This window comes from Streptomyces sp. 2323.1 (assembly GCF_900221035.1).
Lineage (GTDB): Bacteria > Actinomycetota > Actinomycetes > Streptomycetales > Streptomycetaceae > Streptomyces > Streptomyces sioyaensis.
This window is the reverse complement of sequence record NZ_LT907981.1, coordinates 4,402,514-4,513,725: the sequence shown is the minus strand read 5'-3', so window position 1 is coordinate 4,513,725 and position 111,212 is coordinate 4,402,514. Positions and strand designations below refer to the sequence as shown.

Genomic DNA, 111,212 nt, shown 5'->3' with positions numbered 1-111,212 from the left:
CGGATCGCGGTCTCACGGCCGGAGCCGGGACCCTTGACGAAGACGTCGACCTTGCGCATGCCGTGCTCCTGCGCGCGGCGGGCGGCCGACTCGGCGGCCATCTGCGCGGCGAAGGGGGTGGACTTGCGCGAGCCCTTGAAGCCGACGTGGCCGGCAGAGGCCCAAGAGATCACGTTGCCCGTGGGGTCCGTGATCGAAACGATCGTGTTGTTGAACGTGCTCTTGATGTGAGCGTGCCCGTGGGCGACGTTCTTCTTCTCCTTGCGGCGCACCTTCTTGGCGCCGGCCGTACGGCCCTTCGGAGGCATTCATTACTCCCGTGGAGGTGGTCGGTCCTACAGCGAAGACCGCTGGTGAGCGTCCTGCTGAGGACTACTTCTTGCCCGGCTTCTTCTTGCCGGCGATCGCGCGACGCGGACCCTTGCGGGTACGGGCGTTCGTGCTGGTGCGCTGACCGTGCACCGGCAGACCGCGGCGGTGACGCAGACCCTGGTAGCAGCCGATCTCGACCTTGCGGCGGATGTCGGCCTGGATCTCGCGACGGAGGTCACCCTCGGTCTTGAGGTTGTTGTCCACGTACTCGCGGATCTTGACGAGGTCTTCCTCGGCCAGGTCGCGAACACGGGTGTCCGGGTTCACGCCGGTGGCGGCGAGAGTCTGCTGCGACAGCGTCCGCCCGATACCGAAGACGTAGGTGAGGGCGACCTCCACGCGCTTTTCGCGCGGGAGATCAACGCCTGCGAGGCGTGCCATTGATGTGGCTCCTGATGGCTATTCGGAGGTCTTCCGCAGCACCGTTCCCGTAAGACTCTTCAGAATTACGAGCCGGGTCCCCGGCCTCCGAGCCGGGGGTGTCGTCCCCACGCGAATGATGCGGGGGTCGGGTGACTGCGTATGTACGTATGTGTTGCGTCGCGCGAAAACTGCGAAATGCAGGTGGTCGGCGTGCGTCAGCCCTGGCGCTGCTTGTGGCGCAGGTTGTCGCAGATGACCATGACCCGGCCGTGGCGGCGGATCACCTTGCACTTGTCGCAGATCTTCTTGACGCTCGGCTTGACCTTCATGGGATGTGAGGTTCTCCGGGTCAGTGCCGTCACCCCACGGGAGCGGGGCGCCGACAAGATCTACTTGTAGCGGTAGACGATCCGGCCACGCGTCAGGTCGTAGGGAGAGAGCTCCACGACGACCCGGTCATCCGGGAGGATACGGATGTAGTGCATCCGCATCTTGCCACTGATGTGCGCGAGGACCTTGTGACCGTTCTGGAGCTCCACCTTGAACATGGCGTTCGGGAGGGACTCGATCACGGTGCCCTCGATCTCGATGGCACCTTGCTTCTTGGCCACGCTTCGCCCTTCGAATCGGCTACCTTGATCGACACCCCCGCACCACGCCCTCGACCAAGAGGGCATACGGATGCACGAGAGTCGACGCGTCAGTCTACGTCAGCGCCTAGGAAAAGACGAATCCTGGATTATTGCCCACCCGGCGTGATCCTTACGCCACAAGGGCAGCCGACGCCGCAGAACCCGGCTCACGCCAGGGGGTCGGGCGCCGCCGTGATCCCCAGCTCGGCCAGCTTGGCCTTGCCGCCGTCCGGCGCGGTGAGCACCAGCGGGCCGTCCTCGGTCAGCGCGACCGAGTGCTCCCAGTGCGAGGACCAGCTGCCGTCGTTCGACTTGACCGTCCAGTCGTCGTCGAGGACGTGGGTCTTGGCCGTGCCGAGATTGACCATCGGCTCGATGGCGATGCAGAAGCCGGGCACCAGCTTGGGGCCGCGGCCGCGCTTGCGGTCGACGTAGTTCAGCAGATGCGGGTCCATGTGCATCTGCGAGCCGATGCCGTGGCCGCCGTAGTCCTCGACGATGCCGTACTTGCCGCTGGCGGGACGGGGCTGGCGGCGGATGTAGCCCTCGATCGCCTTGGAGATGTCGACCAGCCGGTTACCCTTCGCGACCGCGGCGATACCGGCCCACATGGACTCCTCGGTGACGCGGCTCAGCTCGACCAGCTCCGCCGAGTGACCGGAGCCGACGAAGGCGGTGTACGCAGCGTCGCCGTGCCAGCCGTCGATGATCGCGCCGCAGTCGATGGAGATGATGTCGCCGTCCTGCAGCACCGTCTCGGCGTCGGGGATTCCGTGGACCACGACGTCGTTCACCGAGGTGCAGATCGTCGCGGGGAAGCCGCCGTAACCGAGGAAGTTCGACTTCGCTCCGTGCTCGGCGAGCACCTTGCGGGCCGCGTCGTCCAGGTCCTTGGTCGTGGCGCCCGGCACCGCGACCTCCCGGGTCGCCGCGTGGATGGCGGCGACCACCAGCCCCGCCTCGCGCATCTTCGCGATCTGCTCGGGGGTCTTGATCTCCACCATTACGGCCTTCCTTTGCGGCTGGGCCGCCGCCGCTCCCACGGAGGTGGCCGACCGCCGCTGTGTCTCACTCGATGGTCGCTGCCTACGGTAACCGGTCCGGAGCCGGGCGGCCCGCCCCCGGATACACCGCGGCCGCGGTACCCCGTAAGGGCACCGCGGCCGTGCGGCCTGCTGCTTATGCGCCGCGCTGGAGGGCGTCCATCGCGCGCTTGGTGACCTCTTCGACCTTGCCGAGGGCCGGGATCGTGACGACCAGATCCTGGTCCTTGTAGTAGTCGATGATCGGCTCGGTCTCCGTGTGGTAGACCTCCAGCCGCTTGCGGACGGTCTCCTCACGGTCGTCGTCCCGCTGGTACAGCTCGCCGCCGCAGACGTCACAGACGCCCTCGGCCTTGGGCTTGTTGTACTCGGCGTGGAAGACGTGGCTGGAGTCGTTGCGGCAGATGCGCCGGCCGGCGATCCGCTTGACGACCTCCTCCTCGGGGACCTCCAGGTCCAAAACGGCGTCCAGCGTAAGGCCGTTGTTCTTGAGGTACTCGTCCAGCGCCTCGGCCTGGCCGAGGTTGCGCGGGAAGCCGTCGAGGAGGAAACCCTCGGCGGCGTCGGACTGTTCCATACGGTCCTCGGCCATCCCGATGGTCACCGAGTCGGGGACCAGATTGCCGGCGTCCATGTACGACTTCGCCTCGACACCCAGGGGCGTGCCCTGACTGATGTTGGCGCGGAACAGGTCCCCCGTGGAGATGTGCGGGATCGCGAGGTTCTTGGCAAGGTACGCAGCCTGCGTACCCTTGCCGGCCCCCGGGGGTCCGACGAGGACGATTCGCATCAGCGGAGGAACCCTTCGTAGTTGCGCTGCTGAAGCTGGCTCTCGATCTGCTTCACGGTCTCCAGGCCCACACCCACGATGATGAGGATGCTCGTCCCGCCGAACGGGAAGTTCTGGTTCGCGTTGAAAAGCACCAACGCCACTGTTGGTACGAGCGCGATCAGCCCCAGGTACAGCGAGCCCGGCCACGTGATCCGGTTGAGCACGTAGCTGAGGTACTCGGCCGTCGGGCGACCAGCCCGGATACCCGGGATGAAGCCACCATACTTCTTCATGTTGTCGGCAACTTCTTCGGGGTTGAAGCTGATCGCCACGTAGAAGAAGGCGAAGAACACGATCAGCAGGAAGTACGTAACGATGTAAACGGGGTGATTTCCCTTGGTGAAGTTGGTGGCGATCCAGGTCGCCCATGCCGCCTTCGACCCGCTGAACTGTGCAACGAGGGCTGGAATGTAGAGCAGCGATGACGCGAAGATGACGGGAATCACACCCGCCTGATTCACCTTGAGCGGGATGTACGTGGACGTACCGCCATAGGACCGGCGGCCGATCATCCGCTTCGCGTACTGCACCGGAATGCGCCGCTGGGCCTGCTCGACGAAGACCACCAGGGCGACCATGGCCAGACCGACCGCGATCACCGCGAAGAACTCGATCCAGCCGTCGGCCAGCTTGCCGGTGAGCTTGATCTGCCACAGGGCGCCCGGGAAGCCGGCGGCGATCGAGATGAACATCAGGATCGACATGCCGTTGCCGATACCGCGGTCGGTGACGAGCTCACCGAGCCACATGATCAGGCCGGTGCCGGCGGTCATCGTGATGACCATGGTGATGGTGGTGAAGATCGAGTCGCTGGGCACGATCTCACTGGCGACCGGGCAGCTCTGGAACAGCGCACCGCTGCGGGCGGTGGCCACCAGGCCGGTGCCCTGCAGGATGGCGAGCGCCACGGTCAGATAGCGGGTGTACTGGGTGATCTTCGCCTGGCCGGACTGCCCCTCTTTCTTGAGGGCTTCCAGCCGCGGGATCACCACGGTCAGCAGCTGGAGAATGATGCTCGCCGTGATGTACGGCATGATCCCCAGCGCGAAGATCGTGATCTGCAGCAGCGCACCACCGCTGAACATGTTCACCAGGGCGAACAACCCGCTGTTGCCGCCGGCCTGCTTCATGCAGGTCTCGACGTTCGCGTAGTTCACCCCGGGGACCGGGACATGGGCGCCGATCCGGTAGAGCACGATGATGCCCAACGTGAACAGCAGCTTCTTGCGCAGGTCGGGCGTCTTGAACGCTCGGGCGAACGCGGTGAGCACGGTGCCTCCTGCGCCTCCCGCCTTGAATGCGAGAGGTGACGGTCTTGAGGATCGACGAATAGTGAGCGGCCAAACCACGCGGACACGGCCCACGCGGCGGGGACCGGGGCCCGGGGCCTCGGAAAAAACGGTCCATGCCACCTTACCGGCGACACAACCCCCGTGGAACGACCAACCGGGGATGCCCCATTCGCTGGGCATCCCCGGTCAGTTGAAGCAACGAACTCAGATGAGCTCGGTGACGGTGCCGCCGGCAGCGGCGATCTTCTCCTTGGCGGAGCCGGAAACGGCGTCAACCGAAACCTGCAGCGCCACGGAGACCTCGCCCTGGCCCAGGACCTTGACGAGCTCGTTCTTGCGCACCGCGCCCTTGGCGACCAGATCGGCCACCGTGACCTCGCCACCCTGCGGGTAGAGCTCGGCCAGCTTGGCCAGGTTCACGACCTGGAACTGCTTGTGAGCGGGGTTCTTGAAGCCCTTCAGCTTCGGGAGGCGCATGTGGAGGGGCATCTGCCCACCCTCGAAGCGCTCCGGAACCTGGTAACGGGCCTTCGTGCCCTTGGTACCACGACCAGCGGTCTTACCCTTGGACGCCTCACCACGACCGACACGGGTCTTGGCGGTCTTGGCGCCCGGGGCGGGCCGGAGGTTGTGGACCTTCAGCGGGTTGTTCTCCGCCATGTCAGTCGACCTCCTCAACCGTCACGAGGTGGCGGACGGTGTGCACCATGCCGCGGAACTCGGGACGGTCCTCCTTGACAACCACGTCGTTGAGCCGCTTGAGGCCCAGCGAACGGAGGGTGTCGCGGTGGTTCTGCTTGCTACCGATGTAGGACTTCGTCTGCGTGATCTTGAGGTGCGCCATTACGCGGTCACCCCAGCACGCGCCCGCAGCAGAGCGGCGGGAGCAACGTCCTCCAGCGGCAGGCCACGACGGGCCGCGATCTCCTCGGGGCGCTGCAGGCCCTGAAGCGCGGTCACCGTGGCGTGCACGATGTTGATCGGGTTGGACGAGCCGAGCGACTTGCTCAGCACGTCGTGGATGCCCGCGCACTCCAGAACGGCACGCACGGGGCCACCGGCGATCACACCGGTACCGGGGGAAGCCGGCTTGAGCAGGACGACGCCCGCAGCCTTCTCGCCCTGGATGGGGTGCGGGATGGTGCCCTGGATACGGGGGACCTTGAAGAAGTTCTTCTTGGCCTCTTCCACGCCCTTGGCGATGGCAGCCGGAACTTCCTTGGCCTTGCCGTAACCGACACCTACGGTGCCGTCACCGTCGCCCACCACGACCAGCGCGGTGAAGCTGAAGCGACGACCACCCTTGACAACCTTGGCGACGCGGTTGATCGCGACAACGCGCTCAACGTACGCGGTCTTCTCGGCGGCAGCGCCACCGTCGCGACCCTTCCGGTCCCGCCGCTCGCCGCCACCGGCACCGCTCCCGCGGCGCTGGGGTCCAGCCATTGGATTTACCTCTCTCTGTTACGTCCGCTAGCTCCGGAACCGGGGCTTAGAACTTCAGCCCGGCTTCGCGGGCGGCGTCGGCCAGAGCGGCAATCCGCCCGGCGTACTGCTTGCCACCACGGTCGAACACGACGGCCTCGACACCGGCGGCCTTGGCACGCTCAGCGACCAGGGAGCCGACCTTCTGGGCCTGGGCGCTCTTGTCGCCCTCGCCACCACGGATCGACGCGTCCAGGCTCGACGCCGAGGCCAGCGTGTGGCCCTGGATGTCGTCGATGACCTGCGCGGTGATGCCACGGTTGGTCCGCGTCACCACCAGACGCGGACGCTCCGGGGTACCCGAAATCCGCTTACGGATGCGGATGTGGCGACGCTTGGCGGCGGCGCGCTTGTAGGCGTCACCCTTCGCGATCTTCACACCGTATGCCATGGCTTACTTACCAGCCTTTCCGACCTTGCGGCGGATGACCTCGCCGGCGTACTTGACGCCCTTGGCCTTGTACGGGTCAGGCTTGCGCAGCTTGCGGATGTTCGCCGCCACCTCGCCGACCTTCTGCTTGTCGATCCCCTCGACACTGAGCTTGGTCGGGGACTCGACCTTGAAGGAGATGCCCTCGGGCGCCTCGACGACGATGGGGTGGCTGTAGCCCAGCGCGAACTCCAGGTTGGAGCCCTTCGCCTGAACGCGGTAGCCGACACCGCTGATCTCGAGCGCCTTAGTGTGCCCCTGGGTCACGCCGGTGATCATGTTCGCCACCAGCGTGCGGGACAGGCCGTGCAGGGCCTTGTTCTGACGCTCGTCGTTCGGGCGGGAGACGTTGATCACGCCTTCGCCCTTGGCGACCTCGATGGGCGCCGAGACGGTGAGCGAGAGGGAACCCTTGGGGCCCTTCACCGCGACCGTGCGGCCCTCGATGGTGACGTCCACACCAGCGGGAACCTGGATGGGCAGCTTGCCAATGCGCGACATTAGCTATTCCTCCGTTCCCTGGTTACCAGACGTAGGCGAGGACTTCCCCACCCACGCCCTTCTTGCTGGCCTGCTGACCGGTCAGGAGACCGTGGGACGTGGAGATGATCGCCACGCCCAGGCCGCCGAGGACCTTCGGCAGGTTGGTGGACTTTGCGTAGACCCGGAGGCCCGGCTTCGAGATCCGCTTGATGCCGGCGATCGAGCGCTCGCGGTTCGGGCCGAACTTCAGCTCGAGGACGAGGTTCTTGCCAACCTCTGCGTCCTCGACACGCCAGCCGGTGATGTAACCCTCCTGCTGGAGGATCTCCGCGATGTGCGACTTGATCTTGCTGTGCGGCATCACGACGGTGTCGTGGTACGCCGAGTTCGCGTTCCGCAGACGGGTCAGCATGTCTGCGATGGGATCAGTCATGGTCATGAATTGGCCTTCGGCCTCTCTCGCCGGGGTTTCCTATGTGCGCCATCCCTCTCCCCGATCAGAGTCGGGACGGGTGCGGCGCGGGGACCTACGGCGTAGTAAGCGACGTTATGCGGGCTCGGCCCGCGGTCGGTCTCGGGCGGCGGGGCGCCCAAACCCTTCTAGCCTACGGGACAGAAGGGGCGGGGCGCCCGCCGACCGAATGCTTACCGAGAGCTTCTGGTCATCCCAACTAAGGGATTACCAGGAGCTCTTGGTCACGCCCGGCAGCTCGCCACGGTGAGCCATCTCACGAAGGCACACGCGGCACAGGCCGAACTTGCGGTAGACGGAGTGCGGACGGCCGCAGCGCTGGCAGCGCGTGTACGCACGCACACCGAACTTCGGCTTGCGAGCAGCCTTGGCAATCAGAGCCTTCTTCGCCATCTCGCTCACGCCTCCTTGAACGGGAAGCCGAGGTGACGAAGGAGGGCGCGGCCCTCGTCGTCGTTGGTCGCCGTGGTGACCACGGTGATGTCCATACCCCGGGTGCGGTCGATCTTGTCCTGGTCGATCTCGTGGAACATGACCTGCTCCGTGAGACCGAAGGTGTAGTTGCCCCGGCCGTCGAACTGCTTCGGGGACAGACCACGGAAGTCGCGGATGCGCGGCAGCGCGAGCGACAGCAGACGGTCCAGGAACTCCCACATGCGGTCACCGCGGAGGGTGACGTGGGCACCGATCGGCTGGCCCTCACGCAGCTTGAACTGCGCGATGGACTTACGGGCCTTGGTGACGGCCGGCTTCTGGCCGGTGATCGTGGTGAGGTCGCGGATGGCGCCCTCGATCAGCTTGGAGTCGCGGGCGGCGTCGCCCACACCCATGTTGACCACGATCTTGGTCAGACCGGGGATCTGCATGACGTTCTCGAGCGAGAACTCGTCCTTCAGCTTCCCGGCGATCTCTTCGCGGTAGCGCGTCTTGAGACGCGGCGCGTTGGTGGTGGCAGTCATCAGATGTCCTCACCGGTCCGCTTGGCAACGCGGATCTTGTTGCCCTCGTCGTCGAAGCGGTATCCGACGCGGGTGACGACCTTGTTCCCGTCCTTCTCCACGACCAGCTGAACGTTGCTGACGTGGACAGGGGCCTCGGTCGTCACGATGCCGCCGGTCTTCGACCCACGAGCGGTCTGTCCGGCCTTGGTGTGCTTCTTGACCCGGTTGACACCCTCGACCAGGACGCGGTCCTCGCGGGGGAAGGCCTGGATGACCTTGCCCTGCTTGCCCTTGTCCTTACCGGTGATGACCTGGACCAGGTCGCCCTTCTTGATCTTCATCGGTTACAGCACCTCCGGCGCGAGCGAGATGATCTTCATGAACTTCTTCTCGCGCAGCTCCCGGCCCACGGGGCCGAAGATGCGGGTGCCGCGGGGGTCGCCATCGTTCTTGAGGATGACGGCCGCGTTCTCGTCGAAGCGGATGTACGAGCCGTCCGGACGGCGGCGCTCCTTGACGGTGCGAACGATGACCGCCTTGACGACGTCACCCTTCTTCACGTTGCCACCGGGGATCGCATCCTTGACGGTGGCGACGATGACGTCACCGATGCCCGCGTAGCGGCGACCGGAACCACCGAGAACACGGATGCAAAGGATCTCCTTCGCACCAGTGTTGTCGGCGACACGCAGTCGCGACTCCTGCTGGATCACGTCTATCTCCTGAATGTCTGCCGGTTCCCGGCGAGAAGCGCGAGTGCTTCGCGCTTCTCGCCGAGCCTGGCGGAACTGTTCCTAGGGGGTCCCCCTAGGAGGGATTACTTGGCCTTCTCGAGGATCTCGACGATGCGCCAGCGCTTGGTGGCGGACAGCGGCCGGGTCTCCATCAGGAGGACGCGGTCGCCGACGCCGGCAGCGTTCTGCTCGTCGTGCGCCTTGAGCTTGTTCGTACGGCGGATGACCTTGCCGTACAGCGCGTGCTTGACGCGGTCCTCGACAGCGACGACGACGGTCTTGTCCATCTTGTCGCTGACGACGAGACCCTCACGGGTCTTGCGGAAACCGCGCTCGTTCGTCTCAGTCACATTCTTCTCGCTCATCAGGCGCTCTCCACCGTCTCGATGCCCAGCTCGCGCTCACGCATCAGGGTGTAGATCCGGGCGATGTCCTTGCGGACGGCCTTCAGCCGGCCGTGGTTCTCGAGCTGTCCGGTCGCCGCCTGGAAGCGGAGGTTGAACAGCTCCTCCTTGGCCTCACGAAGCTTGCCGACGAGGTCCTCGTCATTCAGCTCGCGCAGCTCGGTCGCCTTGGTACCGGCCGCCATCACGACTCACCTGCCTCGCGCCGCACGATGCGGCACTTCATCGGAAGCTTGTGGGCGGCGCGGGTCAGCGCCTCCTTGGCAACCTTTTCGTTCGGGAAGGACAGCTCGAACATCACCCGACCGGGCTTGACGTTCGCGACCCACCACTCCGGAGAACCCTTACCGGAACCCATGCGGGTTTCGGCCGGCTTCTTCGTGAGCGGGCGGTCCGGGTAAATGTTGATCCAGACCTTGCCGCCACGCTTGATGTGACGGGTCATGGCGATACGAGCGGACTCGATCTGCCGGTTCGTCACGTAGGCCGGCGTCACAGCCTGGATGCCGTACTCACCGAAGGCCAGCTCGGTGCCACCCTTGGCCATACCACTGCGCTTCGGGTGGTGCTGCTTGCGGTGCTTGACCCTGCGAGGGATCAGCATGTCGGTCAGGCCTCCGTTCCGGGGGTCTCCGCCGGAGCAGCGGCTGCAGCCTCGGCCTTGGGGGCCTCGGCAGCGGCGCTCTGCTGCTGCGGCTTGCGGCCGCCGCGGCCACCGCGCTCGCCGCCACCGCGACGCGGGCGGTCGTTGCCGCCACCGCGGGCCGGGCGGTTACCCGCACGGGCGGCAGCGTTCTCGGCGCGAACCTCGGCGATGTTCTTGACGTCGCCCTTGTAGATCCAGACCTTCACACCGATGCGGCCGAAGGTGGTCTTGGCCTCGAAGAAGCCGTAGTCGACGTTCGCGCGGAGGGTGTGCAGGGGCACACGGCCCTCGCGGTAGAACTCCGAGCGGGACATCTCGGCGCCGCCGAGACGGCCACCGCACTGGATCTTGATGCCCTTGGCGCCGGCCTTCATCGTCGACTGCATGCTCTTACGCATGGCGCGACGGAAGGAGACGCGGGAGGACAGCTGCTCGGCGACGGCCTGGGCCACCAGCTGAGCGTCGGTCTCGGGGTTCTTGACCTCGAGGATGTTCAGCTGAACCTGCTTGCCGGTCAGCTTCTCCAGCTCGCCGCGGATGCGGTCCGCCTCGGCGCCGCGGCGGCCGATGACGATGCCCGGACGAGCGGTGTGGATGTCAACGCGGACGCGCTCACGGGTGCGCTCGATCTCCACCTTGGAGATACCGGCGCGCTCCATGCCCTTCGTCATCATGCGACGAATGGCGACGTCTTCCTTGACGTAGTCCTTGTACAGCTTGTCGGCGTACCAGCGGGACTTGAAGTCCGTGGTCACACCGAGGCGGAACCCGTGCGGGTTTACCTTCTGGCCCATTACCGGGTTCCTTCCTTGCTGCTGACGACCACGGTGATGTGGCTGGTCCGCTTGCGGATCCGGTAGGCACGGCCCTGGGCACGCGGACGGAACCGCTTCAGGGTCGGGCCCTCGTCGACGTACGCCTCGGAAATAACGAGGCTGCCGGCGTCGGTGTGGTCGTAGTTGTGTGCAGCGTTGGCAATGGCGCTGTCCAGCACCTTGCCAACCGGCACGCTCGCGGCCTGCGGGGCGAAACGCAGGACCGCCTGAGCCTCCGTGGCATCCATGCCACGGATAAGGTCCACCACGCGGCGGGCCTTCATGGGCGTGACGCGGATGTACCGCGCCTGGGCCCTGGCTTCCATGGTTGTCCCTTCGGTGTCAGTCATAGTCTTCGCACTCCGGTCGATCAGCGACGACGCGACTTGCGGTCGTCCTTCTCGTGGCCGCGGAAGGTGCGGGTCGGCGCAAACTCGCCGAGCTTGTGGCCGACCATCGACTCGGTGACGAACACCGGGACGTGCTTGCGGCCGTCGTGCACCGCGATCGTGTGGCCGAGCATGGCCGGGACGATCATGGAGCGGCGGGACCAGGTCTTGATGACGTTCTTGGTGCCAGCATCGTTCTGACCATCCACCTTCTTGGAAAGGTGGTCGTCGACGAAGGGCCCCTTCTTGAGACTGCGCGGCATCTAAACCCGCTCCTAGCGCTTCTTGTTCGTCTTGCGGCGGCGGACGATGTACTTGTTGCTGGCCTTCTTCGGCGAGCGAGTACGACCCTCCTTCTGGCCCCAGGGCGAGACCGGGTGGCGACCACCGGAAGTCTTGCCCTCACCACCACCGTGCGGGTGGTCAACCGGGTTCATCACGACACCACGCACGGTCGGGCGGACGCCCTTCCAGCGCATACGGCCGGCCTTACCCCAGTTGATGTTCGACTGCTCGGCGTTGCCGACCTCGCCGACGGTGGCGCGGCAGCGCACGTCGACCAGGCGGATCTCACCGGACGGCATACGAAGGTGGGCCATTGCGCCCTCCTTCGCCAGCAGCTGCACGGAGGCGCCGGCCGAGCGGGCGAACTTCGCACCGCCGCCCGGACGCAGCTCGATCGCGTGGATCGTCGTACCCACGGGGATGTGACGCAGCGGCAGGTTGTTGCCCGGCTTGATGTCGGCGCCAGGGCCGTTCTCAATCCGAGCACCCTGGGCCAGGCCACGGGGCGCGATGATGTAGCGCTTCTCGCCGTCTGCGTAGTGCAGGAGCGCGATGCGCGCGGTGCGGTTCGGGTCGTACTCGATGTGCGCGACCTTGGCCGGCACGCCGTCCTTGTCGTGACGACGGAAGTCGATCACTCGGTAGGCGCGCTTGTGGCCACCGCCCTGGTGGCGAACGGTCACACGACCGGCGTTGTTACGGCCGCCCTTGCTGTGCAGCGGGCGGACCAGCGACTTCTCCGGCGTGGACCGCGTGATCTCGACAAAGTCGGCGACGCTGGAGCCACGACGGCCCGGGGTCGTCGGCTTGTACTTGCGGATACCCATTTCTCAGTCCTCGTCCGATTCCGGACGACTCGGACTCCGTTAGGAGACCGGGCCGCCGAAGATGTCGATACGGTCGCCCTCGGCGAGGGTCACGATGGCGCGCTTGGTGTTCGCACGCTTGCCGTAACCGGTGCGGGTGCGCTTGCGCTTGCCCTGCCGGTTGATCGTGTTGACCCCGGTGACCTTGACCGAGAAGACCGCCTCGACGGCCTGCTTGATCTGGGTCTTGTTGCTGCCGGGCGCGACGATGAACGTGTACTTGTTCTCGTCCAGCAGCGCGTAGCTCTTCTCCGAGACAACCGGCTTGACGAGCACGTCACGCGGGTCCGAGAAGGTCTTGCTGGTGACGACGGCCTCAGTCATCAGGCGTCGCTCCCTTCGGTCTCAGCGGCCTTGGGGCCAGACACGAAGGACTCGAAGGCGGCCTTGGTGAAGACCACGTCGTCGGAGACGAGCACGTCGTACGTGTTCAGCTGGCCCGGCTCCAGGATGTGAACCTGGGGCAGGTTGCGGGCGGACAGCCACGCGGCCTCGTCGCTGCGCTCGACGACCAGGAGCACGTTCTTGCGCTCGCTGACCTTGCCGAGGAGAGTCTTGGCGGCCTTCGTGGAGATGTCGCCCTCGACCACGCCGGAAACGACGTGGATGCGGCTGTTGCGGGCCCGGTCGGTGAGGGCACCGCGCAGGGCGGCGGCCTTCATCTTCTTCGGGGTCCGCTGGCTGTAGTCACGCGGCACGGGGCCGTGGACGATGCCACCGCCGGCGAACTGCGGCGCACGGGTAGAACCCTGACGCGCCCGGCCGGTGCCCTTCTGGCGGTACGGCTTCTTGCCACCGCCGCGGACCTCGCCGCGAGTCTTGGTCTTGTGCGTGCCCTGACGGGCCGCGGCCAGCTGTGCGACAACGACCTGGTGGATCAGCGGAATGCTGACCTTCGCGTCGAAGATCTCCGTGGGGAGCTCGACGGTACCGGCCTTGTCGCCTGCCGGCGAAAGGATGTCAATGGTGCTCATCGGTTACCTCAGGCCCCCTTGGCCGCGGTACGGACCAGGACGAGGCCGCCGTTCGGACCAGGAACTGCGCCCTTGATGAGCAGCAGACCCTTCTCCGCGTCAACGGCGTGGACGGTCAGGTTCTGGGTGGTGACCCGCTCATTGCCCATACGGCCGGCCATCCGCATGCCCTTGAACACGCGGCCCGGGGTGGCGCAGCCACCGATGGAGCCCGGCTTACGGTGCACACGGTGGGCACCGTGGGACGCCTTGCCGCCATGGAAGCCGTGACGCTTCATGACACCGGCGAAGCCCTTGCCCTTGCTCTTGCCGGTCACGTCCACCTTGACGCCGGACTCGAAGGTCTCAGCGGTCAGCTCCTGGCCGAGGGTGTACTCGCCGGCATCGGGAGTACGGACCTCGACGAGGTGACGACGGGGGGTGACGTCGGCCTTCGCGAAGTGGCCCTTGAGGGGCTTGTTCACCTTGCGCGGGTCGATCTCGCCGAAGGCGATCTGGACGGAGTCGTAACCGTCCTGGTCATTGGTGCGCACCTGGGTAACGACACAGGGGCCGGCCTTGACCACAGTGACCGGGACGACACGGTTGTTCTCGTCCCAGACCTGGGTCATGCCGAGCTTCTCGCCCAGGATGCCCTTGATCTGCTTAGCCATCTCTTCCGCGCCTCTCAGAGCTTGATCTCGATGTCAACGCCGGCCGGAAGGTCCAGGCGCATCAGCGAGTCAACGGTCTTGGGCGTCGGGTCGAGGATGTCGATCAGGCGCTTGTGCGTGCGCATCTCGAAGTGCTCGCGCGAGTCCTTGTACTTGTGCGGCGACTTGATGACGCAGTACACGTTCTTTTCAGTGGGCAGCGGCACCGGGCCCGCGACCGACGCACCAGTGCGGGTCACCGTCTCGACGATCTTCTTCGCCGAGGAGTCGATGACCTCGTGGTCGTAGGCCTTGAGCCGGATGCGGATCTTCTGTCCCGCCATGGCTACTTCGTAGTCCTGTCTCTCGTAACGCTCTGGGACCCGGTGCGCTGCGCTCCATCCGAAGCGCCGTTCTTCTCCGACCCACGCGGTCGGGCGTGTCGCACCCCTTCTCGTAAATCCCCACAAGAGGGATCCTTCAAGAAGGAGAAGGCAGGGGAAGAACACCCACCGGGCGCCTGGCCGAGGCACCCCGCTGACGCTTCCCGGAAGATTCCCGTATTTCCGGCCCTGAGAAGGGACGACGAATACCTGGGACTCGCTTCCAGTCCTCCCGGCGGGAGGCGCGCAGCATCGGCACTCAACCGAGCAACCTGGACAGTGTGCCATACCCGGCACGCCCAAGGCCAATCGGGGCCCAACTGTCAAGGAGCCCCGCCCACCTGATGGCGGACGGGGCTCCTTGTGAGCTCCGGGGAGCTACGACCGGATCAACCGGATCAGCGAAATTACTTCGTGATCTTGGTGACCTGGCCGGCGCCGACGGTCCGGCCACCCTCACGGATGGCGAACTTCAGGCCCTCTTCCATCGCGACGGGCTGGATGAGCTCAACGGTCATCTCAGTGTTGTCGCCCGGCATGACCATCTCGGTGCCCTCGGGGAGGGTCACGACGCCGGTCACGTCCGTGGTACGGAAGTAGAACTGCGGGCGGTAGTTGTTGAAGAACGGGGTGTGACGGCCACCCTCGTCCTTCGACAGGATGTACGCCTGGGCCTCGAAGGAGGTGTGCGGCGTGACCGAACCCGGCTTGATGATGACCTGGCCGCGCTCGACGTCCTCGCGCTTGATGCCGCGGAGGAGCAGACCGACGTTCTCACCGGCCTGGCCCTCGTCGAGGAGCTTCCGGAACATCTCGATACCGGTGACCGTGGTGGTGGTCTTCTCGGTCTTGATGCCGATGATGTCGACGGTCTCGTTGACCTTGAGGACACCACGCTCGATACGACCGGTGACAACGGTGCCACGGCCGGTGATCGTGAAGACGTCCTCGATCGGCATCAGGAACGGCTTGTCGACGTCGCGCTCGGGCTGCGGGATCGACTCGTCGACGGCGGCCATGAGCTTGAGGACGGAGTCGCCCCACTCCTTGTCGCCCTCGAGCGCCTTGAGCGCCGAGACCTTGACGACCGGAACGTCGTCGCCGGGGAACTCGTACTCGGAGAGGAGCTCACGGACCTCGAGCTCGACAAGCTCCAGGATCTCCTCGTCGTCCACCATGTCGGCCTTGTTCAGGGCGACAACGATGTACGGAACGCCGACCTGGCGGGCCAGGAGCACGTGCTCCTTGGTCTGCGGCATCGGGCCGTCGGTCGCGGCGACCACGAGGATGGCGCCGTCCATCTGCGCCGCACCCGTGATCATGTTCTTGATGTAGTCCGCGTGACCGGGGCAGTCGACGTGGGCGTAGTGACGGTTCTCCGTCTGGTACTCGACGTGCGCGATGGAGATGGTGATACCGCGCTGGCGCTCCTCAGGAGCCTTGTCGATCTGGTCGAAGGCCGAGGCCTCGTTCAGGTCCGGGTACGCGTCATGCAGCACCTTGGTAATGGCGGCCGTAAGGGTCGTCTTACCGTGGTCAATGTGACCGATGGTGCCGATGTTGACGTGCGGCTTAGTCCGCTCGAACTTCGCCTTCGCCACTGGGGTCCTCCTGTGGAGTGGTTCTGTACGCCTTACTCATCGGCGCCAGGTGATCTTTGCTGGGGTGCCGGCTGACGGGGCAATCCTCACGGATGCGGGGATTGCCCCGTCAGACGGTGTCAAGCCTAAAGCGTGTTCCGACTCTCGGGAGACGGGACTTACTCGCCCTTGGCCTTCGCGATGATCTCCTCGGCGACGTTCCGGGGAACCTCGGCGTAGGAGTCGAACTGCATCGAGTAGCTTGCGCGACCCGACGTCTTGCTGCGGAGGTCTCCGACGTAGCCGAACATCTCCGAGAGCGGAACCAGGCCCACGACGAGCTTGGCGCCACTGCGCTCCTCCATGGACTGGATCAGACCACGGCGGGAGTTGATGTCGCCGATCACGTCGCCCATGTAGTCCTCGGGCGTGGTGACCTCGACCTTCATCATCGGCTCGAGCAGGGCCGGGGAGGCCTTGCGGGCGGCCTCCTTGAAGGCCATCGAACCGGCGATCTTGAACGCCATCTCGGACGAGTCGACCTCGTGGAAGGCACCGTCGAGGAGCGTGACCTTGACACCGGTCAGCGGGTAGCCGGCGAGAACACCGAACTCCATGGCCTCCTGGCAGCCCGCGTCCACGGACGGGATGTACTCCCGCGGGATACGGCCACCGGTGACCTTGTTCTCGAACTCGTACCCGTCGCCCTCGAGCGGCGCGATCGCGATCTGCACCTTCGCGAACTGGCCGGAACCACCAGTCTGCTTCTTGTGCGTGTAGTCGAGACGCTCGACCGGCTTGCGCAGGGTCTCGCGGTAGGCGACCTGCGGCTTGCCGACGTTGGCCTCGACCCGGAACTCGCGCTTCATACGGTCGACCAGCACGTCGAGGTGCAGCTCGCCCATACCCGCGATGATGGTCTGGCCGGTCTCCTCGTCGGTGTGCACCTGGAACGAGGGGTCCTCTTCGGCGAGACGCTGGATGGCGACACCCAGCTTCTCCTGGTCGCCCTTGGACTTGGGCTCAATGGCGACCTGGATGACCGGGGCCGGGAACTCCATCGACTCCAGGATGACCTGGTTGGCGGAGTCACAGAGGGTCTCACCGGTGGTGGTCTGCTTCAGACCCATGACGGCGACGATGTCACCGGCACCCACCGACTCGATCTCCTCACGCTTGTTCGCGTGCATCCGGTAGATCTTGCCGATGCGCTCCTTCTTGCCCTTCACCGAGTTCTGCACCTGCGAGCCGGCCTCAAGGCGGCCCGAGTACACCCGGATGAAGGTGAGCTTGCCCAGGTGGGGGTCGCTCGCAATCTTGAACGCCAGGGCGGAAAGCGGCTCGTCCTCGGACGGCTTGCGCTTGATGACCTCTTCCGGGTCGTTGACCGCGTGGCCCTCAATGGCCTCGACGTCCAACGGGGAGGGGAGGTAGCGCACGACCGCGTCGAGCAGCGGCTGCACACCCTTGTTCTTGAACGCGGTACCGCAGAACACCGGGGTGACGGTGGTGTTCTCGGCCTTGCCCGAAGCGATGGTGATCCGGCGGATCGCCGCGTAGAGCTGCTCCTCGGTGGGCTCCTGGCCCTCGAGGTACAGCTCCATGACCTCTTCATCGTTCTCGGCAACGGCCTCGAGCAGCTTGCCGCGCCACTCGTCGGCCGCCTCGATGTGGGTGTCCGGGATGTCGACGGTGTCGTACATCTCGCCCTTGGCAGCCTCGGCCGACCAGACCAGGGCCTTCATCGTGACGAGGTCGACGACACCCTTGAAGTCCATCTCGGTGCCGATCGGCAGCTGCATGACGATCGGGGTCGCGCCAAGGCGATCCGTGATCATGTCGACGCAGCGGTGGAACTCGGCACCCGTACGGTCGAGCTTGTTGACGAAGCAGATACGCGGCACGCCGTAGCGGTCCGCCTGACGCCACACGGTCTCGGACTGGGGCTCGACACCGGCAACGCCGTCGAACACCGTCACCGCACCGTCGAGCACGCGCAGCGAGCGCTCCACCTCGACCGTGAAGTCGACGTGGCCCGGGGTGTCGATGATGTTGATGGTGTTGTCGACGTCTTCCAGCGGCCAGTGGCAGGTCGTCGCGGCAGACGTGATGGTGATGCCGCGCTCCTGCTCCTGCTCCATCCAGTCCATCGTGGCAGCGCCGTCGTGGACCTCACCGATCTTGTACGAAACACCGGTGTAGAACAGGATCCGCTCGGTGGTGGTCGTCTTGCCCGCGTCGATGTGGGCCATGATCCCAATATTGCGGACCTTGGCCAGGTCAAGCGAAGTGGTGGCCATAGTGGCTCAATCTTCTCTCGGTCTCGATGTGGGTTGCGACTACCAGCGGTAGTGCGCGAAGGCCTTGTTGGACTCGGCCATCTTGTGCGTGTCCTCACGCTTCTTGACCGAAGCGCCGAGGCCGTTGGAGGCGTCGAGCAGTTCGTTCATGAGGCGCTCGGTCATGGTCTTCTCGCGGCGGGCGCGGGAGTAGCCCACGAGCCAGCGGAGCGAGAGCGTGGCGGCGCGGCCGGGCTTGACCTCGACCGGGACCTGGTAGGTCGCGCCACCGACACGGCGGGACTTGACCTCAAGGGTCGGCTTGATGTTCTCGAGCGCGCGCTTGAGCGTGATGACCGGGTCGTTACCGGTCTTCTCGCGCAGACCCTCCATGGCGCCGTAAACGATGCGCTCGGCGGTGGAGCGCTTTCCGTTCAGCAGCACCTTGTTGATGAGGGAGGTCACCAGAGGAGAACCGTAGACCGGGTCGATGATGACCGGGCGCTTCGGGGCGGGGCCCTTACGAGGCATTCTTACTTCTCCTTCTTGGCGCCGTAGCGGCTGCGAGCCTGCTTGCGGTTCTTGACGCCCTGCGTGTCGAGGGAGCCGCGGATGATCTTGTACCGAACACCCGGCAGGTCCTTCACACGACCACCACGCACGAGCACGATCGAGTGCTCCTGCAGGTTGTGGCCCTCACCCGGAATGTAAGCGGTGACCTCGATCCCGCTGGTCAGACGCACACGCGCGACCTTACGCAGGGCCGAGTTCGGCTTCTTCGGGGTGGTCGTGAAAACACGCGTGCAGACGCCACGGCGCTGGGGGGAACCCTCGAGCGCGGGCGTCTTGTTCTTCTCGACCTTGTCCTGCCGGCCCTTGCGGACCAGCTGCTGGATCGTAGGCACCGTTTCTCCGGTTTCTGTGTGCCAGTCTCGGTAAAGCTAACCTGGAACTTCCCCGACCCACGCGGTCGGGTGTGTCGAATACTGCAGTCCGATCCCTCGCTGGAACGAGCGTGGCGGCAGATTGCGGTGTCAAAACCTGGCTTCCGTACTGAGGGCACTCCCGGCCGAAAGCTCGGGAGATTGCGCGCACGGCAGCCCAGGGACACCCCAGGCACAAGGTCAGAGCGTACCTACCGCATTGGCTGCGGTCAAAACAAATGCACACGCGAAGGACACGCCGGACTCCACACGGCGTTGCGGCCACCGTAGTGCGATCTACGGCCGTACGGAAGAAGGCACCGCGTGCCCGCTGCTGCCCCCGCACGGCCCACCCGAGGCGCCGGGCAGGCCCTAGAGACGGGCCACGGCCAGGAGGACCGACAGCAGGAAGAACAGCGACCAGCCGCCGATGCCCAGCCAGCCGAGCACCAGCCCCGCGAGGGCCTGTCCGTCTCCGCGCTCGCCGGTACGGCGGATCTCGGCGCGCGCCTTGTGTCCCAGGATCACGGCCGGGATCGCCGTCAGCCCCCACGTCACCGGCGTCATGATCCCGCAGACCAGCGCGCCGGTCGCCGAGCCGTTCGTCGATACCGGAGGCGGCATCTGCATCGGCATGAACGTCGCCGGCACCGGTCGCTGCGGCAGGAACTGCGCCTGCGGCACCGGTCCCTGCGGCAGGTCCGCGACCAGCATCTGGAGTTCGGCATGGGTCTGTGCGTGGTAGGCCCGCGTGATCCGCTGCTCGTACTCCGACTGTTGCAGCCGCCCCTCGGCGAATCCCGCCTTGAGCACATCGACCGCACGCTCACGATCGGCGTGCGAGGCACGCATGACAGGCACCTGATTCGACGGCTGAGCAGGCTGCCCACCCTGCCACGGCTGGAATGCCACTTCGCGAACCTCCCCCCGCTCGACAGTTCTCCCCATCTTCTCATCACAGACGCAGAGATGGGCGGACGAGTTCCCTCGCGCGGCCCAAGACCGCGGGGACACCGCACGATGCCGGCCCCACACGCCGCAGGGCGGCCACCCCGTAAGGGATGGCCGCCCTGTCGTTGTCGTACGGACCAGGCTTACTGGTTGTACGGACCGTAGTCGTAGTCCTCCAGCGGGACCGCCTGGCCGGAGCCGGTGCCGAAGGGCGAGTAGTCGATGTCGTCGTAACCGACGGCCGAGTACATCGCGGCCTTGGCCTCCTCGGTGGGCTCGACCCGGATGTTGCGGTAGCGGGACAGGCCCGTACCGGCCGGGATGAGCTTACCGATGATGACGTTCTCCTTGAGGCCGATGAGCGAGTCGGACTTGGCGTTGATCGCCGCGTCCGTCAGCACTCGGGTCGTCTCCTGGAAGGAGGCGGCCGACAGCCAGGATTCCGTCGCCAGCGAAGCCTTGGTGATACCCATCAGCTGCGGACGGCCGGAGGCCGGGTGGCCACCCTCCGCCACGACCCGACGGTTCTCACCCTCGAACTTCGTGCGCTCCACCAGCTCACCCGGCAGCAGCTCCGCGTCGCCGGACTCGATGATCGTCACACGGCGCAGCATCTGCCGGATGATGATCTCGATGTGCTTGTCGTGGATCGCCACGCCCTGGCTGTTGTAGACCTTCTGGACCTCGCCGACCAGGTGGACCTGGACGGCACGCTGGCCGAGGATCCGCAGCACGTCGTGCGGGTTGACGGCACCCACGGTCATCGGCTGGCCGACCGTGACGTGGTCGCCCTCGCCGACCAGGAGACGGGCACGCTTGGAGACGCCGTACGCCATCTCGTCGCTGCCGTCGTCCGGGGTGACGACGACCTTCTTGGTCTTCTCGGTCTCCTCGATCCGGACGCGGCCGGCCGCCTCCGAGATCGGGGCGACACCCTTGGGCGTACGGGCCTCGAAGAGCTCGACGACACGCGGCAGACCCAGGGTGATGTCGTCACCGGCCACACCACCGGTGTGGAAGGTACGCATCGTCAGCTGGGTGCCGGGCTCACCGATGGACTGGGCGGCGATGATGCCGACCGCCTCACCGATGTCGACCAGCTTGCCGGTGGCCAGCGAACGGCCGTAGCAGAAGGCACAGGTGCCGACCGCGGACTCACAGGTCAGGACCGAACGGGTCTTGACCTCCTCGACGCCCGCGTTGACCAGCGCGTCGATGAGCACGTCACCGAGGTCCACGTTGGCCGGCGCGACGACCTTGCCGTCGACGACGACGTCCTCGGCCAGCATCCGTGCGTAGACGCTGGACTCGACGTCGTCCGCCTTGCGCAGGACGCCGTCCGCACCCTTCGAGGCGATCCGCAGCTTGAGACCACGCTCGGTGCCGCAGTCCTCCTCGCGAATGATGACGTCCTGGGAGACGTCGACCAGACGACGGGTGAGGTAACCGGAGTCGGCGGTACGAAGGGCGGTGTCCGCCAGACCCTTACGGGCACCGTGGGTGGAGATGAAGTACTCCAGCACGGACAGACCCTCGCGGAACGACGCCTTGATCGGACGCGGGATGGTCTCGTTCTTGGCGTTCGACACCAGACCACGCATACCGGCGATCTGCCGCATCTGCATCATGTTTCCTCGGGCACCCGAGTCAACCATCATGAAGATGGGGTTCGTCTTGGGGAAGTTCTCATTCATCGCCTCGGAGACCTCATTGGTCGCCTTGGTCCAGATGTTGATGAGCTCCTGCGTGCGCTCGTCCTTGGTGATCAGACCGCGCTCGTACTGCTTCTGGACCTTCTCGTCCTGGGCCTCGTAGCCCGCGACGATGGCCTTCTTGGCCTCCGGGACGACGATGTCCGAGACGGCGACGGTGACGCCGGAACGGGTCGCCCAGTGGAAGCCGGCCGCCTTCAGGTTGTCGAGCGTCGCCGCCACGATGACCTTCGGGTAGCGCTCTGCCAGGTCGTTGACGATCGCGGAGAGCTGCTTCTTGCCCACCGAGTAGTCGACGAACGGGTAGTCCTCGGGCAGCAGCTCGTTGAAGAGCGCACGGCCCAGGGTCGTCCGCAGCCGGAAGCTGTCACCGGGCTGCCACTCGGGCTCGCCCTCCTCCGGAAGCGGCGGGGTCCAGCCACGCGGCGGGACGGTGCCGATCGGGAAGCGGATGTCGACCTTCGCCTGGAGCGAGAGCTCCTTGGCGTCGAACGCCATGATCGCCTCGGCGGTCGAGCCGAACGCCCGGCCCTCACCGATGACCTTGCGCTCCTCTTCATCCGTGGTGAGGAAGAAGAGGCCGAGCACCATGTCCTGGGTCGGCATGGTGACCGGACGGCCGTCGGCCGGCTTGAGGATGTTGTTCGAGGACAGCATCAGGATGCGGGCCTCGGCCTGGGCCTCCGCGGACAGCGGGAGGTGGACGGCCATCTGGTCACCGTCGAAGTCCGCGTTGAACGCGGTGCAGACGAGCGGGTGAATCTGAATGGCCTTGCCCTCGACCAGCTGCGGCTCGAAGGCCTGGATGCCCAGACGGTGCAGGGTGGGTGCACGGTTCAGCAGCACCGGGTGCTCGGCGATGACCTCTTCGAGCACGTCGTAGACGACCGTGCGGCCGCGCTCGACCATGCGCTTCGCGCTCTTGATGTTCTGCGCGTGGTTGAGGTCCACCAGGCGCTTCATCACGAACGGCTTGAAGAGCTCCAGCGCCATGGCCTTGGGCAGACCGCACTGGTGCAGCTTGAGCTGCGGGCCGACGACGATGACGGAACGTGCCGAGTAGTCGACTCGCTTACCGAGCAGGTTCTGACGGAAGCGGCCCTGCTTACCCTTCAGCATGTCGCTGAGGGACTTCAGCGGGCGGTTACCGGGACCGGTGACCGGGCGACCGCGGCGGCCGTTGTCGAACAGCGCGTCGACGGCCTCCTGCAGCATCCGCTTCTCGTTGTTCACGATGATCTCGGGCGCGCCGAGGTCGAGAAGCCGCTTGAGGCGGTTGTTGCGGTTGATCACACGGCGGTACAGGTCGTTCAGGTCGGAGGTCGCGAAGCGGCCACCGTCCAGCTGCACCATCGGACGCAGGTCCGGCGGGATCACCGGGATGCAGTCCAGCACCATGCCCTTGGGGCTGTTGCGGGTCTGCAGGAAGGCGGAGACGACCTTGAGGCGCTTGAGCGCACGGGTCTTCTTCTGGCCCTTGCCGGTACGGATGATCTCGCGGAGGCGCTCGGCCTCCTCGTCGAGGTCGAAGGTCTCCAGGCGCTTCTGCAGGGCAGCGGCACCCATGGAGCCGTCGAAGTACGTGCCGAAGCGGTCCCGCAGCTCGCGGTAGAGCAGCTCGTCGCCCTCGAGGTCCTGGACCTTGAGGTTCTTGAAGCGGTTCCAGACCTCGTCGAGACGGTCGATCTCGCGCTGCGCACGGTCACGCAGCTGCTTCATCTCACGCTCGGCACCCTCGCGCACCTTGCGGCGGACGTCCGCCTTGGCGCCCTCGGCCTCCAGCTCGGCCAGGTCGGTCTCGAGCTTCTTGGCGCGGGCCTCCAGGTCGGAGTCGCGGCGCTGCTCGATCTGCTGACGCTCGACGGAGACGTGCGCCTCCAGCGAGGGCAGGTCGCGCGTACGGCGCTCCTCGTCCACCCACGTGATCATGTAGGCGGCGAAGTAGATGACCTTCTCGAGGTCCTTGGGCGCGAGGTCCAGCAGGTAGCCCAGCCGGCTCGGCACGCCCTTGAAGTACCAGATGTGGGTGACGGGAGCGGCCAGCTCGATGTGGCCCATCCGCTCACGCCGCACCTTGGCGCGAGTGACCTCGACGCCGCAGCGCTCGCAGATGATGCCCTTGAAGCGGACGCGCTTGTACTTACCGCAGTAGCACTCCCAGTCCCGGGTCGGACCGAAGATCTTCTCGCAGAAGAGTCCGTCCTTTTCGGGCTTGAGCGTGCGGTAGTTGATGGTCTCGGGCTTCTTGACCTCGCCGTGGCTCCACTGACGGATGTCGTCAGCGGTAGCCAGACCGATCCGGAGCTCATCGAAGAAGTTGACGTCGAGCACTATGCGTCAATCCCTCTCAGGGTTGTAAGTCTTGGGGTCTGAAACGGGGGTCCTGGGGCCGGCCGGGGGAGCCATCACTGGCTCCCCGGCCGAACTCCCGTCAGACCTCTTCGACGCTGCTCGGCTCGCGCCGGGACAGGTCGATGCCGAGCTCCTCCGCAGCGCGGAAGACGTCCTCGTCGGTGTCGCGCATCTCGATGGACATGCCGTCCGAGGACAGCACCTCCACGTTGAGGCACAGGGACTGCATTTCCTTGATGAGCACCTTGAAGGACTCGGGAATGCCGGGCTCGGGGATGTTCTCGCCCTTGACGATGGCCTCGTAGACCTTCACGCGGCCGGTCACGTCGTCGGACTTGATCGTCAGCAGCTCCTGGAGGGCGTATGCGGCGCCGTATGCCTCCAGCGCCCACACCTCCATCTCACCGAACCGCTGGCCACCGAACTGAGCCTTACCACCCAGCGGCTGCTGGGTGATCATCGAGTACGGACCGGTCGAACGCGCGTGGAGCTTGTCGTCGACCAGGTGGTGCAGCTTGAGGATGTACATGTACCCGATCGAGATCGGGTCCGGGAACGGCTCACCGGAGCGGCCGTCGAACAGCCGCGCCTTGCCGGAGCCCTTGACCATCCGCTCACCGTCACGGTTGGGGATCGTCGACTCGAAGAGACCGGAGATCTCGTCCTCGCGCGCACCGTCGAACACCGGGGTGGCGACGTTGGAGCCGGGGGCGACCTCGTCGGCGGAGATCGAGTGGAGACGCTTCTTCCACTCCTCCTCGACACCCTCGACCTTCCAGCCCTGGCTGGCGAGCCAGCCGAGGTGGATCTCCAGGACCTGACCCGGGTTCATTCGGGACGGGACACCCAGCGGGTTGAGGATGATGTCGACCGGGGTGCCGTCCTCCAGGAACGGCATGTCCTCGACCGGCAGGATCTTCGAGATGACGCCCTTGTTGCCGTGCCGGCCGGCGAGCTTGTCACCGTCGGTGATCTTGCGCTTCTGGGCGACGTAGACGCGGACCAGCTGGTTCACGCCCGGGGGCAGCTCGTCGCCCTCTTCGCGGTCGAAGACGCGGACACCGATGACCTTGCCGATCTCACCGTGCGGCACCTTCAGCGAGGTGTCGCGCACCTCGCGCGCCTTCTCACCGAAGATCGCGCGGAGCAGGCGCTCCTCGGGGGTCAGCTCGGTCTCACCCTTGGGCGTGACCTTGCCGACGAGGATGTCGCCGGCGACGACCTCGGCACCGATCCGGATGATGCCGCGCTCGTCGAGGTCGGAGAGGACCTCCTCGGAGACGTTCGGGATGTCCCGGGTGATCTCCTCGGGGCCCAGCTTGGTGTCACGGGCGTCGACCTCGTGCTCCTCGATGTGGATCGAGGAGAGGACGTCGTCCTGCACGAGGCGCTGCGACAGGATGATCGCGTCCTCGTAGTTGTGGCCCTCCCACGGCATGAACGCGACGAGCAGGTTCTTGCCGAGCGCCATCTCGCCTTCGTCCGTGGACGGACCGTCGGCGAGGACCTGGCCCTCGATGACCCGCGCGCCCTCGTCCACGACGACCTTCTGGTTGAAGGAGGTGCCCTGGTTGGAGCGGGTGAACTTGGCGACGCGGTACGTGGTGTACGTGCCGTCGTCGTTGGCGACGGTGATGTAGTCCGCGGAGACCTCCTGGACCACACCGTCCTTCTCCGCCTTGATGACGTCACCGGCGTCGACCGCACAGCGGTACTCCATGCCGGTGCCGACCAGCGGCGACTCCGCCTTGATCAGCGGAACGGCCTGGCGCATCATGTTCGATCCCATGAGCGCGCGGTTGGCGTCGTCGTGCTCGAGGAACGGGATCATGGCGGTCGCGGCCGACACCATCTGGCGCGGCGAGACGTCCATGAAGTCGACCTCGTCGGCGGGGACCAGGTCGACCTCGCCGCCACGACGGCGGACCAGGACACGCTGCTCGGAGAACCGCATGTCCTCGGAGAGCTTCGCGTTGGCCTGGGCGATCAGGAAGCGGTCCTCCTCGTCAGCGGTGAGGTAGTCCACCTCCTCCGTGACCTGGCCGTCGACGACCTTGCGGTACGGCGTCTCGATGAAGCCGAAGACGTTGACCCGGCCGTAGGAGGCCAGCGAGCCGATGAGACCAATGTTGGGACCTTCAGGGGTCTCAATCGGGCACATGCGGCCGTAGTGCGAGGGGTGCACGTCACGGACGTCCAGACCGGCCCGCTCACGGGAGAGACCACCCGGGCCCAGCGCCGAGAGACGACGCTTGTGGGTCAGACCCGACAGCGGGTTGGTCTGGTCCATGAACTGCGACAGCTGGCTGGTGCCGAAGAACTCCTTGATGGAGGCGACGACCGGCCGGATGTTGATCAGGGTCTGCGGCGTGATCGCCTCGACGTCCTGGGTCGTCATGCGCTCCCGCACGACGCGCTCCATACGCGCCAGACCCGTACGGACCTGGTTCTGGATGAGCTCGCCGACGTTGCGCAGACGACGGTTGCCGAAGTGGTCGATGTCGTCGGTCTCGACAACGATGGAGTTGCCGTTCTCGCCGATCGTCTCGGTCTCGCCGGCGTGCAGCTTGACCAGGTACTTGATCGTGGCGATGACGTCATCGGTGGTCAGCACACCGGCGTCGAGCGGCTCGTCGCCGCCGAGCTTCTTGTTCACCTTGTAGCGGCCGACCTTCGCGAGGTCGTAGCGCTTGGGGTTGAAGTAGAGGTTCTCGAGCAGCGTCTGCGCGGCCTCACGGGTCGGCGGCTCGCCCGGGCGCAGCTTGCGGTAGATGTCGAGCAGCGCGTCGTCCTGACCCTGGGTGTGGTCCTTCTCCAGGGTGGCGCGCATCGACTCGTACTCGCCGAACTCCTCAAGGATCTGCTCGGTGGTCCACCCGAGCGCCTTGAGCAGGACGGTCACGGACTGCTTACGCTTACGGTCGATGCGCACACCGACCATGTCGCGCTTGTCGATCTCCATCTCCAGCCAGGCACCCCGGGACGGGATGATCTTGGCGGAGAAGATGTCCTTGTCGGACGTCTTGTCGATGGAGCTGTCGAAGTACACGCCCGGCGAGCGGACCAGCTGCGAGACGACGACACGCTCGGTGCCGTTGATGCAGAAGGTTCCCTTGTTGGTCATGAGCGGGAAGTCGCCCATGAAGACCGTCTGGGACTTGATCTCGCCGGTCTCGTTGTTCGTGAACTCAGCGGTGACGAAGAGCGGAGCGGCGTACGTGAAGTCGCGCTCCTTGCACTCGTCGATGGAGTTCTTCGGGGGCTCGAAGCGGTGGTCGCGGAACGTCAGCGACATCGACCCGGAGAAGTCCTCGATCGGGGAGATCTCTTCGAAGATCTCTTCCAGACCGGACTTGGTGGGGACTTCCTGCCCACTCTCCAGCGCAGCCTCGACGCGACCCTTCCATGCGGCATTGCCGAGCAGCCAGTCGAAGCTTTCGGTCTGCAGCGCAAGGAGGTTCGGAACCCCGAGGGGCTCCTTGATCTTCGCAAAAGAGATGCGCAGCGGGGCGGTGCTGTCGCCGTTGTTCGTATTGGCAGTCGAGGCGTTGCGCGAGGCGGCCAAGAGGGGGTCCTTCCGAGGGCTCGGACTCACTACGCGCGTACCGGTCCCGAACCGAACAGACTGAGGGAGAGCCCAGGTCAGGGCGGTTCTTCAGCTTTGCTCGGGCTCGGGTATGCCCCTGGTGACGGGCAGGGAGCAGCTAACAGGCAGCGCAAAGGGTCAGTGTAGCCACTCGGCCCACTGATGTCCAGAGCGAGTTTCCGGAGACCGGTTCAGCACCGTGATACCGATCTTCTCCCTCCGGGAGGTCATGTCCTCCGCACCGGAGGAAGCCCTCGTTTGTTCTTCTCAATGCCCTGCGCCTGCCGAAAGCCCTGCGCCAGTGGCGCACACCGATGCTTCCCTCTTCGTCGGCGATCCATGCCTCGAACCCTGGATCGCTTCTGCGTCGCGTCCCGAGAATTGCGCGCCGCGTCCGGTTCGTCAAGGCCCCCCACCTCTGGGAGATCGTCACATGGGGGCAGGTCCGGGCAACGAAGATCACCATACTCGCACGCAGGCGCGAGGCAATGCAGCTGTGACGAGCACGCCGAAGGGCGACCACCCGCATGGGTGATCGCCCTTGGCTGGTGTCCCTGACGCCTCAGGCGCTCAGGACGTGAGTCGGAGACTCAGTGAAGTCACTTGACCTCGACGGAGGCGCCGGCGGCCTTGAGGGACTCGGCAGCCTTGTCGGCGGCCTCCTTGGCGACCTTCTCGAGGACCGGCTTCGGGGTGCCGTCGACGAGGTCCTTGGCCTCCTTCAGGCCCAGGGAGGTCAGCTCACGCACGACCTTGATGACCTGGATCTTCTTGTCGCCCGCACCGGTGAGGATGACGTCGAACTCGTCCTGCTCCTCGACGGCCTCGGCGGCCGGGGCGCCCGGGGCACCGGCGGCGGCAACGGCGACCGGGGCGGCGGCCTCGACGTCGAACTTGTCCTCGAACGCCTTCACGAACTCGGAGAGCTCGATGAGGGTCATCTCCTCGAACTGCGCGAGCAGGTCTTCCTGGCTGAGCTTCGCCATGGTGGCGGTCCTTCCACTAATTCGGCTGGTGCCGGATGTACATGTCTGGCGGGCGTACTTCGGGCCCGCTGGGCGTCCGAGTGATTACTCGGCAGCCTCGGCGGGAGCCGGCGTACCGGCACCGCCCTGCTCGACCTTGCTGCGAAGCGCGTCCGCGGTGCGGGCGAACTTCGTGAGCGGGGCCTGGAGGGTCGCCGCGGCCTTGGCCGTGGACGCCTTCATCGCTCCCGCCAGCTTGGCGAGCAGAACCTCACGGGACTCAAGGTCCGCAAGCTTCTTGATCTCGTCGGCAGACAGTGCCTTGCCGTCAAGGACACCGCCCTTGATGACGAGAGAGGGGTTCTCCTTGGCGAAGTCACGAAGACCCTTCGCCGCCGTGACCGGGTCACCGGTCACGAAGGCAACAGCGGTCGAGCCCTTGAGGTGCTCGTCCAGCTGAATCCCGGCCTCCTTGGCCGCGATCTTGGTCAGCGTGTTCTTCACCACACGGTACTGAGCGTTCTCGCCGAGAGAACGACGCAGCTCCTTGAGCTGCGCCACAGTCAGTCCGGTGTAAGAAGTCACAACAGCTGCGTGGGAGTCGCGGAGCTTCTCCGTGATCTCCGCAACGGCTGCGTTCTTGTCAGACGTCGCCATGAGCCTCGGCCTCCTTCCGGGTGATGAGGACCGCGCAGAAGGGGCTGGGCAAAACAAACGCCCCGGCGCAGGCGCACGGGGCGTACTCAACCGGAACGAAAATTCCGTCCGGGAGTTCATCCATACACGCCTGCGCAGGCCGTCCGCAGCTAGCGGATCCTTCGGCCACCACACGCCCGGAGTTCGGACGCGCAGAGACAACCAGCGGTCTTTGGCTTCCGGGAAAAGATACGGGAGCGGACGGCGGTCAGGCAAATCGGCCTGAGCAGGGGCATCCGTGAGCCCCCGCCCAGGCCGTCACACGTGCTGCGGTGCCGGTCAGGCGCCGGGCGCGGTCGTCGTCTGGCTCGCCGGCGGCGGGGCCACGTCGACCTTGGTGCCGTAGTCCGAGAAGAGCGCCGTGGAGCTGCTCGGCTGCTTGCCGCCGAGCTTCTCCTCCTTCTTGACCAGCAGGTTGTCGGCGTCGATCCAGACGTCGAGCTGCTCGCTCTTCGCGCCGCCCTTTTCGAGCTGCTTCTGGACCAGGTCACGGACCGACTTGCTGACCTTGCCGCTCAGCTGGGCCATCGTGACGGTGCCGGTGTAGTGCGTCGCCTGGACGCCGTTCACGGCCTCCTTGCCGACCGCCTTGGCCGTGCCGGAGGCGATCAGCAGCTCGATCGGCTGGCTCGGGTTCGCGTTCTGCAGGACGTCCTGGAAGAGCGTGCCGGAGCCGCCCAGCTGCTTCGACAGCGCCGCGTACGAGTACTTCATCCAGGGCTTGCTGCTCGCACCCGGCATGGCCGCGCCCATGTTCATGTACACGGCGTCCTTGGTGTAGATCGCCTTGATCGGCTTACCGGGGCTCCCCCCGCCGGTCATGGTGTTCTCCACGTTCATCTGCATGCCCTGCGTCCAGTCCAGCCCGCCCTTGGTGGACTGCTTCACCTGGCCGTTGGTGGTGGTCGTGGTCGTCGAGCCGTCGATCTTCGCGGTCTTCTTGCCCGCGGTCGCCTCCTGGGCGGCCTTCAGCGCGTCCACCGGGTCCTGCTTGCCGCCCGCTGTGTCGCTGCTCCCGCCGCTGCTGCTGCCGCCGCCAGAGGCCTTGCCGCCGTCGTCGTTACAGGCGCTCAGGCTGCCGACCAACATCACTGCACCCGCCACGGCGGCGGCTATACGCGTGCTACGCACGTGAGGCTCCCCCTTAGATCATCTTTATGGACCTCGGGGCGACTGTAATGCAGGGCACCGACAGCACATGCGTCAGGCCCCGCCCCTCCCGGAGGAGAGACGGGGCCTGACGCGATGCAGACGCGCTACGAGGCGCTGATCAAGGAGATCAGACGGCCTCGTCCTCGACGAGGAGGTTGCGGGTGCGGTTGGCGTCCAGCGGGATGCCGGGGCCCATCGTGGTGGTGATGGTGGCCTTCTTGATGTAGCGGCCCTTGGCGGCGGACGGCTTGAGGCGGGTGATCTCCTCGAGCGCCGCGGCGTAGTTCTCCACCAGCTTGGTCTCGTCGAAGGAGACCTTGCCGATGATGAAGTGGAGGTTCGCGTGCTTGTCCACGCGGAACTCGATCTTGCCGCCCTTGATGTCGGTGACAGCCTTGGCGACATCCGGGGTGACGGTGCCGGTCTTCGGGTTCGGCATCAGACCACGGGGACCGAGCACGCGGCCGAGGCGGCCGACCTTGCCCATGAGGTCCGGGGTGGCGACGACGGCGTCGAAGTCCAGACGGCCCTTGGAGACCTCGTCGATCAGTTCGTCCGAGCCGACGATGTCGGCGCCGGCGGCTTCCGCGGCCGCAGCACGGTCACCGGTCGCGAAGACCAGGACCCGGGCGGTCTTACCGGTGCCGTGCGGGAGGTTCACGGTGCCACGGACCATCTGGTCGGCCTTGCGCGGGTCGACGCCCAGACGCATGGCGACCTCGACGGTCGCGTCGAACTTGACGGAGGCGGTGTCCTTGGCGAGACGGACGGCCTCGAGGGGGGCGTACAGACGCTCCCGGTCGATCTTCGCGTCCGCATTGCGAAGAGTCTTGCTGCGCTTCACTTCTGCTCCTGGTGCAGTGGGGTGGAGTCGTGGTGCGGACCAGCGCCTGGTCCTGCCACGGGGTGCCGAAAGAGGCTGAGGATCAGCCCTCGATCGTGATGCCCATGGAACGGGCGGTGCCAGCGATGATCTTCTCGGCGGAGTCGAGGTCGTTGGCGCTCAGGTCGGGCATCTTGGTGGTGGCGATGTCGCGGACCTGGTCGCGGGTGATCTTGGCGACCTTGGTCTTGTGCGGCTCGCCGGAGCCCTTCTCCACGCCCGCGGCCTTCAGGATGAGCTTCGCGGCCGGCGGGGTCTTGGTGATGAAGGTGAAGGAACGGTCTTCGTAGACCGTGATCTCCACCGGCACGACCATGCCACGCTGCGACTCGGTCGCGGCGTTGTAGGCCTTGCAGAACTCCATGATGTTGACGCCGTGCTGGCCCAGCGCGGGGCCGACCGGCGGGGCCGGGTTTGCGGCGCCGGCGCTGATCTGGAGCTTGATAAGCCCCGTGACCTTCTTCTTCTTGGGAGGCATGCTCTCTCCGGGTCCTAGTGAGAGGTGTTTCGCCGATCCATCCGGTCATCCGGATGGAGGCATACCGCACAACGATAACGGGTATGGTCGTGCGGCCAAAAACCGAGCAGGTCAGACCGGCTGTGAGCCCGTCTGACCTGGTCGATTTGGCTGGTGTTCCGGAAGAACCTAGTTCTTCTGGATCTGGTCGAAGCTCAGCTCGACCGGGGTCTCGCGGCCGAAGATCTCCACGAGGCCCTTGACCTTCTTCGAGTCGGCGTTGATCTCGTTGATCGTCGCCTGGAGCGTCGCGAACGGGCCGTCGGTGACGGTGACGGAGTCGCCCACCTCGAAGTCCAGCACCTGGACCTCGACCTTGCGGGACGGCGCCGGCTTGCCCTCGGCCGCGGCGGCCTCCTTGGCGGCCTTCTCCTCGGCCTCCGGGGCGAGCATCTTGACGATCTCGTCCAGCGTCAGCGGGTAGGGGTCGTAGGCGTTGCCGACGAAGCCGGTGACACCCGGGGTGTTGCGGACGACGCCCCAGGACTCGTTCGTCAGGTCCATCCGCACCAGCACATAGCCCGGGAGCTTGTTCTGGCGGATGGTCTTGCGCTCGCCGTTCTTGATCTGGGCGACCTCTTCCTGCGGCACCTCGGCCTGGAAGATGAAGTCCTCGACGTTCAGCGAGACGGCACGCTGCTCAAGGTTGGTCTTCACGCGGTTCTCGTACCCCGCGTAGGTGTGGATGACGTACCACTCACCGGGCAGGCCACGGAGCTCGTCGCGGAGGGCGGCGACGGGGTCGACCGGCTCCTCCTCGTCCTCGGGGACCTCGGCGGCGGCCTCGGCGTCCTCGTCGACGTGCACCGCGGCCTCTTCGGCGGGCTCACCGGCGGCGGCGTCCTCGGCGTCGAGCTCGTCGACCGCGTCGGCGTTCTCGACGATGTCACGCGCGGTGTCGTCGCCCTCGACCTCGGCCGAGGCGGCCGCGTCCACGTCGGCCGCTGCCGTTTCGGCGGAGTCGGCGGCGTCGTTCAGGTTCGGGTCAGACACGGTGGCTGCTTCTTCCTGGCTTCAAGGGGTTGAACATGCGAAATGGGCGCCCGCTGAGGCGCCCTCCGCGGGATCAGCCGAAGACGTACCCGACGACTCGGTTGATTCCCAAGTCAATCACGGTTACGAGACCGATGATGATGACAACGAAGACGATCACCACACTGGTGTACGTCGACAACTGGTTGCGCGTGGGCCAGACGACCTTGCGGAGCTCCGCCACGATCTGGCGGTAGAAAAGCGCGAGCCGCGCGAACGGGCCCTTCTTGCCGCGCTTGCCGCCGCGACGGGGCTTCTTCTGGGACTCCGCGGTCTCATCCTCGGAGCGACCGCGCTCAGGCATGTCGATGGAGCCCAGGGCGTCCGTCACTCGTCCTCACCTGAATCCGGGTCGTGGCCGTGCCGCGCCCTGCTCCTGCCGCACGGCGGTGCATGTCATACGTACGCGTGCACGCACTGCGGTGGAGAGTGCGTGTAGCAGGGCCGGAGGGACTTGAACCCCCAACCGCTGGTTTTGGAGACCAGTGCTCTACCAATTGAGCTACGACCCTTTGTGGTTCCCCCAACCTACCGCATGCGGGCGACTGCACTTGGTGCATGTGCCGCGGCGACCTGTTGGGAGCCAACGGTCAGCGAGTGTACGTGGTTCGGGGCCGGTCGTCGAACACGATCCTCGCGGGTGGTGCCCGCAAACCCGTGTTCCGGGCTCGTCGGAGGTCTGCAACGATGCATGTATGAGCGCTGCAACCCCTTCCGCATCGTCCGCCACCGAACGCCGGGTCTCGGCCCGCGTCGGTTCGATCTCCGAGTCCGCGACCCTCGCCGTAGACGCCAAGGCGAAGGCCCTCAAGGCCGCCGGACGCCCGGTGATCGGCTTCGGCGCCGGTGAGCCCGACTTCCCCACGCCCGGCTACATCGTCGAGGCCGCCGTCGAGGCCTGCCGCAACCCGAAGTACCACCGCTACACCCCGGCCGGCGGCCTCCCCGAGCTGAAGACCGCGATCGCCGCGAAGACGCTGCGCGACTCCGGCTACGAGATCGAGGCCGCGAACGTCCTGGTGACGAACGGTGGCAAGCAGGCGATCTACGAGGCGTTCGCAGCGATCCTCGACCCGGGTGACGAGGTCATCGTCCCGGCGCCGTACTGGACCACCTACCCCGAGTCGATCCGTCTCGCCGGCGGTGTGCCGGTCGACGTGGTCGCCGACGAGACCACCGGCTACCGCGTGACCGTGGAGCAGCTGGAGGCGGCCCGTACGGACCGCACCAAGGTGCTGCTGTTCGTCTCGCCGTCGAACCCGACCGGCGCGGTCTACACCCGCGAGCAGGTCGAGGCGGTCGGCCGCTGGGCCGCCGAGCACGGCCTGTGGGTGCTGACCGACGAGATCTACGAGCACCTGGTCTACGGCGACGCGGAGTTCTCGTCGCTGCCGGTGGTCGTCCCGGAGCTGCGCGACAAGTGCATCATCGTCAACGGCGTGGCGAAGACGTACGCGATGACCGGCTGGCGGGTGGGCTGGGCGATCGGCCCCAAGGACGTCATCAAGGCCGCCGCGAACCTCCAGTCGCACGCCACGTCCAACGTCTCGAACGTGGCGCAGGCCGCGGCCATCGCGGCGGTCTCCGGCGATCTGACGGCCGTCGAGGAGATGAAGGTCGCCTTCGACCGCCGCCGCCGCAAGATCGTGGAGATGCTCAACGAGATCAACGGCGTGCTGTGCCCCGAGCCGGAGGGCGCGTTCTACGCGTACCCGTCGGTGAAGGAGCTCCTGGGCAAGGAGATCCGCGGCAAGCGCCCGCAGACCAGCGTGGAGCTGGCCGAGCTGATCCTGGAGGAGGCGGAGGTCGCCGTCGTCCCGGGTGAGGCCTTCGGCACCCCCGGCTACCTGCGGCTTTCGTACGCGCTGGGCGACGAGGACCTGGTCGAGGGCGTGTCCCGCCTCCAGAAGCTGCTGGCGGAGGCCAAGTAGCTCACCAGAACGGCCCTACCTGCGGATATCCGGAGGTGACACGAGCGGGCGCCGGGATCCCTTCCCGGCGCCCGCTCGTCCGTTCTCCCGGACACCCCTTCGGGAAAGGCCCTACCGGCGTACCGGTCTCATACGGCAAGATCCTGGGATGGAGAGCGTTTGTGCCCGCGGCGGAGCCGCCATTCGAGACCTGCGCCGATTGCCGAAGGCCCATCTGCACCTGCACTTCACCGGTTCGATGCGGTCCACGACCCTGCTGGAGCTCGCCGACAAATACGGCGTCCATCTGCCGGAGGCGCTGCGGGGCGGTGAGCCGCCCAGGCTGAGGGCCACGGACGAGCGCGGCTGGTTCCGCTTCCAGCGGCTGTACGACATCGCGCGGTCCTGTCTGCGGGCGCCCGAGGACATCCAGCGGCTGGTGCGCGAGGCCGCCGAGGAGGACGTCCGCGACGGGTCGCGCTGGCTGGAGATCCAGGTCGACCCGACCTCGTACGCGCCACGGCTGGGCGGGCTGATCCCGGCCCTGGAGGTCATTCTGGACGCGGTGCACAGCGCGTCCCGTGACACCGGGCTCGGCATCCGCGTCCTGGTCGCCGCGAACCGTATGAAGCACCCGCTGGACGCCCGTACGCTGGCGCGGCTCGCGGTGCGCTACGCCGACCACGGAGTGATCGGTTTCGGGCTGTCCAACGACGAACGCCGGGGTTTCGCCCGGGACTTCGACCGCGCCTTCGCCATCGCGCGCGAGGGCGGGCTGCTGGCGGCACCGCACGGCGGGGAGCTGTCGGGGCCGGCCAGCGTCCGGGACTGCCTGGACGATCTGCACGCCGGCCGGGTGGGGCACGGCGTCCGGGCCGCGGAGGACCCCGCGCTGCTGCGCCGGCTGGCCGCGCGCGGGGTGACCTGCGAGGTGTGCCCGTCGTCGAACGTGGCACTGGGGGTCTACGAGAAGCCGGAGGACGTGCCGCTGCGGACGCTGTTCGACGCGGGCGTGCCGATGGCGCTGGGCGCGGACGACCCCCTGCTGTTCGGCGCGCGGCTGGCCGCGCAGTACGAGATCGCCCGCACCGCGCACGACTTCACCGATGCCGAACTGGCCGAGCTGGCCCGGCAGTCGGTCCGCGGCTCGTGCGCCCCGCAGGACGAGCAGCAGCGGCTGCTGGCGGGGATCGACGCCTGGCTGGCGGATGAGGACCGGGGCCTCTGCTAGAGGCTGACGCCGACCGTGACCGGTTCGTTGACGAGCGTGACGCCGAAGGCCGCGTGCACGCCGTCGCGGACCTCGCGGGCCAGGGCGAGCAGGTCCTCGGTGGTGGCCTTGCCGCGGTTGGTGAGCGCGAGGGTGTGCTTGGTGGAGATGCGGGCCGGGCCGCTGCCGTAGCCCTTGGTGAAGCCGGCCCGGTCGATGAGCCAGGCGGCGGAGGTCTTGACCAGGCCGTCGCCGGCCGGGAACGCGGGCGGGGCGACATCGGGGCCGAGGCGGTCCTGGACCCGCTGGAGGAAGGCGGCGTGCTCGGCCTCGCTGAGGATCGGGTTGGTGAAGAAGGAGCCGGCCGACCAGGTGTCGTGGTCCTCGGGGTCCAGCACCATGCCCTTGCCCGCGCGCAGGGCCAGGACGGTCTGTCGGGCGACGGCGGCCGGGACCCGGTCACCGGCCTCGACGCCGAGGGCGCGGGCGGTCTCGGGGTACTTCAGGGGCGCGGAGAGGCCCCCGGCGTCCTCCAGGGCGAAGCGCACCCGCAGCACCACGAACCGCTCGGGGTGCTCCTTGAAGCGGCTGTGGCGATAGGAGAAGCCGCACTCCGCGCCCGGGATCGTGACGGTCTCGCCGGCCCGGCGGTCGTAGGCGACGACCTCGGTGATCGTGGTGGAGACCTCCTGGCCGTACGCGCCCACGTTCTGGATCGGGGTGGCGCCCGCCGAGCCGGGGATGCCGGCCAGGCACTCCACGCCGGCCAGTCCGGCCTCGACCGTACGGGCGACCGCATCGGACCAGTTCTCACCGGCGGCGAGCGTGAGGGCCGTGCCGTCGAGCTCGAAGCCACGGGTGGCGATGCGCAGGGCCGTGCCGTCGAAGCCCTTGTCACCGATGACGAGGTTGCTGCCGCCGCCGATGATCAGCAGCGGGTCCCCGGCGTCGTCGGCCGCGCGGACGGCCGCGATCACCTCGTCGTCGGTGGTGGCCGTGACGAGGCGGGTGGCCGGGCCGCCGAGGCGGAAGGTGGTCAGCGGGGCGAGGGGCGCGTCATGGAGTTCCTGCACGCGCCCAAGGGTACGGGGGCGGTCCGACATCCTCGGCCGGCCGCCCCCGGCGGCAGCAGTCAGGCGAGGCGGACCACGGCGCGGGACATGCCCAGCACCTTCTGGCCCGCGCTCATCGCGGTGAGATCGACCCGGACCGTACGGTCGTCGTCGTCCAGCTTGGCCGCGATCTTGGCGCTGACCTCGATCAGCGCACCGGTCTCGTCGTTGGGGACGATGACGGGCTTGGTGAAGCGCACGCCGTACTCGGCGACCGCGCCCGGGTCGCCGGCCCAGTCGGTGACCACGCGGATCGCCTCGGCCATGGTGAACATGCCATGGGCGATGACGTCCGGCAGCCCGACCTCCTTGGCGAACTTCTCGTTCCAGTGGATCGGGTTGAAGTCGCCGGAGGCACCCGCGTACCGGACGAGCGTGGCGCGGCTCACCGGGAAGGTCTGCGCCGGGAGTTCGGTGCCGACCTCGACCTCGTCGTAAGAAATCTTGGCGGTCATCTCAGGCCTCCCGGTCGGCGCGGGCCACCAGCTTGGTGAACGCGGTCACGACGTGTTCGCCGGCCTCGTCGTGCACCTCACCGCGGATGTCGATGATGTCGTTGCCCGCCATGCTCTTGATGGCCTCGATGGTGGAGGTGACGCTCAGCCGGTCCCCGCTGCGCACCGGCCGGGTGTAGGCGAACTTCTGGTCGCCGTGCACCACCCGGCTGTAGTCCAGGCCCAGTTGCGGGTCCTCGATGACCTGTCCCGCGGCCTTGAACGTGATCGCAAAGACGAACGTCGGCGGCGCGATCACATCGGAGTACCCGAGCGCCTTGGCTGCTTCGGCGTCGGTGTAGGCGGGGTTGGTGTCACCGATGGACTCGGCGAATTCCCGGATCTTTTCCCGGCCGACCTCGTAGGGGTCGGTGGGCGGGTACGTGCGCCCCACAAATGACTGGTCGAGCGCCATGGGCTCGCAACCTCCCTGTACTGATGGTGATAACGCCGTGAGGCCGCCCCCACGAATGGGGACGGCCTCACGGACGAGCCTGTGTTATCGCGTCTCGCGGTGCGCAGTGTGCGAGTTGCAACGGGGGCAGTGCTTCTTCATCTCAAGACGGTCCGGGTCGTTGCGCCGGTTCTTCTTGGTGATGTAGTTCCGCTCCTTGCACTCCACGCAGGCCAGCGTGATCTTCGGGCGGACGTCGGTGGCAGCCACGTGAGTGCTCCTTGACGGACGGATGGTCGGGTTAACGCATAGAAGAGTAGCCGATCGGAGGACCGACCCCACAATCGGCTACTGTCAGTAGCGGTGACCGGACTTGAACCGGTGACACAGCGATTATGAGCCGCTTGCTCTACCGACTGAGCTACACCGCTGTGATGCGAGGGGACCCCGCCCGAGGGCGGGAACCTCACACATCAGAGCCCCAATACGGAATCGAACCGTAGACCTTCTCCTTACCATGGAGACGCTCTGCCGACTGAGCTATTGGGGCGAGCGATGAAGACATTACACGGCCCGCCGCCAAACGTGAAATCCGTATCGGGCCGCGCCCCAACGGCCCCGGGCACCACACCGGTACGACTATTTCGCGCCTGCGCAACGCTCTCCGGGCAGCGTCCTAGGCTCGGAAGAACGCTGCGTGATCTTGCACGCCGGTGCTTTCGAGGAGCGCGATGTCCGACAGCAGTTCGCCGCAGCCCCAGCCCGGAAAGCCCGGCGGCGCCGGCCAATACGCCAGGCCGGAAAGCGGTGCGCTGGTGCTGTGCGGGGCCCGGCTGGCCGACGGCCGGACGGTGGACGTACGGCTCGGCGGCGGGCGCATCGAGGCCGTCGGGACGGCGGGCAGCCTCGCCCCGCAGGGCGCCCGGGTCGACCTCGCCGGCTACCTCCTGCTCCCCGCCCCCGCCGAGCCGCATGCGCACTGCGACACCGCCCTGACCGCGGACTCCGACGGCCCCGCCTCCGGCTCCCCCGAGGACGTCCAGCGGCGGACGACCGAGGCCGCGTTGCTGCAACTGGGGCACGGCGCCACCGCCTCGCGCAGCCACGTCAGGATCGGCGACGTCCAGGGCCTGCGCTCGCTGGAGGCGGTGTTGCAGGCCCGCAGGTCGCTGCGCGGGCTGGCCGATCTGGCGGCGGTGGCGGTGCCGCGGGTGCTGACCGGGGTGGCCGGTGCGGACGGGCTGGCGATGCTGCGGGACGCGGTGAAGATGGGCGCCTCGGTCATCGGCGGCTGCCCGGACCTCGACCCCGACCCCGCCGGGTACGTCGAGACGGTGCTGGAGCTGGCCGGCGAGCACGGCTGCCCGGTGGATCTGCACACCGACGGTGACGATCCGGCGCGGCTGGCGCGGTTCGCGGCGATGGCGGGCGGGCTGCGGCCGGGGGTCGCGCTCGGGCCGTGTGCGGGGATGGCGCGGATGCCGCGGAGCGTGGCCGCGCGGGTGGCCGAGCAGTTGGCCGCCGCCGGGGTCGCCGTCGTCTGTCTGCCGCAGGGCGACTGTACGGGCCTGGAGCGCTACGGCTCGCGGGTGTCGCGGCCGGCGCCGGTACGGCTGCTGCGGGCGGCCGGGGTGCGGGTGGCGGCGGGCAGCGGGGCGCTGCGGGACGTGGCGAACCCGGTGGGGCGCGGCGACCCGTTGGAGGCCGCGTACCTCCTGGCGTCCCTGGGCGAGGCCACGCCGGAGGCGGCGTACGAGACCGTGAGTTCGGCGGCGCGGGCCACGTTGAGCCTGCCGGAGGTGCGCGTCGAGGCGGGCTTCCCCGCGGAGCTGCTGGCGGTGCGCGGGGAGCGGATCGCCGGGGTGCTCTCGCTCGCCTACAGCCGGATCGTGATCCACCGGGGGCGGGTCGTCGCCCGGACCAGCGCGGTACGGGAGTACTGCGACTCGGCGGCGGAGGTGGCGCTGGAGCTGCCGCGGCAGTCGCAGCGCTGAGCCGCGGCGGCGAGAAGGCGGCGGCACCCGGCCGGTCCCGCACCGCGCGGCGGCCCATCGGCGTACGGTCGGGATCATGCGCATTGTCATCGCAGGTGGACATGGTCAGATCGCGCTGCGGCTGGAGCGGTTGCTCGCCGAGCGCGGGGACGAGGTCGCGGGCATCCTCCGCCGGCCGGAACAGGCCGGCGACGTGCTGGCCGCGGGTGCCGAGCCGGTGGTCTGCGACCTGGAGTCGGCGTCGGTGGAGGATGTCGCCCGGCACATGGAGGGGGCGGACGCGGCCGTCTTCGCGGCGGGCGCGGGCCCGGGCAGCGATGTCGGACGCAAGGACACGGTGGACCGGGGCGCGGCGGCCCTCTTCGCGGACGCGGCCGAGGCCGCGGGCGTCCGGCGCTTCCTCGTCGTCTCCTCCATGGGCGCGGACCGTGAGCCACCGGAGGGCACCGATCCGGTCTTCGCGGCGTATCTGCGGGCGAAGGGTGCCGCGGACGCGGACGTACGGGCCCGCGCCGGGCTGGACTGGACGATCCTGCGGCCCGGCCGGCTGACGAACGACCCCGGAACGGGCCTGGTGACGCTGGCCGAGTCGACCGGCCGCGACGAGGTGACCCGGGATGACGTGGCAGCCGTCCTGGCGGCGCTGCTCGACGAGCCGGGCACCATCGGCCGGACGCTGGAGCTGATCGGCGGGGAGGCGCCGGTGGCGGAAGCGGTGCGGGCGGTGGCAGGACGCTGAGGAGCGGCGTCCGCAGGGGGCAGCGAGGGCCGGCCCGGCACGGCGTGTGGAGATCTGACGGACCACGACGGCCCCCCGCTTCCGCTGCGCGGAGAGCCGTGCGGGCACTTTAGGGGCCGCCCCGCGGCCGCCCACGCACTCCCGGGATTCAGCGTCCGGGATCGAGAAGGCAGGAGACCGCACGAGGGACGCGAGAGCGCATCACAAAGGGCCCCTGGCTTGCGCATTCGCAAGCCAGGGGCCCTTTGCATTCCCTGTGGCGGCGCCAGGATTCGAACCTGGGAAGGCTGAGCCGGCAGATTTACAGTCTGCTCCCTTTGGCCGCTCGGGCACACCGCCTGGGTTTGCTGCCGGGAGACCCGCTGTGGGCGGTGCTCCGTGGCAACGACGTAAACCATACCCGATGACCGGGGGTGGTCTGCCACTCGATTCGGAAGCGCTGGATCTTGGTCGGGTGGCTAGGCTTGGCAGGCGGTCCGGGACGGGCCGTACCCCTGACGGATCTACGTACGAGGAGCCAACTCAACATGGCCGACTCCAGTTTCGACATCGTCTCGAAGGTAGAGCGGCAGGAGGTCGACAACGCCCTCAACCAGGCCGCCAAGGAGATCTCGCAGCGCTACGACTTCAAGGGCGTGGGCGCGTCGATCGAGTGGTCGGGCGAGAAGATCGAGATGCGGGCCAACGCCGAGGAGCGGGTGAAGGCCGTACTCGACATCTTCCAGTCCAAGCTGGTCAAGCGCGGGATCTCGCTGAAGGCGCTGGACGCCGGCGAGCCGCAGGCCTCGGGCAAGGAGTACAAGATCTTCGCCTCGATGGAGGAGGGGATCTCGCAGGACAACGCGAAGAAGGTCGCCAAGATCATCCGCGATGAGGGCCCGAAGGGCGTCAAGGCGCAGGTGCAGGGCGACGAGCTGCGGGTCAGCTCGAAGAGCCGGGACGACCTGCAGGCGGTGCAGCAGCTGCTGAAGGGCAAGGACCTGGACTTCGCGCTGCAGTTCGTGAACTACCGGTAGGAGCCCGGTTTTCGGGTGACACAAGGATGGGGCGGCGCGCTGTGGCGTGCCGCCCCACCTGTGTATGGGCGGGGCCCCACAGAGGCTCGTACGCGTTTGGGCGGCGGGGGTGCCGGCTGGGGCCCGGGTCAGCGCACCGCGAAGGGCTCGTCGGTCGGGACGATGTCGCGGCCGAGGGGCACGAGGGAGATCGGGATCATCTTGAAGTTGGCGATGCCGAACGGGATGCCGATGATCGTCACGCACAGGGCGAGGCCGGTGACGATGTGCCCGAGGGCCAGCCACCAGCCCGCGAAGATGATCCAGATGACGTTGCCGATCGCCGAGCCGACACCGGCGTCATGTCGCTGGACGGTCGTCCGGCCGAAGGGCCACAGGGCATAGCCGGCGATCCGGAAGGACGCGATGCCGAACGGGATCGTGATGATCAGGATGCAGCAGACGATTCCTGCGACGACATAGCCGATCGCCAGCCAGAAGCCGCTGAGGACCAGCCAGAGGACGTTGAGGATGAGCTTCATGATCAGCAGCCTTCCCAGGGCACGGCGGACAGTGTGTCTGCCGAGCTAGACGCGCTGAGTGCGGTGAATCGTTGCGTTCGTATCGTTGCCGTCCCGTCACAGCGTTGTCTTCATCATGCGATGGGTCCGCGGTGGCGGCCACTCTCCGCTTCCGGCGCCGGCCGGGCGTCAGGGGCGGCGGCCCGCCAGCTGTTCGAGGCGGGCGATGCGCTCGCGCATCGGGGGGTGGGTGGAGAACAGCCGGGTCATGCCCTCGCCCGCCCGGAAGGGGTTGGCGATCATCATGTGGCCGGCAGTCTCCAGGCGCGGTTCGGGCGGGAGCGGCAGCTGCTGGGTGCCGGCCTCCAGCTTGCGCAGGGCGGAGGCCAGGGCCAGCGGGTCGCCGGTGAGCTGGGCGCCCGAGGCATCGGCCGCGTACTCGCGGGAGCGACTGACGGCGAGCTGGATGAGGGAGGCCGCGACCGGGCCGAGGATCATGATCAGCAGCATGCCGAGGAGGCCGGGGCCCTCGTCGTCGTCGGAACGGCCGAGGGGGATCAGCCAGGCGAAGTTGACCAGGAACATCACGACGGAGGCCAGCGCGCCCGCGACGGAGGAGATGAGGATGTCGCGGTTGTAGACGTGGCTGAGTTCGTGGCCGATGACGCCGCGCAGTTCGCGTTCGTCGAGGAGCTGGAGGATGCCGTCGGTGCAGCAGACCGCGGCATTGCGGGGGTTGCGGCCGGTGGCGAAGGCGTTGGGTGCCTGGGTCGGGGAGAGGTACAGGCGCGGCATCGGCTGGCGGGCAGTGGTGGAGAGCTCGCGGACCATGCGGTACAGCTGGGGGGCCTCGAACTCGCTGACGGGGCGGGCGCGCATGGCCCGCAGCGCCAGTTTGTCGCTGTTCCAGTAGGCGTACGCGTTGGTGCCCAGGGCGACGAGAACGGCGACGATCAGGCCCGTACGGCCGAAGAGGCCGCCGATGACGATGATGAGGGCGGACAGGCCCCCGAGGAGTACGGCGGTCCTGAGCCCGTTGTGCCGGCGGTGCACGGTAGGCCCTCCAAGAGGTGCGGCAGGGGAACCCTGGGCTGCGTTTCTCCACTCTCCAGTGGATCCTTACTCACTGGTCAACGCGGGATGAACGGGCCTGGTTCCCCGGTGTGCGGGCGGCGGGCCGGGCAGGGGTACCCAGGCGCCCCGTGGGGCCGTGCCTCCGTACGGGTGGGCAGGCGGCCGTGCGGCCGTCAGGGGCGCCGGGTGCGGGGCCGCCAACTACTCAGAGCAGCGCCGCGGAGGCGAAGCGCAGCACGAGCTGCGGGGCGCCGGAGAGGGCGATGCCGAGGACGGCGGCGAGCGCGATGGCGGTGGCGAGCGGGGCCGGGAGGTCGGTGCGGTGCGGCGCCTGCGCGGGAGCGGCCTCGGGGGCCTGTGCCGCCGCGGGCTCCTCTGCTCCCCGGAAGAGGACCGTGGTCCACTGCAGGTAGTAGTAGAGCGCGATCACGACATTGACCGCCATGACCACGGCGAGCCAGGCCAGGCCCGCGTCGACGGCCGTGGAGAAGACCGTGACCTTGGCGAACAGGCCGATGATGCCCGGCGGCAGGCCGGCGAGGCAGAGCAGGAAGAAGCCGAGGGCGAGCGCCACCAGGGGCCGCCGGTGGTACAGGCCCCGGTAGTCGGTGATCCGGTTGGCGGGCCGGGTGCGGGCCACTACGGCGGCGACGGCGAAGGCGCCGAGGTTCACGGCCGCGTACATCAGGGCGTAGGCGACGGTGGAGCCGATGGCGCGCCCCGGGTCGTGCAGGTAGCCGGCCGCCGCGATCGGGACCAGGAGGTAGCCGGCCTGGCCGACGGAGGACCAGGCGAGCAGGCGTACGGCGCTGTGGGCGCGCCGGGGGTCCTGGCGCAGGGCCCCGACGTTGCCGACGGTCATGGTCAGCGCGGCGAGGACGGCCAGCGCCGGCCCCCAGACACCTGCGTACGAGGGGAAGCCCTGGACCGTGACGAGGATCAGGCCGGAGAAGCCGACGGCCTTGCCGACCACGGAGAGGTAGCCGGCGATCGGCAGCGGTGCGCCGACGTAGGTGTCCGGCACCCAGAAGTGGAACGGCGCGGCGGCGGTCTTGAAGGCGAAGCCGACGAGGGTGAGGGCGACGCCGGCGCTCGCCAGGGTGGCCAGCCGCGGGTCTGGGAGCGCGGTGAGGGCGTGCGCCACCTGGGAGAGGTGCAGGCTGCCGGTGGCCGCGTACAGGAAGCTCACGCCGAGCAGCATCACGGCAGTGGCGGCCACCGAGGACAGGAAGAATTTCAGCGCCGCCTCGGAGGAGAGCCGGTCGCCGCGCCGCAGTCCTACGAGGGCGAAGGCGGGCAGCGAGGCGACTTCGAGGGCGATGACGAGGGTGGCCAGGTCCCGGGAGGCGGGCAGCAGGGCGGCGCCGGCCGCCGAGGACAGCAGCAGGAACCAGTATTCGCCGGCGGGCAGGTCCCAGTCCTTGATGGTGTCGAGGGACAGCAGCGCGGTCAGCAGCGCCCCGGCGAGCACCAGGAACTGGATGACCAGGGCGAACGGGTCGGCCACATAGCTGCAGACATCGGGGTGGCCGGACAGGCAGAAGGTGCGGCGGTCGCCGCCCAGGAGCGGCAGCAGCGAGAGCGCGGCGAGCACGAGGCCCGCCGTCGCGAGCAGGCCCAGCAGCGGCTTGCGGGCCGCGGGCAGGAAGAGGTCGGCGACGAGCACCACCAGGGCGACGGCCGCGGTGACGGTGGGCGGCGCCAGGGCGAGCCAGTCGACGGACTGGACCAGCGAGGGGACCGAGCTCATCACTTACCGCCTCCGAGGAGCTGCTGGACGGCCGGGTCGGTGAGGCCGAGGAGGGCCGCGGGCCACAGTCCGGCGAGGACGGTGAGGGCGGCCAGGGGGGTCCAGGCCGCGTATTCGTAGCGCGCGAGGTCGGGGACGGCGGGCGCCGGTGCGGGCGTGCCGTCCGGGTCCGCGCCGGTCTCGCCGTCCGGGTCCGCGGCGCCGAGCACGGCGGCCCCGGCCAGGTCCACCGAGCCGCCCATGCAGACGCGGCGGACGACGAGCAGCAGGTAGGCGGCGGTCAGCAGGGTGCCGAGACCGGCCAGGACCATGAACGTCAGGAAGGCGGGGCGGCTGAGGCCGGCGGCCGGGCGGAAAGCGCCGAACATCGCCAGCATCTCGCCCCAGAATCCGGCCAGTCCGGGGAGCCCCAGGGAGGCGACCGCCCCGAAGGCGAGCAGGCCGCCGAAGCGGGGGGCCCGGGCGTAGAGGGCGGCGCCGGACGGTGCGGGAAGCAGTGCGGCGGCGCCGGACCCTGCGGGCCGGGGGCCGGGCGCGGAGCGGGCGAGGGTGTCGAGGTCGGTGCTGCCGGTGCGGTCCTTGAGCGCGCCGACCATGAAGAAGAGCAGGCCGGTGATCAGGCCGTGCGCGATGTTGGCGAACAGCGCCCCGTTCACGCCGGTGGGGGTCATGCTGGCGATGCCGAGCAGGACGAAGCCCATGTGGCCGACGGAGCTGTAGGCGATCAGGCGCTTGAGGTCGCCGCCCGCTCCCTTGCGGACGAGGGCCAGGCAGGCGAGCGAGCCGTAGATGATGCCGACGGCCGCCAGCGCGGCGAGGTACGGCGCGAAGGTGTGCATGCCCTCGGGCGTGATGGGCAGCGCGATCCGGACGAAGCCGTAGGTGCCCATCTTCAGCAGGACGCCGGCCAGCAGCACCGAGCCGACGGTGGGGGCGGCGGTGTGCGCGTCGGGCAGCCAGCTGTGCAGCGGCCACATCGGGGACTTGACCGCCAGGCCGATGCCGATCGCGAGCACCGCGAGCAGCTGAACCGTGTGGCTGAGCTGGGCTTTCGGGCCGTTGTCAGTGGCCAGTGCCACCATGTCGAACGTGCCGGTTTTCACGCCGATGAGAAGGAGGCCGAGCAGCATCACGACGGAGCCGAGCAGCGTGTAGAGGATGAACTTCCAGGCCGCCGCCTGCTTTTGGGCACCGCCCCAGCGGGCGATGAGGAAGTACATCGGGATGAGGACCATCTCGAAGGCGAGGAAGAAGAGCATCAGGTCGAGGACGGCGAAGGTGGCGAGGGTGCCGGCCTCAAGAGTGAGCAGCAGGGCCACAAATGCCTTGGGTGACGGGCCCGTTGGCATGCGGTAGTAGCTGTAGAGCGCGCAGAGGAAGGTCAGCAGCGCGGTCAGGACGAGGAGGGGGAGCGAGATGCCGTCGACGCCGAGGTGGATACGGATGCCGAGCGCCGGGATCCAGCTGATGTCGGTGGTGGCCTGCATACGGGCCGGGTGGCCGTGGTCGAAGCCGGCGGCCAGGGCGATGGCGGCGGCGAGCACGACGCCGGTGACAGTCACGCCGTGGCGCAGGACGGCCTGGTCGGGGTTCTTGCCCCTAAGGCCGGGCGGCGCCGGGAGCAGGGCGGCGAGCGCGCCGACGAGGGGCAGGACGACGAGGCCCGCGAGGAGAAGCTGCATAACGGTGTGATTCACGGGTCAGGCCCTCCTCAGGGTTTCGGCTCCGGCGAGGCAGGCCACGAGGGCTGTCGGCTGGGCGTACGGGGGTCGGCCCCCGGGGGATGGCAGCACGGTCAGGCTCCCGTGCCCGTGGCGAAGAGGACGGCGGCGATGGCCAGGACGAGCGAGCCCGCGAGCAGCGCGCCGAGGTAGGTCTGCACGTTCCCGGTCTGGGCCCGGCGGACGGCGGCACCCAGCCAGCGCGGAGCGGCGCCCGCACCGCTGACGTAGGTGTCGACGACCGCACGGTCCAGGAAGCGGACCAGCGTGGCGGCGGCGCGTACAGGCCGCACGAAGAGCGCGGAGTAGACGGCGTCGAGATGGAAGCCGACGGCCGCATGCGGCTGGAGCGGGCCGAGGAGGAGGCGGCCGGGGTCGGCCGGGTCCGCGGCGCCGGCGTTGTCGCCGTAAACCGGGGCGTGGGTGGCGATGGCCGTCTCCTCGGCGGCCTCGGGGCCGGCGTCCGGGGCGGCCACGACCGCACCGATGGGGGTGCGGGCGGCCAGGGCGGTGGTGTGGCGCCAGGCGGCGTAGGTGACCAGGCCGCCGACGAGGGCGATGCCGGTGCCCAGGACGGAGGTGGTCAGGGTCGGCGCGAGCGAGCGTCCGTCGAACCACGCGGGCAGGAGCGGGGCGGCCAGGCCCAGCGCGACGGTCGGGACGAAGAGCGCCCACAGGACGGCGTTCATCACGACCGGCTGCCGGCCGTGGTCCGGGGCTTCGACGCCCTTGCCCCGGAAGGCCCGCAGCCACAGGCGGGTGGCGTAGGCCGCGGTGAGGAGGGCGGTGAGCAGTCCGGAGACCAGGACGGTCCAGCCGGCCGCGCCGGGGATGCCGTGCGCGGCGCCGGTGGCGGCGTGCTCGGCGGCGCCCAGGACGGCTTCCTTGGAGAAGAAGCCGGCGAACGGCGGGATCGCGGCGAGCGCGAGCAGCGCGACGGTCATCGTCCAGTAGGCGTCCGGGATGCGCCGGGCCAGGCCGCTCATCCGGGACATGGCGGCCAGCGAGTTGGTACCTGCGGCGTGGATGATCACGCCTGCGCCGAGGAAGAGGAGGGCCTTGAACGCACCGTGCGAGATGAGGTGGAAGACGGCGGCGCCGCGGTCGCCGACGGCCAGCGCGCCGAGCATGTAGCCGAGCTGGCCGACCGTCGAATAGGCCAGGACGCGCTTGATGTCGTCCTGGGCGAGCGCGGCCAGACCGGAGCCGACCATGGTGAGCGCGGCCATGACGGCCATCACCACCAGCGCGGCCGCGGAGGCCGCGAAGACGGGGAGGAGACGGGCCACGACATAGATACCGGCCGCCACCATCGTCGCGGCGTGGATCAGCGCCGAGACCGGCGTCGGGCCGGCCATCGCGTCCGGGAGCCAGGTGTGCAGCGGGAACTGCGCCGACTTGCCCGCGACACCGGCCAGCAGGAGCAGCGCGATCAGCGTCGGGTGGTCCAGCCCGCCGCTCGCGACGGTGCCGAGGATGCCGGTGATGCGGAAGGTTCCGGCGTCGGCGGCCAGCGCGAAGATGCCGAAGAGGAAGGGGACATCGCCGAGCTTGGTGACGAGGAAGGCCTTCAGGGAGGCGGCCCGGGCGGCCTCGGTCTCCCAGTAGTGGCCGACGAGGAAGTAGGAGCAGATGCCCATGACTTCCCAGCCGACCAGCAGCAGCATCAGGTCGCCGGTGTAGACGACCAGCAGCATCGCGGAGGTGAAGAGGGAGACCAGCGCGGCATAGGAGGCGTAGCGCGGGTCGTTGCGCAGATAGCCGGTGGAGTAGAGCTGCACACAGGTCGCCACGACACCGACCAGGACGGCGATCAGCACGGCGAAGCCGTCGAGGTGCAGGGCCAGATCGATGGGGATCGAACCGGTCGGGGTGAGCTCGGTGGCGACGTCGGTGGCCGGGCCGGTGCCCTGCCCGACGGCGACGTCCACCGCGAGCACGGCGGCGGCCAGGGTCGGCAGCACCGCCAGCGGCCGCACGAAACCGGGCGCCCGGCGGCCCAGGAGAAGGCCGGCGACGGCCCCGAGGAAGGGCAGGAGAGGAACGAGAACGGCAGTGGTCGTAAGCGTCACGCGGCGGCCTCCGCCGTGGTGTCCGGCTGCGGTTCCCCGTCCGCGGCCCCCGGCTTCTCGGCGAGGTCACGGAGCCGGTCGATGTCGGAGCTGCCGCGGTTGCGGTAGACGAGCAGCACGATCGCCAGGCCGATGCCGATCTCGGCGGCGGCGATGGCGATGGTGAAGAGGGTGAGCGCCTGGCCGGCGTGCAGGGTGTCGCGCAGCCAGACGTCGAAGGCGACGAGGTTGAGGTTGACGGCGTTGAGCATCAGCTCGACGGACATCAGCACCAGGATCGCGTTGCGGCGGGCCAGCACGCCGTACAGCCCGGTGCAGAAGAGGAGGACGGCGAGGACGGCCGGGTAGGCGAGATGCATCAGCGCTGCTCCTCTCGGGGGGCGGGGGCGGCACCGTTGGTGAGGGCCGCCGCCGCGGCCTCGCCCGCACCCGACTTGCGGGACAGCACGATCGCCCCGACGAGCGCGGCCAGCAGCAGCACGGACAGCGCCTCGAAGGGCAGCACCCAGTACTGGAAGAGGCTGCGCCCGGAAACCTCGGTGGAGCCCTGGGCGGCGCCGTCGAGGTTGATCCAGGTGGCCCGGAAGGCGTCCACGACGACCCAGACCAGCGCGGCCGCCGAGGCGAGGGCCACGACGAGCGCGGCCCAGCGGTTGCCCGAATCGGCGTCCGGGGAACGGCCGATGGGCGCCTTGGTGAGCATCAGCCCGAAGAGCAGGAGGACGACGACCGAACCGACATAGATCAGTACCTGCACCCAGGCGATGAACTCGGCCGTCAGGAGCAGATATTCCACGGCGACCCCGCCGAGCGCGACGACCAGCCAGAGGGCCGCGTGCACCAGCTGCCGGGTGGTGACGGTCAGCGCGGCCGCGCCGAGGGTGCCGATCCCGACGAGGACGAAAGCGATCTCGACGCCGCTGGGCGAAAGGAAGCCGTGGCCGGCTGCGGTGGCGGCGAGCGTCACGTGCCCTCCCCTGGGGTGTCCGGTCGGTCCTGCGGCGGTTCTTCCCGGGCCTCGGCCTCCGCCGCCTGCTGGGCGGCGAGCTTGTCCGCTGCCTTACGGGCGGCGGTGAGCTCCTTGGGGTCCTCGGCGGCCGGGTCGAGCGCCGGCGGCTCGGGCACCGTCCACATCCACTCACGGAGCTTGTCGCGCTCATGGGTCAGCTCGCGGATGTCCGTCTCGGCGTACTCGAACTCCGGGGACCAGAAGAGCGCGTCGAAGGGGCAGACCTCGATGCAGATACCGCAGTACATGCACAGCGCGAAGTCGATCGCGAAGCGGTCCAGTACGTTGCGGCTGCGCTCGCGGCCTCCGGGGGCGGCCGGCGGCACCGTCTCCTTGTGGGAGTCGATATAGATGCACCAGTCCGGGCACTCGCGGGCGCAGAGCATGCAAACCGTGCAGTTCTCCTCGAACAGCCCGATGACGCCGCGGGTACGGGGCGGGAGGTCGGGCTGGACGTCCGGGTACTGCGCGGTGACCGACCGTTTCGTCATCGTCCGCAGGGTGACGGCCAGCCCCTTGGCGAGGCCGGAACCGGGGAAGCTCATGACGAGATCACCACCTTGATGACGCCGGTGAGGGCGATCTGGGCGAGCGCGAGCGGGATGAGGACCGTCCAGGCGAGCTTTTGCAGCTGGTCCTCGCGCAGCCGCGGGTAGGTCACCCGCAGCCAGATGACGCCGAAGGCGAGGATCACGGTCTTCAGCAGCGTCCACAGCCAGCCCAGGCCGTCGGCGCCGAACGGGCCGTGCCAGCCGCCGAGGAAGAGGACGGAGGTCAGGGCGCAGAGGACGACGATGCCCGCGTACTCGGCGAGGAGGAAGAGCGCGAAGCGCAGTCCGGTGTACTCGGTGTACGCACCGAAGATGATCTCCGAGTCGGCGACCGGCATGTCGAACGGCGGCCGCTGCAGCTCGGCGAGCCCGGCGGTGAAGAAGACGACGCCGCCGACGATCTGCCAGGGCACCCACCACCAGTGGAAGGCCTCGATGATGCCGGGCAGCGAGAGCGTGCCGGCCGCCATCGCGACCGACGCCGCGGCGAGCAGCATCGGCAGCTCGTACGCGAGCAGCTGGGCGGCCGTCCGCAGGCCGCCGAGCAGCGAGAACTTGTTCGCCGAGGCCCAGCCCGCCATCAGCGAGCCGAGCACCCCGACGCCCATGACGGCCAGGACGAAGAAGATCCCCGCGTCCAGGGCCTGGCCCACGGCGTTGTGCGGGCCTATCGGGATGGCGACCAGGACCAGGAGGTACGGCAGCAGGGCGACGGCGGGCGCGAGCTGGAAGATCCGCCGGTCGGCGCCGGCCGGAACGATGTCTTCCTTCTGCGCGAACTTCACGCCGTCGGCGACCAGTTGCGCCCAGCCGTGGAACCCGCCCGCGTACATGGGACCGAGGCGGCCCTGCATATGGGCCATGACCTTGTGCTCGGTCTGCCCGATGACCAGGGGGAACACCAGGAAGACGACGAAGACGGCAGCGAGGCGCAGCGCGATGTCGAGTGCGTCGCTCATGGGGTGTCGCCTCCTTCCGGGGCCTGGGGTTCATCGGCTGCGGGACGGGGGCGTTTCTCGGGCTCGGGGGTCGGGGTGTCGGTGGGTTCCGCGTCCGGGCCGGGCGTGTGCTCCGGGCCGGCCTGCTCGGGCTCCGGTCCAGGCGTCTGCTCGGGCTTCTCCGCGGCGGCCTCTCCGGCCTTCCCCGCCTCGTCGAAGGCCGGGCGTGCGTGGTGCCACGGGGCGTCGGAGGAGCGCGGGGGCGCCGCCTTGGGGGCCGCCGCCTCCGGGGCCGCCGCCGGCGTCTCCTCTGCCGGGGCCGCTTCCGCCGCCTGCTGCTGACTGGCCGAGCCCGCGCTCGCCGACCGCGTACGACGGGCGGGGCGCTCCGGCCGTTCGGTACCCGAGGGAGCTGCCGGAGCCTCCGGCGTGCCGACCGCCTCCCCGGGCGCCTGCTGACTGGCCGAGCCCGCGCCCGCGGTCCGGGTCCGCCGGGCCGGGCGCTCGCCCGCGGCAGCGCCGGCCGCACGGGCACCGCCCGCGGCCCGCGCACCCCGCGCCGGCCGCGCGGGTGCCGGCGGCAGCTGGCCCTTGAGCGGGCCCCATTCGTTCGGGTCCGGGACTCCCGGGGGCAGCATCTGGCGGCGCTTGGGCCCGCCGTGCTCGGGCTCCCCCGGCTCCTTGGCGCCCGGCCAGGCCTTCGCCACCCGCGCCGCCAGCACGAAGTCCTTGCGCAGCGGGTGCCCTTCGAAGCTGTCCGGGAGCAGCAGCGGTACGAGGTGCGGATGGCCGGTGAAGTCGACCCCGAACATCTCGTGGGTCTCACGCTCGTGCCAGCCCGCGCCCGCGTACACCTCGACGGCCGTGGGCAGCGCGGCCGCCTCGTGCGGCACGGTCGTCCGCACGATCAGCCGGCGGACGGTGCCGGGGCGCGCCACATCCGCGAGATGGGCGCAGATCCGGAAGCCGGTACCGGGCTCGTCGACGGCGCTCAGCCAGTCGAAATAGCTGCAGCCCAGGTCGTCCCGGGCGGCCGTCAGCGCGGTGAGCCAGCCGTCCGCCGGGACGTCGACGGTCAGCAGGTCGTACGCCAGCTCCGCCGTGGCCCCGGTACCGAAGATCTCGCTCGCGGGCCGCGGCAGCCAGCCGACGACGGGCTCGGCCGCGGGCGCTTCCGGCTGCTCCGCCGCCGCTGCCTGCTCGGCGCTCGCCGGCTCCTGCTCAGGGGTCTCGGGCTGCTCAGGCTTCTCGGGCTGCTCGCTCATCGGGGCTCCTCCCCCGCCGTCGTCGGCGCGGGCGGCGTGACGAGTCCGCTGCGCAGCGCGGCCGCCGAGGGCCGGGCCGCGCCGCCCTGCGCGTACCGCTCCCCCAGCGACTCGCGGGCGATCTTCTCCTGGAGCTTGAGGATGCCCTGGAGCAGCGCCTCCGGACGCGGCGGGCAGCCCGGGACGTACACATCGACCGGGATGATCTGGTCGACACCCTTGGTGACCGAGTACGAGTCCCAGTAGGGGCCGCCGCAGTTGGAGCAGGCCCCGAAGGAGATGACGTACTTCGGCTCGGGCATCTGCTCGTAGAGCCGCTTGACCGCCGGCGCCATCTTGTCGGTGACCGTGCCGGAGACGACCATCAGGTCGGCCTGGCGCGGACCGGGCGCGAACGGGATCACGCCGAGGCGGATGAAGTCGTGCCGCGCCATGGACGCGGCGATGAACTCGATGGCACAGCAGGCCAGGCCGAAGTTGAAGACCCACAGGCTGTAGCGGCGGCCCCAGTTGAGGACCACCTTCATCGGTTCGGGCGCGAGCCGGGCGAGGGTGCCCAGGCGCCGTGGCTCCGGCAGGAACTCGGCCCTGGCGCCCTCGGACGCGGCTGCGGATCCGTGGGGTGCGGGGTTCACGTCCATTCCAGGACGCCCTTCTTCCATGCGTAGAGCAGGCCGACGGCGAGGAAGCCGAGGAAGATGAACATCTCCACCAGCGTCACACCACCGAAGCCGGGGGCGGCGAAGATCGTCGCCCAGGGGAACAGGAAGATCGAGTCGACGGCGAAGATGACGTAGAGGAAGGCGTAGACGTAATAGCGGACCTGGGTGTGTGCCCAGCCTTCGCCGACCGGGTCCACGCCGCATTCATACGTCAGCAGCTTCTCGGGCGTCGGCACCACCGGCCGCAGCAGCCGCCCGGCCCCGAAGGCCACGGCGACGAAGAGCACCCCGATCACGGCGATGATCCCGACGACCGAGTAGCCCTGGAAATAGTCCGCGGCGACGGTGGTGCGTCCGGTCGCGTCCACCACGTCCGCCCCTCGCTCCCTGACTGCGCTTGTTCAACGACTTCGACGATCTGTACGGACGGGAGTCTAGGCCCTGGCCGGGCCGCACCGAGAAGCCGCATCGTCGCCGACGGTGAGCTTGTCCCTACTTCGCCCTACCTGGGCGGCAGGGAGCGTAGACCGGGCGTCCGGTTGTCTCAGCAGGTGTCTCACAGTGCGGACGCGGGGGAAGGGGCTGCGGTGGCGGATGTCTCCCCAAGGGCCACTCACCGGGGTGAGCCGCCTGGGGGGTGGGGAGGGGCGGACGGGGCTCCGTAGGGGGTGGGGTTTCCCGGGTGGGCGGACTGGTGGGCTGATGGGTGGGGGTAGGGCGCGGGGCCGCCCGCGGCAGAGGGGGCGCCGTAGGGGCCGGGGGCACCATAGGGGCCGGGGCCGCCCGGGGTGGCCTGGGGCGCTGGCCCTCCAGGGCCCGCGGGGCCGGCGTACGGCGTGGGGTGTCCGGCGCCGCCGGGGGCCGGCGGGGTGTCCTGGCCCGTCCGCTGCCGGCTGCTGCCGTCCGCCCGCGAGACCGCCCGGTCCATCGCCTCGGCCGCGATCCGCCCCGCCGCCTGCAGTGTCCGTTCGCCGAGCAGCTCCGTACGGATCGCACCGCCCGCCGCGAGATGGCGGTCGTACGGAAGCGGAAGCACCACCGCGCCGCCGACGCCGAGATGCTCGGCGGCCTTGCGGACATCGAGTCCGGTGTCCGGGGCGACGTGGCTGAGCACCACTACGGTCGTCGGCAGCATCCGGGGGTGGACGCCGCCGACCCAGTCCAGGACGGAGCGGGTGGCGGCCACGCCTTCCGGGGTCGCCGGGCAGACCAGGATCCGGGCCTGCGTCGTCACCAGCGCGGTGCGCGCCACCTCCGCGGGCAGCGTCTCGCAGTCGACGACCGTGGTCGCGAAGTACCGGCGCAGCGAGGTCATCACGACCCGGTAGGTATCGATGTCCAGGCGGGTGCCGATGGCGCCCTGGCTGCCGGGCAGCAGCCAGCCGCCGCCCGGAAACGGAATCAGATACCCCGTCAGATCGGTGATCAGCATCGACGGATCGACGATCTGCGCCAGGTCGGTCCCGGACCAGCGCACCTCCGTCGCGCCCAGCCGGTGCGGGAGCGTGCCGAGCGCCGGATCGGCCTCGACCGCCAGCACCGGATCGGCGCGGTAGTGCGCGTAGGTGAGGGCCAGCAGCGCGGAGACCGTGGACTTGCCCGCACCGCCGCGGATGCTGGTCACCGAGATCTGCCGGCCGGTGGTGACCGGCTGCTGGATGGCGTACGCGGTCTGCGTGACGGCGGTGGTCTCGGCCGCGGGCGACGACGCGATCGCCCGCCGTACGGCCCGCCCCGCGCGCTGGGCGACGGACTCCCCGTGCCGCGGCTTGCTCCGCAGCGCGTCCAGCTCGGGCGGCATCAGCGGCACGGAGACGGGGGTGGGCCCGGACCTGCGGGCCGGGGCGGACCCGCGGACGGGAGCGGGCGGGTGCAGGGGCGTGGGCGTGTGCACGGGGGCGGGAGCGGGCGCGGCGGCCTGCGGGGGCGGTCCCGGGTGAGCGGCTGCCGCGGGAGGAGTGGGGGCGGGGGCCGCGTGCCCCGGGCCGGGGTGGGGTGCCGGAGCGGGAGGGGCCGACGGCGCGGGGGCCGACGGCACGGGCGTCGGCATGGGGCCAGGCGCACCGCTGGCGCCGGGCGGGGCGGCATGGGCAGCCGTCGGCATCGGCCCGGCGGACGGCGCAACCGTCTGCTCGGGCACGCCCGGCTCCGCCTTCGCGGTCGTGGGCGTGTCCCACACACTCGCGTCGACGGGAGCGGAGGCGGAGGCGGATATCGCGTCGGCCGCGTGCCCCGGGCCGGGCATGGCCGAGCCGCCGGCCGTCGCCGGTCCCCCGTCCGTACCCGGCCCCCCGCCCGTCCCCGGCGTCATCGCTCCCCCACCAAGATCACGCAGCAGATCGTGCTGCCAGTTGTTCTGCACCGCTCCACCCGAGGCCACCGGTCCACCCGAGGCCACCGGTCCACCCGCTGCTGCCGACGCCGCCGACCCACCCGACGCCGCCGATCCCTCCACTACTGCCGGTCCATCCGTCGCCGCCGCCGACCCGTCCGCTGCCATGTCCATCCCCGTCTCCCCGGCTCAGAACGTCTGCAGCAGCCGGCCGTAGACCCCGAGCGCCCCGAGGGCCACCGGGATCAGCGCCACCACACTGACCGACTCGACGAGATTCAGCAGCCGGCGCAGCCGGGCCTGCACCTGCTCCGGCACCCGCAGCGCGAGCACCCCGAGCGGCAGCACCGTCAGCACACCCCACACGGCCAGCGCACCCGACGGATCGCCCGAAGAGGCCGCCCACCGCAGCAGCAGGCACACCCCGACCGCCGTACCGGCCGCCAGCAGGGCGATGACCTCGACGGCCAGGGGGTAGGCCCGCGCCCGCGACAGCGTCACCACGCACAACAGGGCCGCGGCGGCGACCGACCAGCCGTCCCCCTGCCCCGCGGCCAGCGCTCCCGCCGCGCCCGCGGAGGCCGCCACGGCGACGGTGGCCGGCGCGAGACCCCGATGGGTCGCGCCCAGCGCGGTCGCCACCTGGTGGCGGCTCACCGGCGCATCGCCGGAATGCCGGTCGTCGAGCCGGGTCATCCCGGCCGCCCGCAGCGCCAGCCGGGGCAGATACCCCAGCACCAGCACCGAGACCACACCGAGCGCAACTCCCGTACGGGCCACATCGGTCAGCGCCAGCCCGGCCTCCCAGACGCCCACCGCCAACGCGATCGTCGCCGCGCCGACGAGTCCGCCGCGCCCCAGCTCCGTACCGACGCCGAGCAGCGCGAGCACGGCCGCGACGGTCAGTCCGACTGCCGCCAGCCGCACCGTGCCGGCCGAGGAGGCCTGCCATGAGGCGAGCACGCCGAGCGCGCCGCCCAGCAGAACCAGCGCGGTGCCCAGCGGGCGCCGGCCGAGCCACCCGCAGAGGGCTCCGGCCGCCGCGGCAAGAGCCCCGGCGATTCCGAGCCCGAGTGCGGCAGCACCGGGCCCGTACCAACTCGCCGCCGCCGTCCCGGCGATGAGGGCCAGCAGCACACTCGCCGCACCGGCCGTCCACGTCCGGCTCCGCGCGCCCCAGTGCCAGCCGTGCACCGCCGGATCGTCGGCGGCCCCGTCCGTCGCGTCAGGGACGACCCGGCCGAGGGAGGTGGCCGACACGGCCCCCGGCTCCCTCTCCGTACTCACACTCACCATGCCGCCGCGGTCCCTGTGTTGCTGTGTGTGGGGCTCACTCCGGGCGCACGCGAACCGTCCGCCGCGGAAACCGGCTCCCGCAACTGGACGTCGCAGTTCCGCGCCATCGTCGCCCCCTCCCGTTCCGTACCGCGACACGATACGGCGCCCCTGCGACAACCTGTCCAGCACGGCCGGAGCAATTCGCCCACGGGCCGCGGCCGGCCGGGCCGTTGCCGTGCGCAGGGGCGGCGATGCTGCACGGGGTGAGGAAAACCCCACCGTCCGCCACCCCCTCAACCCCATGGCACCAGGGGGAGCCGCCGGGCAGGCTGGGCGTATGACGGAGAGATCCCGGTCCAGTGCTGCTGATGACGCCCTTGGCGACGCCCCGCCACCGCCGCCCCGAGCGCTGCTCAGCGGCCTGATGTGGCGGGAGATCGCGTATCTGCTGGCCAACTTCCCGCTGGGCGTCGCGGCGTTCGTGGTCGTGCTGGTGTGGCTCACGCTGGGCATCGGGCTGTCCGTCACCGTGGTGGGGCTGCCGCTGCTGGCGACAGGGCTGCTGGCGTGCCGGCAGTACGGGAGGCTGGAGCGCGCCCGGGCGGCGGCGCTGCTCGGGGTGCGGATCGCGGAGCCGAGCCGGCTGCGGCCCCGGGAGCGGGGGTTCTTCCCGTGGTTGTGGACGTGTCTGAAGGATCCGGTCGCCTGGCGGCACGCGCTGTTCGCCTTCGTCCGGCTGCCGTGGGTGCTCCTCACCTTCACGGTCGTCCTCGTCCTGCTGGTCGTGGGGTGGCCGGTGCTGCCGTGGGTGGCGCGCTGGCTGTCCAACGTGGACCGGGCGATGGTGCGCGGTCTGCTCTCCCCCTCCGATGAGCTGGAGCGGCGGATCGCCGAGCTGGAGTCGGACCGGGTGACGGTCACCGACACCGCGGCCGCCGATCTGCGGCGCATCGAACGGGATCTGCACGACGGCGCGCAGGCCCGGCTGGTGGCGCTCGCCATGGGGCTCGGGCTGGCCAAGGAGAAGCTGCTGGAGGACCCGGAAGCGGCGGCGGCGATGGTGGACGAGGCGCACGGCGAGGTGAAGCTCGCGCTCCAGGAGCTGCGGGACCTGGCCCGCGGCATCCATCCGGCGATCCTCACCGACCGCGGGCTGGGGCCCGCGCTGGCCTCGCTGGCCGGGCGCTGCACGGTGCCGGTGACCACCTCGGTGGACCTGGACGAGCGGCCCGCGCCCGCCATCGAGGGCATCGCCTACTTCACCGTCTCGGAGCTGCTGCAGAACGTCTCCAAGCACAGTGCGGCGCGGCAGGCCTCGGTGGAGGTGTGGCGGGCCGCGGACCGGCTGCTGATCCTGGTGTCGGACGACGGACGGGGCGGGGCCCGGCTGGACGGCGGCAGCGGGATGGCCGGGCTCGCCGGGCGGCTGGGGTCGGTGGACGGGCTGTTCGTGCTGGATTCGCCGGTGGGCGGGCCGACGCGGGTGACGGCGGAGCTGCCGTGGCGGGCGCGGACGGAGCCCGCAGCGGCGTCGAGGGGCCGCTGAGGGGCGGTGTCCCCGGCGCCCACCGGTCCGGCCGCTGTGGCGCCCGGCCGCGCGTCCGGAGGGGGTGCCGCGCGTCCGGAGGGGGTGGGGAAAACCCCCGTCAAAGACTGCGAAGGCCCTCATGGTCCGGCGGGCGCCGGCCGCGGACCCTGATGAGGACGGACGAGAGCGCCCGGCCCGGGGAGGGCACGGCGCCGACAGGGCAACGGCCGCACCCCAGGGGGAGCGCCGCAACCGGCAGAACGGACGACGAAGACGATGGATTCCGTATACGCACCGCAGCACCGCGGCTCCCGTGTGCCCGTGGGGCTGCGCGCCCCGTTCTCCGGGCGCACCTGGCGGGAGACCCTGTACCTCCTGCTCAACCTCCCGATGTCCCTGGTGATGTTCACCTACACGATGGTGGTGGTGTCCCTGGGCGCCGGGCTGCTGGTGACGTTCCTGGGCATCCCGGTGCTGGCCGTCGGTCTCGCCGGCGCCCGCGGCCTCGGCAGCCTGGAGCGTGCGCGGGCCCGCGCCCTGCTGGGGCTGGACGTCGCCGATCCGGGGCCGGTCCGGGCCGCCAAGCCGGGGCCGATGGGGTGGGTCGGGGCCGTGCTGAAGAGCGGGGAGTCCTGGCGGCACGTCGTCTACTCGCTGGTGCACTTCCCGTGGGCGCTCTTCACCTTCGTCTTCTCGGTGGCGTTCTGGTCCGTCGGGTGGGTGCTGCTGGCCTACCCCCTGTGGCGGTGGACCTTCCCCGAGTACCTCGACCGGCCGGGCATCCTGGTGTGGGACGAAGGCAGCGGCCACGGCTCCTTCCTCGACACCCCGGCGGAGATCGGGTTCACCGGCGGGATCGGGCTGCTGATGGTGCTGGCCGGGCCGTGGGTGATCCGCGGGCTGACCCAGGTGGACCGGATCATGGTCCAGGGTCTGCTGGGGCCCTCCTCGCTCGCCACCCGGGTCGTGGAGCTGGAGTCGGACCGCGGGGTGGTGGTGGACACCGCGGCGGCCGACCTGCGCCGCATCGAGCGCGATCTGCACGACGGCGCCCAGGCCCGGCTGGTCTCGCTCGCCATGGACCTGGGCCTGGCCAGGGAGAAGCTGGCCGAGGACCCGCAGGCCGCCGCGAAGATGGTGGACGAGGCGCATGGCGAGGTGAAGATCGCGCTCCAGGAGCTGCGGGACCTGGCCCGCGGCATCCACCCGGCGATCCTCACCGACCGGGGGCTCGGCCCGGCGCTGTCGGCGCTGGCCGCGCGGTGCACGGTGCCGGTCTCGGTGAGCGTCGAGCCCATGCCCCGGCCGGCCGCGGCGATCGAGGGCATCGCCTACTTCACCGCCTCCGAGCTGCTGCAGAACGTCTCCAAGCACGCCATGGCCGGCAGCGCGACGCTGGACGTCTGGCGCACCGAGGACCGGCTGATGGTGCTGGTCGCGGACGACGGCCAGGGCGGCGCGCACACCGGCGCCGGCACCGGCCTGGCGGGCCTGGCCGAGCGCCTGGAATCCGTCGACGGCCTGCTGGTCGTGGACTCCCCGGCCGGCGGCCCGACCCGCATCACCGCCGAGCTGCCGTGGCGCGGCTGACCCCCGGGCCGGCGGCGCCGGCTCCCGGCCCGGCGCCCCCGGCCCGCCGCTGATCCCCCCTTCCCCGCCTCGCCCCCGTCCGGATGCTGGGAAGCTGGGGGCAGCAGAGCGGGACGCGACGGGGCATGGGGGAATCTGAGCCGTGGAGGACAAGGTGCGGGTGGTCATCGCCGAGGATTCGGTGCTGCTGCGGGAGGGCCTGACCCGGCTGCTCACCGACCGGGGGCACGAGGTCGTGGCGGGCGTGGCGGACGCCGAGGCGCTGATCAAGGTGATCGGGGAGCTGGCGGACGAGGGCGCGCTGCCGGACGTGGTGGTCGCGGACGTACGGATGCCGCCGACGCACACCGACGAGGGCGTACGGGCCGCCATCCGGCTCCGCCGGGACCACCCCGGCCTGGGGGTGCTGGTGCTCTCGCAGTACGTCGAGGAGCAGTACGCCACGGAGCTGCTGGCCGGCTCCACCCGGGGCATCGGCTATCTGCTCAAGGACCGGGTGGCCGAGGTGCGGGAGTTCGTCGACGCGGTGGTCCGGGTGGCCGGGGGCGGGACCGCACTGGACCCGGAGGTGGTGGCGCAGCTGCTGGGCCGCAGCCGCCAGCAGGACGTGCTGGCGCATCTGACGCCCCGGGAGCGGGAGGTCCTGGGGCTGATGGCCGAGGGGCGGACGAACTCCGCGGTCGCCCGGCAGCTGGTGGTCAGCGCCGGTGCGGTCGAGAAGCACGTCAGCAACATCTTCCTGAAGCTGGGCCTGGCGCAGAGTGACGGGGATCACCGCCGGGTGCTCGCGGTACTCACCTACCTCAACTCCTGATCGTCTGACACTCTGTCAGACAGGTGGCCCGAGGCGTTTTCCACCGGGGCTCAGGACTTTAGGCGTAGAACCAATGGCGGAGTCCGGAGCGTCATGAATGAGGGGGTCACGGGGGCGGTGATTTCATGACAAAACACACCAGATCGGTGTCTCATGTTGACGTCCAGCATGCGATCGCCCTAAGGAAGGCCACCCTTACCCACGTACGATGGTTATGGGACAACCGGTCGGTACGACCCGTCCCGAGCCCTGCCTCCGGCGGGGACGCCGCACCCCGAGAGGGAGGTCCGAAGCAGTGACCAGCCAGGTCAGTAGCCCAGCCGAGCAGACCGACGCAGCGCTTGTCGGGGAACAGCGCGCATCCGGTAACGGCGCGGAAGGCAAGGAAGTCCGGCGCCTGGACCGGGTGATCATCCGGTTCGCCGGTGACTCCGGTGACGGTATGCAGCTCACCGGTGACCGGTTCACCTCCGAAACGGCGTCGTTCGGAAACGACCTGTCGACGCTGCCCAACTTCCCCGCCGAGATCCGGGCCCCTGCCGGGACCCTGCCGGGCGTCTCCAGCTTCCAGCTGCACTTCGCCGACCACGACATCCTCACGCCCGGCGACGCGCCGAACGTCCTGGTCGCGATGAACCCGGCGGCGCTGAAGGCGAACATCGGGGACGTGCCCCGGGGTGCGGACATCATCGTCAACACCGATGAGTTCACCAAGCGCCCGATGGCGAAGGTCGGCTATGCGACCAGTCCCCTGGAGGACGGCTCGCTGGAGGCCTACCACGTCCACCCGGTGCCGCTGACCACGCTGACGATCGAGGCGCTCAAGGATTTCGGGCTCTCCCGCAAGGAGGCCGAACGCAGCAAGAACATGTTCGCGCTGGGGCTGCTGTCGTGGATGTACCACCGGCCGACCGAGGGCACCGAGGCGTTCCTGCGGGCGAAGTTCGCCAAGAAGCCGGACATCGCGGAGGCGAACGTCACCGCCTTCCGGGCGGGCTGGAACTTCGGTGAGACGACGGAGGACTTCGCCGTCTCCTACGAGGTCGCACCGGCGACGAAGGCCTTCCCGACCGGCACCTACCGCAACATCTCCGGAAACCTCGCGCTGTCCTACGGGCTGATCGCGGCGGGCCGGCAGGCGGATCTGCCGCTCTATCTGGGCTCGTACCCCATCACCCCGGCCTCCGACATCCTGCACGAGCTGTCCAAGCACAAGAACTTCGGTGTGCGGACGTTCCAGGCGGAGGACGAGATCGCCGGTATCGGCGCGGCGCTGGGCGCGGCGTTCGGCGGTGCGCTGGCGGTGACGACCACCTCCGGTCCCGGTGTGGCGCTGAAGTCGGAGACCATCGGTCTGGCGGTCAGTCTTGAACTGCCGCTGCTGGTCGTGGACATCCAGCGCGGCGGGCCCTCGACGGGTCTGCCCACCAAGACCGAGCAGGCCGATCTGCTCCAGGCGATGTACGGCCGCAACGGCGAGGCGCCGGTGCCGATCGTGGCGCCCCGGACTCCCGCCGACTGCTTCGACGCGGCGCTGGACGCGGCCCGGATCGCGCTCACCTACCGCACCCCCGTCTTCCTGCTCTCCGACGGCTATCTGGCCAACGGCTCCGAACCGTGGCGGATCCCGGACGTCGACGAACTCCCCGATCTGCGCGTGCAGTTCGCGTCCGGCCCCAACCACCAGCTGGCGGACGGCACCGAGGTCTTCTGGCCGTACAAGCGCGACGGGCAGACGCTGGCCCGCCCCTGGGCGGTGCCGGGCACGCCGGGCCTGGAGCACCGCATCGGCGGCATCGAGAAGCAGGACGGCACCGGCAACATCTCCTACGACCCCGCCAACCACGACTTCATGGTGCGCACCCGCCAGGCGAAGATCGACGGCATCGAGGTCCCGGACATCGAGGTGGACGACCCCGCCGACGACAGCGGCCAGGGTGCCGACACCCTCGTCCTCGGCTGGGGTTCGACGTACGGCCCGATCACCGCGGCGGTCCGGCGCGTACGGCGGTCCGGGGAGCGCATCGCGCAGGCCCATCTGCGCCATCTCAACCCCTTCCCGCGGAATCTCGGCGAGGTCCTGGCGCGTTACGACAAGGTGATCGTGCCGGAGATGAACCTCGGACAGCTCGCCACCCTGCTGCGCGCCAGGTACCTCGTGGACGCGCGCTCGCACACCCAGGTCAGCGGAATGCCGTTCAAGGCCGAGCAGCTTGCGGAGGTCTTTAAGGAGGCCATCAATGACTGAGGCGATCTCGGAGCGGCCCTCGCAGATCGAGGCGCTGTCCCTGGTGCCCAAGGCCGAGGCCAAGCAGTCCATGAAGGACTTCAAGTCCGATCAGGAAGTGCGCTGGTGCCCCGGCTGCGGTGACTACGCCGTCCTCGCCGCCGTGCAGGGCTTCATGCCCGAGCTCGGCCTGGCGAAGGAGAACATCGTCTTCGTCTCCGGCATCGGCTGCTCCTCCCGCTTCCCGTACTACATGAACACCTACGGGATGCACTCCATCCACGGCCGCGCCCCGGCCATCGCCACCGGCCTGGCCTCCTCGCGGCGCGACCTGTCCGTGTGGGTCGTCACGGGCGACGGCGACGCGCTGTCCATCGGCGGCAACCACCTCATCCACGCCCTGCGGCGCAACGTCAACCTCAAGATCCTGCTGTTCAACAACCGGATCTACGGGCTGACCAAGGGCCAGTACAGCCCCACCTCCGAGGTCGGCAAGATCACCAAGTCGACGCCGATGGGCTCGCTGGACGCGCCGTTCAACCCGGTCTCGCTGGCGCTGGGCGCCGAGGCGTCCTTCGTGGCCCGCACCGTCGACTCCGACCGCAAGCACCTCACCTCGGTGCTGCGCGAGGCCGCCGCCCACCCCGGCACGGCGCTGGTGGAGATCTACCAGAACTGCAACATCTTCAACGACGGCGCCTTCGAGGTCCTCAAGGACAAGGAGCAGGCCCAGGAGGCCGTGATCCGGCTGGAGCACGGGGAGCCGATCCGCTTCGGCGCCCTGGCCCCCGACGGCTTCGGCTCCAAGGGCGTGGTCCGCGACCCGGCCACCGGCGACCTCAAGATCATCGACGTCCGGGAGGAGGGCACCGGCGGTGTGCTGGTCCACGACGCGCACAACCCCTCGCCCACCACGGCCTTCGCCCTCTCCCGGCTCGCCGACCCCGACACCCTCCACCACACCCCCATCGGTGTGCTGCGCAGCGTCGACCGGCCGGTCTACGACACCCTGATGTCCGACCAACTGGACGCCGCCATCGAGCAGAAGGGCAAGGGCGACCTGGCCGCCCTGCTGGCCGGCAACGACACCTGGACCGTCGTCGGCTGACCGCCGGTCCGCCGGTCCACGGACGTTCCCCGGGCGGGACCGTCCACGGAAAGACCCTCAAAGGCACCTGCGGGGTGTCCGTACGGGACGTCATACGGCGTCCCGTACGGGCACCCCGCTCGCCGTTTCCGGGGCCGCGCCCGCTCACGTCATGGGAGCCGCGCCCCTACCGCTGCCTGCCCGCGCGGGGCGGGATCTCCCGCCCTGACCGCGTCGTCATGACCGTATGGCAAAACACACATGACAGACCGGCCGTGTGGCGCTACCTTTCGCAGAGTCGACGATGCGCCACCAGGAGGGTCCCCTTGCAGACTCGAAGCGATCAGCGTGCCGGACTCGCCTACGGCGTCGCCGCCTACACCATGTGGGGCCTGCTGCCCCTCTACTGGCATCTGCTGGACGCCGCCGCGCCGTCCGAGATCCTGGCCCACCGCATGGTGTGGTCGCTGCCCGTCGCGCTCGTCATCCTGGCCGTGCTCCGCCGCTGGTCCTGGATAGGCCCGCTGCTGCGGCAGCCCCGGCGACTCGCGCTGATCCTGCTCTGCGCCGTGGTCATCTCGTCGAACTGGTTCCTCTACATCTGGGCGGTCAACGCCGGGCACGTCCTGGAGGCCTCGCTCGGCTACTTCATCAATCCGCTGGTCAGCATCGCCTTCGGCGTGCTGTTTCTGCGCGAGCGGCTGCGGCCGCTGCAGTGGACGGCGGTGGGGATCGGCGCCGTGGCCGTCGTCGTGATGGCCGTCGCCTACGGCAAGGTGCCCTGGATCGCGCTCGGGCTGGCCTTCTCGTTCGCGACGTACGGGCTGGTCAAGAAGGGCGTCAAGCTCGACGGCATCGAGGGCTTCAGCGCCGAGACCGCCATGCAGATGCTGCCCGCACTGGGCTTCCTGATCTACCTCGGCCTGCACGGCGAGGCCAGCTTCACCACCGGCGGGGTGGGCCAGGCGCTGCTGCTCGCGGGCTGCGGCATCGCCACCGCCGTGCCGCTGATCTGCTTCGGCGCCTCCGCCATGCGGCTGCCGCTGACCATGATCGGGATGTTGCAGTATCTGGCGCCGACCTTTCAGTTCCTGCTGGGGCTCACCGTCTTCCGGGAGGAGATGCCGGCGGAGCGCTGGGCCGGCTTCGCGCTGGTGTGGGCTGCCCTGACGATGCTGACCTGGGATGCGCTGCGGACCGCCCGGCGGGGGCGGGCAGCACTGGCCGACGCCGCGGCCCGCTCGGGCGAGGTGGCCGCGGCCGAGGCGGTCCAGCTGGCCGAGGCGGTCCAGGCGGCGGACGCGGCCCGGGAAGCGGCGGCGGGGACCACCGCGGCACCGACGTCGGCGCCACAGCCCCCCGGCGGCCTCACGCAGTGATGTCCCGGCTGGTGAAGCGCGCCCAGGCCGCCGAGCCGAACACCAGGGCGTACAGCGCCTGCAGACCGGCGTTCTTCTGCAACTGGTCCCAATAGACGGGGTCGCGGAGCAGGTCGGCGAAGGACAGCCAGTAGTGCGGGAAGAGGTACGGCTGGACGGCCGCCAACTGCGGGACGGTGTCCAGGATCTGCACGGTGATCAGCAGGCCGACCGTGGTCGCCATGGCCGCGATCCCGCTGCTGGTGAGCGTCGAGACGAACAGGCCGATGGCGGCCACCCCGACGAGGGACAGGGCCACCGCACCCGCGATGGCCAGCGCCCGCAACAGCCCCTCGCCGAAGGATATGGACGTCCCCGACAGCAGGGTGACCTCCCCCAGCGGGAAGAGCAGCGCGCCGGTCACCAGCGCGGAGAGCGCCACGACCAGGGTGGCCACCAGGCAGAACGTCAGGGTCGTGGCGTACTTGACCAGCAGCAGGCGGGTGCGGCCGGCGGGGGCGACCAGGAGATAGCGCAGCGTCCCGCCGTGCGCCTCACCGGCGATCGCGTCGCCCGCGAGCACGCCGACGGCCATCGGCAGGAAGAACGGCAGCGTCACCGCGAGCGAGGCGAAGACCAGGAAGAGACCGTTGTGGGTGACCTGGGAGAGGAACGCCGGGCCGCCCTCGCCGCCACCTCCGCCGCCCCCGCCGGATTCGATCCGGACGGCGACACCGACCAGGACCGGTACGCCCGCGAGCACCGCCAGCAGCCCCAGGGTGCGCCAGCGCCGGAACGTCACCGCGATCTCGTTGCGCAGCAGGCCCAGCGACCACAGCGGTCGGGGCGTGCGCGGCACCGGCTCAGCCTGCGACATCGAAGCCCTCCCCGGTCAGCTGGACGAAGATGTCCTCCAGCGAGGCGCGTTCGGTGCCGAAGCCGCGGACCCGGACACCGGCGTGCACCAGCGCGGCGTTGAGGTCCGCCAGATCCGGCGGCGCCGCACCGTCGCGTGCGCCCAGCGGCGCGTCCAGGGACGGCAGTTCGCCCGTGACCCGGTCGCCGGTGGTCTGCAGGCCGGTCAGGCCGTGCTCCTTGAGGACCCGGGCCGCGTCCGCCGGATCGGGGGTGGTCACCGTCAGCCGGCCGGTGCCGCGCGAGTCGAGGACGGTGGCGGAGAGCTCGGCGACCGTGCCCTGGGTGATCAGCCGGCCGCGGCTCATCACCGCGGCATGGGTACAGATCTGCTCGATCTCGTCGAGCAGATGGGAGGAGAGAAAGACGGTGGTACCGTCCGCCGCCAGCTCACGGACCAGGCCGCGGATCTCCCGCATGCCCTGCGGGTCCAGGCCGTTGGTCGGCTCGTCGAGCACCAGCAGTTCACGGGGCCTCAGCAGAGCGGCGGCCAGTCCGAGGCGCTGTTTCATGCCGAGGGAGTAGGCGCGGGCCTTCTTGCCGGCCGCGGCGGCCAGGCCCACCCGCTCCAGCGCCTGGCCGACCCGCGCGGTACGGGTACCAGGATCGGCGGCCGGGTCGGCGGCGTCGAAGCGCCGGAGGTTGTCCCGCCCGCTGAGGAAGCCGTAGAGCGCCGGCCCCTCGATGAGGGCGCCGACCCGGGGCAGCACCCGGCGGCCCGCGGACGGCATCGGCGCGCCCAGCACCCGTGCGCTGCCGGCCGTCGCCTCGATCAGGCCCAGCAGCATGCGGATGGTGGTGGTTTTGCCGGAGCCGTTGGGGCCGAGGAAGCCGAAGACGCTGCCGCGCGGGACGACCAGATCGAGGCCGTCGACGGCGAGCCGGCCACGGTAGGCCTTGCTCAGCCCCCGTGTCTCGATCGCCGGGTCACCGGCCGGCGCGCGCCCCGGGCCGGGCCCTTCGGTACGCGGGCCGTTCGGCCGCGGTACGGGCGGCGGTGGCATCGGCGGGCTCCCCAGGTCGTACGGATGGGCCTGCGGGCCACGCCGCGCCGCCCGGGGAGGGGCGACGCGGCGGTCCCGCGGGGGCTGCGGGGCCCGTTACTTGGCGGCGTCCGCCGCGTCGATCAGGGCCTGCTTGTCGACGGCGCCGACGTAGAGCGTGCCGTTGTCCGTGACCAGGGCGTTGACCAGGCGGGTGCTGAAGACCCGGCCGGAGCCGAAGGAGCCGTGCACCTTGTCGCCGATGCTGTCCAGGAACGCGGCGGCGTCGCCGCCGCTCCCCTTGCCCTTGCCCTCGCCCTTGCCGGAGGGCAGGCCGGAGCCGTCACCCTTGATGGTGGCGATGGACGTCCAGCCCTTGCCGAGGACGTTCAGCCCGCCCATGTCCTGGGTGACGGCCTTCATGTCCTTGCCGTGCGCGCCGTCCTTGCCGTGCTCGCGCTGCGCCGTCGCGCCCGTCTCGTCGCCCTTGACGACCTTGGCTCCCTTGGGCGGGGTGAAGGCGAAGGTGCTCGCGGCGGGCTTGGCGAAGTCGACGCTGGTGAAGCCGACGTCGATGGCGGCCGCGCCACCGCTCTTGGGGGTCAGGGTGAACTTCAGCGGCACACCGTTGGCGGCGTCGACCGCGATCCGGATCGAGCCGACCGTCGAGGCGGTCTGCTTGGGCTTGATGAGCAGCTGGTAGGCGTCCCGCCCGGCGACCTTGGCGGTGCCGTCGACGGTGACCGAGGTCGTGTCGCCGGCCGCCTGGAGGGCCTGCTTCGCGAGGTCCTGCGGAGTGGCGTTCTCCAGGCCCTTCGGAAGGTCCTTCGGGGCCTGCTGCTTGCCGTGCCGGCCGGCCTCGGGCGCGGTGTGGTGGAAGGCGGTGTTGCTGCCGCTGTCGTAGCCCCACACGTCGTTGCCGTTGTGGACGAGGCTGTACTCGGCGGCCTTGTCGACGATCGACACCCGCTGCTTGTCGGGGCCGTCGGCGGCGACGCGGAGCGTGTGCGCACCGGACGCCAGCTCCATCAGCTTGCTCTGCGGGTCGGCGGATCCGCCGTCCCCGCCCTTCCCGCCGCCGAAGGCGCCCGCGCCGCCGGCCCCGCCCGGCAGGGACGGCAGGCCGAGGTCCGCGCTGGCCCGGACCGTGCCGGAGAGCTGCTGGACGTCCGACTTGGCCATCTTGGCTATCAGGTCCTGCGCCGAAATCTTCGGCAGATCCGGCGAACCCGAACCGGCGAACGCCGGGACCAGCCCGATGGTGGCCGCCACCGCCCCCGCCACTGCGACCGGTACGGCGTACCGCACCGCCTTACGGCGCCTCAGGGAACCCTCCCCGTCCCACCCGTCGGTGCCCTCTGTCGGTTCGTTGCGTGGCATGTGCCCTACCTCCGTCGTATGCGGCGGTTGTTGCGCTGTCCACCAGTCCACCCCTGAGTTCCTTGTGGCCCGTCCGCCGCGCTCTGGTGGTTTCCATCTCACCAAATCGCCCGGCTCAACGCGTCAGCCCGCGGGAGCAACTTGTCGTACTGCTGAGGTATGACGCCCGGTCACCTCACGACGGAACCCCGTACGCCGGGAGTCTGAGCACTCCCTAGGGGATGGCGGACCGGCCCTCAGGGGCGGGCCCTCGGGAAGGGCTCAGCCCGCCCGGTGGACCACCGCGTCGCAGAGGCCTTCGAGGGCCGCCTTGGCCATGCACGACGGCAGCGGCGCCAGCGAAGCGCGCGCCTCCTCGGCGTAGCGGACGGTGTCCCGCCGGGCCTCTTCGAGCGCCGGGTGGGCACGCAGCCCGGCCAGCGCCTCGGCGTGCCGTGCGTCATCGGTGAGGTCGCCGGCCAGCAGCTCGCACAGCGCGCGGTCCTCGGGCGTGCCGGAGCTGCTCTCGGCCCGCGCCCGCAGGCGCAGTACGGGCAGCGTCGGGATGCCCTCGCGCAGGTCCGTGCCGGGGGTCTTGCCCGATTCATGGGAGTCGCTGGCGATGTCCAGGACGTCGTCGGCCAACTGGAAGGCGGTGCCCAGCCGCTCGCCGTACTGGGTGAGGATGTTGACGGTCGACTCGTCGGCGCCCGACATCATCGCACCGAAGCGCCCCGCGACGGCGACCAGCGAGCCGGTCTTGCCCGCGAGGACGTCCAGGTAGTGGTCGATGGGGTCGCGGCCGTCGCGCGGTCCGGCGGTCTCCAGGATCTGGCCGGTCACCAGGCGCTCGAACGCCTCGGCCTGGATCCGGACCGCGTCCGGTCCGAGGTCGGCGAGGATGTGCGAGGCGCGGGCGAACAGGAAGTCGCCGGTCAGCACCGCGACGGAGTTGCCCCAGCGGGCGTTGGCGCTGGCCACGCCGCGGCGCACATCCGCCTCGTCCATCACGTCGTCGTGGTAGAGCGTCGCCAGATGCGTCAGCTCCACCACAACAGCGGAGGGCACCACGCCGGGGCTGTAGGGGTCACCGAATTGCGCGGCCAGCATCACCAGCAGCGGCCGGAACCGCTTGCCGCCCGCGCGCACGAGATGCTGCGCGGCTTCGGTGATGAACGGCACGTCGCTCTTGGTGGCCTCCAGCAGGCCCTCCTCGACAGCCGCCAACCCGGCCTGGACATCGGCCTCAAGAGCCTGGTCCCGCACGCTCAGCCCGAAGGGCCCGACGACGGTCACGAGGGGTACTCCTGTCTGCTGACGATCAAACTGCACGTCGATCTGTCGCTGTCTCCACCATTGGCCAGCGTATCCGGTCGCAGTTCGATCACCGTGAGCGCCCGCCCCCCGAACCGCCCGGGAAGCACCGTGCCCCCCTGGCAGGTGCGTTCCGGGTCGCCGGTTGACGTGCCTCCGGCGCGGGAGCCTGGGGCGGGCCGGGGCCGTACGGTCCCCTGCGTCGCAGCCGTCGCAGGAGGGAGCGGGAGAGCCGAATACCGGCGAGAAACCCGCCGTTTTCAGCCAGGATGGGACCGCCCCCGGCCCAGATCGCCGCCCCTCCGGCGGCCCGCCCTCACCCGTACGCCCGCGCCACCGCCCGTGCCAGCCGCCGCGAGGCGAACTCCGTGCCGCACACGAAGCGCATCACCGGCCCGAACGAGGCCGCCGCCGGCAACCCCGTGAAGTACAGCCCCGGTACGGACGAGCGGAAGCCGGCGGTCAGCAGCGGTCCGCCGGCCCGCGTCACGATCCCGGTGCGCAGCCCCTGGCCCAGGAAGTCCAGCGCCGCCAGATCCATCCGGTAGCCGGTCGCGGACAGCACATGATCGGCGACGAGCTCCCCGCCCTGCCCGTCGGCGCCGCGCAGCGCCAGGACGGGGCGGCCGTCGCGGACCGTGGCGCGCACGATCCGCCGCCCCTGCGTCACCCGCACCCGGCCGGTGAACCGGTCCCGCAGCCACCACGCCCCCCGCGGGCCGAGCACCCGGCGCACCAGATACCGCCGGGCGGGCACCGGCAGCCGGCGGAAGGCGCCGGCGTGCTGCGACAGCGCATACAGCGACCAGGCGTTGCCGAACGGCGACGACGGCCGCAGGCGCGGCTGCCGGTCCGGCGGCACGCCGAAGCCCACCGCGCCGGGGCCGCGCGCCACCACCCGCACGGACTCCGCGCCCGCCTCGGCCAGCAGCACCGCGCTCTCCAGCGCCGACTGCCCGGCGCCGATCACGACCACCGACCGGCCGGCCAGCGCGGACAGGTCGTGGTGCTGCGAACTGTGCGAGACCGGCCCGGTGGCGGACGGGCCGTCCGGGATGGCGGCGGCCAGCTCCGGCGGCAGCTGCGCCAGCCCGCTCAGCCCCGTGGCGACGACCACCGCCCGCGCGCCGACCTGCTCACCGCTGTCCAGCTTCAGCTCGAAGCCGTCGGCCCGCCGGTCGACCGAGACCACCCGGACCTGCTCCAGCTCGGGGACCAGCCGCTGCTGCACCCACTGCCCGTACCGGACGAAGGACTCGACGGGGACGAGGTCCCAGTCCGACTCGTACGGCCCCTCCCCCGTCGCCGCGCAGAAGTCACCGAGGCCGTGCCCCGGCTGCGGGACGTCGATGCCGGAGGCCGCCGGCGCCGACGTGAGCAGCATCCCCGCGGGCATCTGCGCGCGCCAGCTCACCATGGGCTGCCCGAAGACCCGCACCGGCAGGCCGCGCGCCCGTAAGTGCGCGGCCGCCGACAGGCCGTACGGGCCGGCCCCGATCACCGCTACCGGAGTGTTCACTTCGGTCCCTCCCCTTGCTCGCCGGAACTGCGCGCCGACGGCGGGCCGCCTGCGACGGACGAACGCCTCGCGGTTCGTGGCCACCACCGGGCAGCGCGCCCGCCGGCCGTACGCCTCGGTCTCCGCGTGCGAGCGGGGGAAGACGGCGGCCGGCGAGGGCATCCCGGGAACGCTCCGGTCGACCGCGAGCCGTGCGCCACTGCGAGCCACGTGTCGCCCCAACGGCACGGCCCCTCCCCGGCCCGTGCCAGGAAAGGAAGCTAGGCCCGAATTGCGTAGTGCAGCAAGGCTTTTCCGGACATTGCCGGGGCGCCGGGGCGCAGCGCACGGCGCGATGAACCCCTGTCTTCCTACGTATCCGCGCCGTCGCGCCCCAACTGCCCCGACGACTGCCGCCCGGTCGTACTCTGATCAACGGGCCGCACGGCCTGCGGGCCACCGGGCCCGGCCGCCCACCGGCGACGACGAACGCGAGGAGCTGTCCATGCCCGAGCAGAGCCCGTTCGACCTGGCGGAAGGCGATCCCTTCGGCCCGCACAACCTCCCCTACGGCGTCTTCAGCACGGCCGACGCACCCGGCCGGCACCGCATCGGCGTCCGCTACGGCGACCGGGTCCTCGATCTGAGCGCCCTGCCGAGCGCCCTGCCCGCCGCCATCCACCCGCATGCCGAACTGCTCACGGCACCGACCCTCAACCCGCTGCTCGCGGCCGGCCGGCCGGTCTGGCAGCAGATCCGCGCGGCCGTCCGCAGCGCCGTGACCGACCCCGCGCACCACGACGAAGTGGCGCCGCTGTTCCACCCGTTGGACGAGGTCACCCTGCACCTCCCCTTCGAGGTCGCCGACTACGTCGACTTCTACTCCAGCGAGCACCACGCCACCAACGTCGGCCGGATCTTCCGCCCCAACGGCGCGGTGCTGCCCGCCAACTGGAAGCATCTGCCGATCGGCTACCACGGCCGGGCGGGCACCGTCGTCCCCACCGGCACCCCGGTCGTACGGCCCCAGGGCCAGCGCAAGGCTCCCGAGGAGGAGCTGCCGTCCTTCGGTCCGTCCCTCCGCCTCGACATCGAGGCCGAGGTCGGCTTCGTCGTCGGCACCCCCTCCACGCTCCACGAACCGGTCGGCCTCGGCTCCTTCCGCGACCACGTCTTCGGCGTCTGCCTGGTCAACGACTGGTCCGCACGGGACATCCAGGCCTGGGAGTACGTGCCGCTCGGCCCGTTCCTCGGCAAGTCCTTCGCCACCTCCGTCTCCGCCTGGATCACCCCGCTCGACGCCCTCGACGAGGCCCGTACGCCGCCGCCCGCCCGGGACTTCCCGCTGCTGCCCTACCTCGACGACTCGGCGGCGGAGCCGGGCGGCATCGATCTGCGGATCGAGGTGCGGATCAACGGCGAGACCGTCTCCCGGCCGCCGTTCTCGGCCATGTACTGGACGGCGGCCCAGCAGCTCGCCCATATGACCGTCAACGGCGCCTCGCTGCGCACCGGCGATCTGTTCGCCTCCGGCACGGTCTCCGGGCCCGACCCCGATCAGCTCGGCTGCCTGCTGGAACTCACCCACGGCAAGGGCCCCTACCTCCAGGACGGCGACGAGGTCACCCTCACCGCCTGGGCTCCCGGCCCCGACGGCGCCCGGATCGGGCTGGGCGAGGTCAGCGGCCGCGTGCTGCCCGCGGTATGACCCTCGCGCCGCTCACCCTCCCGGAGGAGCTGCTGCTGCTCGCCCTCGACCCGGTCCGCGGCCGGCCCCGGAACAACTCCCGGCATCTGCAGTGGGGGCTGGCCGGCGCGGCGCTGGCCGAGCTGGAGGCGGCGGGGCGGATCTCCGTGGAGCGCGGCGGCCGGATCACGGTGGTCAATCCGCTGCCGCCGGGCGATCCGGTGCTGGACGGCGCGCTGGCGGCCCTGCCGCCGCCGGCCAAACAGCGCCGGGGCGTCCCCGCCCAGAACTGGGTGCAGCGCGCCGGCCGGCCGGTCCAGGAGCTGTGCCTGCGGCAGCTGGTGGCGCGCGGGGCGCTGCGCAGGGAGTCCCGGCGCGCGCTGGGCCTCTTCCCGTACGAGCGCTTCCCGGCCGGGGCGGTGGATCTTGTCGGCCCGGTCCGGGAGCGCTTCGCGGCGGCGCCGGGCGCGGGCTTCCCGGATCGCCGCGGCCGGGTGCTCGCCGCGCTGGTCTCGGCCACCGACCTGGATCGCAAGATCCTTGCGGGCCGCGAGCACCGCGCCGCCCGCCGCACGATGAAGCGGTTCGCGCAGGAGATGGCGATGGCGCATGCGGTCGAGCGCGCGGTAAGTGCGGACAAGTCGTCGGGAGGGGGCGGGGGCTGAAAACCGCCCCCCCCGGATGCCCCCTATCCCCCTTTTCACCCCTTACGTCCGCGCCTACGTCACAGCCCCACACCAACTCCGTACCGGCGCTGCCGCAATCACGAGCACGGCTCGAACGACGGCCGGGGCCGCTGTTAGCCTCACGTCACTCTGACCCACGACCTAGGAGACGTACGTGCGCAAGGCAGCGCAGATCGCCGGGGCGGCAGCCATCGCCGCGATGCTGCTCAGCGGCTGCGGAAGCAGCGGCGACACCGGCAGCGACAGCAAGCCGAGCAAGGCGCCGCAGGACGCGCCGTCGACTCCGGGAGGCGCCGACAAGTCCGCGGGCGCCGGCGCGGTCGAGGGTGCCTGGAAGGGCGGCTCGGGCAGCAAGCCGCTGATCCTCGTGGTCAGCAAGGGCACCGTCGCCTTCAGCAACGGGCACAAGGCCGCCTGCCTGGGCAAGGTCCAGGAGATGGGCGGGGTGACCATGGCCGCCCTCAAGTGCACCGACGGAGACACCACCCGCACCATGGGCACCCTCAAGCCCGGCGCGGACGGCAAGACCCTGACCGTCGACTGGAAGAACGGCCCCACCGAGAAGTTCACCAAGTCCAGCGACGGCAGCGTGAAGATCCCCGACATGCCGCAGATGCCGAGCGGGATGCCCAAGAGCTGACCTCTGCGCCGTACGGCAACGGCCGTCGTCCGGAGCCCCCCGAGGGTTCCGGACGACGGCCGTTGTCGTGCCGCCGGGCCGCGCTCAGCGCACGAAGACCCCGGCACGGCCGGCCAGATCGAGGAAGTACTGCGGCGCCAGGCCGAGCACCAGGGTGGCGGTGACGCCGATGGCGATGGCGGTGGTCGTCAGCGGGCTGGGCACCGCGACGGTCGGGCCGTCCGCCTTGGGCTCGTTGAAGAACATCAGCACGATGACGCGGATGTAGAAGAACGCGGCGATGGCGGAGGAGAGCACACCGACCACCACCAGCCAGCCCGCACCGCTCTGGGCCGCCGCCTTGAAGACCGCGAACTTCCCGGCGAACCCGGAGGTCAGCGGGATGCCCGCAAAGGCCAGCAGGAAGACCGCGAAGACCGCGGCCACCAGCGGCGAACGCCGCCCGAGCCCGGCCCACTTGGACAGCGCGGTGGCCTCGCCGCCCGCATCCCGCACCAGGGTGACCACGGCGAAGGCGCCGAGCGTCACGAAGGAGTAGGCAGCGAGGTAGAAGAGCACCGAGGAGACGCCGTCCTCGCTGGTGGCGATGACACCGGCGAGGATGAAGCCGGCATGCGCGATGGAGGAGTAGGCCAGCAGCCGCTTGATGTCGGTCTGGGTGATGGCGACGATCGCGCCGCCCAGCATCGTGATGATCGCGACGCCCCACATCACCGGCCGCCAGTCCCAGCGCATCCCGGGCAATACGACATACAGCAGACGCAGCAGCGCACCGAAGGCCGCGACCTTGGTGGCCGCCGCCATGAAGCCGGTGACCGGGGTCGGGGCGCCCTGGTACACATCCGGGGTCCACATATGGAACGGGACCGCGCCGACCTTGAACAGCAGCCCCATCAGCACCAGCGCCGCGCCGAGCAGCAGCAGTGCGTCATTGCCCATCGTGCCGGCCAGCGCCGGATCGATCTGCTTGGCGCCGTCCGAGACCACCTCGGCGATCCCGGCGTACCCGACCGTGCCCGCGTAGCCGTAGAGCAGGGCCACGCCGAACAGCAGGAAGGCCGAGGAGAAGGCGCCGAGGAGGAAGTACTTCACCGCGGCCTCCTGCGACAGCAGCCGCTGGCGGCGGGCCAGCGCACACAGGATGTACAGCGGGAGGGAGAAGACCTCCAGCGCGATGAAGAGCGTCAGCAGGTCGTTGGCCGCCGGGAAGATCAGCATGCCGCCGACCGCGAAGAGCACGATCGGGAAGACCTCGGTGGTGGTGAACCCGGCCTTGACCGCGGCCTGTTCGGCCGGGCCACCGGGGACGGCCGCGGGCTGAGCGGCGAAGGAGTCCACCCGGTTACCGTGCGCCGCGGGGTCGAGCCGGCGCTCGGCGAAGGTGAAGACCGCGATCAGGGACACCAGCAGGATCGTGCCCTGGAGGAACAGCGCGGGTCCGTCGACGGCGATGGCACCCATCGCGGCGATATGCGCCTTGGACGAGCCGAAGCCGCCCGCCGCCAGGCCGATCACCGCGGCGAACGCCGCGGCCAGCGCCACCAGCGACAGCAGCAGCTGGGAGTAGTAGCGGTTGCGGCGCGGGACCAGCGCCTCGATCAGGATGCCGATCACCGCCGCGCCGAGGACGATCAGCGTCGGCGACAGCTCGGTGTACTCGATGTGCGGCGCCGGGATCTTGCCCGGTGCACCGGCCGCCACTGTCCACAGGCTGTGGACACTTGCCACGGAACTCACTTCGCGGCCTCCACGTCTTGATCATGCACGGCGTGGCCGTGCCGGCCTCCACCGGGCACGGCGTCCACCTGCACAGTGGGCTTGGGATCCTTCTTGTCCACGACGGACAGGGTGTGGTCGACCGCCGGATTGACCAGGTCGGTGAGCGGCTTGGGGTACACCCCGAGGAAGAGCAGCAGCGCGATCAGCGGCGCCACCACGACCAGCTCCCGCACCCGGAGGTCGGGCATGCCGGTCACCTCGGACTTCACCGGCCCGGTCATCGTCCGCTGGTAGAGCACGAGGACGTACAGCGCGGCGAGCACGATGCCGAGGGTGGCGATGATGCCGATCACCGGATAGCGGCTGAAGGTGCCGACCAGGACCAGGAATTCGCTGATGAACGGGGCCAGACCGGGCAGCGAGAGGGTGGCCAGACCGCCGACGAGGAAGGTACCGGCGAGGATCGGGGCGACCTTCTGGACGCCGCCGTAGTCCGCGATCAGCCGGGAGCCACGGCGGCTGATCAGGAAGCCGGCCACCAGCATCAGCGCGGCGGTCGAGATGCCGTGGTTGACCATGTAGAGCGTCGCGCCGCCCTGGCCCTGGGAGGTCATCGCGAAGATGCCCAGGATGATGAAGCCGAAGTGGGAGATCGAGGCGTAGGCGATCAGACGCTTGATGTCCCGCTGGGCGACCGCCAGCAGCGCGCCGTAGAGCACGCTGATCAGTGCGAGCACCAGGATGACGGGCGTCGCCCAGCTGCTGGCCTCGGGGAAGAGCTGGAGGCAGAAGCGGAGCATCGCGAAGGTGCCGACCTTGTCGACCACCGCGGTGATCAGCACCGCGACCGGCGCGGTGGACTCGCCCATGGCGCCCGGCAGCCAGGTGTGCAGCGGCCACAGCGGCGCCTTCACCGCGAAGGCGAAGAAGAAGCCGAGGAAGAGCAGCCGCTCGGTGCCGGTGCCGATGTTCAGCCTGCCGGCCGCCCGCGCCTCGACGATCTGCTGGAGCGAGAAGGTGCCCGTACCGAGCTGGTCGGCGGTGACGGCGTAGAGCCCGATCACCGCGGCCAGCATGATCAGTCCGCCGGCGAGGTTGTAGAGCAGGAACTTCACCGCGGCGTACGACCGCCGGCTCGCGGCCTCGTCCTCGCCGTCGCCGCCGGCCCGGTCCCCGAAGCCGCCGATGAGGAAGTACATCGGGATCAGCATGGCTTCGAAGAAGATGTAGAAGACGAAGACGTCGGTGGCCTCGAAGGAGATGACCACCATCGCTTCGACGGCCAGGATCAGCGCGAAGAAGCCCTGGGTGGGCCGCCAGCTGTAGCGGTTGGGCGTGCCCGTGGCAGAGCCACCGTCGGACGCTGTCTCCAGGGGGTCGGCGTCATGCCAGCCGGCCAGGATGATGAAGGGGATCAGCAGGGTGGTCAGCGCGATCAGGGCGACCGCGATGCCGTCCACGCCGAGTTCGTAGCGGACACCGAAGTCGCTGATCCAGGCGTGTGATTCGGTGAACTGGTAGGGGTTCTTGGAACCGGGGTCGAAGCGGAACCCGACCACCAGCGCCAGCGCGAAGGTGACCAGCGAGAACAGCAGCGCGAGCCACTTGGCCGCGGTGCGCTTGGCGGCGGGCAGCGCGGCGGTGGCGATCGCACCGGCCGCCGGCACCGCGGCCACCACCGTCAGCAGGGGAAACGACATGGCTCAGACACCCCTCATCAGCAGGGTCGCGGCGACGAGAACGGCGGCGCCGCCCAGCATCTGGACCGCGTAGGAACGGACGAAGCCGGTCTGCAACTGGCGCAGCAGGCCGGAGAGTCCGCCCATCGAGGCCGCCGTGCCGTTGACCGCACCGTCCACCAGGGAGCGGTCGAGCTGGACGAGGGTGCCGGTGACCTGCTCACCCCCGCGGACGAAGACGACGTGGTTGAAGTCGTCCTGGAGCAGATCGCGGCGGGCGGCCCGGGTCAGCAGCGAGCCGCGCGGGGCGAGCGCCGGGACGGGCTTGCGGCCGTACATCCCCCAGGCGATGCCGACCCCGATGACCAGCACCACCATCGTGGCGGCGGTGACCGTGGTGGCGCTGACCGGCGAATGGCCGTGGGCGAACGAGGTGACCGGCTCCAGCCACTTCACAAAGATCTCGTTGATGCTGAACAGCCCGCCGGCGAAGACCGATCCGATGGCGAGCACGATCATCGGGATCGTCATGACCTTGGGCGACTCGTGCGGATGCACCTCGGTGGGGTCCCAGCGCTTCTCGCCGAAGAACGTCATCAGCATCACCCGCGTCATGTAGAAGGCGGTGATCGCGGCGCCGAGGAGGGCCGCGCCGCCGAGGATCCAGCCCTCGGTGCCGCCCCGGGCGAACGCCGCCTCGATGATCTTGTCCTTGGAGAAGAAGCCGGACAGTCCGGGGAAGCCGATGATCGCCAGATAGCCGAGGCCGAAGGTGATGAAGGTGACCGGCATGTACTTTCGCAGGCCGCCGTAACGGCGCATGTCCACCTCGTCGTTCATGCCGTGCATCACGGAACCGGCGCCGAGGAAGAGGCCCGCCTTGAAGAAGCCGTGGGTGACCAGATGCATGATCGCGAAGGCGTAGCCGATCGGGCCGAGCCCGGCGGCCAGGATCATGTAGCCGATCTGCGACATCGTCGAGCCGGCCAGCGCCTTCTTGATGTCGTCCTTGGCGCAACCGACGATCGCACCGAAGAGCAGGGTGACCGCGCCGACCACGACGACCGCCAGCTGGGCGGTCGGCGCGGCATTGAAGATCACCCCGGAGCGGGTGATCAGATACACGCCGGCGGTGACCATCGTGGCGGCGTGGATCAGGGCCGAGACCGGGGTCGGGCCCTCCATCGCGTCACCGAGCCAGGACTGCAGCGGTACCTGGGCCGACTTGCCGCAGGCGGCCAGCAGCAGCAACAGCCCGAGGGCGGTCAGCGTGCCCTGGCCGGTGCGGTCGGTGGCCGCGAACACCGGGGCGAAGGCGAAGGTCCCGAACGTCGTGAACATCAGCATGATCGCGATGGACAGGCCCATGTCGCCGACCCTGTTGACCAGGAACGCCTTCTTGGCGGCGGTGGCCGCGCTCGGCTTGTGCTGCCAGAAGCCGATGAGGAGGTACGAGGCGAGGCCGACGCCCTCCCAGCCGGCGTACAGCAGGAGGTAGTTGTCGGCGAGGACGAGCAGCAGCATCGCCGCGAGGAAGAGATTGAGATAGCCGAAGAAGCGGCGACGTCGCTCGTCGTGCGCCATATAGCCGATCGAGTAGAGGTGGATCAGCGATCCGACACCCGTGATCAGCAGGACGAAGGTCATCGACAGCTGGTCGAGCTGGAAGGCGACGTCGGCACGGAAGCCGCCGACCGGGATCCAGGTGAACAGCTGCTGATGCAGGGCACGGTCCCCGGCGCCCTTGCCGAGCATGTCGGCGAAGAGCACCGCCCCGAGGGCGAACGACGCCACCGCGAACAGCGTGCCGATGAGGGGGCCGGTGCGGTCGAGTCGTTTGCCGCCGCACAACAGCAGGGCCGCACCGACCAGCGGTGCCGCGACAAGCAGCGCGATCAAGTTCTCCACTTTGTGCGACCCCTTACAGCTTCATCAGGCTGGCGTCGTCGACCGAGGCCGTATGACGGGTGCGGAAGATCGACACGATGATGGCCAGGCCGACCACGACCTCGGCCGCCGCGACGACCATGGTGAAGAAGGCGATGATCTGGCCGTCCAGATTCCCGTGCATCCGCGAGAAGGTGACGAAGGCGAGATTGCAGGCGTTGAGCATCAGCTCGATGCACATGAACACCACGATGGCGTTCCGCCTGATCAGCACCCCGGCCGCGCCGATGGTGAACAACAGGGCGGCGAGATAGAGGTAGTTGACCGGGTTCATTTCTTGGCCCCCTCCTTGTGCTCCTTCGATCCCGGGCCACCGGACGGCGGGGGCCCGGACTCGTCCTCGGCGCTCCGGCCCAGCCAGTCCTCGGAGCGCTGCTCCAGCGCCTTGAGCTCGGCGAGCGACTCACCGGAGACATCGCGGACCTGGCCCCGCTCGCGCAGCGTCGGACTGACGCTCAGCTCGGACGGGGTGCCGTCCGGCAACAGGCCCGGGATGTCGACGGCGTTGTGCCGGGCGTAGACACCCGGGGCGGGCAGCGGCGGCACCTGCTTGCCCTCGCGGACCCGCGCCTCGGACTGCTCACGCTGGGTCTTGGCGCGCTCCGTGCGCTCCCGGTGGGTGAGCACCATCGCGCCGACGGCCGCCGTGATCAGCAGGGCGCCGGTGATTTCGAAGGCGAAGACGTACTTGGTGAAGATGAGCGCGGCCAGGCCCTGCACATTGCCGCCGGCGTTGGCCTCGCCCAGGCCGTTGAACTCCCGCAGCGAGGCGTTGCCGATACCGGCGATCAAGAGGATGCCGAAGCCGAGGCCCATCCCGGCGGCGAGCCAGCGCTGGCCCTTGAGCGTCTCCTTGAGGGAGTCCGCGGCCGTGACGCCGACGAGCATGACGACGAAGAGGAACAGCATCATGATCGCGCCCGTGTAGACGACGATCTGGACGACACCGAGGAAGTACGCACCGTTGACGAGATAGAAGACCGCCAGGACGATCATGGTCCCGGCGAGCGAAAGAGCGCTGTGCACGGCCCGCTTCATCAGGATCGTGCCCAGCGCGCCGCCGACGGCGACGATGCCCAGGATCCAGAACTGCACGGCCTCGCCGGTGGAGGTCAGGGAGGCCGCGGCGGCCAGACCGGTCATGCCGTCGCCCCCTTGCCCTCGGACTCCGGCTTCTCGCCCTTGGAGACCGCGACCTGACGGACGGTCCCCGGTGCGGCCTCGCTCACCAGGCCCTGGTAGTAGTCCTTCTCCGTCATGCCGGGGTAGATCGCATGCGGGGTGTCGACCATCCTGTCCTCCAGGCCCGCGAGCAGCTCCTCCTTGGTGTAGATGAGCGATTCGCGGGACCGGTCGGCGAGTTCGTACTCATTGGTCATGGTCAGTGCGCGGGTCGGACAGGCCTCCACGCACAGGCCGCACAGGATGCAGCGCAGATAGTTGATCTGGTAGACGCGGCCGTAGCGCTCGCCCGGGGAGTAGCGCTCCTCGTCGGTGTTGTCCGCGCCCTCGACGTAGATCGCGTCCGCCGGGCAGGCCCAGGCGCACAGCTCGCAGCCGATGCACTTCTCCAGCCCGTCCGGATGGCGGTTGAGCTGGTGGCGGCCGTGGAAGCGCGGCGCCGTCGGCTTCTTCTCCTCCGGGTACTGCTCGGTCAGCCGCTTCTTGAACATGGCCTTGAAGGTCACGCCGAAGCCGGCCACGGGGTTCTGGAACTCAGGCACCGTCGCCCCCCTTTCCATCGTGGGCATTTTCGTCACTGACAGTGTCCACCCGACCACTGACAATCAACTCTCGGTCGCCCCCGCGCGGTCGTCGGCGGGGCACCGGCGGCAGGCTCTGTCCGGGCAGCGGCGGCACCGGGAAACCGCCGGCCATCGGGTCGAAGGCCCCGTCGCCGTCGGTCTCCTCCGCCGCTTCACCGCGCCGGAAGAAGTCCACGAGCAGGGAGATCAGCAACAGCAGGACGGCACCGCCGGCGACGTACAGCACGATCTGGGAGAAGTTGTAGCCCTCGTTCTTCAGCGCCCGGACGGTGGCGACCAGCATCAGCCAGACCAGCGAGACCGGGATGAGGACCTTCCAGCCCAGCTTCATGAACTGGTCGTAGCGCACGCGGGGAAGGGTGCCGCGCAGCCAGATGAAGAAGAACAGCAGCAGCTGCACCTTGAGGGTGAACCAGAGCAGCGGCCACCAGCCGTGGTTGGCGCCTTCCCAGAACGTGGAGATGGGCCATGGTGCCCGCCAGCCGCCCAGGAAGAGGGTGATCGCGACCGCCGAGACGGTGACCATGTTGACGTACTCGGCGAGCATGAACATCGCGAACTTGATCGACGAGTACTCGGTGTTGAAGCCGCCGACGAGGTCGCCCTCGGACTCCGGCATGTCGAACGGCGCACGGTTCGTCTCGCCCACCATCGCGACGATGTAGATGATGAAGGACACCGGCAGCAGCAGGACGAACCACCGGTTCTGCTGCGACTCCACGATGGTCGACGTCGACATCGACCCGGAGTAGAGGAACACCGCCGCGAACGACATCCCCATAGCGATCTCGTACGAGATCATCTGCGCGCACGAGCGCAGCCCGCCCAGCAGCGGATAGGTCGAACCGGAGGACCAGCCGGCCAGCACGATGCCGTAGATGCCGATCGAGGCCGTGGCCAGGATGTAGAGGATGCCGATCGGCAGGTCCGTCAGCTGCATCGGGGTGCGGACCCCGAGGATCGAGACCTCGTTGCCCGCGGGGCCGAAGGGGATCACCGCGATCGCCATGAAGGCCGGGATGGCCGCCACCACGGGCGCGAGGAGATAGACCACCTTGTCGGCCCGCTTGACGACCAGGTCCTCCTTCAGCATCAGCTTGATGCCGTCGGCGAGGGACTGGAGCATGCCCCACGGACCGTGCCGGTTGGGGCCGATGCGCAGCTGCATCCAGGCGACGACCTTGCGTTCCCAGACGATCGAGAACAGCACCGTCAGCATCAGGAACGCGAAGCAGAAGACCGCCTTGATGACCACGAGCCACCACGGGTCGTGGCCGAACAGCGACAGGTCTTCCCGGGCCAGCGGGCTGCCGGCGGCGAGTTGATCGAGCTGCTGGATCATCCGTCCACCTCCTCGGCCGGCTCCGGCAGGCCCGGGGCGGCGGAGATCTTCACCAGGTCACCGGGGTGCGCCCCGGTGTCGGCGGCGACGCCACCGCCCATGGAGTTCAGCGGCAGCCACACCACCCGGTCGGGCATCGGCGTGACCTTGAGCGGCAGGTGCACCGAGCCGGCCGGTCCGGTCACCGCCAGCAGGTCGCCGTCCTTGACCCCGGTCTCCTGCGCGGTGGTCTGCGACAGCCGGGCGAGCGCGGCGTGCCGGGTACCGGCCAGCGCCTCGTCGCCTTCCTGGAGCAGCCCCTGGTCCAGCAGGAGCCGGTGGCCGGCGAGGACGGCCTCGCCGCTGTCGGGCCGGGGCAGCGCCCGCCCCGCCTCCGTGGGCTCACCGGCGTACGGACCGTCCCAGCCGCCGAGCCGGTCCAGTTCGCGCCGTACGGCACGGACGTCCGGCAGGCCCAGATGGACGTCGAGGGCATCGGCGAGCATGTGCAGCACCCGGGAGTCGGGCTGCAGATGCCGGCGGGTCATCTGGTCCGGCTTGAGCGCCGCCTCGAACAGCCGCGCCCGGCCCTCCCAGTTGAGGAACGTGCCGGACTTCTCCACGACGGCCGCCACCGGAAGGACCACATCCGCCCGCTCGGTGACCTGCGAGGGCCGCAGCTCCAGGCTGACCAGGAAGCCGACCTCGTCCAAAGCGGTCAGCGCCCGGGCCGGATCCGGCAGGTCCGCCACCTCGACGCCGCCGACCAGCAGCGCGCCGAGCTCGCCGGTCGCCGCGGCCTCGATGATCTGGCCGGTGTCCCGGCCGTGCCGGTGCGGCAGCGCGGCCACGCCCCAGGCGGCGGCGACCTCGTCGCGGGCCCGCGGGTCGGTGGCCGGCCGGCCGCCGGGCAGCAGACCGGGCAGCGCACCGGCCTCGACGGCGCCGCGTTCCCCCGCCCGGCGCGGGATCCACACCAGCTGGGCGCCGGTGGCGGTGGCGGCGCGGACCGCGGCGGTCAGTGCGCCGGGCGCCGACGCCAGCCGCTCACCGACGACGATCAACGCGCCGTCGGCGCGCAGCGCCTCGGCCGCCGCCTGCCCCTCGCCGTCCAGGCCGACCCCGCCCGCCAGCGCGTCCAGCCATTCGGTCTCGGTGCCGGGCGCGGCCGGCAGCAGCGTGCCGCCGGCCTTGATCAGGCCGCGCGAGGCGTAACTTGCCAGCCCGAACGTGCGCTGTCCGCTCTTGCGGTGCGCCTTGCGCAGCCGCAGGAAGACACCGGGGGCCTCCTCCTCGGCCTCGATTCCGGCCAGCAGGACGGCCGGCGCCTTCTCCAGCGCGGTGTACGTGACGCCACTGCCGTCCAGGTCCCGCCCCCGGCCGGCGACCCGGGCCGCCAGGAAGTCCGCCTCCTCGGCGCTGTGCACCCGGGCCCGGAAGTCGATGTCGTGGGTGTCCAGCGCGATCCGGGCGAACTTGGCGTAGGCGTAGGCGTCCTCGACGGTCAGCCGGCCGCCGGTCAGCACGCCGGCCCGCCCCTTGGCCGCGGCCAGCCCGCGGGCCGCCGCCTGAAGTGCCGCCGGCCAGCTCGCCGGCTCAAGTTCACCGGTCTCCTGGTTGCGCACCAGGGGGTGCTCCAGCCGGTCGCGCTGCTGGGCGTACCGGAACGCGAACCGCCCCTTGTCGCAGATCCACTCCTCGTTGACCTCGGGGTCGTTGGCCGCCAGCCGCCGCATGACCTTGCCGCGCCGGTGGTCCGTACGCGTCGCGCAGCCGCCCGCGCAGTGCTCGCACACCGACGGCGAGGAGACCAGGTCGAAGGGGCGGGAGCGGAAGCGGTACGCGGCGGAGGTGAGCGCGCCGACCGGGCAGATCTGGATGGTGTTGCCGGAGAAGTACGACTCGAAGGGGTCGCCCTCCCCCGTGCCGACCTGCTGGAGGGCGCCGCGTTCGAGCAGCTCGATCATCGGGTCGCCGGCGATCTGGTTGCTGAAGCGGGTGCAGCGCGCACACAGCACGCACCGCTCGCGGTCCAGCAGCACCTGCGTCGAGATCGGCACCGGCTTTTCGAAGGTGCGCTTCTTGCCCTCGAAGCGCGACTCCGGGTCGCCGACCTGCATCGCCTGGTTCTGCAGCGGGCACTCGCCGCCCTTGTCGCAGACCGGGCAGTCCAGCGGGTGGTTGATCAGCAGCAGCTCCATCACGCCGCGCTGGGCCTTCTCGGCCACCGGGGAGGTCAACTGCGACTTGACGACCATGCCGTCGGTGCAGGTGATGGTGCACGAGGCCATCGGCTTGCGCTGGCCCTCGACCTCGACGATGCACTGCCGGCAGGCGCCCGCCGGGTCCAGCAGCGGGTGGTCGCAGAAGCGCGGGATCTCGATGCCGAGGAGTTCGGCGGCGCGGATGACCAGCGTCCCCTTGGGGACGGAGATCTCGATGCCGTCGATCGTCAGGGTGACGAGGTCCTCCGGCGGGATCGCCGCCTCGCCGCCTCCCGAGGGGCCTGTGGCGGAGCCGCTGTTGGACCCCGGTGTGGTGACGGTCATGCATTCACCCCCAGGTGAGCGTCGTTGTCGCCCCAGAGGGTCGACTTGGCGGGGTCGAACGGGCAGCCCTTGCCGGTGATGTGCTGCTCGTACTCCTCGCGGAAGTACTTCAGCGAGGAGAAGATCGGCGAGGCGGCGCCGTCGCCGAGCGCGCAGAAGGACTTGCCGTTGATGTTGTCGGCGATGTCGTCGATCTTGTCGAGGTCGCCCAGCTCCCCCTTGCCGGCCTCGATGTCGCGCAGCAACTGCACCAGCCAGTACGTGCCTTCACGACAGGGCGTGCACTTGCCGCAGGACTCGTGCGCATAGAACTCGGTCCAGCGGGTGACCGCCCGTACGACGCAGGTGGTCTCGTCGAAGCACTGGAGCGCCTTGGTGCCGAGCATCGAGCCGGCCGCGCCGACGCCCTCGTAATCGAGGGGGACATCGAGGTGCTCGTCGGTGAACATCGGTGTCGAGGAGCCGCCGGGAGTCCAGAACTTCAGGCGGTGGCCGCGGCGCATCCCGCCGCTCATGTCCAGCAGCTGGCGCAGCGTGATGCCCAGCGGGGCCTCGTACTGGCCGGGGCGGGCGACATGGCCGCTGAGCGAGTAGAGCGTGAAGCCCGGGGACTTCTCGCTGCCCATCGACCGGAACCAGTCCTTGCCCCGGTTCATGATGGCGGGAACCGACGCGATGGACTCGACGTTGTTCACCACAGTGGGGCAGGCGTACAGGCCCGCCACCGCCGGGAAGGGGGGACGCAGCCGGGGCTGTCCGCGACGGCCCTCCAGGGAGTCCAGCAGCGCGGTTTCCTCACCGCAGATGTACGCGCCGGCGCCCGCGTGCACGATCACATCCAGGTCGAGTCCCGAGCCAAGGATGTTCTTCCCGAGGAAGCCCGCCGCGTAGGCCTCGCGCACGGCTTCGTGCAGCCGGCGCAGGACGGGCACGACCTCCCCGCGCAGATAGATGAAGGCGTGGTGCGACCGGATCGCATGGCAGGCGATCACGATGCCCTCGATGAGGGAGTGCGGGTTGGCGAAGAGCAGCGGGATGTCCTTGCAGGTCCCGGGCTCCGACTCATCGGCGTTGACCACGAGGTAGTGCGGTTTGCCGTCGCCCTGCGGGATGAACTGCCACTTCATCCCGGTGGGGAAGCCGGCGCCGCCGCGGCCGCGCAGCCCGGAGTCCTTGACGTAGGCGATGACGTCGTCCGGGGGCATCGCGAGCGCCTTGCGCAGGCCCTCGTAGCCCTCGTGCCGCCGGTAGGTCTCCAGCGTCCAGGATTCGGGCTGGTCCCAGAAGGCGGACAGGACCGGTGCGAGGAGCTTCTCGGGGCTGGCCTCGCCGCCGGCCTCGGGCCGGGAGGCGCCCCCGTGCTCGGCTGCCACTGTCATCACTCCCCCTCCTCTGCTGCGGGCCCGGCCGGGTGGTCGTCGTCGGAGGCCGAGGTCTCGTGCGGTGCGTCGTGCGAACTGGGGTGGCCCGGGGGCGCCTGGGCGTCGGCCTGGCCGGAGGGCGGTTCCTCGGCGGGGGCCTGCGCCGTACGGGGCGCGACGACGTGATCGACGCGTCCGGGGGCGACCTCCCCCTTGGCCAGCCGCAGCCCGATCAGGGAGGCGGGCCCGGCACTGCCGGTGGCCTGGACGGCGCCGGGGCGCTCGTCGGGGAATCCCGCGAGCATCCGGGCCGTCTGCCGGAAGGTGCACAGCGGTGCGCCGCGGGTGGGCTCGACGGCCCGGCCGGCCCGCAGGTCGTCGACCAGCTCACGGGCGGACTGCGGGGTCTGGTTGTCGAAGAACTCCCAATTGACCATCACGACCGGGGCGAAGTCGCAGGCCGCGTTGCACTCGATGTGTTCGAGGGTGACCGCTCCGTCCTCGGTGGTCTCGCCGTTGCCGACGCCGAGGTGCTCCTTGAGGTCCTCGAAGATGGCGTCACCGCCCATCACCGCGCACAGGGTGTTGGTGCAGACGCCGACCTGGTAGTCACCGCTCGCCTTGCGGCGGTACATGGAGTAGAAGGTCGAGACCGCGGTGACCTCGGCGGTGGTCAGGTCGAGCAGCTCGGCACAGAAGCGGATGCCGGTCCGGGTGACATGCCCTTCCTCGGCCTGGACGAGGTGCAGCAGCGGCAGCAGCGCCGAACGCGCGCCGGGGTAGCGGGCGATCACCTCCTTGGCGTCCGCTTCGAGCCGGGCCCGGACGTCCGCCGGGTAGTCGGGGGCGGGGAGCGCGGGCATTCCCAGCTGCACGTCGTGGTTTGCCTCAATGGCGTTCACCGGTCGACGCCTCCCATCACGGGGTCGATGGACGCGACGGCGACGATGACGTCGGCGACCTGGCCGCCCTCGCACATCGCCGCCATGGCCTGAAGATTGGTGAAAGACGGGTCCCGGAAGTGCACCCGGTAGGGGCGGGTGCCGCCGTCGCTGACCGCATGCACGCCCAGCTCGCCCTTGGGTGACTCGACGGCCGCGTAGGCCTGTCCCGGCGGGACCCGGAAGCCCTCGGTGACCAGCTTGAAGTGGTGGATCAGGGCCTCCATCGAGGTGCCCATGATCTTCTTGATGTGGTCGAGGGAGTTGCCGAGGCCGTCCGGGCCGAGGGCCAGCTGGGCGGGCCAGGCGATCTTCTTGTCGGCGACCATCACCGGGCCGGGCGCCAGCCGGTCCAGGCACTGCTCGACGATCCGCAGCGACTGACGCATCTCTTCCAGCCGGATCAGGAACCGGCCGTAGGCGTCGCAGGTGTCGGCGGTCGGCACCTCGAAGTCGTAGTCCTCGTAGCCGCAGTACGGCTGCGACTTGCGCAGATCGTGCGGGAGTCCGGCGGCGCGGACGATGGGACCGGTGGCGCCGGTGGCCATGCAGCCGGCCAGGTCGAGATAGCCGATGCCTTCCATCCGGCCCTTGAAGACGGGGTTGCCGGTGGCGAGCTTGTCGTATTCGCCGAGGTTCTTCCGCATCTTCTTGACGAACTCCCGCACCTGGTCGACCGCACCGGGGGGCAGGTCCTGGGCGAGGCCGCCGGGGCGGATGTAGGCGTGGTTCATCCGCAGGCCGGTGATCAGCTCGTAGATGTCGAGGATGAGCTCACGGTCGCGGAAGCCGTAGATCATGATCGTGGTGGCGCCCAGCTCCATACCGCCGGTGGCGATGCACACCAGGTGGGAGGAGAGCCGGTTGAGCTCCATCAGCAGCACCCGGATCACCGTGGCGCGGTCGGGGATGTCGCCGGTGATACCGAGCAGCTTCTCCACGGCCAGGCAGTAGGCCGTCTCGTTGAAGAAGGGGGTGAGGTAATCCATCCTCGTGACGAAGGTGGTGCCCTGCGTCCAGGTCCGGAATTCGAGGTTCTTCTCGATGCCGGTGTGCAGATAGCCGATGCCGCAGCGGGCCTCGGTGACGGTCTCGCCGTCGATCTCCAGGATCAGCCGGAGCACGCCGTGGGTGGAGGGGTGCTGTGGCCCCATGTTGACGATGATCCGCTCGTCGTCGGACTTCACGGCGGCGGCCGCGATCTCGTCCCAGTCCCCACCGGAGACGTTGTAGACGGTCCCCTCGGTGGTCTCCCGGGCGAGGGACTGCTGGGTGTCGAAGTCGCTCGCCGTGCGGTGGCCGTTCGAGGAGTGCGAGTGCGGTGCAGTAGTCATCAGCTGTACGACCTCCGCTGGTCGGGAGCCGGAATCTGGGCGCCCTTGTACTCGACGGGAATCCCTCCGAGCGGGTAGTCCTTGCGCTGCGGGAAGCCCTGCCAGTCGTCCGGCATCATGATCCGGGTCAGCGCCGGGTGGCCGTCGAAGACGATCCCGAAGAAGTCGTAGGTCTCGCGCTCGTGCCAGTCGTTGGTCGGATAGACATCGACGAGCGAGGGGATGTGCCGGTCGGCGTCCGGGGCGGAGACCTCCAGCCGGACGAGCCGGTTGTGGGTGATCGAGCGCAGGTGGTAGACGGCGTGCAGCTCGCGGCCCGCGTCGCCGGGGAAGTGCACTCCGCTCACGCCCGTACACAGCTCGAAGCGGAGCGCCGGGTCGTCGCGCAGGATCCTGGCGACCGCCGGCAGCGCGCCGCGCTCGATGTGGAAGGTCAGCTCCGCGCGGTCGACGACGGTCTTCTCGATGACGTTCTCGGGGACCAGGCCCGCTTCGTCGAGGGCGCCCTCCAGCTCGTCGGCGATCTCGTCGAATTCCCCGTAGCCTTCCGACCCGTCCGGTCCGCCGTACGGCCGGCTGCTCGCGCCGGGCAGCCGGACGGTCCGGACGAGGCCGCCGTAGCCGGTGGTGTCGCCGCCGTTGTTGGCGCCGAACATCCCGCGGCGGGTGCCGATCACCTCGCCGGTGTCCTCGCGCTGCGCGGGTACGGCCTCTTCCTGGCCGGCCGGCTCGCCGGAACCCTCGGGGTTCTTCTGCTCACTCACCGCAGCAGCCCCTTCATCTCGATCAGCGGGAGCGCCTTGAGCGCCGCTTCCTCCGCCTCACGGGCGGCCTGCTCCCGATTGACCCCGAGCTTGGTGTTCTGGATCTTCTGGTGCAGCTTGAGAATGGCGTCCATCAGCATCTCGGGACGCGGCGGGCAGCCCGGGAGATAGATGTCGACGGGCACGATGTGGTCGACGCCCTGCACGATCGCGTAGTTGTTGAACATGCCGCCCGATGAGGCGCAAACCCCCATGGAGATCACCCACTTCGGCTCCGGCATCTGGTCGTAGACCTGCCGCAGCACGGGCGCCATCTTCTGGCTCACCCGGCCGGCCACGATCATCAGGTCCGCCTGCCGCGGTGAGCCGCGGAAGACCTCCATGCCGAAGCGGGCCAGGTCATAGCGCCCGGCGCCGGTCGTCATCATCTCGATGGCGCAGCAGGCCAGCCCGAAGGTCGCGGGGAAGACCGAGGATTTGCGCACCCAGCCCGCGGCCTGCTCGACAGTGGTCAGCAAAAAGCCGCTGGGCAGCTTCTCTTCCAGTCCCATGTGTGCCCCCTAGTCCCATTCCAGGCCGCCACGACGCCAGACATAGGCGTAGGCGACGAAGACGGTGAGCGCGAAGAGGAGCATCTCGACGAGCCCGAAAAGCCCCAGGGCGTCGAAGGTGACGGCCCAGGGATAGAGGAAGACGATCTCGATGTCGAAGACGATGAAGAGCATCGCCGTCAGGTAGTACTTGATCGGGAAGCGGCCACCACCGGACGGATGTGGCGTCGGCTCGATCCCGCATTCGTACGCCTCGAGCTTGGCCCGGTTGTAACGCCTGGGCCCGACGAGGGTGGCCATCACGACGGAGAAGATCGCAAAGCCTGCCCCGAGGGCTCCCAGTACGAGGATGGGCGCGTAAGCGTTCACCGTCCTCGCTCCCTTCAGTCGACGATGACTGGATGGCGGTCCGCTCGGGCCCTCTGATCGCCCCGTGGAGATCGTGCACATGTGAGGCAGTTCACAAGCCCGAGCCGCCTGCATCTTATGCCCGTCGGTCTGTGATCTGCGACACGGGGATGACCTACGCCTTTGTGATCTCCACCACCCAGCGAAGGATCATGAAGTCGGATGAGCGGTGATCTTCATACGCGAAGCGCGCGAGTGATCACGAGAGGTGACATTCACCTGGGTTACCGCTGGTCAGGGCGGGGTTGTCAATATCAAGTGGGAGCCGCTACGGGCAAATTGGCGCTGGACGCGGTCAACTGCTAGTGGAGGTCGGCCCGTAGACGTGATCCGCTCGTGACCCGGCCGTGATCATCGGTACGTGCTTCGGTTCACGAGCGGCAGCCGATGCCAGATCACGGGAACATAACGGACACTCAAGAGTGACCTATCCCACGCTATTTCACGGGCTAAGTCCTTGACGCCCGGGAAGCCTTGGCGTGGCGGATGCGGAAGTGGTAGGCGCCCGCCGGACCCGCATCGAGCAGCAAATGCCATGCGTAGGAGCATGATCGCCAAATCCGGACATCCCGTCGCGGGCTCGACGGGCGGACAAAAAGTCCCCTTTGTTCGTCGCGTACATGCCAGGTGTGGCGCACTGCACCTTTGTTGGCAGCAACCTGCGGCTCCTGATAGCCGTAGTTGCCATGTCCCCGAACGCACTCATACCCAGCCACCGGAAGCCCCGCCGTCCTTCCGCGTCCTCGCGGGCGCTGCGTGCAGGAGTGACCGGTGGCTTCCTCACCCTCGCGGTGACCGGCGCCACCGTGCCGGCGAACGCCGCGGAAAAGCCCGTCTCCGAAACCCAGGAGATGCCGACGATCACGACGGCGCTGGCCACCAGCGCCGCGAAGAGCGCCGACACCGCTGAGCAGGTCGCGTTCAACTACGAGCGTCAGGCACTCCAGGACAGCGCCTTCTCCAAGGCCGCCAAGTCCGCGGAGAAGCACAAGGCCGAGGCCGTGAAGAAGGCCAAGGCCGAGGCCAAGAAGAAGGCCGAGGAAGCCCGCAAGGCCAAGGAGGCCGCGCAGGCCCGTGCGTCGCGCTCCTCCGAGCGGACGACCCTGTCCGCACCGTCCACCGGCACCGGCACCTCCGCCACCCTCGTCTCCTTCCTGAAGGCGCAGCTCGGCAAGGCGTACGTGCTCGGCGCCACCGGCTCCTCGGCGTACGACTGCTCCGGCCTGACCCAGGCCGCGTTCAAGCAGGTCGGTATCGACCTGCCGCGGGTCTCGCAGGACCAGTCCACCGCCGGCACCCAGGTCGGCCTGGACAACCTCCAGGTCGGTGACATCCTGTACTGGGGCAGCGCGGGCAGCGCCTACCACGTCGGTGTCTACATCGGTGACGGCAAGTTCATCGGTGCCCAGAACCCCAGCACCGGCATCGTCGAGCGCCCGCTCAGCTACGACATGCCGACCGGCGCGGTGCGCGTCCTCTAGGACCGCCGCGCACCCGGTGCCGCACAAGGGCCGTCTCTCTCGCCGCTCGGGAGGGACGGTCCTTCGGCATGCCTCCAGCGGGCTCGTCGGCGGCTTGCGCGTGCCCGTCGGGCTCGTCGGCGGCCTGCGCGTGCCCGGCGCCTGACGGGTCGGCCATGCCGTCCGGCGGGCCCATTCGCGCCGCGCAGCGCCACGATCGCGCCACGTACGGGTCGAAGTCCGCCCGTAGGAGCGACCGATGAACGGTGCGGAGCGTTGCACCTCTCGCCATTTGCCGCACATGTCCCCCCAAGGGCGTCGTGCGGCATCCGTAGAGAGAGGACACGCGCGCTCCGATGAACATCTCCCGCATCGCCCGCCGGACCGTCACCCGGGCCGCGACGGCTGCCGCACTGGCCACCGCCCTCGGCCTGGGCGCCGTCCCCACCGCGACCGCGGCCGCACCGGCCGCCGCGCCGCACGCCGTACGGACCCCGGGCACCGACCCGCACGGCGGCTGGCACCAGGACGGACTGCGGCTGAAGGCCGCCGACAACCGGAAGGTGGACGCCTTCGTGGCCCGCGCCCGGCGGGCCGAGCGCTCCATCAGCCCCCAGGTCCGCGCGGTCGCCCGGATCAGCCATGCCGAACTGATCGGCTTCGACCAGCGGCTGAAGTCGCCGGACTCGCTCAAGCGCAAGGTCGCCACCTGGATGCACGAGACGCCGGGGCAGTCGGTCGACACCTCGCTCGGCATGATCAATGACGCGGTCCGCTACACCCTCCAGTGGCCGGCCGGCAAATACAGCCAGGGCGTGCACACCGCGGCCGGCCTGCTGTCCGCCTGGGGCAACGACTCCACCCGCTGGGCCAACACCTGGAACCGGACCACCGGCTACAAGGCGATCAACTCCGCCTGGCGCGCGCCCCGCTCCGGCCAGCTCTTCGAGGTGCAGTTCCACACGCCCCAGAGCAAGGCGGCCCAGCTGCAGACGCACAAGCTGTACGAGGAGCAGCGGCTGCCGGGCACCCCGCCCGCGCGGGTGCGCGAGCTCCAGCAGCAGCAGAACGCGATCTTCGCGGCGGTGCCGGTCCCGGCGGGCGCCGAGCGGCTGACCGCCCCGGCCCACCGGGTGGCCGACCCGTCCCGCCACCGGCCGGCCCCGGACCCGGCACGCCGCCTCCCGGTTCCGGCCCACGTCCCCGTCGGCTGACCGGACCGGTCCCGCACGGCGCCACCGGCGCTCACCCGCAGGTGGCGCCGTTGCCGGCCGCGGCACATAGCCGCCGCGGCCGGCCGGGGCACGTACGGGCCGCGGCCGGCCGGCAGGTCACCAGCCCGCGCCCGCCGGCTGCTTGGTGGTCGCGTTGAGCCGGTTGAAGAGGTTGGTGACCCCGATCGTCAGGATGATCGCCGCCAGCTGCCGCTCGTCGAAGTGGTCGGCGGCGTCGTCCCAGACGGCGTCCGGCACCGGGTCGGCGCTGTCGGCGAGCCGGGTGGCCGCCTCGGTGAGCGCCAGGGCCGCGCGCTCGGCGTCCGAGAAGTACGGCGCCTCCCGCCAGGCCGCCACCGCGAACAGCCGCTCGTCGCTCACGCCGTTCTTCCGGGCGCTCTTGACGCCCCCGTCGACGCAGAAGCTGCAGCCGTTGATCTGGCTGGCGCGCAGATGCACCAGCTCCAGCGTCGCCTCCGGCACCCCGCCCTGCCGCGTCGCCTTGACCACGTCCAGCAAGGGCTGCATGGCCTCGGGGAGGACCACTGCGGGGTTCTTCATCCGTGCGTTCATCACTGTTCTCCTCCAAAGATTCCGTCGTTGTCGCACTGACGGATCCCGGCCGGAGAATGTGACGGCGGCGGCCCGGAAAATCTTCCCCGGGACCGCCGCCGCCTGATCAGCGGGCCGGCACCGTGCCTCCGCACGCTGCCGGCCCGTACGTCACGCCTTCGGTGCGACCTTGCTCAGACCGTTGATGATGCGGTCCATCGCGTCACCGCCCGTGGGGTCGGTGAGGTTGGCGAGCATCTTGAGGGTGAAGCGCATCAGCAGCGGGTGGGTCAGACCGCGCTGGGTGGCGACCTTCATGACCTTGGGGTTGCCGATGAGCTTCACAAAGGCGCGGCCGAGGGAGTAGTAGCCGCCGTAGGTGTCCTTGAGGATCTTCGGGTAGCGCTGCAGGGCCAGCTCGCGCTGCGCGTACGTGGCGCGGGCGTGCGCCTGCACGATGACCTCGGCCGCGATCGCGCCGGACTCCATGGCGTAGGCGATGCCCTCGCCGTTGAACGGGTTGACCAGCCCGCCCGCGTCACCGACCAGCAGCAGGCCCTTGGTGTAGTGCGGCTGCCGGTTGAAGGCCATGGGGAGCGCGGCGCCGCGGATCGGGCCGGTCATGTTCTCCGGCGTGTACCCCCAGTCCTCCGGCATGGACGCGCACCAGGCCTTGAGGATCTCGCGCCAGTCCAGCTCCCGGAAGGCGGAGCTGGAGTTGAGGATGCCGAGGCCGACGTTGCTCGTCCCGTCGCCCATGCCGAAGATCCAGCCGTAGCCGGGCAGCAGCCGGTCCTGGGCGCCGCGGCGGTCCCACAGCTCCAGCCAGGATTCCAGGTAGTCGTCGTCGTGCCGGGGCGAGGTGAAGTACGTCCGCACGGCCACGCCCATGGGGCGGTCCTCGCGCCGGTGCAGCCCCATGGCCAGCGAGAGCCGGGTGGAGTTGCCGTCGGCGGCGACGACGAGCGGGGCATGGAAGGTGACCGGGGTCTTCTCCTCGCCCAGCTTGGCGTGGACGCCGGTGATGTGGCCGGTCAGCTCGTGGACGATCGGCGCGCCGACGTTGCAGCGCTCGTACAGCCGCGCGCCGGCCTTCTGCGCCTGCCGGGCCAGCTGCTCATCGAAGTCGTCGCGCTTGCGGACCAGTCCGTAGTCCGGGTACGAGGCCAGCTCCGGCCAGTCGAGCTGGAGCCGGGAGCCGCCGCCGATGATCCGCAGGCCCTTGTTGCGCAGCCAGCCCGCTTCCTCGGAGATGTCGATGCCCATCGCGACCAGCTGCTTGGTGGCGCGCGGGGTCAGCCCGTCACCGCAGACCTTCTCGCGCGGGAACGCGGTCTTCTCCAGCAGGAGCACGTCCAGACCGGACTTGGCGAGGTGATAGGCGGTCGCCGAGCCGGCGGGCCCGGCACCGACGACGATCACGTCCGCGCTGTGCTCCGAGCGGGCTGTGGTCACGGAATCGGTCACGGACGCGGACTCGGTCACGGTGCTGTCTCCCGGAAGTCGATATCTGGATTTCTGGGTGCCGACCGGCACCGGGCACGGGCAGTCTATGGGGGCCGTGGTGAGCGGAACCTGAAGGGTTGTGCCGTGACCTCCGTGTGCGGGGCCGGGCCCGCACCGCCCGCGAACCGCCCGCTGCCCGCTGCTTGCTGCCGTCAGCTCCCGGCCGGCTTGCGCCCCCGGTGCAGTGCCACGACGCCGCCGGTCAGATTGCGCCAGGCCACCTCGGTCCAGCCCACGCCCTGGAGCCGCGCGGCGAGTTCGGGCTGGTTCGGCCAGGTGCGGATGGACTCGGCGAGGTAGACGTAGGCGTCCGGATTGCTGCTGACCGCACGGGCGACCGGCGGCAGCGCACGCATCAGGTACTCGGTGTAGACGGTCCGGAACGGCGCCCAGGTCGGCTCGCTGAACTCGCAGATCACCAGGCGTCCGCCGGGCTTGGTGACCCGGTGGAGCTCCGCCAGCGCGGCATCGGTGTCCTGGATGTTGCGCAGCCCGAAGGAGATGGTGACGGCGTCGAACACCCCGTCCGCGAACGGCAGCCGGGTGCCGTCCCCGGCCGTGAACGGCAGCCACGGGTGGCGCTTCTTGCCCTCGCCCAGCATGCCGACGGAGAAGTCGCAGGGCACGACGTACGCACCGGCCCCGGCGAACGGCAGCGAGGAGGTGCCCGTACCGGCCGCGAGGTCGAGCACCCGCTCGGCGGGGCGGGCGGCGACCGCACGCTCCACCTCCTTGCGCCACAGCCGCGCCTGCCCCAGGGAGAGGACATCGTTGGTGAGGTCGTACCGTGCCGCCACGTCGTCGAACATCGCGGCGACTTCGTGCGGCTGCTTGTCCAGGGATGCTCGGGTCACCCGGCCATTGTCCACCGTGGCCGGTCCCGGGCCCGCACCGGGCACGGCCGGGCGCCGGATCCGGTGCCGGCGAGCGGCACGGGGCGCTCCGCTTCAGCGCCGGCGATGGACGAGTCGGCCGGCCAGCACCGTGACCAGACAGCTGCCGTCCTCGGCGAAGACCGCGAAGTCGGCCCCGCCGCCGACGGTCAGCGCACGCGGGCGGCCGCCGGGCACCTCCGCGAGCCCGGACCGCTGGACGGCCGTACGGACCGCGGGCCGGGTGAACGGCCCGGTCAGCGCCGTCGTCCCGAGGGCCAGCAGACGCTGCAGGCCCCGGCGCGCGCTGGCGCCCCAGCGCGCCTCGGTCATGTCGAGCGCGGCGAGCGCGTCGCCCCCGATCGGCTCGCTGCCGAGCTCCCCGGCCTCGCGCGGGTCCGGGTGGTAGACGGCCTCCAGCAGCGCGGCACCGTCCGGTTCGGCACGGCCGGGGGTCAGCACGCCGTCCCACTCCCGGACCCGCGCCTGGTCTCCATGGGCCGCCAGCAGCTCCTCGTACGGCCCGATGGCGGCGATCCGGCCGCCGTCGACGAGGACCGCGTGGCCGGCGGCCGGCTCCCCGTCGGGGACGAGCCGGACACCGCGCACGCGGTGAAGTGTCAGCATCGCGGGGTCAGTTGGCCTCGACGAGCTTCAGCTCCGGATGAGCCGTGCCGCCCTCGATCGCCGTCGAGGACAGATGCGAGACGACCTTGTCGTCGACCGGGTCGTTGGCCGGGTCGTCGTGCACGAGAAGGTGCTCGTACGTCGTCGCGCGCTGCGCCGGGACCCGGCCCGCCTTGCGGATCAGGTCGATGATCTCCATGCGGTTGGAGCGGTGCTTGGCGCCGGCCGAGGAGACCACGTTCTCCTCCAGCATGATGGAGCCGAGGTCGTCCGCACCGTAGTGCAGCGACAGCTGGCCGATCTCCTTGCCGGTGGTCAGCCACGAGCCCTGGATGTGCGCGACGTTGTCGAAGAACAGCCGGGCGAGGGCGATCATGCGCAGGTACTCGAAGAGGGTGGCCTGCGTCTGGCCCTTCAGATGGTTGTTCTCCGGCTGGTAGGTGTACGGGATGAAGGCGCGGAAGCCGCCCGTACGGTCCTGGACGTCGCGGATCATCCGCAGATGCTCGATCCGCTCGGCGTTGGTCTCACCGGTGCCCATGAGCATCGTCGAGGTCGACTCGACACCCAGGTTGTGGGCCGCCTCCATGATCTCCAGCCAGCGCTCGCCGGACTCCTTCAGCGGCGCGATGGCCTTACGGGGACGGGCCGGCAGCAGCTCGGCGCCGGCGCCCGCGAAGGAGTCGAGCCCGGCGGCGTGAATGCGCTGGATCGCTTCCTCGACCGACACCTTGGAGATCCGGGCCATGTGCTCGACCTCGGAGGCGCCGAGGGAGTGGATGACCAGCTCCGGGAAGGCCTTCTTGATCGCCGAGAAGTGTTCCTCGTAGTACTCGACGCCGTAGTCCGGGTGGTGCCCGCCCTGGAACATGATCTGGGTGCCGCCCAGTTCGACGGTCTCCGCGCAGCGGCGCAGGATGTCGTCGAGATCGCGGGTCCAGCCCTTGGCGGTGTCCTTGGGTGCGGCGTAGAAGGCGCAGAACTTGCACGCCGTCACACACACATTGGTGTAGTTGATGTTGCGCTCGATGATGTACGTCGCGATGTGCTCGGTGCCCGCGTAACGGCGGCGGCGCACGGCGTCGGCGGCCTGGCCCAGCGCGTGCAACGGGGCGGAGCGGTACAGGTCGAGCGCTTCCTGCGGTGTGATCCGGCCGCCCTGCGCGGCGCGGTCGAGCACGGACTGGAGGTCGGCGTTCTCGGTCACCGGGGCGTCCCTTTCACAGGCGGGCATCACGAACTGAACCAGCGTACGTCAGGGGTCCGACAGCCTCGCCGCCGGTCAGCCGGCGCCGGGCACCAGCGCCTGGTCAACGCCTCGTACGCCCGTGCGCGTCGCCGCTCTCGGCGCTTCGTCACCGCTTCGTCAGCGTCGCCCGCGGCGTGCCGCCCGCGTCGTCGTCCGAGGCGAAGGCGAGCGTGCCGCCCGGGCCCAGCGTGTACGTCACCCGGGACTGGTTGCCCGTACAGCCGGGCCCCTGCTGTCCGTCCGGACGCTCCATGAGCACCAGCCGCTTCCCGGTGGCCGACTCCAGCCGTGCCTTGGCCCGGCACTTCACCAGCACCGCGTCATAGGTGGTGTGGATGACGTACGCACCCTTGCCGCCGTTTTTGATGACGCCCGTACGAGGGGCCGGACACCGCCCCGTACGAGGGATCCGGGGCCCGAACGCGCCGCCGGGCACCGCACCCGCCGGGCCGTGCCCCGCCCGCTCCGGGGTGCCGGCCGCCAGCTCCTCCCTCGCGTCGAGGTTCAACAGCTCCACCGCCTGCCGGCTGGCCCGCTCGACCAGCGCACCGGGCAGCCGCCCCGCGCGCACCAGGCCCGCCGCGCCGCCGCTCCCCTCCCCCACACGCCACCAGGCAACCGGCCCGCCCCCTCTGCCAACCGGCTACCCGGCCGCCGACCCCAACAGGTCCACCTTCACATCGGCCGGGAACCCGGTCGTCGGCCCGACCCGCCGGGCGAATTCCGTGACCCCCTCCAGCTGTGCGGGCCCGAAACGGAAGTCGAGCGTGGTGAAGTAGCGCTCCAGGACCGGCTCGTCGAAGGTCTCCCAGCGGGCCGCCTGCTCGGCGACCTTGCCGACCTCCTCCAGCGACAGATCACGCGAGGCCAGAAACGCCTCGTGCACCTTCTGCACGACGACCGGCTCGCGCTCCAGGTACTCGCGACGGGCCGCCCAGACGGCAAAGACGAACGGCAGGCCCGTCCACTCCTTCCACATCTGGCCCAGGTCGTGCACCTCCAGGCCCAGCCGGGGCCCGTCGTGCAGATTGGCGCGCAGTGCGGCGTCACCGATCAGCACCGCCGCGTCCGCCTCCTGCATCATCACGCCGAGGTCCGGCGGGCAGGTGTAGTAGTCGGGCCGCACCCCGATCTTCTCGGCCAGCAGCAGCTGGGCCAGCCGTACGGACGTCCTGGAGGTCGAGCCGAGGGCGACCCGGGCACCGTCCAGCTGCTCCAGCGGCTTCTGCGAAACGATCACGCAGGACATCACCGGGCCGTCGCAGCCGACGGCGAGGTCGGGAAAGGCCACGAGGTCGTCGGCGGCCCGCAGGAATTCCACGAGGGTGATCGGCGCGATGTCGAGCTCCCCGCGGACCAGCTGCTCGCTGAGCTTCTCCGGCGTGTCCTTGGTGAGGTCCAGATCGAGCAGGGTGCCCGTACGGGCGAGGCCCCAGTAAAGGGGCATGCAGTTCAGGAACTGGATGTGGCCCACTCGCGGCCGGCTGCGACGGCGGCCGGCGTCGGCTCCCGCGGGTGCGTCTCCGAAGGTTGAATTGTCCACATGCGGAGGCTAGACCTGTCCCGCTAGGGGCAGCGCGGCGGGTCGGCGTATGGACGTTAGTGCGGTCGGTTAAACGTGATCTTTGGCTCTTCCGCCTCGCGAGCGCACCATGCTAAGCTCAGCGCAAGTTGCAGTTTGGTTTCCCTTGCAGTACAGAGCCTGCGGAGCATGTGACCCCGCAGGCTCTTGTAGTTTCAGACTTCTTTGCAGGTTCTGGAGCAGGGCAACCCTTTGGCCCAAGGAGGGCTTATGGCTACCGGAACCGTCAAGTGGTTCAACGCTGAAAAGGGCTTCGGCTTCATCGCCCAGGACGGCGGCGGCCCGGATGTCTTCGTCCACTACTCGGCGATCAACGCCTCTGGTTTCCGCTCCCTGGAGGAGAACCAGCAGGTGAACTTCGACGTCACGCAGGGCCCGAAGGGTCCGCAGGCGGAGAACGTCACGCCGGTCTAAGTTGCCTGGCCCGGAATCTTTCCAGGTCGTTTCCAGCAGTACCCAAGGAGCCCTGCTCCGCCATTTCGGTGGCGAGCGGGGCTCCTGCCTTTTCCCGCCGACGACCGGTTTCCTGCCGATGACTGGCCTGAATGGCCACCGCATGAATTTTTCTCGTCCGGCGCATGACACACCCATCAGGCGCAGCAATGCGGAAAATTCTCCGGCAATGCGCGCCCTGCTCGCTACTCCCCCGGCAGCAGTCATCTCCCTCGTTTGGTCGCAAAGAAACCGGATCTCGACGCGCCCGGGCGGGGCAAGTACAGCGGTCGCTCAGCAGAAAACCGTGAGCAACAAGGGAACCGTCGAGGTGGCGAGCGCGGTGGCGGCGACAGCGAGAACGATGCGCGGTGTACGCCAGCGCAGTCCCCAGGGGAAGGCGAACGAGAGCAGGGCCAGTGCCGCACCGGCCAGGTACAGGAAGGGCGCGCTTTCCAAGGGGACGGTGACGCCGGCGGGGCAGTTGTCGGGCCCGCAGGAATCCGTGGCCATCGTCGCGAATCCGTAGAGCAGAAAGGCGGGAATCCAGAGCGTCCCGATGATGGATACGGCGATGAGCGGCGGGCACCACCACCAGCGGTCACGGGCCCTCGGGGCCGGCGCGAATGCTCGCGGAGCCGCGTCCATGGCAGCGGGCAGCGCACCCGGCCTGCCCCGGCGAGCGGGCGGACCCGGCGGCACATTTTGGCGTAAGTGCCCACCGGTACAAAGAAGTTGCGGCAGATGACGAAGTGATCACCGAAAGTGGTCACATCGGAACATGGCGCGGCATACCGTGGGCAGAATGAGCGAGCACTTGCCCCCGCAGAAGACCTGTCCCGACTGTGGTGGCAGAGGCACCGTGGACTGGGAGACGCCGGCCGGCGACAAGGTCACGACGCAGTGCTCCGGTTGCGGCGGCACCGGCACCGTCCTGGCTTAGGGCGTGTCGTTTGGATCAGGGCGGATCAGGGAGCGGGGTCTGGTGCACTTCGTTCGCTGCGCTCTCTCCGTCTCGGCTCCACAAGAGCCACCGGATGCCGAGCGCGATCGCAAGGCGGAGGAGGGAGTCGACGCGGAGCGATGGGGGTCCCCCGCGCCGTTGAGGCGTGGGGGAGAGTGACGACAACGCGGATGGGGGTCCCCCCGCGCCGTTCAGGCGTGGGGGAGTGCGTGCCAGACCCCGCGAGCCCGCCATGATCCAAACGACACACCCTAGGGGAGGCGAAGGCGACATGGCGCCCTTGGGAAGGAACGGTAAGCCGGTCGGCCTGGACGCGCAGTACGTCGGCCGGCTGCCGTGCTCGACCTGCGGGATACGTTCGATGAAGCTGCCCGGCCAGCAGGGCGGGCTGTGCATTCCGTGCTACGCCGAGGAGTGCGCGGCCGAGGGACGCCGTGCGGCGACGGCCGGCTCCTGGGTGACGGCGAGCTTCGTCGGCGACCCGTGCCTGGCCTGTGGCTCGCGGTCCGTCGACGCCAACGGCTGGGCGTTCTGGTGCAACTCCTGCGATATGCAGACGGCGGTCGCGTTGCCGCCGCAGTGAGCGGTCCAGCGACGGGGCCGCTCTGCGGGCCTCGGAGACTCCGCACGTCAGACCCCGTGCCACCTCCCCCACAGAGGTGACACGGGGTTCCAGTCTGACGCGCCGGGCGCGAGGGCTCCAGAGCGGGGTCACCTGCTTTCGTAAAGGCTGGCTATGTCTTTGGCGAAATCTCGCGAGACGGCGGCCCGGCGGAGTTTCAGGGACGGGGTGAGATGCCCGGATTCCGGGGTGAAATCCACCGGGAGAACGGCGAAGCGGCGAATGGATTCGGCCCGGGAGACCAGTGCGTTGGCGTCGTCCACCGCACGCTGGAGATCGGCGAGCAGGCCCTTGTCGCGGAGCAGCTGCTCGGACGGCACGCTCTGCTTCTTGTGCATCTGGCACCAGTGGGCGAGGCCGTCCGGATCCAGGGTGAGCAGGGCGGTGATGTAGGGGCGGTTGTCGCCGACGACCATGCACTGGCCGACGAGGGGGTGCGAGCGGAGGCGGTCCTCCAGGGGTGCGGGGGCGACGTTCTTGCCGCCCGTGGTCACGAGGATCTCCTTCTTGCGGCCGGTGATGGTGAGGTAGCCGTCCGGGTCGAGTGATCCGAGGTCGCCGGTGGCGAACCAGCCGTGGTCGGTGACGGGGCGGGCCGCACCGAGGGTGGCGTCCCAGTAGCCGGAGAAGACGTGTCCGCCGTGGATCAGGATCTCGCCGTCGTCGGCGATCCGCACCGCGCTGCCGGGGAGCGGCCAGCCGACCGTGCCGATGCGGGGGCGCAGCGGTGGCGTGACCGTGGTGGCGGCGGTGGTCTCCGTCAGGCCGTAGCCCTCGAAGATCTCGATGCCGGCGCCGGTGTAGAAGGCGGCGAGGCGGTGGCCGAGAGGGGAGCCGCCGCAGAGGATGTGGCGGACCCTGCCGCCGAGCGCGGCCCGGATGCGGCGGTAGACGAGCGGATCGTAGAGCTTGCGGGCGGCCTTGAGGGCGACGCCGGGGCCGGGGCCCGTCCCGTGTTCCCTGGCCTCGACCGCCTCGCCGTAGGAGCGCGCGACGCGGGCCGCGCGGTCGAAGGAGGCGCCCTTGCCCATCTTCTCCGCAGTGGCCCGGCCGGTGTTGAAGACCTTCTCCAGGACGTACGGGATGGCCAGCAGGAAGGTCGGACGGAAGCCGGCCAGGTCGGCGAGCAGGTCATCGGTCTGGATGCTGGGGGCGTGGCCGAGGCGGACGCGGGCGCGCAGGCAGCCGACGGCGACCATGCGGCCGAAGACGTGGGAGAGCGGGAGGAAGAGCAGCGTGGCGGCGGGCTCCTCGCTGACCGACCTGAAGATCGGGGGCAGCAGCTCGACGGCGTTGTCGACCTCGGCGAAGAAGTTGGCGTGGGTGAGGGCGCAGCCCTTGGGGCGACCGGTGGTGCCGGAGGTGTAGATGAGGGTGGCGAGGGCGTACGGGCCGGTGGCGGCGCGGCATTGGTCGACCGCCTCGTCCGGGAGGTCCCGGCCCGCGGCCATGAGCTGGGCGACCGCGCCGGTGTTGAACTGCCAGAGGTGGTCCAGAACGGGGAGTTCGCCGCGCAGACCGCTGATCAGCCGGGCCTCCTCGACGTTCTCCACCACGCAGGCGCGGGCACTGGAGTCGTGCAGGATCCACTGCGCCTGGTGGGCGGAGGACGTGGGGTAGAGGGGGACGGTGACCAGGCCGGCCGCCCAGGCGGCGAAGTCGACGAGGGTCCACTCGTAGGTCGTACGGGCCATGATCGCGAGCCGGTCGCCGGGGCGGAGGCCGTGCGCGATCAGCCCCTTGGCGACGGCGCGGACCTCGACGGCGAACTCCGCGGCGGTGATGTCCCGCCAGGTACCGCTGGGTTGTTTGCGGGCGAGCACGACGTCGGCGGGCGCCTCGGCGGCGTTGGTGAAGGGGATGTCGCCGAGCGAGCCGCTGCGGACGGGCGGGGCCAGCGGGGGGACGTAGACCTCCCGAACTGCGCCGTTGACCAGGGTTTTCTGGGGTTCCCGCAGGGTGCGGGCGGGGGCGCCGGCCGGGTCGGCGGCTGGTGCGTCGACGGGTGATCCGGTGGCTGCACTGTCCTGGTGGAACACGAGCGGCTCCTCGTTTCGCCTGTGGAGTGCGGAGGGGGGTGGGGCGGGCGCCTGGGGGTGCGGGAGGGGCGCGCGGTGTCGCGTGGGCGGTGCGTGGCCGAGGGGGTTGGGGCTGGTGCCTGCCGTTGCTGGTGCCGTGGCTGGTGCCCTTGTGGGTGGCCAGGGTGGTGCGCCTACGCGCCGTGGGCGGCGAGGCCGGTGCACCTGCGCGCCGCAGCGGTCACTGTTACGGACGCGGACGCGGACTCGGGCACGGACACGGACTCGGGCACGGGCACAGGCACAGACGCGGACGCAGTCACGGACGCAGCCGGGCCACGGCAGGTAACTGGTCTGGCGTGGCCGTCTTCTGAGGGCCCCCGAGGCCTGCCCCCAACGGCGGCGAACTACCGGGCGTCCTCGCGGTGTCGGCCTCGACCGGCCCCAACACCGCACAGAACCGGGCAAGTTGTGACGGGTGGGCGACGGCGGCCGTCGGCGAACCGCCCGCCCCCGCCGGGGGAACCGTGGCACTCATCTGCGACCCAGCTCCTGACCCGACGGTAACCTTACTTCGAGGTCAATTTATGTGAGGACCAGGAACCGGCCAATGGCCGCGCGACACCTTCACGAATTCACCCCACGGGCCACGGGTCCAGGTCACGAACGGCCTGCTCTGCGCCTGTCGCGTGCCCGGCCGCCGTCCACGCCGAGGACCGTCACCCGCCGGGCGGCCCGCAAACAGTCGGCGGCCCGGCGCGCGGCGGACCGTTTGGTCGCCGCACGCCGGGCCGCGTCACCCTCTGGCGCCGGTCCGAGTCACCCCCTGACGCCGGACCTGCTCCCATGGCCGACGAGTTCGCCCGGCACCCATCGCTCCCCGCCCATCATCCGGCCCAGGCCCGCCCAGACGACATTCATCATCGTGGCCGCGGCGTCCTTCGCCGACGGACGTGCCCACTCCCCCGAAGTTCCCTCGTCCGTACGGCAATTGGCCCACTCGGCGAGCGACTCGGCGGCGCCGACCAGCGCGTGCGCGAGCCCGGCCACCTCCCTTTCGGCCAACTCGCCGACGCAGCCCGCTTCCTTTGCGGCTGCACCCAGCAACTCCGTGACGAACTCGACGATCTCCCCTCGTACCGCGGCGACTTCGTGGGCGAACGGCTCACCGTGCGTCCTGGCCTGCTGGTGGAGTACGGCCCAGCCCTCCGGATGCTCGGCGGTGTACGCAAAGAACCCCCGCAGGCCGCCCCACAATTGCCGGTCGGCGCTCTCCCCCGGCTCGACGGCCGCCGAAACCGCCGCCATCAGCGCCTCCGACTCCCGCCGGATCACCGTGCTGAACAGGTCTTCCTTCGAATTCAGGTACAGATAGACCAGCGGCTTGGAAACCCCGGCCAGTTCGGCGATCTCGTCCATCGAGGCCGCCCGATATCCACGCCGTGCGAACGTCAGCACCGCGGCGTCCAGCATCTGCTGCTCCCGGACGGCGCGCGGCACCCTCTTGCTCTTCACAGCTCCCACCCTGAATGTCCCTCCATCCCGCCCCTTTACTGCAAAGTAAGTTTACGATCTCCGGTTCCCGCCTCCGCCTGCTTGACGCGTTCCCGCTCATGACGAGACGATACGTATCGTTACGTTGCCTCAGCCGCCTATCCGGAGGACAGCCCCATGCAGCAGTTCATCGATGCCGCGCCCGGTATCCGCTTGTGGACCGAGCAGCGCGGTCCCGCCGATGCGCCCCCGCTGTTGCTGGTCATGGGCGCCCAGGCGACCGGCGTCGGCTGGCCGGAGCCACTGGTCGACGCGCTGGCCGCGCACCACCGGGTCATCCGTTACGACCACCGCGACACCGGCCGCTCCACGTGGTCCTTCGAGGAGCAGCCCTACCGGATCGCCGATCTGGCCACGGACGTGATCGCGGTCCTGGACGGGCTGGGCATCGGCCAGGCACATCTCGTCGGCATGTCATTGGGCGGCATGCTGGCCCAAATGGTGCTGGCGGACCACCCCGACCGATGCCTCAGCGCCACTCTCATCGGCACCAGCGCCCTCAGCACCACCCCCTACACCCGCCCGGACGGTCGGACGGTGCCGGCCGGGGAACTCCCGGGCATCGCGCCCGAGGTCCTGGAGCTGTGGTCCCGGCCCGTCGAGGATCACGGGCCGACGGCCGAAGTGGAGCGCCGGATCGAACACTGGCGGGTACTCGCCGGTGACCAACTCCCCTTCGACGCGGAGTACTTCCGCGCCCTGGAGCACCGCGTCATCGCGCACACGGGGCACCACCGCACGAGCACCGCACACGGCCGTGCGGAGCATGACGGCATGCTCCGCACCGAGCAGCTCGCCACGAACGAAGTGCCGTCGCTGGTGATCTGCGCACCCGCCGAGCCGGTCTTCCCGCCTCCGCACCCCCAGCACCTCGCCCAGTGCGTGCGAGGCGCGCGGCTCGTCGAGATCCCGGGAATGGGCCATGCACTGCCGCCCGCCGTCCAAGGACCGCTGGCCGCCGCGATCCTGGCCCATACGGGAGCGGCGACGGGCTGAGGGCACGGGAGTCCCGGGGAGAGCCCGGCTCCGGCGGCGGACGGCCGAGGCGGCTCGCCTGGTAAGGCAACGCGCACGGGTGCGCCCCGACCTCTACAGCAAGGTCGGGGCGCACCCGTAGGGAAAACTCAGGCTAGGCAGCGGCCGTTACGGAGACCTTCTCCTCCGCGCCCTCGGCGCCGGCCGTGTCCAGGCTGATGCTCTTCGCGCCGCTGTACGCATCGCGGTCCAGGATCTTCTCCCTGGCGGAGACCAGGATCGGGATGACCGACTGGCCGGCAACGTTGGTGGCCGTACGCATCATGTCCAGGATCGGGTCGATGGCCATCAGCAGGCCGACGCCCTCCAGGGGGAGGCCCAGCGTGGAAAGGGTCAGCGTCAGCATGACCGTCGCGCCGGTCAGGCCGGCGGTGGCGGCGGAGCCGATGACGGAGACGAAGACGATCAGGAGGTAGTCGCCGATGCCCAGGTGGACGTCGAAGATCTGGGCGATGAAGATCGCGGCGATCGCCGGGTAGATCGAGGCGCAGCCGTCCATCTTGGTCGTCGAGCCGAACGGCACCGCGAAGGAGGCGTACTCGCGCGGCACACCGAGGCGCTCGGTGACCTGCTGGGTGACCGGCATGGTGCCGACCGACGAGCGGGAGACGAAGGCCAGCTGGATGGCCGGCCAGGCGCCGCGGAAGAACTGCAGCGGGTTGACCTTGGCGACCGTCGACAGCAGCAGCGGGTAGACGCCGAAGAGGACCAGGGCGCAGCCGAGGTAGATGTCGACGGTGAAGGTCGCGTACTTGCCGATCAGGTTCCAGCCGTAGGTCGCGATGGCGTTGCCGATGAGGCCGACGGTGCCGAGCGGGGCGAGGCGGATGACCCACCACAGGGCCTTCTGCAGCAGTTCCAGGACGGAGCGGCTGATCGTGAGGACCGGCTCGGCCTTCTCGCCGAGCTGCAGCGCCGCGATGCCGGCGACGGCCGCCATGAAGACGATCTGCAGGACGTTGAGCTCGGTGAACGGCGTGATGATGTCGGTGGGGACGATGCCGGTCAGGAAGTCGATCCAGGAGCCCGCGTGGTCGGGGAGCTTGCCGTCCTTGGGGCTCAGGCCGGTGCCCGCGCCGGGGTGGGTGAGCAGGCCGATCGCCAGGCCGATCGCGACCGCGATCAGCGAGGTGACCATGAACCACAGCAGGGTGCGGGTGGCGAGCCGGGCGGCGTTGTTGACCTGCCGCAGATTGGTGATCGACACCAGGATCGCGAAGAAGACCAGCGGGGCCACGGCCAGCTTCAGCAGCTGGACGAAGAGGTCGCCGATGTGCTGGAGCGTGGCGGTGAGCCAGCCGATGTCACCGTTCTTGGCGATCGCGCCGAGCAGCACGCCCAGGGCGAGACCGGCCAGGATCTGGGCCCAGAACGGGACCTTGGGTATGCGGGAGGACTTGGGGGTCTGGGGCGCCGGTGAGGACTCGGCGGCCTGGGCAGACGTGGACAACGGACACACTCCGGGGACAGGTCGGGCATCGGAAGGCGGCGCGGGGCGCCAGGAGGTCGAGCGGCCGCGGAGCGGTTCGAGGGAGCTCGAAGCAGGGGGCCTCCCGCCCGGAGGGCGAGGGGGATCTCCGGCGGCTGAATGAAGAGTCAGCGGCGGCAACAGGCCGCGGACAGACAGCGGCAGAGATCGACATGCAGGCGCGCCACGAGCGGAGTGCTCATGGGGAACGGGGGCGCGGCTGCCATCTTCATGGCACGTACATTAACACTTGAACTTTGAGGAACCCAAAGAAAATCTTTGACTTCCCTAGAGGCCACAGAACCGGACGACTCGTCAAAAACGCGACCGGCGCCCGGTCATGGAACACAAGCCATGACGGCGGGCGCCGGTCGCGGACGGGCGGCTGTGAGGCGTCTTACACAAAAGGTCCAGGCCTTTAGCCGCATGCCCTTAAGCAGGCCGTTACCCCAGCCCGTCCTCCTGGCCTGCGTGGGCCGCGAGCCGCTCGCGCTGGCGGTCGACCTTGGCGACGATCTGCTCGGACATCGCATCCCGCTGCTTGCGCAGCAGCACAAAGCTGAGCGGCGCGGAGATCACGATGGCGAGCAGCAGCATCCAGACGGTGTTGGACGCGCCGACGGCGAGCGGAATGATGTGGAGGTAGGCCAGCACCCACACCACGGCGAACGAGGCGACGAAGAGGCCGATGCGAAGGGCGGTGTAGCGGAGCGTGGCGAAGTTGTGGCTACTCACGGATGGGACCTTCTCCTCAACGGCAACCTAAAGGGTCTGCATCCAGTCAAGCACAGCGCTTCGGGCGATCTTCGCGGCCCCCGACGCAGTGCCCCTCGCCGCAGCTCCCGTCCCCACGCCGGCCCGCACCCCGCCCCGCGCCTCAGGCCACCTCCCGCCACATCGTGATGTCATCCCGGAAGTCACCGTCCGCGACCTTGATCGCGCCGGGCACCCGGCCGACCTCCTTGTATCCGCAGGACGCGTAGAAGCGGCTGAGGCCGGTGCCGCCGCGGCAGGTGAGCCGGATGCCGGAGATGCCGTCGAGCGAGCGGGCGGCATCGGCGACCGCGGCCATCAGCTCCCGGCCGACCCCCTGGCCCTGGACGGAGGGGTGGACCATGACGGTGTAGACCCACAGCCAGTGGCGCATCAGCCGGTGGCCGTTGAAGGTGAGGAAGGCGGCGGCCAGGACCCGGCCGTCCGGATCGCGGCCCACCAGCAGACGCGTGCGGCCCTCGGCCATCGAGGCCAGATGCCTCAGCAGCTCGGGGCGTATGTCGTCCTGGGTCACCGGCGGGACGAAGCCGACGGCGCCGTCGGCGTTGGAGACGTCGCTCCACAACGCGCATATCCCGTCGCGGAGAGCGGGGGTGACCGAAGGGTCCAGGTCGAAACGCACGTTCATGACCCGGACCCTAACTCCCGCCACTGACAGCGGCCCCGGCCTGCTCAGACGCGCATCGGCTGGGGCGACTCACGGCGCTCGGGGTCCGGGCCCGGGTACTCGCGGATGGCCTCGTAGCGGGTGTTGCGCTCGACGGGGCGGAACCCTGCGTCCCGGATCAGCTCCAGCAGGTCCTCGCGGGTCAGCTTGTTGGGCGTGCCGTAGTTGTCCGCGTCGTGCGTGATCTTGTACTCGACGACCGAGCCGTCCATGTCGTCGGCGCCGTGCTGGAGGGCGAGCTGGGTGGTCTGCAGGCCGTGCATGACCCAGAAGCACTTGATGTGCGGGACGTTGTCGAAGAGGAGGCGGGAGACCGCGAAGGTCTTCAGGGCCTCCGCACCGGTCGCCATCGTCGTACGGGCCTGGAGCTTGTTGCGGACCTTGCCGTCCTGCATGTCGACGAAGTCGTGCTGGTAGCGCAGCGGGATGAAGACCTGGAAGCCGCCGGTCTCGTCCTGGAGCTCACGCAGCCGCAGCACGTGGTCGACGCGGTGGCGGGGTTCCTCGATGTGCCCGTACAGCATCGTCGAGGGGGTCTTCAGGCCCTTCTCGTGGGCCAGGCGGTGGATGCGCGACCAGTCCTCCCAGTGGGTGCGGTGGTCGACGATGTGCTGCCGCACCTCCCAGTCGAAGATCTCGGCGCCGCCGCCGGTCAGCGACTCCAGACCGGCGTCGATCAGCTCGTCGAGGATCTCGGAGGCACTCAGCCCGGAGATGGTCTCGAAGTGGTGGATCTCGGTGGCGGTGAAGGCCTTCAGGGAGACGTCCGGCAGCGCCTTCTTCAGCTCGCGCAGCGACCGCGGGTAGTAGCGCCACGGCAGCGTCGGGTGCAGACCGTTGACGATGTGCAGCTCGGTGAGGTTGTCGTTCTCCATCGCCTTGGCGAGGCGGACGGCCTCCTCGATCCGCATCGTGTACGCGTCCTTCTCGCCCGGCTTGCGCTGGAAGGAGCAGTAGGCGCACGACGCGGTGCACACGTTCGTCATGTTGAGGTGGCGGTTGACGTTGAAGTGGACGACGTCGCCGTTCTTGCGCGTCCGCACCTCGTGCGCCAGTCCGCCCAGCCATGCCAGGTCGTCACACTCGTAGAGGGCGATACCGTCCTCGCGGGTCAGCCGCTCCCCGGCGTGGACCTTCGCCTCCAGCTCACGCTTGAGGCCCACATCCATCGACGCAGCCATCCGGTCGCCTCCAGTCTCTGCCGTATCGGTGCCGTTTCGGAGCCGGAAACGGGCTTCGACGAGCGTACTCCCCCGTAATAGAGGCGGACGGGGCCCCCTTGGCGGGCCCGTCCGCTCCCGGTGTGCCGCCCGGCGCCCGGGGCCTACTCCGCCTCTTCGGGCAGTTCGCCGACGCGGTTCTCCCACTTGGTGGAGAGCACGATCGTGGTGCGCGTACGGGAGACGCCCTTGGTGCCGGACAGCCGCCGGATGGTGCGCTCCAGGCCGTCCACATCGCCCACCCGCAC

114 protein-coding genes and 4 tRNA genes (2 of these 118 running past the window's edge) are annotated in these 111,212 nt (G+C 69.7%); 20 read left to right on the top strand and 98 right to left on the bottom strand.

What is annotated here, in order from left to right; all coding sequences use genetic code 11:
• From rpsK to CPH93_RS19210, 43 genes are all read right to left on the bottom strand, one after another.
• Nucleotides 1-308 carry the 5' portion of a 30S ribosomal protein S11 gene (rpsK, locus tag CPH93_RS19430; protein WP_004571845.1) on the bottom strand. The gene continues 97 nt to the left of window position 1, outside the view, so 308 of the gene's 405 nt are visible here — the first part of the coding sequence; the start codon lies at nt 306-308; the stop codon falls past the left edge of the window.
• Between the two features lie 64 nt (nt 309-372).
• A complete protein-coding gene (rpsM, locus tag CPH93_RS19425) occupies nt 373-753 on the bottom strand; it encodes a 30S ribosomal protein S13 (protein ID WP_006604894.1) in 381 nt (126 codons plus the stop codon).
• A gap of 197 nt (nt 754-950) precedes the next feature.
• Nucleotides 951-1,064 carry a 50S ribosomal protein L36 gene (gene rpmJ, locus CPH93_RS19420; protein ID WP_003956441.1) on the bottom strand — a complete coding sequence of 38 codons (114 nt, stop codon included), beginning with the start codon at nt 1,062-1,064 and terminating at the stop codon, nt 951-953.
• 60 nt (nt 1,065-1,124) lie between these two features.
• Entirely contained in the window at nt 1,125-1,346 is a 222-nt protein-coding gene (infA, locus tag CPH93_RS19415) for a translation initiation factor IF-1 (protein ID WP_003956442.1), read from the bottom strand.
• Between the two features lie 188 nt (nt 1,347-1,534).
• Entirely contained in the window at nt 1,535-2,371 is an 837-nt protein-coding gene (gene map / locus CPH93_RS19410; protein WP_006604893.1) for a type I methionyl aminopeptidase, read from the bottom strand.
• A 175-nt stretch (nt 2,372-2,546) separates the two neighbouring features.
• Nucleotides 2,547-3,200: an adenylate kinase gene (locus CPH93_RS19405; protein ID WP_093483804.1), complete on the bottom strand. Its 654-nt coding sequence runs from the start codon at nt 3,198-3,200 to the stop codon at nt 2,547-2,549.
• Nucleotides 3,200-4,513 carry a preprotein translocase subunit SecY gene (gene secY, locus CPH93_RS19400; protein ID WP_006604891.1) on the bottom strand — a complete coding sequence of 438 codons (1,314 nt, stop codon included), beginning with the start codon at nt 4,511-4,513 and terminating at the stop codon, nt 3,200-3,202. The genes CPH93_RS19405 and secY overlap by 1 nt, the downstream gene beginning before the upstream one ends.
• Nucleotides 4,514-4,738: 225 nt before the next feature.
• On the bottom strand, nt 4,739-5,194 hold the full coding sequence (gene rplO / locus CPH93_RS19395; RefSeq protein ID WP_006604890.1) for a 50S ribosomal protein L15: 456 nt from the start codon (nt 5,192-5,194) through the stop codon (nt 4,739-4,741).
• A 1-nt stretch (nt 5,195) separates the two neighbouring features.
• Nucleotides 5,196-5,378 (bottom strand): 50S ribosomal protein L30, encoded by a 183-nt coding sequence (gene rpmD, locus CPH93_RS19390; RefSeq protein WP_006604889.1) that lies wholly within the window; start codon nt 5,376-5,378, stop codon nt 5,196-5,198.
• Complete coding sequence (gene rpsE, locus CPH93_RS19385; protein ID WP_006604888.1) at nt 5,378-5,980, bottom strand: 30S ribosomal protein S5; 603 nt, start codon at nt 5,978-5,980, stop codon at nt 5,378-5,380. Before rpsE ends, rpmD begins: the two co-directional genes overlap by 1 nt.
• 46 nt (nt 5,981-6,026) lie before the next feature.
• Entirely contained in the window at nt 6,027-6,410 is a 384-nt protein-coding gene (gene rplR, locus CPH93_RS19380; RefSeq protein ID WP_006604887.1) for a 50S ribosomal protein L18, read from the bottom strand.
• A 3-nt stretch (nt 6,411-6,413) separates the two neighbouring features.
• Nucleotides 6,414-6,950 (bottom strand): 50S ribosomal protein L6, encoded by a 537-nt coding sequence (rplF, locus tag CPH93_RS19375; protein ID WP_093483805.1) that lies wholly within the window; start codon nt 6,948-6,950, stop codon nt 6,414-6,416.
• A gap of 22 nt (nt 6,951-6,972) precedes the next feature.
• Nucleotides 6,973-7,371 carry a 30S ribosomal protein S8 gene (rpsH, locus tag CPH93_RS19370; protein ID WP_006604885.1) on the bottom strand — a complete coding sequence of 133 codons (399 nt, stop codon included), beginning with the start codon at nt 7,369-7,371 and terminating at the stop codon, nt 6,973-6,975.
• Between the two features lie 240 nt (nt 7,372-7,611).
• Nucleotides 7,612-7,797: a type Z 30S ribosomal protein S14 gene (locus CPH93_RS19360; RefSeq protein WP_003956452.1), complete on the bottom strand. Its 186-nt coding sequence runs from the start codon at nt 7,795-7,797 to the stop codon at nt 7,612-7,614.
• A gap of 5 nt (nt 7,798-7,802) precedes the next feature.
• Nucleotides 7,803-8,363: a 50S ribosomal protein L5 gene (gene rplE / locus CPH93_RS19355; RefSeq protein ID WP_006604884.1), complete on the bottom strand. Its 561-nt coding sequence runs from the start codon at nt 8,361-8,363 to the stop codon at nt 7,803-7,805.
• Nucleotides 8,363-8,686 carry a 50S ribosomal protein L24 gene (rplX, locus tag CPH93_RS19350; protein ID WP_006604883.1) on the bottom strand — a complete coding sequence of 108 codons (324 nt, stop codon included), beginning with the start codon at nt 8,684-8,686 and terminating at the stop codon, nt 8,363-8,365. Before rplX ends, rplE begins: the two co-directional genes overlap by 1 nt.
• Nucleotides 8,687-8,689: 3 nt before the next feature.
• Entirely contained in the window at nt 8,690-9,058 is a 369-nt protein-coding gene (rplN, locus tag CPH93_RS19345) for a 50S ribosomal protein L14 (RefSeq protein WP_003998823.1), read from the bottom strand.
• A gap of 104 nt (nt 9,059-9,162) precedes the next feature.
• Nucleotides 9,163-9,444, bottom strand: coding sequence for a 30S ribosomal protein S17 (rpsQ, locus tag CPH93_RS19340; RefSeq protein WP_006604882.1), 282 nt, complete (start codon nt 9,442-9,444; stop codon nt 9,163-9,165).
• Nucleotides 9,444-9,668 (bottom strand): 50S ribosomal protein L29, encoded by a 225-nt coding sequence (rpmC, locus tag CPH93_RS19335; RefSeq protein ID WP_006604881.1) that lies wholly within the window; start codon nt 9,666-9,668, stop codon nt 9,444-9,446. The genes rpsQ and rpmC overlap by 1 nt, the downstream gene beginning before the upstream one ends.
• Nucleotides 9,668-10,087, bottom strand: a complete 420-nt coding sequence (gene rplP, locus CPH93_RS19330; protein ID WP_006604880.1) for a 50S ribosomal protein L16 — start codon at nt 10,085-10,087, stop codon at nt 9,668-9,670. Before rplP ends, rpmC begins: the two co-directional genes overlap by 1 nt.
• A 5-nt stretch (nt 10,088-10,092) precedes the next feature.
• A complete protein-coding gene (rpsC, locus tag CPH93_RS19325; protein ID WP_006604879.1) occupies nt 10,093-10,923 on the bottom strand; it encodes a 30S ribosomal protein S3 in 831 nt (276 codons plus the stop codon).
• Nucleotides 10,923-11,270, bottom strand: a complete 348-nt coding sequence (gene rplV / locus CPH93_RS19320) for a 50S ribosomal protein L22 (protein WP_006604878.1) — start codon at nt 11,268-11,270, stop codon at nt 10,923-10,925. Before rplV ends, rpsC begins: the two co-directional genes overlap by 1 nt.
• Nucleotides 11,271-11,314: 44 nt before the next feature.
• Nucleotides 11,315-11,596 carry a 30S ribosomal protein S19 gene (gene rpsS, locus CPH93_RS19315; protein WP_006604877.1) on the bottom strand — a complete coding sequence of 94 codons (282 nt, stop codon included), beginning with the start codon at nt 11,594-11,596 and terminating at the stop codon, nt 11,315-11,317.
• A gap of 12 nt (nt 11,597-11,608) precedes the next feature.
• A complete protein-coding gene (gene rplB, locus CPH93_RS19310; RefSeq protein ID WP_006604876.1) occupies nt 11,609-12,445 on the bottom strand; it encodes a 50S ribosomal protein L2 in 837 nt (278 codons plus the stop codon).
• Between the two features lie 39 nt (nt 12,446-12,484).
• Nucleotides 12,485-12,808: a 50S ribosomal protein L23 gene (gene rplW, locus CPH93_RS19305; RefSeq protein WP_006604875.1), complete on the bottom strand. Its 324-nt coding sequence runs from the start codon at nt 12,806-12,808 to the stop codon at nt 12,485-12,487.
• On the bottom strand, nt 12,808-13,458 hold the full coding sequence (rplD, locus tag CPH93_RS19300; RefSeq protein ID WP_006604874.1) for a 50S ribosomal protein L4: 651 nt from the start codon (nt 13,456-13,458) through the stop codon (nt 12,808-12,810). Before rplD ends, rplW begins: the two co-directional genes overlap by 1 nt.
• A gap of 8 nt (nt 13,459-13,466) precedes the next feature.
• Nucleotides 13,467-14,111 (bottom strand): 50S ribosomal protein L3, encoded by a 645-nt coding sequence (gene rplC, locus CPH93_RS19295; protein ID WP_006604873.1) that lies wholly within the window; start codon nt 14,109-14,111, stop codon nt 13,467-13,469.
• Between the two features lie 14 nt (nt 14,112-14,125).
• The gene (gene rpsJ, locus CPH93_RS19290; protein WP_003948644.1) at nt 14,126-14,434 is read right to left on the bottom strand and encodes a 30S ribosomal protein S10; all 309 of its coding nucleotides are present in this window, start codon (nt 14,432-14,434) and stop codon (nt 14,126-14,128) included.
• 446 nt (nt 14,435-14,880) lie between these two features.
• A complete protein-coding gene (gene tuf / locus CPH93_RS19285) occupies nt 14,881-16,074 on the bottom strand; it encodes an elongation factor Tu (RefSeq protein ID WP_006604872.1) in 1,194 nt (397 codons plus the stop codon).
• Between the two features lie 158 nt (nt 16,075-16,232).
• A complete protein-coding gene (fusA, locus tag CPH93_RS19280) occupies nt 16,233-18,353 on the bottom strand; it encodes an elongation factor G (RefSeq protein WP_093483806.1) in 2,121 nt (706 codons plus the stop codon).
• 39 nt (nt 18,354-18,392) lie between these two features.
• Nucleotides 18,393-18,863 (bottom strand): 30S ribosomal protein S7, encoded by a 471-nt coding sequence (rpsG, locus tag CPH93_RS19275; RefSeq protein ID WP_004571813.1) that lies wholly within the window; start codon nt 18,861-18,863, stop codon nt 18,393-18,395.
• A gap of 2 nt (nt 18,864-18,865) precedes the next feature.
• Nucleotides 18,866-19,237, bottom strand: coding sequence for a 30S ribosomal protein S12 (gene rpsL, locus CPH93_RS19270; protein ID WP_003948652.1), 372 nt, complete (start codon nt 19,235-19,237; stop codon nt 18,866-18,868).
• Between the two features lie 390 nt (nt 19,238-19,627).
• Nucleotides 19,628-20,107 carry a DUF1707 and DUF4190 domain-containing protein gene (locus CPH93_RS19265; RefSeq protein WP_096213550.1) on the bottom strand — a complete coding sequence of 160 codons (480 nt, stop codon included), beginning with the start codon at nt 20,105-20,107 and terminating at the stop codon, nt 19,628-19,630.
• 242 nt (nt 20,108-20,349) lie between these two features.
• Nucleotides 20,350-24,249: a DNA-directed RNA polymerase subunit beta' gene (locus tag CPH93_RS19260; protein WP_093483808.1), complete on the bottom strand. Its 3,900-nt coding sequence runs from the start codon at nt 24,247-24,249 to the stop codon at nt 20,350-20,352.
• Between the two features lie 100 nt (nt 24,250-24,349).
• A complete protein-coding gene (rpoB, locus tag CPH93_RS19255; protein ID WP_096213549.1) occupies nt 24,350-27,835 on the bottom strand; it encodes a DNA-directed RNA polymerase subunit beta in 3,486 nt (1,161 codons plus the stop codon).
• A gap of 620 nt (nt 27,836-28,455) precedes the next feature.
• Nucleotides 28,456-28,842: a 50S ribosomal protein L7/L12 gene (gene rplL, locus CPH93_RS19245; RefSeq protein WP_093483810.1), complete on the bottom strand. Its 387-nt coding sequence runs from the start codon at nt 28,840-28,842 to the stop codon at nt 28,456-28,458.
• Nucleotides 28,843-28,926: 84 nt separating this feature from the next.
• Nucleotides 28,927-29,478, bottom strand: coding sequence for a 50S ribosomal protein L10 (gene rplJ / locus CPH93_RS19240; protein WP_093483811.1), 552 nt, complete (start codon nt 29,476-29,478; stop codon nt 28,927-28,929).
• 318 nt (nt 29,479-29,796) lie between these two features.
• Nucleotides 29,797-30,648 (bottom strand): hypothetical protein, encoded by an 852-nt coding sequence (locus CPH93_RS19235; protein ID WP_231976892.1) that lies wholly within the window; start codon nt 30,646-30,648, stop codon nt 29,797-29,799.
• A gap of 148 nt (nt 30,649-30,796) precedes the next feature.
• A complete protein-coding gene (gene rplA, locus CPH93_RS19230; protein ID WP_093483812.1) occupies nt 30,797-31,513 on the bottom strand; it encodes a 50S ribosomal protein L1 in 717 nt (238 codons plus the stop codon).
• Between the two features lie 82 nt (nt 31,514-31,595).
• Nucleotides 31,596-32,030 carry a 50S ribosomal protein L11 gene (gene rplK / locus CPH93_RS19225; RefSeq protein WP_006604863.1) on the bottom strand — a complete coding sequence of 145 codons (435 nt, stop codon included), beginning with the start codon at nt 32,028-32,030 and terminating at the stop codon, nt 31,596-31,598.
• A 168-nt stretch (nt 32,031-32,198) separates the two neighbouring features.
• On the bottom strand, nt 32,199-33,062 hold the full coding sequence (gene nusG / locus CPH93_RS19220) for a transcription termination/antitermination protein NusG (protein ID WP_093483813.1): 864 nt from the start codon (nt 33,060-33,062) through the stop codon (nt 32,199-32,201).
• A gap of 73 nt (nt 33,063-33,135) precedes the next feature.
• The gene (gene secE / locus CPH93_RS19215; RefSeq protein ID WP_006604861.1) at nt 33,136-33,432 is read right to left on the bottom strand and encodes a preprotein translocase subunit SecE; all 297 of its coding nucleotides are present in this window, start codon (nt 33,430-33,432) and stop codon (nt 33,136-33,138) included.
• 108 nt (nt 33,433-33,540) lie between these two features.
• A tRNA-Trp gene (locus tag CPH93_RS19210) sits at nt 33,541-33,613 on the bottom strand.
• A 183-nt stretch (nt 33,614-33,796) separates the two neighbouring features.
• Between CPH93_RS19210 and CPH93_RS19205 the strand changes: the two genes are divergently transcribed.
• Both CPH93_RS19205 and CPH93_RS19200 read left to right on the top strand, forming a co-directional pair.
• Complete coding sequence (locus CPH93_RS19205) at nt 33,797-35,032, top strand: pyridoxal phosphate-dependent aminotransferase (protein ID WP_093483814.1); 1,236 nt, start codon at nt 33,797-33,799, stop codon at nt 35,030-35,032.
• 148 nt (nt 35,033-35,180) lie between these two features.
• Nucleotides 35,181-36,242, top strand: coding sequence for an adenosine deaminase (locus tag CPH93_RS19200; RefSeq protein ID WP_096213548.1), 1,062 nt, complete (start codon nt 35,181-35,183; stop codon nt 36,240-36,242).
• On the opposite strand, the gene CPH93_RS19195 is transcribed toward CPH93_RS19200, so the two are convergent.
• The 6 genes from CPH93_RS19195 to CPH93_RS19170 all read right to left on the bottom strand — a co-directional run bounded on the left by CPH93_RS19195 (nt 36,239) and on the right by CPH93_RS19170 (nt 38,771).
• On the bottom strand, nt 36,239-37,294 hold the full coding sequence (locus CPH93_RS19195) for a UDP-N-acetylmuramate dehydrogenase (RefSeq protein ID WP_093483816.1): 1,056 nt from the start codon (nt 37,292-37,294) through the stop codon (nt 36,239-36,241). The two genes, CPH93_RS19200 and CPH93_RS19195, sit on opposite strands and share 4 nt — an antisense overlap.
• 59 nt (nt 37,295-37,353) lie before the next feature.
• Nucleotides 37,354-37,788 (bottom strand): MaoC family dehydratase, encoded by a 435-nt coding sequence (locus CPH93_RS19190; protein ID WP_093648936.1) that lies wholly within the window; start codon nt 37,786-37,788, stop codon nt 37,354-37,356.
• A 1-nt stretch (nt 37,789) separates the two neighbouring features.
• Entirely contained in the window at nt 37,790-38,242 is a 453-nt protein-coding gene (locus tag CPH93_RS19185) for a MaoC family dehydratase N-terminal domain-containing protein (protein WP_093483818.1), read from the bottom strand.
• Between the two features lie 84 nt (nt 38,243-38,326).
• The gene (rpmG, locus tag CPH93_RS19180) at nt 38,327-38,491 is read right to left on the bottom strand and encodes a 50S ribosomal protein L33 (RefSeq protein WP_006604855.1); all 165 of its coding nucleotides are present in this window, start codon (nt 38,489-38,491) and stop codon (nt 38,327-38,329) included.
• A gap of 88 nt (nt 38,492-38,579) precedes the next feature.
• Nucleotides 38,580-38,652: transfer RNA gene (locus CPH93_RS19175), tRNA-Met, on the bottom strand.
• A gap of 46 nt (nt 38,653-38,698) precedes the next feature.
• Nucleotides 38,699-38,771: transfer RNA gene (locus CPH93_RS19170), tRNA-Thr, on the bottom strand.
• A 181-nt stretch (nt 38,772-38,952) separates the two neighbouring features.
• Here CPH93_RS19170 and CPH93_RS19165 point away from each other — a divergent pair.
• A complete protein-coding gene (locus tag CPH93_RS19165) occupies nt 38,953-40,215 on the top strand; it encodes an amidohydrolase family protein (RefSeq protein WP_093648937.1) in 1,263 nt (420 codons plus the stop codon).
• 76 nt (nt 40,216-40,291) lie between these two features.
• Nucleotides 40,292-40,954 carry an NAD(P)H-binding protein gene (locus CPH93_RS19160; protein ID WP_096213547.1) on the top strand — a complete coding sequence of 221 codons (663 nt, stop codon included), beginning with the start codon at nt 40,292-40,294 and terminating at the stop codon, nt 40,952-40,954.
• A gap of 257 nt (nt 40,955-41,211) precedes the next feature.
• Here the strand turns inward: CPH93_RS19160 and CPH93_RS19155 are convergent.
• Nucleotides 41,212-41,293 (bottom strand) — tRNA-Tyr (locus CPH93_RS19155).
• Nucleotides 41,294-41,481: 188 nt separating this feature from the next.
• Here CPH93_RS19155 and CPH93_RS19150 point away from each other — a divergent pair.
• Nucleotides 41,482-41,970: a YajQ family cyclic di-GMP-binding protein gene (locus CPH93_RS19150; protein WP_006604852.1), complete on the top strand. Its 489-nt coding sequence runs from the start codon at nt 41,482-41,484 to the stop codon at nt 41,968-41,970.
• Between the two features lie 128 nt (nt 41,971-42,098).
• On the opposite strand, the gene CPH93_RS19145 is transcribed toward CPH93_RS19150, so the two are convergent.
• From CPH93_RS19145 to CPH93_RS19080, 14 genes are all read right to left on the bottom strand, one after another.
• Nucleotides 42,099-42,491: a YccF domain-containing protein gene (locus tag CPH93_RS19145; RefSeq protein WP_093483821.1), complete on the bottom strand. Its 393-nt coding sequence runs from the start codon at nt 42,489-42,491 to the stop codon at nt 42,099-42,101.
• Nucleotides 42,492-42,659: 168 nt separating this feature from the next.
• Nucleotides 42,660-43,523 carry a zinc metalloprotease HtpX gene (gene htpX, locus CPH93_RS19140; protein ID WP_093483822.1) on the bottom strand — a complete coding sequence of 288 codons (864 nt, stop codon included), beginning with the start codon at nt 43,521-43,523 and terminating at the stop codon, nt 42,660-42,662.
• Between the two features lie 226 nt (nt 43,524-43,749).
• Nucleotides 43,750-45,294 carry an NADH-quinone oxidoreductase subunit N gene (locus CPH93_RS19135; RefSeq protein WP_096213546.1) on the bottom strand — a complete coding sequence of 515 codons (1,545 nt, stop codon included), beginning with the start codon at nt 45,292-45,294 and terminating at the stop codon, nt 43,750-43,752.
• Nucleotides 45,294-46,976 carry a complex I subunit 4 family protein gene (locus CPH93_RS19130; RefSeq protein ID WP_093483824.1) on the bottom strand — a complete coding sequence of 561 codons (1,683 nt, stop codon included), beginning with the start codon at nt 46,974-46,976 and terminating at the stop codon, nt 45,294-45,296. The genes CPH93_RS19135 and CPH93_RS19130 overlap by 1 nt, the downstream gene beginning before the upstream one ends.
• 113 nt (nt 46,977-47,089) lie before the next feature.
• Nucleotides 47,090-49,087 (bottom strand): NADH-quinone oxidoreductase subunit 5 family protein, encoded by a 1,998-nt coding sequence (locus CPH93_RS19125; protein ID WP_096213545.1) that lies wholly within the window; start codon nt 49,085-49,087, stop codon nt 47,090-47,092.
• Entirely contained in the window at nt 49,084-49,446 is a 363-nt protein-coding gene (gene nuoK, locus CPH93_RS19120; protein ID WP_093483826.1) for an NADH-quinone oxidoreductase subunit NuoK, read from the bottom strand. The genes CPH93_RS19125 and nuoK (CPH93_RS19120) overlap by 4 nt, the downstream gene beginning before the upstream one ends.
• Entirely contained in the window at nt 49,446-50,054 is a 609-nt protein-coding gene (locus CPH93_RS19115; protein ID WP_093483827.1) for an NADH-quinone oxidoreductase subunit J family protein, read from the bottom strand. Before CPH93_RS19115 ends, nuoK (CPH93_RS19120) begins: the two co-directional genes overlap by 1 nt.
• Nucleotides 50,051-50,641, bottom strand: a complete 591-nt coding sequence (locus CPH93_RS19110) for a NuoI/complex I 23 kDa subunit family protein (protein WP_093483828.1) — start codon at nt 50,639-50,641, stop codon at nt 50,051-50,053. The genes CPH93_RS19115 and CPH93_RS19110 overlap by 4 nt, the downstream gene beginning before the upstream one ends.
• The gene (locus CPH93_RS19105; RefSeq protein ID WP_093483829.1) at nt 50,638-51,606 is read right to left on the bottom strand and encodes a complex I subunit 1/NuoH family protein; all 969 of its coding nucleotides are present in this window, start codon (nt 51,604-51,606) and stop codon (nt 50,638-50,640) included. Before CPH93_RS19105 ends, CPH93_RS19110 begins: the two co-directional genes overlap by 4 nt.
• Nucleotides 51,603-52,850 (bottom strand): NADH-quinone oxidoreductase subunit C, encoded by a 1,248-nt coding sequence (locus CPH93_RS19100; RefSeq protein WP_096213544.1) that lies wholly within the window; start codon nt 52,848-52,850, stop codon nt 51,603-51,605. The genes CPH93_RS19105 and CPH93_RS19100 overlap by 4 nt, the downstream gene beginning before the upstream one ends.
• Nucleotides 52,847-53,491 carry an NADH-quinone oxidoreductase subunit B gene (locus CPH93_RS19095; protein ID WP_093483831.1) on the bottom strand — a complete coding sequence of 215 codons (645 nt, stop codon included), beginning with the start codon at nt 53,489-53,491 and terminating at the stop codon, nt 52,847-52,849. Before CPH93_RS19095 ends, CPH93_RS19100 begins: the two co-directional genes overlap by 4 nt.
• Nucleotides 53,482-53,883, bottom strand: a complete 402-nt coding sequence (locus CPH93_RS19090) for an NADH-quinone oxidoreductase subunit A (RefSeq protein ID WP_006604840.1) — start codon at nt 53,881-53,883, stop codon at nt 53,482-53,484. Before CPH93_RS19090 ends, CPH93_RS19095 begins: the two co-directional genes overlap by 10 nt.
• Before the next feature lie 242 nt (nt 53,884-54,125).
• The gene (locus CPH93_RS19085) at nt 54,126-55,313 is read right to left on the bottom strand and encodes a hypothetical protein (protein WP_269460164.1); all 1,188 of its coding nucleotides are present in this window, start codon (nt 55,311-55,313) and stop codon (nt 54,126-54,128) included.
• Nucleotides 55,314-56,033: 720 nt separating this feature from the next.
• Entirely contained in the window at nt 56,034-57,104 is a 1,071-nt protein-coding gene (locus CPH93_RS19080) for a secretion protein snm4 (RefSeq protein ID WP_096213542.1), read from the bottom strand.
• A gap of 355 nt (nt 57,105-57,459) precedes the next feature.
• Here CPH93_RS19080 and CPH93_RS19075 point away from each other — a divergent pair, with 355 nt between their 5' ends.
• From CPH93_RS19075 to rarD, 6 genes are all read left to right on the top strand, one after another.
• Complete coding sequence (locus CPH93_RS19075; RefSeq protein WP_173909842.1) at nt 57,460-58,668, top strand: sensor histidine kinase; 1,209 nt, start codon at nt 57,460-57,462, stop codon at nt 58,666-58,668.
• Nucleotides 58,669-58,926: 258 nt separating this feature from the next.
• Nucleotides 58,927-60,240 carry a sensor histidine kinase gene (locus tag CPH93_RS19070; protein WP_096213540.1) on the top strand — a complete coding sequence of 438 codons (1,314 nt, stop codon included), beginning with the start codon at nt 58,927-58,929 and terminating at the stop codon, nt 60,238-60,240.
• Nucleotides 60,241-60,394: 154 nt separating this feature from the next.
• A complete protein-coding gene (locus tag CPH93_RS19065) occupies nt 60,395-61,054 on the top strand; it encodes a response regulator transcription factor (protein WP_093488813.1) in 660 nt (219 codons plus the stop codon).
• 295 nt (nt 61,055-61,349) lie between these two features.
• Nucleotides 61,350-63,302 (top strand): 2-oxoacid:acceptor oxidoreductase subunit alpha, encoded by a 1,953-nt coding sequence (locus tag CPH93_RS19060; protein WP_093483836.1) that lies wholly within the window; start codon nt 61,350-61,352, stop codon nt 63,300-63,302.
• Entirely contained in the window at nt 63,295-64,389 is a 1,095-nt protein-coding gene (locus CPH93_RS19055; RefSeq protein ID WP_093483837.1) for a 2-oxoacid:ferredoxin oxidoreductase subunit beta, read from the top strand. The genes CPH93_RS19060 and CPH93_RS19055 overlap by 8 nt, the downstream gene beginning before the upstream one ends.
• A gap of 305 nt (nt 64,390-64,694) precedes the next feature.
• Nucleotides 64,695-65,747, top strand: coding sequence for an EamA family transporter RarD (gene rarD, locus CPH93_RS19050; protein WP_096213539.1), 1,053 nt, complete (start codon nt 64,695-64,697; stop codon nt 65,745-65,747).
• Here the strand turns inward: rarD and CPH93_RS19045 are convergent.
• From CPH93_RS19045 to CPH93_RS19025, 5 genes are all read right to left on the bottom strand, one after another.
• Nucleotides 65,737-66,603: an ABC transporter permease gene (locus CPH93_RS19045; protein ID WP_096213538.1), complete on the bottom strand. Its 867-nt coding sequence runs from the start codon at nt 66,601-66,603 to the stop codon at nt 65,737-65,739. The two genes, rarD and CPH93_RS19045, sit on opposite strands and share 11 nt — an antisense overlap.
• A complete protein-coding gene (locus CPH93_RS19040; protein WP_096213537.1) occupies nt 66,590-67,645 on the bottom strand; it encodes an ABC transporter ATP-binding protein in 1,056 nt (351 codons plus the stop codon). The genes CPH93_RS19045 and CPH93_RS19040 overlap by 14 nt, the downstream gene beginning before the upstream one ends.
• 96 nt (nt 67,646-67,741) lie before the next feature.
• A complete protein-coding gene (locus CPH93_RS19035) occupies nt 67,742-69,004 on the bottom strand; it encodes a LolA family protein (protein ID WP_096213536.1) in 1,263 nt (420 codons plus the stop codon).
• 261 nt (nt 69,005-69,265) lie between these two features.
• Complete coding sequence (locus CPH93_RS19030) at nt 69,266-70,279, bottom strand: polyprenyl synthetase family protein (RefSeq protein ID WP_093483842.1); 1,014 nt, start codon at nt 70,277-70,279, stop codon at nt 69,266-69,268.
• A 334-nt stretch (nt 70,280-70,613) separates the two neighbouring features.
• Complete coding sequence (locus CPH93_RS19025) at nt 70,614-71,816, bottom strand: FAD-dependent oxidoreductase (protein WP_096215505.1); 1,203 nt, start codon at nt 71,814-71,816, stop codon at nt 70,614-70,616.
• A 484-nt stretch (nt 71,817-72,300) separates the two neighbouring features.
• On the opposite strand from CPH93_RS19025, the gene fahA reads away from it, so the two are divergent.
• The 3 genes from fahA to CPH93_RS19010 all read left to right on the top strand — a co-directional run bounded on the left by fahA (nt 72,301) and on the right by CPH93_RS19010 (nt 74,808).
• On the top strand, nt 72,301-73,503 hold the full coding sequence (gene fahA, locus CPH93_RS19020) for a fumarylacetoacetase (RefSeq protein WP_096213535.1): 1,203 nt from the start codon (nt 72,301-72,303) through the stop codon (nt 73,501-73,503).
• Nucleotides 73,500-74,147, top strand: a complete 648-nt coding sequence (locus CPH93_RS19015) for a GOLPH3/VPS74 family protein (RefSeq protein ID WP_096213534.1) — start codon at nt 73,500-73,502, stop codon at nt 74,145-74,147. Before fahA ends, CPH93_RS19015 begins: the two co-directional genes overlap by 4 nt.
• Nucleotides 74,148-74,322: 175 nt before the next feature.
• Nucleotides 74,323-74,808 carry a hypothetical protein gene (locus tag CPH93_RS19010; protein ID WP_096213533.1) on the top strand — a complete coding sequence of 162 codons (486 nt, stop codon included), beginning with the start codon at nt 74,323-74,325 and terminating at the stop codon, nt 74,806-74,808.
• A gap of 84 nt (nt 74,809-74,892) precedes the next feature.
• On the opposite strand, the gene nuoN is transcribed toward CPH93_RS19010, so the two are convergent.
• From nuoN to CPH93_RS18940, 14 genes are read right to left on the bottom strand one after another with little or no spacing between them, the layout of a single operon-like run.
• Nucleotides 74,893-76,545 carry an NADH-quinone oxidoreductase subunit NuoN gene (gene nuoN, locus CPH93_RS19005; RefSeq protein ID WP_096213532.1) on the bottom strand — a complete coding sequence of 551 codons (1,653 nt, stop codon included), beginning with the start codon at nt 76,543-76,545 and terminating at the stop codon, nt 74,893-74,895.
• Complete coding sequence (locus CPH93_RS19000; protein WP_093483847.1) at nt 76,542-78,227, bottom strand: NADH-quinone oxidoreductase subunit M; 1,686 nt, start codon at nt 78,225-78,227, stop codon at nt 76,542-76,544. The genes nuoN and CPH93_RS19000 overlap by 4 nt, the downstream gene beginning before the upstream one ends.
• 3 nt (nt 78,228-78,230) lie before the next feature.
• On the bottom strand, nt 78,231-80,114 hold the full coding sequence (gene nuoL, locus CPH93_RS18995; protein WP_096213531.1) for an NADH-quinone oxidoreductase subunit L: 1,884 nt from the start codon (nt 80,112-80,114) through the stop codon (nt 78,231-78,233).
• Nucleotides 80,115-80,127: 13 nt separating this feature from the next.
• Nucleotides 80,128-80,427, bottom strand: a complete 300-nt coding sequence (gene nuoK, locus CPH93_RS18990) for an NADH-quinone oxidoreductase subunit NuoK (protein WP_006604821.1) — start codon at nt 80,425-80,427, stop codon at nt 80,128-80,130.
• Nucleotides 80,424-81,296 (bottom strand): NADH-quinone oxidoreductase subunit J, encoded by an 873-nt coding sequence (locus CPH93_RS18985; RefSeq protein WP_096213530.1) that lies wholly within the window; start codon nt 81,294-81,296, stop codon nt 80,424-80,426. Before CPH93_RS18985 ends, nuoK (CPH93_RS18990) begins: the two co-directional genes overlap by 4 nt.
• Nucleotides 81,293-81,895, bottom strand: a complete 603-nt coding sequence (nuoI, locus tag CPH93_RS18980) for an NADH-quinone oxidoreductase subunit NuoI (RefSeq protein WP_040898976.1) — start codon at nt 81,893-81,895, stop codon at nt 81,293-81,295. Before nuoI ends, CPH93_RS18985 begins: the two co-directional genes overlap by 4 nt.
• On the bottom strand, nt 81,870-83,261 hold the full coding sequence (gene nuoH / locus CPH93_RS18975) for an NADH-quinone oxidoreductase subunit NuoH (protein ID WP_096213529.1): 1,392 nt from the start codon (nt 83,259-83,261) through the stop codon (nt 81,870-81,872). The genes nuoI and nuoH overlap by 26 nt, the downstream gene beginning before the upstream one ends.
• Nucleotides 83,258-85,789, bottom strand: a complete 2,532-nt coding sequence (locus tag CPH93_RS18970; protein WP_096213528.1) for an NADH-quinone oxidoreductase subunit G — start codon at nt 85,787-85,789, stop codon at nt 83,258-83,260. Before CPH93_RS18970 ends, nuoH begins: the two co-directional genes overlap by 4 nt.
• Nucleotides 85,786-87,168, bottom strand: a complete 1,383-nt coding sequence (gene nuoF, locus CPH93_RS18965) for an NADH-quinone oxidoreductase subunit NuoF (RefSeq protein WP_093483852.1) — start codon at nt 87,166-87,168, stop codon at nt 85,786-85,788. Before nuoF ends, CPH93_RS18970 begins: the two co-directional genes overlap by 4 nt.
• A complete protein-coding gene (nuoE, locus tag CPH93_RS18960; RefSeq protein WP_096213527.1) occupies nt 87,168-88,013 on the bottom strand; it encodes an NADH-quinone oxidoreductase subunit NuoE in 846 nt (281 codons plus the stop codon). The genes nuoF and nuoE overlap by 1 nt, the downstream gene beginning before the upstream one ends.
• 35 nt (nt 88,014-88,048) lie before the next feature.
• Complete coding sequence (locus tag CPH93_RS18955) at nt 88,049-89,425, bottom strand: NADH-quinone oxidoreductase subunit D (RefSeq protein WP_093483853.1); 1,377 nt, start codon at nt 89,423-89,425, stop codon at nt 88,049-88,051.
• A complete protein-coding gene (locus CPH93_RS18950; protein ID WP_093483854.1) occupies nt 89,425-90,189 on the bottom strand; it encodes an NADH-quinone oxidoreductase subunit C in 765 nt (254 codons plus the stop codon). Before CPH93_RS18950 ends, CPH93_RS18955 begins: the two co-directional genes overlap by 1 nt.
• The gene (locus CPH93_RS18945; protein WP_093483855.1) at nt 90,186-90,740 is read right to left on the bottom strand and encodes a NuoB/complex I 20 kDa subunit family protein; all 555 of its coding nucleotides are present in this window, start codon (nt 90,738-90,740) and stop codon (nt 90,186-90,188) included. Before CPH93_RS18945 ends, CPH93_RS18950 begins: the two co-directional genes overlap by 4 nt.
• Nucleotides 90,741-90,749: 9 nt before the next feature.
• The gene (locus CPH93_RS18940) at nt 90,750-91,109 is read right to left on the bottom strand and encodes an NADH-quinone oxidoreductase subunit A (protein WP_006604811.1); all 360 of its coding nucleotides are present in this window, start codon (nt 91,107-91,109) and stop codon (nt 90,750-90,752) included.
• A gap of 725 nt (nt 91,110-91,834) precedes the next feature.
• Here CPH93_RS18940 and CPH93_RS18935 point away from each other — a divergent pair.
• On the top strand, nt 91,835-92,629 hold the full coding sequence (locus CPH93_RS18935; protein WP_093483856.1) for a C40 family peptidase: 795 nt from the start codon (nt 91,835-91,837) through the stop codon (nt 92,627-92,629).
• Nucleotides 92,630-92,964: 335 nt separating this feature from the next.
• Complete coding sequence (locus tag CPH93_RS18930; RefSeq protein WP_096213526.1) at nt 92,965-93,822, top strand: ATP nucleotide 3'-pyrophosphokinase; 858 nt, start codon at nt 92,965-92,967, stop codon at nt 93,820-93,822.
• Nucleotides 93,823-93,939: 117 nt separating this feature from the next.
• On the opposite strand, the gene CPH93_RS18925 is transcribed toward CPH93_RS18930, so the two are convergent.
• From CPH93_RS18925 to CPH93_RS18895, 7 genes are all read right to left on the bottom strand, one after another.
• Nucleotides 93,940-94,395 carry a carboxymuconolactone decarboxylase family protein gene (locus CPH93_RS18925; protein ID WP_093483858.1) on the bottom strand — a complete coding sequence of 152 codons (456 nt, stop codon included), beginning with the start codon at nt 94,393-94,395 and terminating at the stop codon, nt 93,940-93,942.
• A 150-nt stretch (nt 94,396-94,545) separates the two neighbouring features.
• Nucleotides 94,546-95,910: a geranylgeranyl reductase family protein gene (locus CPH93_RS18920; protein ID WP_107452763.1), complete on the bottom strand. Its 1,365-nt coding sequence runs from the start codon at nt 95,908-95,910 to the stop codon at nt 94,546-94,548.
• A 122-nt stretch (nt 95,911-96,032) separates the two neighbouring features.
• On the bottom strand, nt 96,033-96,734 hold the full coding sequence (locus CPH93_RS18915) for a demethylmenaquinone methyltransferase (protein WP_093488821.1): 702 nt from the start codon (nt 96,732-96,734) through the stop codon (nt 96,033-96,035).
• Nucleotides 96,735-96,827: 93 nt separating this feature from the next.
• On the bottom strand, nt 96,828-97,379 hold the full coding sequence (locus CPH93_RS18910) for an imidazolonepropionase-like domain-containing protein (RefSeq protein ID WP_096213525.1): 552 nt from the start codon (nt 97,377-97,379) through the stop codon (nt 96,828-96,830).
• A gap of 7 nt (nt 97,380-97,386) precedes the next feature.
• A complete protein-coding gene (mqnC, locus tag CPH93_RS18905) occupies nt 97,387-98,586 on the bottom strand; it encodes a cyclic dehypoxanthinyl futalosine synthase (RefSeq protein ID WP_096213524.1) in 1,200 nt (399 codons plus the stop codon).
• 148 nt (nt 98,587-98,734) lie between these two features.
• On the bottom strand, nt 98,735-99,232 hold the full coding sequence (locus tag CPH93_RS37285) for a hypothetical protein (RefSeq protein ID WP_331716929.1): 498 nt from the start codon (nt 99,230-99,232) through the stop codon (nt 98,735-98,737).
• A 39-nt stretch (nt 99,233-99,271) separates the two neighbouring features.
• Nucleotides 99,272-100,171, bottom strand: coding sequence for a menaquinone biosynthetic enzyme MqnA/MqnD family protein (locus tag CPH93_RS18895; protein WP_096213523.1), 900 nt, complete (start codon nt 100,169-100,171; stop codon nt 99,272-99,274).
• Nucleotides 100,172-100,420: 249 nt separating this feature from the next.
• Here CPH93_RS18895 and CPH93_RS18890 point away from each other — a divergent pair, with 249 nt between their 5' ends.
• Complete coding sequence (locus CPH93_RS18890) at nt 100,421-100,624, top strand: cold-shock protein (protein WP_003984261.1); 204 nt, start codon at nt 100,421-100,423, stop codon at nt 100,622-100,624.
• A gap of 312 nt (nt 100,625-100,936) precedes the next feature.
• Here the strand turns inward: CPH93_RS18890 and CPH93_RS18885 are convergent, their stop codons facing one another.
• Entirely contained in the window at nt 100,937-101,290 is a 354-nt protein-coding gene (locus CPH93_RS18885; protein WP_096213522.1) for a hypothetical protein, read from the bottom strand.
• Between the two features lie 157 nt (nt 101,291-101,447).
• Here CPH93_RS18885 and CPH93_RS35835 point away from each other — a divergent pair, with 157 nt between their 5' ends.
• Nucleotides 101,448-101,585, top strand: coding sequence for a hypothetical protein (locus CPH93_RS35835; protein WP_154073971.1), 138 nt, complete (start codon nt 101,448-101,450; stop codon nt 101,583-101,585).
• A gap of 292 nt (nt 101,586-101,877) precedes the next feature.
• Nucleotides 101,878-102,189 (top strand): hypothetical protein, encoded by a 312-nt coding sequence (locus CPH93_RS18880; RefSeq protein WP_006604800.1) that lies wholly within the window; start codon nt 101,878-101,880, stop codon nt 102,187-102,189.
• A 128-nt stretch (nt 102,190-102,317) separates the two neighbouring features.
• On the opposite strand, the gene CPH93_RS18875 is transcribed toward CPH93_RS18880, so the two are convergent.
• Nucleotides 102,318-104,267, bottom strand: coding sequence for an AMP-dependent synthetase/ligase (locus CPH93_RS18875; RefSeq protein ID WP_096213521.1), 1,950 nt, complete (start codon nt 104,265-104,267; stop codon nt 102,318-102,320).
• Nucleotides 104,268-105,065: 798 nt separating this feature from the next.
• Nucleotides 105,066-105,770 (bottom strand): TetR/AcrR family transcriptional regulator, encoded by a 705-nt coding sequence (locus CPH93_RS18870; RefSeq protein ID WP_096213520.1) that lies wholly within the window; start codon nt 105,768-105,770, stop codon nt 105,066-105,068.
• A 147-nt stretch (nt 105,771-105,917) separates the two neighbouring features.
• Between CPH93_RS18870 and CPH93_RS18865 the strand changes: the two genes are divergently transcribed.
• The gene (locus CPH93_RS18865; protein ID WP_096213519.1) at nt 105,918-106,796 is read left to right on the top strand and encodes an alpha/beta fold hydrolase; all 879 of its coding nucleotides are present in this window, start codon (nt 105,918-105,920) and stop codon (nt 106,794-106,796) included.
• Nucleotides 106,797-106,929: 133 nt separating this feature from the next.
• Here CPH93_RS18865 and CPH93_RS18860 read toward each other — a convergent pair whose 3' ends face one another.
• The 5 genes from CPH93_RS18860 to CPH93_RS18840 form a co-directional block, all read right to left on the bottom strand.
• On the bottom strand, nt 106,930-108,285 hold the full coding sequence (locus tag CPH93_RS18860; RefSeq protein WP_093483866.1) for a dicarboxylate/amino acid:cation symporter: 1,356 nt from the start codon (nt 108,283-108,285) through the stop codon (nt 106,930-106,932).
• A 462-nt stretch (nt 108,286-108,747) separates the two neighbouring features.
• Complete coding sequence (locus tag CPH93_RS18855; RefSeq protein WP_093483867.1) at nt 108,748-109,038, bottom strand: DUF4229 domain-containing protein; 291 nt, start codon at nt 109,036-109,038, stop codon at nt 108,748-108,750.
• A gap of 142 nt (nt 109,039-109,180) precedes the next feature.
• The gene (locus CPH93_RS18850; protein ID WP_096213518.1) at nt 109,181-109,705 is read right to left on the bottom strand and encodes a GNAT family N-acetyltransferase; all 525 of its coding nucleotides are present in this window, start codon (nt 109,703-109,705) and stop codon (nt 109,181-109,183) included.
• Nucleotides 109,706-109,749: 44 nt separating this feature from the next.
• A complete protein-coding gene (mqnE, locus tag CPH93_RS18845) occupies nt 109,750-110,913 on the bottom strand; it encodes an aminofutalosine synthase MqnE (RefSeq protein WP_006604792.1) in 1,164 nt (387 codons plus the stop codon).
• A gap of 155 nt (nt 110,914-111,068) precedes the next feature.
• Nucleotides 111,069-111,212, bottom strand: the 3' end of a protein-coding gene (locus CPH93_RS18840) for an Lrp/AsnC family transcriptional regulator (RefSeq protein WP_093483869.1). Its footprint extends 315 nt past the window's final position; only the last 144 of its 459 coding nucleotides appear in the window; its start codon lies off the right edge, out of view; it ends in the stop codon at nt 111,069-111,071.

What these genes read in the sequence shown, in the direction of transcription:
- CPH93_RS19055 (WP_093483837.1), top strand. Translation starts at nt 63,295, where the DNA reads ATGACTGAGGCGATCTCGGAGCGGCCCTCGCAGATCGAGGCGCTGTCC.
- nuoK (WP_006604821.1), bottom strand. Translation starts at nt 80,427, where the DNA reads ATGAACCCGGTCAACTACCTCTATCTCGCCGCCCTGTTGTTCACCATC.
- CPH93_RS19160 (WP_096213547.1), top strand. Translation starts at nt 40,292, where the DNA reads ATGCGCATTGTCATCGCAGGTGGACATGGTCAGATCGCGCTGCGGCTG.
- CPH93_RS19035 (WP_096213536.1), bottom strand. Translation starts at nt 69,004, where the DNA reads ATGCCACGCAACGAACCGACAGAGGGCACCGACGGGTGGGACGGGGAG.
- CPH93_RS18865 (WP_096213519.1), top strand. Translation starts at nt 105,918, where the DNA reads ATGCAGCAGTTCATCGATGCCGCGCCCGGTATCCGCTTGTGGACCGAG.
- CPH93_RS19015 (WP_096213534.1), top strand. Translation starts at nt 73,500, where the DNA reads ATGACCCTCGCGCCGCTCACCCTCCCGGAGGAGCTGCTGCTGCTCGCC.
- CPH93_RS18880 (WP_006604800.1), top strand. Translation starts at nt 101,878, where the DNA reads ATGGCGCCCTTGGGAAGGAACGGTAAGCCGGTCGGCCTGGACGCGCAG.
- rpsM (WP_006604894.1), bottom strand. Translation starts at nt 753, where the DNA reads ATGGCACGCCTCGCAGGCGTTGATCTCCCGCGCGAAAAGCGCGTGGAG.
- CPH93_RS19200 (WP_096213548.1), top strand. Translation starts at nt 35,181, where the DNA reads ATGGAGAGCGTTTGTGCCCGCGGCGGAGCCGCCATTCGAGACCTGCGC.
- rpsE (WP_006604888.1), bottom strand. Translation starts at nt 5,980, where the DNA reads ATGGCTGGACCCCAGCGCCGCGGGAGCGGTGCCGGTGGCGGCGAGCGG.
- rpmD (WP_006604889.1), bottom strand. Translation starts at nt 5,378, where the DNA reads ATGGCGCACCTCAAGATCACGCAGACGAAGTCCTACATCGGTAGCAAG.
- CPH93_RS18930 (WP_096213526.1), top strand. Translation starts at nt 92,965, where the DNA reads ATGAACATCTCCCGCATCGCCCGCCGGACCGTCACCCGGGCCGCGACG.
- CPH93_RS19360 (WP_003956452.1), bottom strand. Translation starts at nt 7,797, where the DNA reads ATGGCGAAGAAGGCTCTGATTGCCAAGGCTGCTCGCAAGCCGAAGTTC.
- rplV (WP_006604878.1), bottom strand. Translation starts at nt 11,270, where the DNA reads ATGGAAGCCAGGGCCCAGGCGCGGTACATCCGCGTCACGCCCATGAAG.
- CPH93_RS19100 (WP_096213544.1), bottom strand. Translation starts at nt 52,850, where the DNA reads ATGAGCGAGCAGCCCGAGAAGCCTGAGCAGCCCGAGACCCCTGAGCAG.
- CPH93_RS19190 (WP_093648936.1), bottom strand. Translation starts at nt 37,788, where the DNA reads ATGACCGCCAAGATTTCTTACGACGAGGTCGAGGTCGGCACCGAACTC.
- CPH93_RS18935 (WP_093483856.1), top strand. Translation starts at nt 91,835, where the DNA reads ATGTCCCCGAACGCACTCATACCCAGCCACCGGAAGCCCCGCCGTCCT.
- rpsS (WP_006604877.1), bottom strand. Translation starts at nt 11,596, where the DNA reads ATGCCGCGCAGTCTCAAGAAGGGGCCCTTCGTCGACGACCACCTTTCC.
- CPH93_RS19105 (WP_093483829.1), bottom strand. Translation starts at nt 51,606, where the DNA reads ATGAGCGACGCACTCGACATCGCGCTGCGCCTCGCTGCCGTCTTCGTC.
- CPH93_RS19185 (WP_093483818.1), bottom strand. Translation starts at nt 38,242, where the DNA reads ATGGCGCTCGACCAGTCATTTGTGGGGCGCACGTACCCGCCCACCGAC.
- CPH93_RS19040 (WP_096213537.1), bottom strand. Translation starts at nt 67,645, where the DNA reads ATGCCACCGCCGCCCGTACCGCGGCCGAACGGCCCGCGTACCGAAGGG.
- CPH93_RS19265 (WP_096213550.1), bottom strand. Translation starts at nt 20,107, where the DNA reads ATGCGTGCCTCGCACGCCGATCGTGAGCGTGCGGTCGATGTGCTCAAG.
- nuoK (WP_093483826.1), bottom strand. Translation starts at nt 49,446, where the DNA reads ATGCATCTCGCCTACCCGGCCGTCCTCGCCGTCCTCCTCTTCTGCACC.
- rplR (WP_006604887.1), bottom strand. Translation starts at nt 6,410, where the DNA reads ATGGCATACGGTGTGAAGATCGCGAAGGGTGACGCCTACAAGCGCGCC.
- nuoF (WP_093483852.1), bottom strand. Translation starts at nt 87,168, where the DNA reads ATGACAGTGGCAGCCGAGCACGGGGGCGCCTCCCGGCCCGAGGCCGGC.
- CPH93_RS19135 (WP_096213546.1), bottom strand. Translation starts at nt 45,294, where the DNA reads ATGAGCTCGGTCCCCTCGCTGGTCCAGTCCGTCGACTGGCTCGCCCTG.
- CPH93_RS19075 (WP_173909842.1), top strand. Translation starts at nt 57,460, where the DNA reads ATGACGGAGAGATCCCGGTCCAGTGCTGCTGATGACGCCCTTGGCGAC.
- rplJ (WP_093483811.1), bottom strand. Translation starts at nt 29,478, where the DNA reads ATGGCGACGTCTGACAAGAACGCAGCCGTTGCGGAGATCACGGAGAAG.
- rplB (WP_006604876.1), bottom strand. Translation starts at nt 12,445, where the DNA reads ATGGGTATCCGCAAGTACAAGCCGACGACCCCGGGCCGTCGTGGCTCC.
- nuoE (WP_096213527.1), bottom strand. Translation starts at nt 88,013, where the DNA reads ATGCCCGCGCTCCCCGCCCCCGACTACCCGGCGGACGTCCGGGCCCGG.
- rplD (WP_006604874.1), bottom strand. Translation starts at nt 13,458, where the DNA reads ATGAGCACCATTGACATCCTTTCGCCGGCAGGCGACAAGGCCGGTACC.
- CPH93_RS19110 (WP_093483828.1), bottom strand. Translation starts at nt 50,641, where the DNA reads ATGAGCTTCCCCGGTTCCGGCCTCGCCAAGGGGCTGGCCGTCACCCTG.
- CPH93_RS18890 (WP_003984261.1), top strand. Translation starts at nt 100,421, where the DNA reads ATGGCTACCGGAACCGTCAAGTGGTTCAACGCTGAAAAGGGCTTCGGC.
- CPH93_RS18910 (WP_096213525.1), bottom strand. Translation starts at nt 97,379, where the DNA reads ATGCTGACACTTCACCGCGTGCGCGGTGTCCGGCTCGTCCCCGACGGG.
- CPH93_RS19405 (WP_093483804.1), bottom strand. Translation starts at nt 3,200, where the DNA reads ATGCGAATCGTCCTCGTCGGACCCCCGGGGGCCGGCAAGGGTACGCAG.
- rpmC (WP_006604881.1), bottom strand. Translation starts at nt 9,668, where the DNA reads ATGGCGGCCGGTACCAAGGCGACCGAGCTGCGCGAGCTGAATGACGAG.
- CPH93_RS19070 (WP_096213540.1), top strand. Translation starts at nt 58,927, where the DNA reads ATGGATTCCGTATACGCACCGCAGCACCGCGGCTCCCGTGTGCCCGTG.
- CPH93_RS19045 (WP_096213538.1), bottom strand. Translation starts at nt 66,603, where the DNA reads ATGTCGCAGGCTGAGCCGGTGCCGCGCACGCCCCGACCGCTGTGGTCG.
- rpmJ (WP_003956441.1), bottom strand. Translation starts at nt 1,064, where the DNA reads ATGAAGGTCAAGCCGAGCGTCAAGAAGATCTGCGACAAGTGCAAGGTG.
- CPH93_RS18850 (WP_096213518.1), bottom strand. Translation starts at nt 109,705, where the DNA reads ATGAACGTGCGTTTCGACCTGGACCCTTCGGTCACCCCCGCTCTCCGC.
- CPH93_RS19085 (WP_269460164.1), bottom strand. Translation starts at nt 55,313, where the DNA reads ATGCCGCCCGAGCTGGACGCGCTGCGGAGCAAGCCGCGGCACGGGGAG.
- rplP (WP_006604880.1), bottom strand. Translation starts at nt 10,087, where the DNA reads ATGCTGATCCCTCGCAGGGTCAAGCACCGCAAGCAGCACCACCCGAAG.
- rplF (WP_093483805.1), bottom strand. Translation starts at nt 6,950, where the DNA reads ATGTCGCGCATTGGCAAGCTGCCCATCCAGGTTCCCGCTGGTGTGGAC.
- rpsQ (WP_006604882.1), bottom strand. Translation starts at nt 9,444, where the DNA reads ATGAGCGAGAAGAATGTGACTGAGACGAACGAGCGCGGTTTCCGCAAG.
- rplO (WP_006604890.1), bottom strand. Translation starts at nt 5,194, where the DNA reads ATGGCGGAGAACAACCCGCTGAAGGTCCACAACCTCCGGCCCGCCCCG.
- CPH93_RS18955 (WP_093483853.1), bottom strand. Translation starts at nt 89,425, where the DNA reads ATGACTACTGCACCGCACTCGCACTCCTCGAACGGCCACCGCACGGCG.
- rpsH (WP_006604885.1), bottom strand. Translation starts at nt 7,371, where the DNA reads ATGACCATGACTGATCCCATCGCAGACATGCTGACCCGTCTGCGGAAC.
- fahA (WP_096213535.1), top strand. Translation starts at nt 72,301, where the DNA reads ATGCCCGAGCAGAGCCCGTTCGACCTGGCGGAAGGCGATCCCTTCGGC.
- rplC (WP_006604873.1), bottom strand. Translation starts at nt 14,111, where the DNA reads ATGGCTAAGCAGATCAAGGGCATCCTGGGCGAGAAGCTCGGCATGACC.
- CPH93_RS19000 (WP_093483847.1), bottom strand. Translation starts at nt 78,227, where the DNA reads ATGTCGTTTCCCCTGCTGACGGTGGTGGCCGCGGTGCCGGCGGCCGGT.
- CPH93_RS19130 (WP_093483824.1), bottom strand. Translation starts at nt 46,976, where the DNA reads ATGCAGCTTCTCCTCGCGGGCCTCGTCGTCCTGCCCCTCGTCGGCGCG.
- CPH93_RS18985 (WP_096213530.1), bottom strand. Translation starts at nt 81,296, where the DNA reads ATGACCGGTCTGGCCGCCGCGGCCTCCCTGACCTCCACCGGCGAGGCC.
- rpsJ (WP_003948644.1), bottom strand. Translation starts at nt 14,434, where the DNA reads ATGGCGGGACAGAAGATCCGCATCCGGCTCAAGGCCTACGACCACGAG.
- rpsG (WP_004571813.1), bottom strand. Translation starts at nt 18,863, where the DNA reads ATGCCTCGTAAGGGCCCCGCCCCGAAGCGCCCGGTCATCATCGACCCG.
- CPH93_RS19150 (WP_006604852.1), top strand. Translation starts at nt 41,482, where the DNA reads ATGGCCGACTCCAGTTTCGACATCGTCTCGAAGGTAGAGCGGCAGGAG.
- CPH93_RS18885 (WP_096213522.1), bottom strand. Translation starts at nt 101,290, where the DNA reads ATGGACGCGGCTCCGCGAGCATTCGCGCCGGCCCCGAGGGCCCGTGAC.
- CPH93_RS18925 (WP_093483858.1), bottom strand. Translation starts at nt 94,395, where the DNA reads ATGAACGCACGGATGAAGAACCCCGCAGTGGTCCTCCCCGAGGCCATG.
- CPH93_RS19165 (WP_093648937.1), top strand. Translation starts at nt 38,953, where the DNA reads ATGTCCGACAGCAGTTCGCCGCAGCCCCAGCCCGGAAAGCCCGGCGGC.
- mqnE (WP_006604792.1), bottom strand. Translation starts at nt 110,913, where the DNA reads ATGGATGTGGGCCTCAAGCGTGAGCTGGAGGCGAAGGTCCACGCCGGG.
- rpsC (WP_006604879.1), bottom strand. Translation starts at nt 10,923, where the DNA reads ATGGGCCAGAAGGTAAACCCGCACGGGTTCCGCCTCGGTGTGACCACG.
- rplK (WP_006604863.1), bottom strand. Translation starts at nt 32,030, where the DNA reads ATGCCTCCCAAGAAGAAGAAGGTCACGGGGCTTATCAAGCTCCAGATC.
- rplL (WP_093483810.1), bottom strand. Translation starts at nt 28,842, where the DNA reads ATGGCGAAGCTCAGCCAGGAAGACCTGCTCGCGCAGTTCGAGGAGATG.
- CPH93_RS18970 (WP_096213528.1), bottom strand. Translation starts at nt 85,789, where the DNA reads ATGACCGTCACCACACCGGGGTCCAACAGCGGCTCCGCCACAGGCCCC.
- rplW (WP_006604875.1), bottom strand. Translation starts at nt 12,808, where the DNA reads ATGACTGAGGCCGTCGTCACCAGCAAGACCTTCTCGGACCCGCGTGAC.
- CPH93_RS19095 (WP_093483831.1), bottom strand. Translation starts at nt 53,491, where the DNA reads ATGGACGTGAACCCCGCACCCCACGGATCCGCAGCCGCGTCCGAGGGC.
- nuoI (WP_040898976.1), bottom strand. Translation starts at nt 81,895, where the DNA reads ATGGAAAGGGGGGCGACGGTGCCTGAGTTCCAGAACCCCGTGGCCGGC.
- CPH93_RS18945 (WP_093483855.1), bottom strand. Translation starts at nt 90,740, where the DNA reads ATGGGACTGGAAGAGAAGCTGCCCAGCGGCTTTTTGCTGACCACTGTC.
- rplX (WP_006604883.1), bottom strand. Translation starts at nt 8,686, where the DNA reads ATGAAGATCAAGAAGGGCGACCTGGTCCAGGTCATCACCGGTAAGGAC.
- CPH93_RS19205 (WP_093483814.1), top strand. Translation starts at nt 33,797, where the DNA reads ATGAGCGCTGCAACCCCTTCCGCATCGTCCGCCACCGAACGCCGGGTC.
- fusA (WP_093483806.1), bottom strand. Translation starts at nt 18,353, where the DNA reads ATGGCCACCACTTCGCTTGACCTGGCCAAGGTCCGCAATATTGGGATC.
- map (WP_006604893.1), bottom strand. Translation starts at nt 2,371, where the DNA reads ATGGTGGAGATCAAGACCCCCGAGCAGATCGCGAAGATGCGCGAGGCG.
- CPH93_RS19145 (WP_093483821.1), bottom strand. Translation starts at nt 42,491, where the DNA reads ATGAAGCTCATCCTCAACGTCCTCTGGCTGGTCCTCAGCGGCTTCTGG.
- CPH93_RS35835 (WP_154073971.1), top strand. Translation starts at nt 101,448, where the DNA reads ATGAGCGAGCACTTGCCCCCGCAGAAGACCTGTCCCGACTGTGGTGGC.
- rplE (WP_006604884.1), bottom strand. Translation starts at nt 8,363, where the DNA reads ATGACTGCCACCACCAACGCGCCGCGTCTCAAGACGCGCTACCGCGAA.
- nuoH (WP_096213529.1), bottom strand. Translation starts at nt 83,261, where the DNA reads ATGATCCAGCAGCTCGATCAACTCGCCGCCGGCAGCCCGCTGGCCCGG.